Below are 113,653 nucleotides of genomic sequence, written 5' to 3' on the forward strand. Positions count from 1 at the left end.
CCAAGCGAAGTTAGCATTGGCGGCGACCACCAGCCCGCCCGGCAGCGCCGCATTGCCCACCAGCGGCGCACCGCGCGAATTGCGCAGGCCGCCCAGGCTCCAGACGATTGCCGGACGGTTGGTGCGCAACTGCGGCTCGATCTGGCGAATGCTCGCCACGCTGAACATCTGCGGCTTTTCCTCGCGCAGGCGGGCGACCAGCCGTTCGGGCCGGTTGACGACGATCACCAGCGCGTTGGTCTCACAGCCGGGCTTGCCGGTTTCCAGTCCCGCGGCCAGCGCATTGGCGCGGATACGGTTGCCGACTTCACTGCCCAGAGTCTCGCCGAGCCCCGCTACATGGACGCACAGGGCGTCATGAAAACGCGGGATCGGATCGAAGGGGGATCGGCGCTGGAAGATCTCGCGCACCCCGTCCTTTACCTCGGCAGCGGTCAGCGGGCGTTCGCCGACCACCTCGATCGTGGACAGGTCTTCGGTGCGGATGTTGACGGTATCGCGCTGGGCGGAAACGGCCCCTGGCGCAAGTACCAGAGCAAGCGCAGCAAGGCCGGCACCAAGATTTGGACGAATTGCCATGACATCATCCCGTTTTATGCTTGGATTATAGGGATATAATGTCTCTTGCCAGATGAATGCCGGATTAAGGCGCGCCCCCGCTTTGACGGGCGACGCAATCAAACACCAACCTTTCGTTCGGCCGATCGGGCAGCAGCGCAACCAGCGCGGATTGCTGTTCGCCTAGCGTACGCGCAGCCTCGCTTACCTGACAGGCGGGCGGAGTGTACTTGCCGCGGGCGGCGACCACTTTCGCCATATCCGCCTGCCCCAGCAAATAACGGTCGGTGCGGAATGTGCGGGTGGCCGGATCATAAGTGTTGACCGCGACCGCAGCCTCGTCCTCCAGCACCAGCACGCGGCTCCATTCGCCGCCTGCCGAAAGGCCGTATTGCGTGCGCCCGTTGACGCAGCCATCGGCGTTCCAGTCCAGCGCGACGTCGTCGGCGCGCGCGCTGGTGACCCGGCTGCGGTCGGGCAGGAAGGAACATAGCAGCGCCCCGTCGGCGGCCTGCGAAGGCGCACCGGCAGCGCTACCGCCTGCGTCCCCGTCCTTTTCTGCCTCGGCAAGGGCAGCGGCCACGCGGTCCTCGATCTCGGCAAGGCCAGGCCGGGTGAGCCACAGCAGCCCAGCAATAATCACCGCCGCGCCCGCCGCGCCTGCCGCCAGTCCGGCGCGCTTGCTGGTGGCCGGATCGCGCCGCCACTGCACGGCGGCCGCCCCGCTGCCGACTGCAACCAGCAGCGCGATCAGGGCCAATGCCATGGCGTTCTCGCGCGCCTCGAGCACTTCCATCTGCGCCGTCAGGCGCGCCTTTTCGCGCACCTCGCCCAGCCGCGCCGCGCGTGCGGCCAGCCGCTCGCGCGCGTCGCTTTGCGCCGCTTCGAGCCGCTGGCGTTCCTCGGCATTGAGCTCGTCGATCGAACGGCAGGGCAGGGCGTTGGTTACCGGCTCGACCTTGTTGTCGCGGAGGAACGGCAGCAATTCGCGCAAGGAAACCGCAAAGTAGAATTCGGCATCCCCGCTATCCGAATCCGCGCCGAAGGAATTGACCCCGAGCACTCGTCCGCACCCGTCGAGCAGCGGGCCGCCCGAATTGCCGCGCGCGATCGGGGCGGTGTGGAGAATGGTGTCGAATTGGCGGCTGGGCCGCTCGCCCGACAGGAAACCGCGCGATTTGACCGGCGGCTGGGCGCGGAAGATGTCGTCCATCGTCAGGCCCTGTGCCAGATCGACATTCATCGGATAGCCCACCGCCCAGACTTCGCCCAAATCGCGTCCCACGCCGCCCGCCAGCGTCAGTGGTGGCAGACGCAGCGTGCCGCGGGCGATTTCGATCAGCGCCAGATCATTGCGCGGCGAAACCGCGATCACCCGCGCGAAAGTGCCGCCTTCGCCCTCGCTCGGCACCACGCCGATGCGCAGCGTATCGTCCTGCAAGGCTTCCTGAATGACATGGGCATTGGTGACGATCCGCGTCGGACTGACGGCAAAGCCGCTGCCATGGGTGACGGGCACCAGCGCGCCGTTATTGTCCCCGATCACCACCACGCGCACGACTCCGCGCGCAGCGGCGTCGATGTCGCCGGGATCGGCGGCCAGCGGGGCGGCGAGGGCAGCGATAAGCAGCGCAAGGGCGCGGAACATGAGGCGCATGGGCAGGGCTTATAACGCCTTTTGCGCGGCGCGCGAGATTGAACGCAAGACTTGGGGGGTGCGGCAGGGCTTTCGTTCTGGCAGAGTGTTTCACGTGAAACATTTGCAGAACATTACTGACGAGGAACGCTGGCAGGCCGTGCTGGCCAAGGACCGCAGCTATGACGGCGCCTTCGTCACGGGGGTGCATTCGACCGGCATCTATTGCCGCCCGTCATGCCCGGCGCGGGCCCCTTTGCGCAAGAATGTGTGCTTCTACGCGAACCCGAAAGAGGCTGAAGAGGCTGGCCTAAGATATTGTAAATGCTGCTCTCCTGATCACCAGAGCGCGGAAGAGGCCTGCGTGCTGGCCGCCATTGCCGCGATCCGCCGGAACGGCGCAATGACGCTGGAGGCGCTCGCCGATCTTACCGGTTACACCCCCACGCATTTCCAGCGGCTGTTCACCCGCAGCGTCGGCCTGTCCCCTGCCGCCTTCGCCCGCGCACTGCGCGAGGAGCGCGTGCGCGATGCGCTGAGTTCGGGGGAAAATGTGGCGAGATCGCTCGAACTTGCGGGCTATTCGGGGGCAAAACAGTTCTACGCGCAGACAAAAGGCAGGCTGGGCATGGCGGCGAGCGATTGGAGCAGGGGCGGCGCGGGCCGCGTGGTGCATTGGGCGGTGCTGGACACCTCGCTGGGGGACATGCTGGTGGCGGCGACCGACAAGGGCGTGTGCTGTCTGGCCTTCGGCGAAGGCGAGGCGGAACTGCGCGCCCGTTTCCCCAAGGCGCAGCTTGAGCCTGCGGGCGAGGATTTCCGCGATCTCTTCGCGCAGGTGCTGGCGGCGGTCGAACAGCCGGGAACGGGTTCTGCGGCAATTCCGCTCGACGTCAAAGGCACGGCCTTCCAGCAGCGGGTGTGGGAAGAATTGCGCCGCATCCCTTGTGGAGAGACGCGCAGCTATGGCGAGCTTGCCGCTGCCCTCGGCAACCCCAAGGCATCTCGCGCGGTAGGCGGGGCCAACGGGGCGAATAATGTCGCGGTGCTGATCCCCTGCCACCGCGTGATCGCCAGCGATGGCACGCTTGGCGGCTATGCCTATGGCCTTGCGATCAAGGCGGAACTGCTGCGGCGCGAGGGCGCGGACTGATCAGCCTTGCGGATCAGGTTCGCCGCCCGGCGCGAAGGGTTCGGGCGCGGGGGCCGTGTCTTCGCCCTGTGCCGGGCTCTGGCCCACACCGGTGCCGGTTCCCATATCCTCGATCAGGATCGGATCCTCGACTGTGCCATCGCCGTCGCCCGAGGGATTGAACAGGACGATGATCGCCAGCATGCCGAGCAGCGCGATCAGGGTCGGCCACAGCCATTTGCTGCGGGGGGAATTCGGGTTGGTTGCGGGTGTGACCATAATGGCCTCCTGTTCTTCAATTATGCGGCGGCGCAGGTGGCACCGCGCGCCTGTCTCTGAACGAACGGGCCGCGCCTGCGGGGCGTTCCGGTTTTTCGGTTGAAGCGAGGCACCGGCGCGATGCGGCGAGCCGGGCGAGGGCGTTTCAAGCACGCGCCGACGGGCCGCTGGTCAAAGCAAAGTTATTGATAACAAAGACGCAGGAAGAACAAGGCCTCGCCCGGAGCGGTTCAGCACACCGTCTTGCCGACACAGGATTGGACGCTGCGCTCCCTGTTCCTGATGCCACTATAATACGTCCTGTCATCATCGTCCGACGATCGTCGGTCGGCGACGTATCTCGGGCCGAAAGTCAGCCCCAATGGCCGCCCGGCATCGTCGAGTTGAAGAACCGCAGTCCGCCGCCCGCCGGATCTGGTCTTGTTCTTGTACAGGTAGATGCTGAAATTTCCGGCGACCATGGTCCTCGACAAGCGGAAGCTCCCGCCGACATAGGGCGCCAGTCGGGCCTCATCGAAGCTGTCGAGATAGATCAGACCGTCCAGCGTTGCGTCCCCGCCGCTCACCACCGCCTCTGCAAAGGCGCGCAGCAGGGGGCGGACCGATGGCAGATCGGATCTTGCCTGCGCGATCGCGGTCGGCTGCGCGCCTTCCAGCGTGCGATTGATCGCAAAGCCGATAAGCCTGCCGTCCTCGTTGAAACGCACCGCTGTCGATCGGGCGATTTCGCCCGAAGGATGATCGGCAGGGCAGCGCCAGTCGAAGATCACGAAACTGGCGGCACCCCCTCCACGCACGGTCGCAGGACAGCCCGCCAGTTTCTCGAGCTCGGCATATTCTTCCTTGCTGAGCGGCGGCAGCAGCTCTTTCTGGATGTCGCTTTGCCCTTCGAAAATGGCATTGGCGAGTTTCGCCGCCGTCACCGAATAATCGTCAGCCCAAGCGGTGCTTGCCGAAACCAGCAGCAGGAAAGCGATCACAGAACGGAACCGGTTTGGCATGTTTCCTTCCCCCCACGGTCAGACACGCAGGCGCGAGTATACATGACCGGCGTCGGGATGCGAATCGGCCGGGGGGGGAGGGCGGCCTCAATCCAGCTTTGGCGGCATTCCCGGTTCGCAGTTGGCCATTGCTTGTCTGTAGGCAGGACGTTCGCCGATGCGCTTCAGATAGGCCTTGAGGTTCGGCAAGTGGTCGATGGCCATGCCGCTCATCGCGCGGCTGGTGGTGAGCTGGAAACCCATCATGATGTCCGCCGTGGTGAGTTGGCTGCCGCCGAAATACTCCGCCTCGCCCAGCCGCTTTTCGACGATCGCCCAGCCTTTCTGCACCCGGTCGGCAACGAAGGGAGGCAACTCGCTCGCGCCCATGAACTGGGCAACCAGCGCCATCATGCCGTTGGTCATGAAGGTGGCGTTGGCCCAGTGATAGTAGAACAGGTGATCGGCGAAGTCCGGATGATCGGGGCCGGGGACAAGGGCGGTGCCGGGCGCATATTTCGCCACGATCCAGTCCATGATCGCGCCGCTTTCCCCCAGCACGAAGTCGCCATCGGTAATGACAGGCGCAATGCCCATCGGGTGCAGCGCCTTGTATTCATCAGGCGCGAGCCGATTGTCGGTGCGGCGATTATAGAGCTTGAGGTCGTAATCCAGCCCCAGCTCCTCGGCCAGCCAGACGATGCGTTCGGATTGCGACAGGCGCAGGTGGTGGATGGTCAGCATTTCTCGGCCTCTCCCGTTTCGTTTCGCGCCCATCCTTTGCGGGCGGGGATAAGAGAGTCGAGAAACTTTTCCGCGCTTGTCCGATATTCGGCCTTCTTGGCCTCGCCCATCCGGTCCCAGGTGGCGAAGATGCGGCCGATGCGGTGATTGCTCTCCAGCCTTTCGCGGTTGCGCTCCATGAAATGCCAGTAGAGCGGATTAAAGGGGCAGGCGCCGTCGCCGGTCTTCTGGCTGACCTTGTAACGGCACTTGCCGCAATAGTCGGACATCTTGTTGATGTAGTTGCCGGACGCCGCATAGGGCTTGGTCGCCAGATTCCCGCCATCGGCGTAAAGCACCATCCCGGCGACATTGGGCAGCTCCACCCATTCGAGGGCATCGGCATAGACCGCCAGATACCAGTCGGCGACGTCCTGTGGATCGATCCCTGCGATAAGGCAGAAATTGCCGAGCACCATCAGCCGCTGGATGTGGTGCGCGTGCGCGTCTTCCCGCGTGGTGCGGATGCAGTCGGCAAGGCATCGCATGTCCGTCTCGCCCGTCCAGAAGAATTCGGGCAGCGGCCGCGTTGCATTGAGCTCGTTGGCCTCGGCCAGCCCCGGCATTGCATGCCAGTAGAACCCGCGCACATATTCGCGCCAGCCGATGATCTGGCGGATAAAGCCTTCGACCGAATTCAGCGGCGCGCGGCCAGCGCGGTATTCTTCCTCGGCGCGCTGGCACAGCTCCAATGGCTCCAGCAGCCCGATATTGAGGCTGGTGGACAGCATCGAGTGGTAGAGATCGTCCTCTCCATGCACCATCGCATCCTGATAGGGGCCGAACTTGGCAAGGCGGCGCGCGAAGAAGGCATCTGCCGCCTCCAGTGCCTGTTCGCGCGTGACCGGCCAGCCGAAGGGTTCGAGATCGCCGAAGTGATCGGCAAACCGCTCACCGACGAGTGCAATCACCTCCTGTGTGATGTCGTCGGGCGCGAATTTGGGAGCGGGCGGCGCTTTCAGCCCTTCCTTGGGCGGTTCGCGGTTGTCGGCGTCGTAATTCCACTCGCCGCCTTCGGGCTTGCCGTCATCGCGCATCAGCAACCCGGTTTTCCTGCGCATCTCGCGGTAGAAATATTCCATCGTCAGATGCTTGCGACCCTCGGCCCAGTCGCGGAAGTCGGCATGGGTGGCGATGAAGCGGGTGTCGGGCAGGATGCTGACGGGGCAGGGCAGGCGGCCCTCCCATTCATCCATTGCGCGGGCCACGCGCCATTCGCCGCTTTCGGTTACGCGCAATTCTGACGGGGCGCGGCGTTCGCAGGCGCGCGCCACCTCGCCGGTGAAGCTGCCGGTATTGTCCGGATCATCCAGCGTGACGTAATCGACCGTGAAGCCTTCTGCCCGCAGTGCCTCGGCAAAATGGCGCATGGCCGCAAAGATCAAGACGATCTTCTGCTTGTGGTGCTTCACATAGGTCGCCTCATCCCACACCTCCATCATCAGGATGACGGTGTTGTCGGGGGAGAGACCATCAAGGCTGGAGAGATTGCGCGAAAGCTGGTCGCCAAGGATCGGCACGAGAACGGGAGAGGTCATGCGGGGGTTACGCAGAGCGCCCCCTTTCGGTTTCCTCAAACGAAGGAATAGGGGTCGATATCCACGCCCACTCGCACGCCGGGGGCAAATTGCACCGCGCCGATCCAGTCGCGCAAGCAAGCCTGCAGGTTGGCGCTGCGCCGCGCGTTGACGAGGAAGCGATAGCGGTAACGCCCGCGCAGCAACGCCAGCGGGGCGGGGGCGGGGCCGAGGATCTGCACATCGTCCAGACGCGGGCGCGCATCGCCCAGCCGCACCGCCGCCTCGCGCGCTTCCCGCTCGTCCTCCGAGGACAGGATGATCGCCGCCCAGCGACCGAAGGGCGGCGCGCCCGCATCGCGGCGGGCCTCCGTTTCGGCAGCGTAGAAGGCGTCGCGGTCACCATCGGCCAGCGCGGCGATGACGGGCGCATCGGGGTGGCGGGTCTGGATCAGCACCTCGCCCGGCTTGGCCCCGCGTCCCGCGCGCCCTGCGACCTGTGCGACCTGCGAATAGGTGCGCTCGGCCGCGCGCAGATCGCCGCCTTCAAGCCCCAGATCGGCATCGACCACGCCCACCAGCGTCAGTTCGGGAAAGTGGAACCCCTTGGTGACGAGCTGCGTGCCGATGATGATGTCGATCGCCTTGTTCTCGGCCTCGGCGATGAACTGCGCGGCGCGTTCGGGGGTGTTGAGCGTGTCCGAGGTGGCAACCGATATCCGCGCTTCGGGGAAGAGGTCGCGCACCTCGTCGGCGATACGTTCCACCCCCGGCCCGCAGGCGACCAGGCAGTCGCTCTCGCCGCATTCGGGGCAGGCATCGGGCACCCTCGTTTCGAACCCGCAATGGTGGCAGGCAAGCCTCGAGGACAGCCGGTGTTCGACCAGCCATGCGCTGCACGAAGGGCATTTGAACCGGTGCCCGCAATTGCGGCACAGCGTCAGCGGGGCATAGCCGCGGCGGTTAAGGAACAGCAGGCTCTGTTCGCCCTTGTCCAGCCGATCACGCAAGGCATCAACCAGCGGCCCGGCGAGCCAGCGCTGGCTGCCCGGTTTCTCCTCGGTCAGATTGATAAGGCGCACCGTGGGCAGGCTCGCCCCGCCGAAACGGCTGGGCAGGTCGAGCTTCTCGTAAATGCCCTGCGCCGCCATATGCAGGCTTTCCAGCGCGGGCGTGGCGCTGGCGAGCACGACGGGAATGGCTTCGAACCGCGCGCGCATCACCGATACGTCGCGCGCGTTGTATCGCACCCCGTCATCCTGCTTGAAACTGATCTCGTGCGCCTCGTCGACGACAATCAGGCCGAGATTGGCATAGGGCAGGAACAGCGCCGATCGCGCGCCCACAACGACCTGCGCCGATCCGTCGGCAATCGCCCGCCACGCGCGGCGCCGTTCGGTCGATTTAAGCGAGGAGTGCCACAGCACCGGCGCCGCGCCGAAGCGGGCGGCAAAGCGCGCGAGAAAATTCTCGGTCAGCGCGATTTCGGGGAGCAGGACGAGCACCTGACGGCCAAGCCTGAGCGCCTCGGCCACGGGTTCGAAATAGGTCTCGGTCTTGCCCGATCCCGTCACCCCGTCGAGCAAGAAGGGGGCGAATTTGCGCGCGGTGACCGCCGCCACCAGCCGCGCGGCGACGGCCGATTGTTCAGGCGAAAGATCGGGCGGGGCATGTCCGGGATCGGCGGGCGTATAGGGGCGATCGATGGCGACGGTGACCGGCTCGATCACCCCCTGATTGACGAGGCCGCGCAGCACCCCTTCGGAAACACCCGCGATGCCCGCCAGTTCGCGCATCGTGCCCTGTTCGCCCTCCAGCGCCTCGATCGCGGCGCGGCGCTGCGGCGTCATGCGTTCGGGGGTTCCGCCCGAAAGGCGGTATTCGGTCATCGTCGCCGGCCCGCCCAGCGCGCCGCCGCTGGCCAGCGCCATGCGCGCCACGCTGGCGAGCGGGGCGCAGTAATAGTCGGCAGTCCATTCGATCAGCCGCCGCAGCGGGGCGGGGAGCGGCGGTACAGGCAGGACTTCGAGAATCGGGCGCAGCCGCTCGAAAGCGATTTCCGCGCCCGGCAGGCGCCCTTCGTCCCAGACGATGCCCGTCACCTTGCGCGGCCCCAGCGGCGCGATCACCACGCTGCCGGCAGGCGCGTCCACCCCCTCGGGCAGCCGGTAATCCAGCGGCCCGAGCGCGGCGTTGAGAACGAGGAGGCGAACGCGGTTCATCTTGGGGTTATATGGCGACCGGCATAGGGCAGGGGCAAGCTTGGAGAGAAGCCAATGAACGGGAATGTCGCTGCCACCCCCACCCGCCGCGCCCTGCTCGCCGGCGTAGCCGGCGGCGGTGCCCTGCTGCTGTTGCCCGCCTGTGCCAGTACCGGCGGCGGCTACAGCATGGAAGAGGCGGTGCGCCGCCTGCTGCTGATCGCCGCCGACAACGCCTTCGCCCGCCTGACCGCGCCCGGCGGCTTCTGGGACGAACAGGTGGCAAGGATCGGCCTCGACCAGTTTCTCGGGAGCCGCGGCAACACGCTGTCGCGCATCCTAACCTCGCAATTGTTCAAGGACCGGCTGGAGGAACGCTTTGCCGGTTTCGCGATCGAGGCGAGCTTCCGCGCTGCGCCGGTGGTGACCGATGCCGTGCGGGTGATCGGCTTTGCCAATGCAATCGAACTGGTGCGCGGCGGGCCGAGCGCGGCGAGCACTTATCTGCGCGGCGAGATGGGCACCGCCTTGCTCGATGCGATGGTGCCCGAACTGGGCGATGCGATCCGGCTGGCCGAAGATCCGCTGGTGGGAGAGGCGCTGGGCGCGCTCACCGGCATCAGGGTCGGAGAGGTGGCATCGCGCATCGGGCGCGAGGTTGACGATGCGATCTGGGGCGAAATCGCGGCAGAGGAAGCCGCGATCCGTGCCGATCCGCGCGCGACCCGCGATCCGCTGCTGATCGGCGTGTTCGGGCTCGGCTCGCGCCTCTGACGCGTCAGAAATGCCAGGTGATCGTGGTCAGCGGCACGTGGGTGATACGGTCGGTGCGTGATCCGCGCGGAAACACCACCAGCCAGTAACCCGCCCCCAGATCAAGCTGCTTGCCGATCCGGTGAATGACGGCGGCCTGCGCGCGCCATTGTTCGGTCGATGCGCCTTGTCCGGCATTGCGGCCCTGCAACAGGCCGAACCATTCGCCGTTAAGGGTTGCGCGCCAGCCTTCGGCGATCGGCTGGGTGTAGAGAATCCGCTGGCGCAGCCGCAGCTCCATCCGGTCGGCCCCGTCGAAGAAGCGTTCTTCCAGCCGCGTGCGCGATTCGAACCGGCCTTTCACCAGAATGATCTGCTGGTGCGGGCGCAATTCGGTGAGGCCGCCGGCATCCAGCACCATCATCCCGCCGCCCGCGCGCACGCCCTCGGCAAGCTGGTGATCGACGTTGAAGCGCAGCGTCTGCTGGTCGCCCCCGCGCGCGTCCGAACGCCAGCGCTGGGATCCGTCCACCGTCAGGGTGGTGCCGTCCGCAACCTCGCCGGTGGCGAAGGTCAACAGCCAGAATTGCGTGTCTTCCTCTGCCGCAAGCGCTTTCGATGGTTGCCAAGCGGCGGCGAGGGCGGCAAGCAGCAGCGCGAATGACACGATCGGTCTGGCCATGCGTGCGCCTTTAGGCTTCCCGCGCTGCGCTGACCACTCGAAAACCTCTGGAGTGAACCCATGAAATTCTTCGCCGACACTGCCGAAATCGACGCGATCAAGGATCTCGCCGCCACGGGCCTGCTCGACGGGGTGACGACCAATCCCTCGCTGATTGCCAAGTCGGGCCGCGATTTCATGGAAGTGACCAAGGAAATCTGCGCCATCGTCGACGGGCCGGTCAGCGCCGAGGTGGTCGCGCTTGATCATGCAACGATGATGAAAGAGGCGGAAGTCCTCCGCAAGATCGCGGATAATGTCTGCATCAAGGTGCCGCTGACGGTTGACGGCCTCAAGACCTGCAAGGCGCTTACAGGCGAGGGCACGATGGTGAACGTCACGCTTTGCTTTTCGGCCAATCAGGCGCTGCTCGCGGCCAAGGCCGGGGCGACCTTTATCTCGCCTTTCGTCGGGCGGCATGACGACAACGGCTTCGACGGGATGGACCTGATCGAGGATATTCGCCTGATCTACGACAATTATGATTTCGAAACCGAAATTCTCGTCGCCAGCGTGCGCCATGTCACCCACGTGTTGCAGGCCGCCAAGATCGGCGCCGACGTCATGACTGCGCCGCCTGCGGTGATCCACGCGCTGTTCAAGCATGTGCTGACCGACAAGGGCATCGAAGGCTTCCTTGCCGACTGGGCCAAGACGGGCCAGAGCATCCTTTAAAGACGCATGGCCGACCAGTCCCCGCTCGATCTGTTCAAGCAGGCGCTCACCGGCGCGTCGCGGGCGATTGCGCGCGATCCGGAGGTCGAGGTCGCATGGAGCGCCGATGTGCCGGGCAGCGCGGGCAACCGCTTCCGCGTGCCGCTGCCGGGGCGCGATCTGCCTGCCGATCAGGTGCGCGAGGCCCGCGGTTTCGCCGATAGTTTTGCGCTGAAACTGCGGCACCACAACGCCGCGCTGCATGCGAAGTCCGCTCCGCCAGAGCCTATCGCGCGCGCCTGCTACGACGCGATCGAGCAGGTGCGGTACGAGGCGCTGGGCGCCAACCGTTTCGGCGGGATCAAGGCCAATCTCGACGCGGCGACCGAACTGCGCACTGCGGGCGACAAGATCGTGCGGGCGCAGAATTCCTCCGAGGTTCCCTTGCAGACCGCGCTTGCCCTGCTGGTGCGCGAGGCGCTGACGGGCGAGGCAGTGCCGGAGAAAGCACGCGGCGGCATCGAGCTGGTGCGCGATTTCCTCGAAGAGAAGGTCGGCGGCGATTTCGCCGGGCTGGCCGAGAAGATCGGCGATCAGGAGGAATTCCAGAAGCTCGCGCTCGACATGCTGCGCGAACTCGATCTGACGCGGCCCACCGACGCCCCCGATGAAAGCGATTCGGACGACGCCGAGGACGAGGATGGGGCCGAGGACGATCAGACCGGCGAGGATGAAAACCAGGGCGAGGGCGATCCGCAGGCCGCCGAAATGGCTGGCGACATGGCCGAAGGCGACGGTGAGGGCGCGGAAAGCTCCGACGCTCAGGCCGACAGCGAGATGTCCGAAGGCGAACCGGGCGAGGACGGCGATGCCTCCAACGCGCCCGTGCGCCCGAACCGCCCGCAGGCCGAAGTGCCGCCGAGCGTCGATTACAAGGCCTATACCACCCGCTTCGACGAAGAAGTGGCCGCGCCCGACCTGTGCGATGCGGAAGAACTGGATCGCCTGCGCGCCTATCTCGACAGCCAGCTGACGGGGCTTCAAGGGGTGGTGACGCGGCTGGCGAACCGTTTGCAGCGCCGCTTGATGGCGCAGCAGAACCGCAGCTGGGATTTCGATCAGGAAGAAGGCGTGCTCGACGCTGCGCGGCTCTCCCGCGTGATTGTCTCGCCCGGCACGGCCCTGTCCTACAAGGTCGAACGCGATGTCGAGTTCAAGGACACCATCGTCACGCTGCTGATCGACAATTCGGGCTCGATGCGCGGGCGGCCGATCAGCATTGCCGCGATCAGCGCCGACATTCTGGCGCGCACGCTTGAGCGGTGCGGGGTCAAGACCGAGATCCTCGGCTTCACCACCCGCGCCTGGAAGGGCGGACAAAGCCGCGAGACGTGGCTCGCCGATGGCAAGCCGCAGAACCCCGGCCGCCTCAACGATCTGCGCCACATAGTCTACAAGCAGGCCGACGAGCCTTGGCGCCGCGCGCGCCGCAATCTCGGCCTGATGATGCGCGAGGGGCTGCTGAAGGAGAATATCGACGGTGAGGCGCTGATCTGGGCGCATTCCCGCCTGCTCCATCGCCCCGAGGAACGCCGCATCCTGATGGTGATCTCCGACGGCGCGCCGGTGGACGATTCGACCTTGTCGGTGAACAGCGCCGGCTATCTCGAAGCGCATCTTCGCAGCGTGATCGAGTGGATCGAAAAGGCTTCGCCCGTGCAGCTGGTCGCCATCGGCATTGGCCACGATGTGACGCGGTATTACCGGCGCGCGGTGACGATCATGGATGTGGAACAGCTCGGCGGCACGATCATGGAACAGCTCGCCGAACTGTTTGAGGATGAGAAGGGCACAAAGAGAAAATGAGCAAGGCCACCACTGTTACCGAAGCCGTCACCTCCCGCCGCTCGATCCGCGCCTTTCTCGACAAGCCGGTGGATCTCGAAACGCTGACCCGCGTGATGGACACCGCGCGCTGGGCGGCCTCGGGCTGCAATTATCAGCCGTGGGAAGCAAGCATCGTCACCGGCCAGCCGCTCAAGGACTTGCAGGCGAAGATCACCACGTCCGCGCCTCAGCAGGCCGAGTACGACTGGGCCGCGCCGGGGCAGGAGGATGCCTACAAGGAACGCCTCAACGCCGTGTCGGCGGGGATGTTCGGGGCGATGGGCATTGCGCGCGATGATGGCGCGGGGCGCATGGCGGCGATGATGAAGAACGCGGTCAGCTTCGATGCGCCCGCCGTGCTGTTCGTCTATTTCCCGCGGTTGATGAAGGAAGCCCAGTGGTCGGACACCGGCATGTGGCTGCAAACCGTCGCGCTGCTGCTGCGCGAGGAAGGGCTGGATAGCTGCTTTCAGGAATACATGGCGCTCTATGCCAACGTGATCCGCGACTTCCTCGGCCTCGATCACGAACGCTACATGTTCTTCTGCGGCATGGCGATCGGCTACCGCGATCCGGATGCGCCGGTGAACAATTTCGAACGCCAGCGCGTGCCGCTCGACGAGCAGGTGAAGTTCATCGGGTTCGAGTGAGATAATTGACGGAAGGGCGTAGGCTGGCCAAAGCGCGTGCCATGACCGACGTGCCTCTCAAACTGTTCAACTCGCTCACCCGTTCGCTCGAGGTGTTCGAGCCCGTCCATCCGGGCGAGGCGCGCGTCTATACCTGCGGGCCGACGGTCTATAACTACCCCCACATCGGCAATATGCGCGCCTATGTCTTTGCCGATGTGCTGGGGCGCACGCTGAGCTGGAAGGGCTACAAGCTCACCCACGTCATCAACATCACCGATGTCGGCCACCTCACCGACGATGCCGACGCGGGCGAGGACAAGATGGAGAAGATGGCTGCGGAAAAGGCGCAGTCGATCTGGGACATCGCCGAGCATTACAAGCAGGCCTATTGGGCCGATGTGAAGGCCCTCAACATCCGCCAGCCGGCGCAGTGGACGGTCGCGACCGATTACGTCCCGCAGATGATCGAGTTTGCTAAGGGCATTGCGGACAAGCACTGCTACGAGCTTGAGAGTGGGCTCTATTTCGATGTTTCGACCGTTGCGGATTACGGCCGTTTGGCGCGTGCCAATACCGAGGAGGGCGAGGGCCGGATCGAGGCCGTCGAGGGCAAGCGCAACGCCGCCGACTTCGCGATCTGGCGCAAGACTCCGCCGGGAGAGACGCGGCAGATGGAGTGGGACAGCCCGTGGGGCAAGGGCGCGCCGGGCTGGCACCTTGAGTGTTCCGTCATGTCAGGCGAGGTGCTGGGCTTTCCCTTCGACATCCACACCGGCGGGATCGACCACCGCGAAATCCACCACCCCAACGAGATCGCGCAGAATCAGGCGCATTGCTGCACCAATGGCCTCGACGATCCGAGGAATTCCGGCGCGCGCATCTGGATGCACAACAACTTCCTCGTCGAACGATCGGGGAAGATGTCGAAGTCTTCCGGAGAGTTCCTTCGGCTGCAACTGCTGATCGACAAGGGTTACCACCCGCTCGCCTATCGCCTGATGTGCCTTCAGGCGCATTATCGCAGCGAGCTGGAGTTCAGCTGGGAAGGGCTGGGCGCCGCCCTGACACGGTTGAAGCGGATGGTGATGGCTTTCGCCAAGTGGCGCGAGAAGCTGCCCGATACGCAGATCCCCGGCGATAGCTGGGAACGCGAGCGCGTGACCCGCGATCTCGTGGCTCGGTTCGACGCGGCGATTGCCAATGATCTCAACACCGCTGAGGGGCTGACCGTGCTGGAGGAAATGCTTGCGCTGAAAAAGGTCGCGCCCGAATGCATAGTGACGGCGGCGGCGAAGATGGATTCGGTGCTGGGCCTCGGCCTGGGCAATATGGAGCGCGCCGATCTGCGCATCCGGCCCAAATCCGCGAGCATCACCGAAGCCGAAATCGAAGCCGCGCTCGCCCGCCGCAAGGAAGCCCGCGCAGCCAAGGATTTCGCCACCTCCGATGCGATCCGCGACGAACTTGCCGCGCAGGGCGTAGAGGTGATGGACGGCGACCCGCTGGGATGGGAGTGGAAGCTTTGACGATACTGGCAATCTCGGGCCTGATCCGCCCGATGCTCGAAAACCGTCTTCCCGATGGCCTCGATGTGCGCTGGTTCATGACTCATGACGAGGCGCTGGAGGCGGTGGCCGAGGCGGAAATCGGCTGGTTCGATTCCAACAACAAGGACGACATGGTCCGCTCGCTGATGGCGGCCAAGAAGCTGAAATGGCTCAATTCGATCTATGCCGGCCTCGATTTCCTGCCGATGGATGTGCTGATCGAGCGCGGCATCACCGTCACCAACGGGGCGGGGATCAATGCCATCACCATCGCCGAATATGTGGTGATGGGGATGCTCAACATCGCCAAGGGCTACCGCGAGGTGGTGCGCGCGCAGGACCGGCACGAATGGCTGCTCGACAGTCCCGGCAAGCGCGAGCTGGCCGGGTCGAAGGCGCTGCTGCTGGGCTATGGCGCGATCGGAAAACTGATCCAGCCGCGATTGGAAGCCTTCGATGTGGAGGTCAGCGTGGTGCGCCGTTCGGGCGGCGAAGGCACGCTGCGCCCCGACGAATGGCGCGCGCGGCTGGGCGAGTTCGACTGGGTGATTCTGGCCGTGCCCGCCACGCCCGAAACCGAGGGCATGATCGGCGCGGCCGAGCTGGCGGCGATGAAATCGGATGCCGTGATCGTCAACATCGCGCGCGGCAGCGTGATCGATCAGCCCGCGCTGGTGGAGGCCTTGTCGAACAAGCAGATTGGCGGGGCGTTCCTCGACGTGACAACCCCCGAACCGCTGCCCGCAGACCATCCCCTGTGGTCGCTGCCCAACGCGCATATAACGATGCACCTGTCGGGCCGCGCGCAGGACAAGATGTTCCTGCGTTCCGGCCAGCGCTTCCTTGAAAACCTCGACAAATACTTGCGCGGGGAGCCGGTCGCGCCGGTGTTCGACCCTAGGATGGGTTACTGATTCGGCCCAAAGCTTTGCGCCTTGGCGCATTTCTGCAATACTCCCGGGCAAGGCCGGTCCATCACGGAGCGGTCACACTGCCGTTCTATCTGCACGGTAGCGGATAGCGGAGACGGGCGATGCGCCCTTGTTCCGGCGGTGCAGCTTGGGGGGAAACAGCATGAGTGATCCGAAAAAGGCGTCAGACCTCTTTATCGAGTGTCTCGAGGCGGAAGGTGTCGAATATATCTTCGGCGTGCCGGGCGAGGAGAACCTCGATTTTCTCGAAAGCCTGTCGCATTCGGACAAGATCAAGCTGATCCTGACCCGTCACGAACAGGGCGCGGGTTTCATGGCGGCGACCTATGGCCGCCACACCGGCAAGACCGGTGTGTTCCTGGCAACATTGGGACCTGGGGCGACCAACATGGTGACGGCAGTGGCCTATTCGCAGCTCGGCGGGATGCCGACGCTGGCGATAACCGGGCAGAAGCCGATCAAGAAGTCGAAGCAGGGCCGGTTCCAGATCCTCGACGTGGTGGCGATGATGAGCCCGATCACCAAATACGCCCACCAGCTCGCCAGCGCCGACAACATCCCAAGCCGCGTGCGTGAGGCGATCCGGCTGGCGGAGGAGGAAAAGCCCGGCGCGGTGCATCTCGAATTCCCCGAGGATATTGCCGAGGAAAAGACCACCAGCCGCCCGCTCGCCCCTTCGCTGGCCCGCCGTCCCAGTGCCGAGGCCAAGGCCGTGCGTCAGGCTGTGGTCGCGATCGAACAGGCGAAGAAGCCGATCCTCGTCATCGGGGCGGGCGCCAATCGCAAGATGACCGGGCGGATGCTGCGGCAGTTGATCGACAAGACCGGCATACCCTTCGTCACCACCCAGATGGGCAAGGGCGTGGTCGACGAACGCCACCCGCTGTTCCTCGGCTGTGCCGCGCTGTCGGCGGGCGATTTCGTCCATCGCGCGATTCAGGACGCGGACTGCATCGTCAATATCGGCCACGACGTGATCGAAAAGCCGCCCTTCTTCATGCGCAATGACGAGGAAGGCCCGGTCGGTTCGGACAGCCCGCCGACGGTGATCCATGTCTCTACCAAGACCGCCGAGGTCGATCCGGTCTATTTCCCGCAGATCGAGGTGATCGGCGACATCGCCAACGCGATCTGGCAAATCAAGGAAGACATCGTCCCGCAGGGCAAGTGGGATTTCAAGCGGATGCTTGAATACCGCGCCGCCGAGGTCGCGCATACGCAGGGCCTTGCCGGGGACGCGCGCTTCCCGATCTTCCCGCCGCATCTGGTGCAGCAGGTACGCGGCGCGATGCCCGAAGACGGGATCATCTGTCTCGATAATGGCGTCTACAAAATCTGGTTCGCGCGCGGTTATACCGCCTATCTGCCCAACACCGTCTTGCTCGACAACGCGCTGGCGACGATGGGCGCAGGCCTGCCGAGCGCGATGATGAGCGCGATGCTTTATCCCGACCGCAAGGTCATGGCGATCTGCGGCGACGGCGGATTCATGATGAATTCGCAGGAGATGGAAACCGCCGTCCGCCTCGGCCTCAATCTCACCGTGCTGATCCTGCGCGACGATGCCTACGGGATGATTCGCTGGAAGCAGGCGAACATGGGCTTCAAGGATTTCGGCCTGACCTACGGCAACCCCGATTTCGTCGCCTATGCCGAAAGCTACGGGGCACTGGGCCACCGCGTAACCTCAAGCGAACACCTGACCGATCTTCTTGCCCAATGCCGCGACACGCCGGGCGTGCACCTGATCGATTGCCCGGTCGACTATACCGAGAACGACCAGATCCTGAACCACGACATCAAGCGGCTGTCGAAGGAGCTTTGACAGGGGATGACAATTTTGGAGTTGCCCCGATGAAACTGAAGGACACCTATCCGCTCTATCTCAACAACAAGGCGGTGCAGCCCAACACCGATCTGGAGGTAACCGACAAATATACCGGCGAGGTCGCGTTCCGTACCGCGCTCGCCACGCCTGATGTGATCGAGGAGGGGATCGCGGGCGCCGTGAGCGCCGCCGAGCCGATGGCGCGGCTGGCGTCCTACGAGAAGCAGGACGTGCTGATGCACTGCGTCAAACGCTTCCGCGAACGGTTCGACGAATTGGCCTATGCGCTATGCGTGGAGGCGGGCAAGCCGATCAAGGATGCCGAGGGCGAGGTCACCCGCCTGATCGACACCTTCCGTATCGCGGCGGAAGAGGCCGTCAGGAATTACGGCGAAGTCCAGCCGCTCGACATTTCCCCGCGCGCCAAAGGCTATCAGGGGATGTGGAAGCGCGTGCCCATCGGGCCGTGCAGCTTTATCTCGCCGTTCAATTTTCCGCTGAACCTTGCCGCGCACAAGATCGCGCCGGCGATCGCGGTCGGCTGCCCCTTCGTGATGAAGCCGGCTTCCAAGACCCCGCTCGGCGCGCTGATCATGGGCGAGGTGCTGGCCGAATGCGACGTGCTGCCCGAAGGCGCGTTCAGCATCCTGCCCGCCAGCCGCGACGGGGCGGACCTGTTTACCGTGGACGAGCGGCTGAAGCTACTCTCCTTCACCGGCTCGCCCGGGGTGGGCTGGGACCTGAAGGCCAAGGCGGGCAAGAAGAAAGTCGTGCTCGAACTGGGCGGCAATGCAGCGGTGATCATCGACAAGGACGCCGATCTGGCCGACGCGCTGGAGCGGGTGATCTTCGGGGCTTTCTACCAGTCGGGCCAGTCCTGCATCGGGGTGCAGCGCATCCTGATCCACGATGCGGTCTACGACAGCTTCAAGGCGATGCTGGTGGAGCGTGCGGGCAAGCTGATCGCGGGCGATCCCAAGGTGCGCGATACTTTCATTGGCCCGATGATCTCGAACGGTGAGGCGAAGCGGCTGAAAGGCTGGATCGACGAGGCGGTGGAGGGCGGCGCAACCCTGCTATGCGGCGGAGGCCTGTCGCGCGGCAACATGCTCGAGGCGACCCTGCTCGAAAACGTGCCGGATGATGCAAAGGCCAAGAACGAGGAAGCCTTCGGCCCGCTCGCCATCCTGCAACGTTTCGATCACTTCGACGCCGCGCTGGAGGAGGTAAACAACTCCAGATTCGGGCTTCAGGCGGGCATCTTCACCCGCGACCTGTTCCAGATGTTCGACGCCTGGGACCGGCTCGATGTCGGCGGGATCGTCATCAACGACGTGCCGAGTTACCGCGTCGACAACATGCCCTATGGCGGGGTGAAGGATTCAGGCCTGGGCCGCGAAGGCATCCGTTTCGCGATGGAGGACATGAGCGAGATCCGGAATCTGGTGATCCGAAGAAGCTCCTGATTGCGAAGCCCCCTCCGGGGCCTCGTCCTCGGTGCAGTTCCCTCCTCTTCGCTACGGGGCACCTGCGGGCGCGCGGTCGCGCTTGCGGGCCGCTGGGCGGCCCGAGGCTCTGCGCCGACGGGCCGCTTCAAGGATCACCCCTCCTCCAGCAGCAAAAGCACTGCCGTCACCTCCAGCCGCTCCATCGCGCCGAAGCGGTGATCGACTTTGGTGATGGTGGCATCGGCGACCAGCTGGCCGGGCAGGGCGAATTCGTGATCGGGCAGGCGCTCGATCAGCTCCTCGCCGCCTGCGACGGCCTCGGGCCCGCGGAACTCCAACACCACCTCGTGCCGCGTGCCGGAAAAGGTGATCGATGCCCACGCTTTCTCGTCATGCGACAGTAGCGTGCCGTGCCCCTGCGCCAGCGCGGTGAGCGCGCTGCGGACCCGGTCGGCGGTGGTGCGGCGTGCGCGGAAACCGGCGAGCGGGGCGGACTTCACCTCGAAATCATCAAGATCGGCGAAGGCGTGAGCGAATGGATCGCGCAGGGATTCGGTCAGCATCATGCGGCCTCCTTCTGTTCGGCCGCCGCGCGGTCGGCATAGCCTTGCATCCATGCGCGGGTGCGCAGTTCGGTGTCGGGGCGGGGAATGCGGCCCATGCGCAGATCGAGCACGAAGCGCGGGTCATGGGCGGCGAGCCGCCCGAACTTGGTAGCGGGCATGGCGTGTGTCCGCAGGAAGGTTTCAATGGTCCGAAGCAGCATGGTTTTGCGTCCCTGTAGGTTGCCGAGTCGAAGGTGTTGCACCGGGCGAGTCGCCCGATGTTCCTGAAATGTTTCACTTCATTTCCTAGGCTATTATCCCCTTGCGACACGTAACGCTTTCCGCTATACAACCTGCATGAAAACGAAAGCCCCCACCCTTCGCCAGTTTCAGGACCGCTTCCCCACGGAAGAAAGCTGCCTTGAGCACCTTAAGCTGGTGCGCTTCGGTGAGCGCCACGAGTGCGAGAAGTGCGGCAAGAACGCCAAGTTCTACCGCATCGCCAAGCGCCGCTCGTATGGCTGTGAGTATTGCGGGCATCAGATTTACCCGACCGCCGGAACCCCGTTCCACGCGACCCGCACTAGCCTTCGCGACTGGTTCTTCGTCATGTTCCTGTTTTGCTCGAAGCGTAACGGTGTCGCTGCCAAGGAAGTCGAGCGCCAGATCGGCGTGACTTACAAGACCGCGTGGAGAATGTGCCATGAGGTTCGCAAGTATATGGCTATCGTGGACAGTGACGAACCCATGGGCGGGCCGTTCAAGACCGTGGAAGTCGATGAAACTTTCATCGGCGGCTATGACAAGGGCGGCTTCGGCGGCAAGGGCAAGACCATCGTTCTCGGCATTCAAGAGCGTGGCGGTAACATCACCACCCGCGTGGTCGCTGATCGCAAGACCGTCTCGCTAGTCCCGCACATTCTTGAACATGTGAAAGCGCACACCGAAATTCACACAGACGAGCTGCACGGCTATCGGGAAATCGCCATGTGGAACGGCTACTGGCACAAGACCGTCAATCACTCGAAGGGCTACTATGTATGCCGCACCAGCGGCGCGACCGTGAACAGCGTTGAGGGCTTCTGGTCGCAGCTAAAGCGCGGGATCAACGGCACTCACATTCACGTCAGCGCGAAGCATCTTCCGAAGTATCTCGGCGAGTTTGAGTATCGTCACAATCGGCGTCACCGTCCTGCGTCGATGCTGACTGAGCTGCTGGTTTCTTTCCCACGCTAGGCTTCTGGCCGTGGGCCATTGCCGAAAGAAGAGCATCAAAACGGGTATTTAGGTCACTCATGTCGGGTCAAATCCTACAGCCAGTAGGGTGCCCCAAGCCATAATCTTAAACGGCTTTTCGGCCATGCCCGGGATTCCACCCTGATTAACGTGCCTACGCTGGGCAATTTCAAATCCCTGATCGGCCAAGAACTTGGCAAAGGAATTAGCCATTGCAAAGTGTTCAGGATCAGGCCCTGCGCTCAAAAACGCAATAACAGTTTGGTCGCCCGCCTGCGCTTTTAGTTTAGCTAGTGCGTCAGTCATAAATTGTTGAGTTAGTTCAAAAGGTGGCGGCGCGTGATGAATGTGCTTGTCGCCGGTGTCGATGGTGCCGTTATTGGTCCCGTTAAAGGCCACGGACCGGTCTCCAGTTGCAGACACGGCCATTATTTGCGGTTGCTCTTCGCTGGTGGGTGCAGGCTTTAGCGCAAGCCGCAGCACCCAATAGAGCAAAAACACTACGATGCCTGCGGCAGCCCAAAGACGCACTTGTTCGACAGTCATTCCGCCCACCAATTTTCTTGTCGCGTCTGGGTATAGGCTCGCGGCGATCCCTGCCACGCCAATGGCGTTAGGAACAAGAATCCCCGGCGCGGAAACGGCAACGTTGTAAATCGCTTGGCGCATATCGACGCCTTATCACCACCCCGCCAGATTCGGGAGTCCTTGACACTAAATACCGTGGCTACGTGCTCCAAGGGGATAATAGCCATTTCCTACTTGTCTAGGAAAAATCCTATGTGTAGGATAATTCCATGGTTAAGGACCCGCAAAACCCCCGTCAGAGCCTCGCCGGACCGCGCGCGCGGCTGCTCGAATTGTCGCAGGAGAAGGGGGTGAGCTTGGCCGCCCTTTCGGAATTGCTGGGACGCAATCCGACCTATCTCCAGCAATTCATTCGCAAAGGGAGCCCGCGCAAGCTGGAGGAGCAGGATCGCGCAACACTCGCCCGCTTCCTGGGTATTGGCGAGGAGGAATTGCGCGAGTCGCAGGATAATTCCTACGTAAAGCCCCCTAAGCGGCGCGACTCGGGTGATTGGGTTGACGTGCCGCGGCTCGATCTCGGCGCGGCGGCAGGGGCAGGGCGCGTGCCGGGGGATGAGGCGGGCTTCGACGCCTTCCGATTCTCGCGCCGCTGGCTCGCCGAACAGGGGCTCGAAAGCGCGCAGCTCTCCGCGATCCGGGTCGAGGGGGATTCGATGGAGCCGCTACTCAACGACGGCGACGAAATCCTCGTCGACCTTTCGCCGCGTCCGTTCCGCGACGGCATCCACGTTGTGAGGCTGGGCGAGACCCTGATGGTCAAGCGCGTCGCAAGCACGGGGGCGGGGCGGGTGGCGCTGCTTTCGCAGAACCTCGCTTACCCGCCGGTCGAGGTCGCAGCGGAGGAAGTAGCGATCATCGGCCGGGTTGTGTGGAAGGGGGGGCGCGTATAGCCCCCAGCCGTGTCAATCGAGCAAGTAAGGCATGTCGCGCGCGACAGCTTCCCTGGAATACAGTTCGGCTTCGCCAATATCGAGATAGGGCATTTGCGCTGTATGGCGAGGGATCGGTCGAGCGAAGAGATTGTGCGGAAAACGGGGCTCGCTCCCCAGCTCAGCCGTAAGCTTTTCCCGTTCCTCTTCCAAGCCGTGTTCGAGGCCAATGCCGAGCCCGATACCATGCTCGGGCCATGTCCGTTCCGCATCGAGTTCGCACAACCGGTCGATCACATGATTGATCCTCATGTGCTTGGATCGATAGGGTTCCGGCATTTGCTCAGGGGGGATCACTCCGCCAGTCAGACGGTTCTTGCCGTTGGATTGCGCCAGAAAGATCGCCAGTGCGGTTACCCGGTCCATGGTTTCCTGCTCGACGAGCCATGTGAGGAAATCTTGGCTGTCATCGCGGAACAGAAGAATGCCGAGCGCTGCACTGTGCCAGATCAGCGGGTCGCCACTCTGCTTGATCCAGGCAATGTCATCGGCGCTGTCGGGATCTAGCATTTCGGGGAGAGGGGAAGCTGCGGCCGGGGTGGGCCTTTTGTTCCAGAACATCGATTTTCTCCTTGAATAGCTTGCTAAATCCTAGCGTGAGCGCCGTTAAGATTCCGTGACTTGTCAGTCGAGCACGCCAGGCTATCCTTCCGCCCATGACCGACACCCCCGAACCCAAGCCTACACCCCCCATGCGCGCCGCGATCATTCCGGTGACGCCGCTTCAGCAGAACTGCTCGCTGATCTGGTGCACCAAAACCATGAAGGGCGCGCTGGTCGATCCCGGCGGGGATCTCGACCGGCTGAAGGAAGCCGTCGCCAAGGCGGGCGTCACGCTCGAGAAGATCCTCGTAACCCATGGGCACCTCGATCATTGCGGGCAGGCCGGGATGCTGGCCGAGGAACTGGGCCTCCCCATCGAAGGCCCGCACGAGGATGACCGCTTCTGGATCGACCAGTTAGATGATGATGGCCCCCGCTGGGGGATGGTGGCCAAGAGCTTCACGCCGACCCGCTGGCTGAAGCACGGCGACACGGTGACGGTGGGTGAACTCACGCTCGACGTGATCCATTGCCCCGGCCACACCCCCGGCCATGTGGTGTTCTTCCACGAACCCAGCCGCTTCGCGATTGTCGGCGACGTGCTGTTCCAGGGAAGCATCGGTCGCACCGACTTCCCGCGCGGCAATCATCAGGACCTGATCGATTCGATCACCCAGCGCCTCTGGCCGCTCGGCGAGGACGTGATGTTCATCCCCGGCCATGGCCCGACGAGCACCTTCGGGCGCGAGCGCAAGACCAATGCGTTTGTGAGCGATTATGCGCTCGGGTAAGTTACAATTCGCAGGGCATATTTCCTAGCCGTTCAAGCAGCTTCAGCGTCCTGCTGAACTGTCGCCCATCCGGCTCATTCCAGAATATCAGCAATTTGCCATCTTTCATCGCGTAGCTGCGCACAGCGTCGTTCCCGCGACGGTTGGGAATGCCCGATCCCACAATATGGTGTGTTAGCGAGCCATTCTCGGCATCGGTTTGATATTGTCCGAAGTACTCGATCGTATTGCGTGCCGCTTCGGCCAGCCCATCTACGTCCTGTCGACCTTTTATGGGCGCAGAATCGGGGTCAAGCATGACCTGAACGCTCAAAAATCCCTCAGGCGTATAGATGAAACGTCCCCTAGCGCCCGAGCGATCAGGCTGCATTGGATTGCCTTCGCTGTCGAGATCAGACCATTTGACGACTTCCCAAACTCCGAAAAGACAAGGATCGTTCGGCTCCGACCGCGCCTGCGCGGCCAGCAGGGCAGTGGAAAGCACAACGGCAATCGCGCTCACCTTACATCACCCCCATCACCACCAGCACCGCGACGACCGCCAGACCCAGCTGCACTAGCATCGTCACCAGCGTGCCGATCATCCGGCCGACCTTGAGCTTGCCACCGTCCATGCCGAAGCCGTGCGCCACGCGGCCGATGAAATAGACTGCGGCGACGTAGGCCAGCCACCAGCTGCCCGCACCCGCCAGCTCGATCGCGGCGATCAGCACCAGCACGAAAGCGGTGTTCTCGACAAAGTTCAGCTGCGCGCGCATCCGCCGCTGCAAGCTCTCGCTACCGCCGTCGCCGACACTGATCTGCAGCGCGGTGCGCAGCGCGCCAATGCGGATGCCCAGCCAGATGTTGAGCACGGCGGCAGCCGCCGCAGCGGCGAGCGTTACGGGAAGCACGGTCATGTTGAAGATCCCCTCTTTGATATGCCGCCATTGCTAGGACTGCCTCGCGCGGGTTGCAACGTGCGAATTTTCCGCTATAGCGCGCGCCTTCCCGCCGCTGCTGGCCAAGGAAACCGCGTACTTGCTAGTGCTTGTGCGTCGGCGTTCCTTGCCGTAAGGGCGGCCTTCGAGAATCACGGCGTCCAAAGCTTCAAGCCGGTGGCGCGAACGCAAAGTTATTTGAGGAATTGGTGCCGCCATGGCTGTCCCCAAGAGAAAAGTATCGCCTTCCCGTCGCGGCATGCGTCGCTCGCATGATGCGCTGAAGGTCGAAGCATTCCACGAATGCCCGAACTGCGGTGAGCTGAAGCGCCCGCACAACATCTGCGGCCACTGCGGCCACTACAACGGGCGTCAGGTTGTCGCCGTCGGCTGATTGCCGCTGGCGTTCACGATAGACCGGAGAGAAACACCATGACCTTGCCGCGTATCGCCGTTGACGCGATGGGCGGGGATGAAGGCGTGCGCGTGATGGTCGAAGGCGCGGCGCTCGCCCGTCGCCGGCACGAGGAATTCAAGTTCCTCCTGGTTGGTGATGAAAAGCGCATCGCCGCCGCGCTCGACAATCATCCGGGCATGCGCGGTGCCTCCGAAATCCTGCATTGCGACGATGTTGTGGGCGGCGACGAATTGCCGAGCCGCGCCATGCGTCGTGCCAAGACCACCAGCATGGGCCTTGCGGTCAATGCGGTGAAGACCGGCGAGGCCGGTGCCGCAGTCAGCGCGGGCAATACCGGCGCGCTGATGGCGATGAGCAAGATTGCGCTGCGCACCCTGCCGGGGATCGACCGGCCCGCGCTCGCCGCGATCATGCCGACATTGCAGGCGCATGACGTGGTGATGCTCGACCTAGGCGCCAACACCGAAGCCGACGCACGCAACCTGGTGCAGTTTGCGGTGATGGGCGCGGCCTATTCGCGCATCGTCAACGGATTCGAGCGCCCGGTGGTCCGGCTGCTCAATATCGGCACCGAAGAGATCAAGGGCACCGAGGAACTGCGCGGTGCGGCTGCGATGCTCACTGCCGCTTCGGCGGGAGGCGGGCTGGCGCTGGACTTCGACGGCTTCGTGGAAAGCGACAAAATCAATCGCGGCGAGACCCACGTTGTCGTTACCGACGGATTTTCGGGCAATATCGCGCTGAAGGCGATCGAAGGCTCGGCGCGCTTCGTTACCGACCTGCTGCGTCAGGCCTTCACCTCCTCGCTGCGCTCGAAGATCGGCTTTCTGGTCTCGCGCCCTGCGACCGAGCTGCTCAAGCACCATCTCGATCCGAATAATCACAACGGCGCGGTGTTTCTCGGCCTCAACGGCGTGGTGGTGAAAAGCCACGGCAGCGCCAACGCCAAGGGCGTTGCCAATGCGGTAGCCGTCGCTGCCCGGTTGCTCGAAAACAAGCTGACCGAACGGATCGCGCACGACCTTGCCGAGCTCGGACAGGATGCGCTCGGACGCAACGGCAAGGGCCGCGCTTCGGGCGACGGTGAGGTTGCCCTGTGAAACCTGGGGGCGTGGCCGGATCGCGATTGATTGGCACCGGGTCGGCGCTTCCTGCAAAGGTCGTCACCAATGCCGAACTGGCGGAGCGCGTGGATACCTCGGACGAATGGATCGTCGAGCGTACCGGTATCCGTCAGCGTTACATCGCGGGTGAGGGTGAAACGACCGCCACGCTGGCCACCGCTGCGGCGCGCGCGGCGCTGGAAGACGCGGGCGTCGATGCTGCCAGTATCGATTTGATCGTGCTGGCCACGGCCACGCCGGACAACACCTTCCCCGCCACCGCCACCAAGGTGCAGGCCGCACTGGGCTGCACGGGCGGGATCGCCTTCGATGTCGCGGCGGTCTGTTCCGGTTTTCTCTACGCGCTCGCCACTGCCGACTCGCTGCTGCGCACCGGCATGGCCAAGCGCGCGCTGGTGATCGGTGCAGAGACTTTCAGCCGGATTCTCGACTGGGAAGACCGGACGACTTGCGTGCTGTTCGGCGACGGGGCCGGTGCCGTCGTGCTCGAAGCGCCTTCGGGCGAACCACAGGGCGCAAACGCCCCCGGTATCCTCGGCACGCGTCTCCATGCGGACGGATCATGTCATGATCTGCTTTATGTCGATGGCGGGCCGTCGAGCACGCAGACTGTCGGCCATGTGCGCATGAAGGGCCGCGAGGTGTTTCGCCATGCGGTCGTGAACCTGTCCGACGTTCTCAAGGAAGTGCTTGAGGTAACGGGCGTTTCTGCCGACCAGATTGACTGGGTCGTGCCGCACCAGGCCAATGCCCGGATCCTCGATGCGACGGCAAAGAAGCTTGGGGTCGCGCCGGAAAAGGTCATCGTCACGGTTCAGGACCATGCCAATACCTCGGCCGCTTCGGTGCCGCTGGCGCTCGATACCGCGCGCAAGGACGGGCGAATCAAACAGGGCGATCTGGTCATGCTCGAAGCGATGGGCGGCGGTTTCACCTGGGGGGCGAGCCTGATCCGTCTGTGATCTGTGCCCTGCGGCGCGAAGGCATCAGCTAACACAAATGCTGAAAACTCAACATTCATCGCAGCATCGCGTTGCAAAATCGCCGGAAAATAGTAAGTTGAAGTTCTTCGGATGGGTCGCGCCAACGAAGGAGAAAACGCATGATGCGTTCGGTAGGCACTTTGACCCGCGCTGATCTCGCGGAAACAATCAACCGCAAGATGGGTTTCAGCCGTGCGGAATCGCTCGAAATGGTCGAGGCGATCCTCGGCAAAATGAGCGATGCGCTTGCACGCGGCGAAAACGTCAAGATTTCCGGCTTCGGCAGCTTCGTGCTGCGTGACAAGAACGAGCGGATCGGCCGCAACCCCAAGACCGGGGTGGAAGTGCCGATTACCCCGCGCCGGGTGATGACGTTCCGTTCGAGCCAGTTGCTCAAGGAACGCATCGCCAAGGGGTGAGGAACAAGGGGTGAGAGCCAATGGCCGAATTCGGTGACGGGAAAGACGAGGGCGCGTTGCGCACCATCGGCGAAGTCAGCGAGGCGCTTGGCATCAAGCCCCACGTCCTGCGTTACTGGGAACAGCAATTCCCCCTGCTCAAGCCGCTGAAGCGCAGCGGTGGGCGCCGCTATTACCGGCCGGCCGACGTCGCGATGGTCGAGGCGATCGACCGGCTGGTGAACCGCGAGGGCTATACCCTCAAAGGGGCAGAGGCAGTCTTGCGTACGGGTGGAAAACCGGCAGGCGAACCTGCCGTGCATGCCCGCAGCGAGGACGCTACCCCGGGGGTGCGACTGATGGTGACCGAGGGGCCGGACGTGGCCGAAATCGTCGCCGGGCTGAAAGCCGTCCGTACCAGACTGGCGTCGGCGCTCGACGCGTAAGTCCCTATTCTGCCGCCATCAGAGCAGCTTCGCCCAGATCGACGCTGACCAGGCGCGACACGCCCTTTTCCGCCATCGTCACCCCGAACAGGCGGTGCATCCGGCTCATCGTCACTGCGTTGTGGGTGACGATCAGATATCGCGTGGTGGTGGTACGCACCATCGAATCGAGCAGGTCGCAGAAGCGTTCCACATTCGCATCGTCCAATGGCGCGTCGACTTCGTCGAGCACGCAGATCGGTGCGGGGTTGGTCAGGAACAGGGCGAAGATCAGCGCGGTCGCCGTCAAGGCCTGCTCGCCGCCCGATAGCAGCGAAAGCGATTGCAGCCGCTTGCCCGGCGGCTGGGCGTAGATTTCCAGCCCCGCTTCCAGCGGATCGTCGCTGTCGACCAGCGCAAGATGTGCCTGCCCGCCCTCGAACAGGCGGGTGAACAGCACGCGGAAATGGCTGTCCACTTCCTCGAAGGCGGCGCGCAGGCGTTCGCGCCCTTCGCGGTTGAGGCTGCCGATCGAACCGCGCAGGCGTGCGATGGCTTCGGCGAGTTCGGCCTGTTCGCTGGCGTTGTTGCCGTGTTCGGCTTCGATCCGGGCGAGTTCGTCAGCCGCCACAAGGTTCACCGGCCCGATCCGTTCGCGCGATGCGGTGAGGCGTTCGAGTTCTTCCGATTCGCTGCTGGCAGGGGCGATATCATCCTCGGTGAAACCGAACCGTTTGCCCAGCAGCGGGGGCGGGCACTGAAAGCGCTCGCCCGAAATGCGCGCCAGTTCGGTGCGGCGTGATTCCTCGTTTTCTGCCCGCGCGGCTAGGCTGGCGCGGCCTTCGCGCGCCTGCGCCAGCGTTTCGGTGCGCTGTGCCAGTTCGGCATCGGCGGCGCGTTGGCGGGTATCGGCCTCACGCATGGCGGCTTCGGCAGCGGCGAGCTCCTCGCCAAGGCGCGTGCGCGTCGCCTCGCCTGCCTCGATCTCGGCGGTCAGCGCGGCGGGCTTGGCGGCATGGACGGCGCGCTCTTCCTCGATTTCCGACAGGCGACGGCCAGCCTCGGCCATGCGCCGTTCGGCATCGCTTGACCGCGCTTTCCACCCCGCCTGTTCGGCCTGCTGCGCCGCCAGCCGCTCGCGCGCAACGGCCAGCGCCTGATCCTGCGCGGCCAGTTCGGCCAGTGCAGCCTGAACCGCGCTGCGGGCGGCTTCGTTCTTTGCCTGTGCCGCCTCCAGCGCGGCGCGTTCGGCATCGCGCGCGGGCAGGCGCTGGCGTTGTTCCTCGGCGGCGGCGAGTTCCTCGCGCGCGGCGGCAAGCTGGGTCTCCAGATCGCCCGCGCTGGCCGCGAGTTCCGCCAGCCGCGCGGCAAGCCGTTCCTTCGCCGCCTCGGCCTGATCGAGCCGCCGCAGGGCCTGCCGTTCGGCTTCGATCGCACCGGCGATGGCGCGCTCCTGCGCGATCAACCCGGTTTGCAACGCGCTCAGCTCCTCGCGCACCCTCTTGTCCTCGGCCTCTGCCGCAGAAACCGCTTCGCGCAGGGGGGGTAGCGCGGCATCCAGCTCGGCAAAGCGGTTGGCGGCTTCGAGTTGTGCCGCTTCCGCCGCGCCTTCGCCGCGCGCGATGAAGCCGTCCCACCGCCGCAGATGTCCGGTGCGGGTGACCAGCCATTCACCGGGCGACAGCTCCCGCGAGTCATCCGTATCGACACAATGCACCAGTGCGAGGCGGGCGCGCAGTTCTTCTGGGCAATCGGACAAGTGGGCAAGCAGGCTGTCGGCCACCGGTGCAGGCGCACCGGCCCCCGTCCAGAAACGCCCGTCCTGCGCCGCGCCCGGCGCGCCGAGCGGTGATTTGCCGTCCCGCCCCAGCACCGCCGCCACCGCGCGTTCGTATCCCGGAGCGACTTTCACCCGGTCGAGTGCGGCCGGAAGACCCTGCCGCCCGGCTTCGCGCTTGGCCCGGGCATCGCGATCACGGGACAGAGCGGCGTGTTCGCGTTCGATCCCGGCCAGTTCGGCCTTCGCCGTCGCGAGCCGAGATGATGCCTCGTCGCGTTCGCTCTGCAATTCGCCCTTGCGCGTCTGATCTGCGGCGAGTTTCTCGCGCAGCGTCGCAAGTTCTGCGGCGGCCTCTTCGGCCTCGGCCCGCGCGGCGTCCACATCGGCTTGCGGATCGCCGCTTTCGGCAAGTTCGGTGCGGGTGCGGGCGAGCCGCGCCATTTCCGCCTCAACCCGCGCGAGCCGCGCTTCGGCCTGTTCGACGGCGGCTTCGGCCACGCGCCATTCGGCTTCGACTCCGGCGTGATCGGCGGTCGCCTTGGCCAGCGCGAGTTCGGCGGTGCGGCTGGCGCGTTCGCTGTTCTCTGCACGGTTGGCCAGCGCGGGGCGGGCGGCCTCCGCATCGGTCACAGCCTTGCGGCTGGCTGCGACCTCGGTATCGAGCCGCGCCAGCGCCTCGACCGCGCTGCTGGTCAGCCGGTCGGCATCGGCGCGATCCTCCTCCAGGCGGGTCTGCTGGCGGGTGAGATCGGCCAGTCGGGTTTCGGCAGCTTCGAGCTTTTCGGCTAGCGCGGCCATGCGGTGGCCATGGGCGCTGGCATCGTCGCGCCGGTCGGCCAGTTCGTCGCGCGCTTCGGCCAATGCCTGCGCGGCGGTGGCCTGTTCTTTCTGCGCTTCGGCAACGGCGGCCTGCGCTGTGGCAACGGCGGCATTGGCGCTTTCCGCTGCCGCGCGCGCTTCCTTGGCCGCGGCGGCCGCTTCGCGCCAGCGCGCGAACAACAGCCGTGCCTCGGCCGCCTGAATTTTCTGGGTCAGTTCAGTGTAGCGTTCGGCCTGCTTGGCCTGCCGTTTCAGCGAGGAAATCTGCGCGTCCAGCCCGGCCATCAGATCTTCGAGCCGGGCAAGGTTCGCCTCGGCCCCGCGCAGCTTGCTTTCGGCGTCCTTGCGGCGGACGTGCAGCCCGGCGATCCCTGCGGCCTCTTCCAGCATCGCGCGGCGTTCGGCCGGCTTTGCGGCGATCACCTGTGCGATTTTGCCCTGACTGACGAGTGCAGGCGAATGTGCGCCGGTCGCTGCGTCGGCGAAGGTCAGCGCCACATCCTTGGCCCGGACGTCGCGCCCGTTGACACGGTAGGCGCTGCCCGCGCCGCGTTCGATCCGGCGGGTGACGACCAGTTCCTCGTCCCGGTCATCGCTGGCGTGGAGCACCACTTCGGCAAAGTCGCGCGGGGGGCGGGTGGAGGTGCCCGCGAAGATCACGTCCTCCATGCCCCCCGAACGCAGCGACTTGGCCGAGGTTTCCCCCATGACCCAGCGGATCGCTTCGAGCAGGTTGGATTTGCCGCAGCCATTGGGGCCGACGACCCCGGTCAGCCCCGGCTCAATGCGCAGTTCCGCCGGCTCGACGAAGCTCTTGAAACCGCTGAGCTTGAGCCGGTGGATCTGCATCGGGCCGGTGCCTCGCCCCCGCTGCCCGTCAGCGCGCGCCGGCGCGCTGGAGCAGCGGTTCGAGCGTTTCCCAGGTGTTCACGTCGAGCTTCTTGCCGTTGAGCACGAAGGTCGGCGTGCCGGTGATGTCGAACTTGCGCGTTTCGGCCTCGGTATTCTTGATCAGGGCGTCCATCCTCGCCGGATCGCTTAGGCAGGTGCGGGCCTGATCCGCACTAAGTCCGCGTGCGGCGAAGAAATCGGTGAGGCCGGTCACCTCGGCGATTTTGGCGAAGCGCTGGTCAGCCGGAAGGCCGTCTGCCGCCTGCACCGCCTGCGGATTGCTTTGCAGCCCGGTGAAGACCTCTTGCAGGTTGCGCCACACCTCGTCCGAAAGCGGCTGCATCTGCTCCTTCGCGCCGCACTGGGTCATGGCCGCGATCACCACGTCATAGGGGTTGAGGAACACCTCGCGCAGTTCGAAGCTGACGACGCCGCTGGCCACATACTTGTCCTTGAGCGGCTGTTTGCCGGTCATCGAGAAAGTGGCGCAGTGCCCACAGGTGTGAGAAGCGAATTCAACCAGCTTGAGCGGCGCGTCGGGATTACCGATCATGTAGCCGCCTTCGGGCGTCACAGTGACGGTTTCGCCCCAGCTGGTGCCGGCCGGCGCTGCGACCGCGGGCAGCGGCTCGCTGTTGGTCACGCCGTCGGGCCCCGCCTCGTCGCCGCAGGCGGCCAGCGCCAGCGGGGCGGCGGCAAGAAGACTGATCGCGAACAGGCGGGTGCGTTTCATCGGGCAGAGATCCTTGGATTAAGGGAAGGGAAGATAGCCTCGCCCGCGCCGTTGCAGCAAGAGCGGGCGATGATCCTGTGAACAAATGCCTTAGTCGGAGGTCGAAAGACCTTTCGAGGGTGCGGGGGCGAAGTGTGCCGACAGCACGGGGTAGAGCGCATCCCAGTTGTGAACCTGATTCAGCAGCTTGCCGTCAAGCGCGAAGCTCGGGGTGCCCTGGATATCGAAATCGAGCCGGTCGGCGGTGCCATTGTCGATCAGCTTCTGGGCGGCCGCATCGTCCATGATGCAGGCATTCACCTCCGCCGCGGACTGGCCGCGCTTTATCAGCATGTCGGCCAGGCCCAGTGCGCTGGCGGCGTTCATGCGCGAGGCCTTGTCCGCACGTGCCCAGATCGCCTGCTGGCTTTGCGGTGCGCTAGTGAACTTGGCGAGCCATTTGTCCTGCGCATACATGAAGGCACGGTGGCGGTCCTTGAAACCGGCCGGATCGCCGCACTGGGCGAGCAGCGAGACCGTGAGATCGAGCGCGTTGCGGAGCACCGGACGCACTTCCACCGCCATCTTGCCCGGCATAAGCAGCGTCAGGTCAAGCGCGGGTTCGCCCTGCACCGCGAAATGGGCGCAATGACCGCAGGTATAGCTGACGAATTCGATCAGGCGGGTATCCGCGTCCGGATTACCGATCAGGTGGCCGCGTTCGGTGCGGGTGACCACCGCCTGCCAGTTGCCGCGGGGCTGCTCCTTGGCGAAGGCACTGCCGGGATTGGACAGGTCTTTCTGGGCGCTGCCGGGGGCGGCCAGCGCGATCATTGCAGCACCGATGGCGGCAAGCGAACGCAGCATCATGACGGGTCTCGTTCCTGTTCGGAGGATTGTTTCTCGCCCAGACTGCGGGCGAGGGATTCAAGCACGGTGCGCAGTTCGGGATCGCCGATATCGCGCAGGGATTCGCCCAGTTCGAGCGGAATGGGCTTGAGCGACGGTGGCGGTTTGGCCGGCTTGTCGGCTTGCGCCGGTGTAACCGCGCCCTGCCTGATCTTGACCCGCGCCACCGCCTTGTAGCCGAAGAAGCGGTTCACCCGTTCTGTAATCTCGGGGACGACCTGCTGGATCAGCGGCGCGTGGGCGGGCACCACTACCAGTTGCAGGATGCCCTCGGCTTTCTCGCCCGGAGGAAAGCGGATCGCTTCGGGACTGCACACCCGCGCATGGGAAGGGCCGACGATTTCGGGCCAGCGGGTCACGACCGAGCTCTGCACGAAGCCGAAGCGGCGGAAGGCGGTGCGGCCGATTTCGGGCATCAGATCGCCGATCGCGCGCGCGCCCTGACCGCGCGGCCGCGTGTAGGGTCGGGGTGTTCCCTTGCCTGAGGATGTCTTGTCGCTTCCCATGTGTCTTGTCGCCATGCCATAGGCGCGGCGTGACTGCCAGTATCTCCGATCATCTGCTTGCGTGGTACGATGCCCATGCGCGCGAATTGCCGTGGCGCTTGCCGCCGGGCACGCCCTTGCCCGATGATCCGGCCTGGCCTTACCGCGTGTGGCTGTCCGAAGTGATGCTGCAACAAACCACCGTGGCTGCGGTGAAGCCCTATTTCGAGAAGTTTACCCGTGTCTGGCCCACGGTCGAGGCGCTGGCGGCAGCGTCCGACGAGGATGTGATGGCGGCATGGGCGGGGCTGGGCTATTACTCGCGCGCCCGCAACCTTCTGAAATGCGCACGCGAAGTGGTCGCACGCGGCGGTTTCCCCGGCGAGGAGGCGGAATTGCGCAAGCTGCCGGGACTGGGCGATTACACTGCCGCAGCGATTGCCGCGATTGCCTTCGGGCGCCGCGCGGTGGTGGTCGATGCCAATGTCGAACGGGTGGTGGCGCGGCTGTTTGCGATCGACGATCCGCTGCCGGGCGTAAGAAAGGCGATCCGCGGCGCTGCCGACGCGATTACGCCCGATGCCCACGCGGGCGATTTTGCGCAGGCCATGATGGATCTGGGCGCGCAGACCTGCACCACCCGCAGCCCGCGCTGCCTGCTGTGTCCCTTGCGCGGGGATTGCCGCGCGCTGGCTCAGGGCCAGCCCGAGCGTCTGCCGGTCAAGCCTGCGAAAAAGGCGGTGCCCCAGCGGCGCGGAACGGCGTTCTGGATTACCCGCAAGGGCGGGACGCAAGTGTGGCTCGTCACCCGTCCGGCAGACGGGATGCTCGGCGGGATGCGCGCGCTGCCCGATGACGGCTGGAGCGCGCAGGCCAATGGATCGGGGGAGGCGCCGCTGCCCGGCCAGTGGCATGATCTGGGCGCGGTGCGGCACGGCTTTACCCATGCCAAACTGACGCTGGAGGTGCGGGCGCTGGAAACGGCCTATATTCCGCCTGGCGAAGGGCAGTGGTGGCCGGTCAGTGACATTGATGCAGCGGGCCTTGCGACGCTGTTCGCCAAGGCCGCGCGACTGGCGCTGGCGGCGACCGGTTAGAAGAACCCGCCGCCCAGCATCAGCCGCACCGCAGCGATCAGCAGCACCACGAGGCAGAAATTGCGTCCGCCGTCCTTGGACGACAGCGCGCCGATGATGATGCCGATCACAATCAGCGGCAAGGCGAGCCAATTGGCCCAGCCGAGCAGCGGAATCTGCGCCGGAATGACGATGACGAGGCTTACGAGGCCGATGAGATAGGCAAGTGCGTTGAGCATGTGTCTTATATGCATAGGACACCTCCGATTTGCAACCCGAGAGATTGACCCATAGGCCGGGCTGCCGCAGACAGGGCGCGAAAACCCGCCGTTCGGAGATTCATCCCCCATGAGCAACGCCGCCTTCGATTCCGCCGTTCTTTCCCGCCGCGCCCTGTTCCGCGGCGGTTCTTTGCTGGCTGCCGGAGCGGCGCTGTCCGGCCTGCCATTCGGCCGCGCGCTGCTGGCCCATGACGTCTCCGAAGACTGGCCCAATGTCGCAGCACTTGCTGACCGCTATGTGTCCGATCGCAAGGTTGCCAACCTGCTCGTTACCTTCGGCTGGGGCCAACAGAACCACCCGCACACCGTCGGCGGCGGCACCCTGTCGCTCGCCAAGCCCACGCCGGTGGACGAGAATTCGCTCTACCGCATCTATTCGATGTCAAAGCCGATCACCGGCATGGCAACGATGATCTTGATCGACGAAGGCAAGCTCGGCCTCGATCAGCCGCTGCACGAGATCCTGCCCGCTTTCCGCGATATGCAGGTGCTGGTCGATCCCGAAGGCCCGCTGGAGGACACCGTCCCGGCCGACCGTCCGATTACCATCCGCCAGCTGCTTACCCACACTGCCGGGCTTGGCTACCAGATTATCAGCAAAGGGCCGCTGCTGGCTGCCTATAATGAACTGGGGCTCGTCGGCGGGCGCGTCAGCCGGATGCCGATCCCGGGCTTCCCGCCCGTGACCCCGGCGCCCGGTCTGGAAGCCTGGGCCGATCGTCTTGCGGGCCTGCCGCTGATGTACCAGCCGGCAACGAAGTGGAGCTATTCGTGCAGCATCGACCTGCTCGGCCGGGTGATCGAAGTTGCCAGCGGAATGGAGTTCGAGGCGTTCCTCAAGCAGCGCATCTTCGAGCCCTGCGGTATGAACAGCACCTTCATGCAGGTGCCGCAGAGCGAGGCCTACCGCCTGACCGACAATTACGGCATCGTTGCGGGCAATGCCTTTCCGATCGATCCGGGTGTCAATTCGATCTATCTTGATCCGCCCGAAGTTCCGGCCGGTGGCGGCGGGCTGGTGTCGAGCCCCAAGGATTACGACCGTTTCCTGCGCATGCTGCTCGGCTACGGCATGCTCGACGGGCTGCGGGTGATGAGCGAGGAGGCGGTGCGCGTCGGCACATCTGATCTGCTGCCCGCCACCGTGGACACGACCGGTAGCTGGATGCAAGGGCAGGGCCACGGCGCGGGCGGACGTTCGGTCGGGCAGACTTTCGGCTGGGGCGGCGCGGCGGGCACGCTGGCGGCGGTCGATTTCGGGCTGAACCTGCGCTCGGCGCTGTTCACCCAGTACATGCCGTCCGAATCCTATCCGATCCGTGACGAATTCCTTGCCGCGATGGAGGCCGATATGTCCGCCAAACGCGCGCAGAAGGCGGCCTGATGCATCTTCCCGGAACTGCTGCGCCGCCGATCGCTTTCGCCGGTTCGCCGATCGACCGCGCGGATCACATCCGCGTCGATCCGGCGGCGCTCGGCAATCTGATGAACTGGCGCGCGCGGGTGATGAACCTCGACGGGTTGCTGCCCGAATTCGACGAACAGGGCCGCTTGCTGTGGCACACCATCGCCGACGTGCCCGAGGATACCGAACTGGTGTTCCTCGGGATGATGGACGACAAGGCGCACTTCGCCCCCGTGCCTGCCGAGGGCGCTTCCGGCCCGGCCATGCCGCGCGCATGGCAGGTGATGCAGATGCTCCAGCCGGAGGATCTGGCGATCTACGGCGGTGCGCGCAGTCTGGTCGACTGGCACGCCCGGCACCGTTTCTGCGCCAATTGCGGCGCGCCCACGAAGCCTGCCAAAGGCGGATGGCAGCGCAATTGCGAAGGCTGCGGCGCGCAGCATTTCCCGCGCACCGATCCGGTGACGATCATGCTGGTGGAGCACGAGGACAAGCTGCTGCTGGGCCGCCAGCCGCGGTTCCCGCCCCGGATGTATTCCGCGCTCGCCGGCTTCGTCGAGCCGGGGGAAACCATCGAAGAGGCGGTCGCGCGCGAAATCCATGAGGAAGCGGGTGTGCGCGTGCGCGATGTGCGTTACATAGCCAGCCAGCCCTGGCCTTTCCCCAGCCAGCTGATGATCGGCTGCACGTCGGTGGCGGACGATCCCGAACTGACCATCGACGAGACCGAGCTGGACGATGCTCGCTGGTTCACCCGCGCCGAGCTGGAAGAGGCGCGCGCGGCAGGGGAGCACGGCACCGACCTGCTCTATTTCCCGCGCCCCTTTGCCATCGCCCATCACCTGATCGCCTGGTGGCTTGACCGATGACCGCCGAAATTCTCCAGCGCCTTACCATCGACATCTATTCGGATGTGATGTGCCCATGGTGTCTGATCGGCTATGGCCAACTGTCAAAGGCGCTCGGGCAGCTGGACGGGGAGATCGACGCACAGATCCGCTGGCGACCGTTCGAACTGAACCCGCAGATGCCGCCCGAAGGCGAGGAGCAGGAAGCCCACCTCCAGCGCAAGTATCGCCGCAGTGCCGAGGAAGGCGCGGCGATCCGCGCGCAGATGAAGGCGATTGCCGATGGGGCAGGCGTCTCGCTGTCATGGGAAGGGGAGGGCGAGGCCCCGCCTGCGATGATGTGGAACACCCGCGATTGCCACAAGCTGCTGGCCTTCGCGCTTGAACAGGCCGGGCCGCAGGTGCAGACGCAGCTGAAGCTTGCGCTGTTCCGGGCCCATTTCAACCGCCGCGAAAAGCTGGGAGAGCGCGACGTGCTGCTCGATATTGCTGCCAGCGTCGGCCTGCACCGGGAAGCGGCACGCGCGGCGCTTGCCGATGCCGAGCTTGAAGCGCGGGTGATCGCCGAGGAACAGCAGGCGTGGGATCTCAATATCAGCGGGGTCCCGGCGATGATCGTCAACGGGAAATTCCTGATCCCGGGCGCGCAGTCACCCGAAACCTATGTCAACGTGCTGCGGCGCGTGGCAGCAAAAAGCCGGGAAGCCAGCTAAGGCTCCCCGGCTCTTGCGACCCGCGAAGGGCGCAGAATTACATCGTCCAGCGCAATCCGAGGAAGAACGACCGTCCGATCGGGCTGACCGGATAGGCGCGCTCGGTGATGAAGGGCTTCACATCCGACAGGTTGTTGATCCCGCCGAACACTTCCAGACCCATGTCGGGCAGGCTGTAGGATGCCCCGATATTGTGGGTCCAGGTTTCGCCGGTGATGCCCGCCGGACCGAACTGGGCCTCAACGGTTTCGATCTCCACCGCCCGCAGCGCCATTTCGCCGAGATAGGTGACGGTGTAATTCAGATCGAAATTGCCGATGCCGTAGCTTGCGGTCGCGCGGCCTGACCATTCGGGACGCTGCAATTCGCCACGTTCGGGATCGATGCGGGTGAGGTCGGTCGGATCGAAGAAGAAGTCGATCTTGTCCACCCACGATGCCGTTGCGGACAGGCCAAGGCGGTGTTCGCCGATGGTTGTGCGATAGGACAGCGAGGCATCAACCCCGGCGGTCTCGATCCGGACGAAGTTGATGGTCGTCAGGTTGAGCGAGGTGAAGCCGAGGAACTGCGCCGAGGTCGTATCGCGGTTGCGGGTGAAGCTGCTGCAGAAATCGTTCGGGAAGGTGCTGCTGTCATAGCAGTTGTCGACCACGTCCTGCGCCGCGACCGTGCTGATCGCGTCGTCGATCTGGATGTGGTAATAATCCGCCGTGAACGCCAGCCCCGGGATGAAACGCGGCTGCAGCACCATGCCGACGGTGTAGGTGTCGGCGGTTTCTTCGCGCAGGTCCGGATTGCCCGCGATGGTTCCGGCGAAACGCGCGCTTAGCGGATCGGCGAAGCCTTCGGGGATGCCGTCGGCACGGCAGTTGGCGATACGGTTGGCGACGTTCGGATCGCCCGCCGCCGACAGTGCGTCGATCTCCGCCTGATCGCAGGGATCGAACGGGCGGAAGAAGGCGGCCTGCGGCGGGGCGAAGAGTTCGGAGATGTTGGGCGCGCGCACTGCCCGCGAATAGGTGCCGCGGATGCGCACATCATCGATCGGTGCCCAGAAGCCGTTGATTGCATAGGTGAACACCGAACCGACCGTGCTGTAGTCCGAGAAGCGCCCGGCCAGTTCGAGCCGCAGCTCCTCGACGAAGGGCACGCCCTCGACCAGCGTCGTGCCGAGCTCGCCGAAGATTTCCACCACGTCATACTTGCCGCCCGAATCCTGGAAGAACCCGTCGGGCGGGGTGCCGAGCGACGTTTGCGAGAAGCCGCTTCCGTCAAAGCCCGGCGCATCGCCGACGAACTGTCCCGCGGTGCCGTCGACCGTGGTGACGGGCAGGATCCCGCGCACCAGCGGATCGAAGAATGACCGGCTCTTCTCCTCGCGATATTCGGCACCCAGCGCGAACTGGACACTGTCATAAGGCAGGTTGAAGAAGGCCGAGGTATCGCCGCTGATCACGGCGTCGATCTGCAGCTGGTCGGTGCGGAAAGTGTTGACGGTGGTGGTAGTGATGAAGTCCACCGCTTCCTGACTGATCGAGCCGACGCCGAACAGGTTGGCCGGCTTGCACTGGCCCTGGCCGGGAACGAAAGTCAAATAGCCGAACTCGCCCGTCGGAATGCCGAAAGGTGTGGAGGGCGAACGCACCGTCGGATCAAGCTCGCTGCGGCACACCGGATTGCCCTGCGCATCGCTGGTCACGTCGATCGCGGCGAGGAAGCGGTCATACAGCACGTTGTTGCGGTTAATCGACTTGAGATCGTAGCGGCCCCAGTTGGCCGAGATATCGAAGTCGATCTCGTCGGTGACACTGCCCTTGATCCCGCCGACGAAACGCCAGGTTTCCGAGATGTTGGTGTCGATATTCGGGCCGAGGTCGGTCGGGTCGCGGGTGATGAACAGCCCGCCGGCCGCATCGGAAATCGGCCGCAGCACGGCCGGGATGAAGGGGTTGTCCGGCGCAACCGTCAGCAGGTCGTAGAACGAGTTCTGGTTGGTGCCGAAGGTGGTTTCCTGGCGGAAATACTTGCCTTCGAAATAGACGTTCAGCGTGTCGCTGATGTCGTAGTCGGCCAGCAGGTTGATGCCGTAACGTTCGGTCTTGGGGATCAGATAGCCATTATTGTCGAAGATGACCCCGTCGCCGCCGAAAGAGTTGAAGTTACCGGCGATCATTCCGTCGTCGTCGATCACCTCGATCCCGTTCTCGGTGGCGATGAAGCACCCGCCCAGCGCGCCGAAACCGTTATAGTCGAACAAGCCGTTGAAGCCGGTGAAGCTTTCGGTGCAGTCGCTGATGCCGTCGCCGTCGATGTCCGAATTGGGATCGGCGAAGTCGCCCGGAATGATAACCCCGCCCGCCGAGGTGATCTGGAACTGGTACTGCGATCCGATGGCACGGGTGGGAGCGCCCAGCGCGCGGTCGATCAATGCCTGTTCGGCCGCGGTCGGTGCAGTCCCGTTCGGGAAGATCGAATCATAGCGCGCACTGCCCGGCAGGGGGATGACGAAGCCATAGGGATAGCGGCCATTGGCGAGGCTGAAGAAATTGCTGAAATTGGGCGTGCTGCCACCAAGATCACCGCGCTGGAAACGCAGCGCCGGGTTGGGGCCGTCATCGGCGATCATGCCATTGCGGAATTGCTTGCGATCGCCAAAGCGGATGCCTTTGTCATAGCTGTAATCGCCGACCAGCGTGATGTTACCGCGCCCATCAGCGAAGTTCTTGCCGAACTTCACGTAAGCGTCGAAATTCTCGCCGTCGCCATTGTCCGACATGCCGCCGGTGAGGCCCATCTCCAGCCCGTCGAACTCGCGGTCTAGGATGAAATTGACCACGCCCGTGACGGCGTCGGCGCCATAGACCGCCGATGCGCCGCCGGTCAGCACTTCGACTTCCTTGATCAGCGACGAGGGGATCGAGTTGATGTCCACCACCGAGGTTTCGGCGACGCCCGCGACGTGACGGCGGCCGTTGACCAGCACCAGCGTGCGCTCCGCGCCAAGGCCGCGCAGGTTGAGCGTCGCTGCACCGACCGCGCCGCCGCTATCGTTTTCACCGGGCGCGACCGACTGGGCCGAGCTGATGGATGCGGAAAGCGCAGGGATAGTGCGCAGCGCATCGGCCACTTCCTGCTCGCCGCGGAAGGTTTCGGCGGTGATGCTCACCACGGGGGAGGGTGAATCGAGGTTGGAATCGCGGCGCAGGCGCGAACCGGTAACAACGATGGCTTCGTCGCCGGGTGCTTCGGCGGCCGCCGCGCTTGCCGCGAGAACTTCATCGTCAGCCGCAACGCTGGCGAGTTCTTCGGCGGCTGCGGCAGTCGATATCCCGGCGAGGCCGGTCAGCAGAGTAGTGGAAAGCAGGGTGCGACGGATCAGCAGGTTCTTGGAGATGTTCATCAATGCCCCCGATAAATGGGTGAAATGTTCCTCCCCTTCCATCGGCGGTCCGGCGTCTTATGCGCTGGTTCAACCAAGTCGCGCGCACACTTCCCCTGTGGTGCGACGTGACATTCACTGTGATGTGGATTTCAAGCGATGCGCGCCATGCGCCATTTGACTTATATCGTTTCAGCCAACGACTGATGCGTGCAAGATTATTTGCTGAACGCTATTATTCGGTCAGCACAAGGGCTTAACCGATACCGCGATGGCGGCTTGCGTCAGGCTAGGACGCCAACAAATCTGTGCAATGGTCAGCCGATGTCCGGTTGGGCCTGTGCGCCTGCCGAGCGAGGCGCATCCGTGCTTGCGACCGATTCGTCCGGACGGCCCGAAAGGGCCGCGCGGAAGGTACGTTTAAGCAGCCAGGGCTCGAGCACCCGTCCGACAAGGTAGATCACGAAGAAAAGACCGGCGAGCACATAGGCCGGCGTGGTACGGATCTTTTCCTTCTTTTCGCCCTTGTCCTTCTTTTTGGTCGGGTCATCGGGTTCGGGCGCGCCAAGCAGTTTGTCGATCCAGTGCAGTTCGGCCTTGGCCTTGGATTTGTCCTTGTCCTCGTCCTTGCCTTCTTCCGCGGATTTCTCTTTCGCCGCGACTTCGGCGGTGGACGCCTCCCACGCGTTTACGGCATGGGCGATCTGGGCAAAGCCGAGGAACAGCAAGGGTGCGAGAAAGCACAGTAGCAGCGCCGTGCTGGAGACGTGGAAGGAGAGCCGCGAAACGCCGCTTTTCTGGTCCACCGTAAGGGCACCGCTGGTGAAGGTGGCAAGCTTGTCCTGCGCGGCCGGGTTCTTCTTGGAATAGGTCAGTGTATCGCCCGCCACCGCATAGGACGTGCCCGGTGTCTGGAACAGTGGGTCAAGCCGGGCGAACGCGTCCTCGGCGGCCAGCGGCTCGTCGATTATGACTTCGCCTTTGGCGCGCCAGATCCGGTCGACATACGGCAGTTGAAGGTTCATGCGCAGTTCGCCAGCCGATCCACTGCGCCGGTCACTCGGCAGGCTCGGGCTGGTGAGGCGCAGCCTCGGGCAGTTGCAGGCGCCTGCGCAGCCAAGTGCGGAACGTGTTGTATCCTTCGGTGAAGGGGAAGACCATGGTTTCGCGGATATCCATCCGGCGCCCGCCTTCCATCCCCAGCAATTCGGCCTCGCCATCCACGCAGGTGCCGAAGATGCGATCCCAGATGATCCAGGTGCCCGAATAATTGCTGCGGGTCGCCTCGTAGTCCTGCGAATGGTGGACGCTGTGATGTTCAACCGTGTTGAAGATGTAGCGCCACCAGCGCGGCGTGTTGAAGCGCACGTTGATGTGTTGGTAGGTCGCCACTGCCATGCCGATCGCGCCGGCCAGCAGGAAGGCGCGCGGGAGGAAGTCGAAGAACCCGCCGACGCCGAGGCCGATCAGGAACAACTCGATCGGGTTGCCGACCGCGCCTTTGTTGATGTTGAGCTGGGTGATGTAGTGGTGCGGTGCGTGGGTCAGCCACAGCGGGTACCAATTGTGCATGCCGCGGTGCATCCAGTACTGGCCGAAGTCGAAGATCATCGAAATGGCAATCGCTTGCACCAGCAGCGGCAGACCGGTGAACCAGCTGAACTTGTCCCAGTCGAAGGCATTGCGTACGGCTTCGATCATCACGTCGTCGCCCAGATAGGTGCCCATCATCCGGACCAGCGTGTAGCCCATCCCGACATAGAACACGTCCGTGGCGAACTCCTTCCACGTCAGCTGCCAGCTGCGATAGCGCGGATTGACCCATTCAAGGCCGAGCAGCAGCACCTTGAAACCAAGGCCGATCGCGATCCCGATCGATGCCAGCGCCCATTCATTGGGGGCATAATACCAAAAGGCGATCAGCCCGAAGAGCACTGCGGGCTGGAAATAGGTAAAGAAGAACTGCTTGAACGGTCCGCCTTCGACCCGGCCGATATTCTCCCAGCCAACCGTGACGGGGGCATCTGCGCCGATGATCCGCTTACCTACCTGTACTCCGGACATTGCGTGCTCCAATCATGCTTACGCTTTGGTCAGACAGACCCGTGACCGGTAGGCCCCGGTCCGCGTGCCGCAAAATCCCCGCCCCTTTTGTCCTGCCATCCATGGCAAGCTGTAGGCGCAGAGTAAGTGGCCAAATGACGTAGTGATCGCCTGTCCGGAAGCGATCGGTTGCAACATCGTTACTCCGATAGCATCCGCACGGCAAGTGCGGTTGCCGCGGCGCGGGTTTCGACGCCCAGTTTCCGGAAGACCTGTTCGAGGTGCTTGTTGACCGTGCGCGGGCTGATGCCGAGGATTTCGCTGACCGTGCGGTTGGTCTTGCCGTAGCTGACCCATAGCAGCACCTCTGCCTCGCGCCGGGTCAGTTCGGTCTGCCGCAGCAGCAGATCGACCTTCGACGCCTCGCCCACTTCCGTGATCTTGAACAGCGTCTCGTCAGGCCGGTCGCTTTCGGTAAGGGCGATCTCGATCTCGATCCCGGCGACTGTAAGGTTCACAGGGCCGCCGTGGGCCGGATCGCGCAGCAGCCGCGTCAGCACAGGCGCGATTCCCCCTGGCAAGGCCGACCCGGTGCTGTCCCAGGCGGGATCGATCCGCTGGAACAGGCTTTCCGCTTGCGGGGTGCACCAGATCAGCCCGCCGCCCGGATCGATCGCCGCAAGGCTGCGACCGGCCCGCCCGAGCGCGAGGCGCGAGCGGTAGGAGGCGCGCGCATTGGCAAGATGCACGCGGATCCGCGCCAGCAATTCGCCCACCACCACCGGCTTGCGCACATAATCCACCCCGCCGGTTTCCAGCGCGGCAATGACGTGTTCGGGATCGGTAAGCCCCGTCATGAAGATTACCGGGATATGCGCCGTCTTGGGATTACGCTTGATCGCCCGCGTCGTCTCCAGCCCGCTCATCCCCGGCATCAGCGCGTCCATCAGGATCAGATCGGGCGCGGCCTCGGCCAGCAGGTCGAGAGTTGCCTCGCCGCTGCGTGCGATCAGCACGTCCATGCCTTCTGTCTCGAGCGTATCGACGAGGAAGCGCAGCGATTCCGGGTTGTCGTCGACCACCAGGATGCAGTCGCGCGTGCTCTGGCTGCCTTCGCGGGCGATCATCGCGTGCCTCCTGTCGCCGCCAGTGCCGCCAGCGCCTTGAGATCGAAAGCGTCGAGATGCACCCTCATCCGCTCGGCCAGCGCGGCGGCATCCGGGCCGATGGCCGCAAGCGCATCGATCCGCGCCTCGATCGCGCGGACATGGCCGATCCGTACCAGCCGTTCGATTTCGGCAAGGTGCGGCTGCGCTTCGGCGGCAACCAGTGCGGGAAGTGCCTTGTCGTCTGCCGAATGCGAGGCAACCTGAGGCCATTCGAGCCCGAGCTGCGCGCTCACCACATCGAGCAAGTGATCGAAATCGAAAGGCTTCGTCACGAAAATATCCGCCGGCACGACCGCGGACTGTTGTGGTCCGGAGTCCGCCGCCTCTCCCGAGAGCATCACGATCCGGAGCGTCGGGCCATGGCGCTGGCGTAGCTGGGACGCGACCTCCCAGCCGCCCATGCCGGGCATCGATACGTCGAGCAGCACCAGATCGGGCTGGGTCTGCGCGGCGAGAGCCAGGCCTTCCTCGCCACCCTGCGCCGTCAGCACCCGGAAACCGCGCGGTTCGAGCAGACCGCGCAAGGCTTCGCGGTGCGCTGGATCATCGTCGATCAGCAACAGCGTGCGTTCGCGCCCAAGGTAGAAATGGGTGCTCGCGTGCGCAGGCAGGTCGGCAGGCGGGGAAAGCGGCCTGGACAGCATCAGTCGCACGATGAAGCGTGAACCCTCGTCCGGTGTGCTTTCAACCCGCATGTCGCCGCCCATGATCGTCACCAGCGCCTGCGTGATTGCGAGACCAAGACCTACCCCTGCGCGTTCGGCCGATGCCGTGCCGCGTTCGAACGGCAACATGATGCGTTCGACATCGGCCGGCGCGATTCCGATGCCGCTGTCGATAATCTCGAAGGTTGCCAGTTCGTTACGGTAATGTGCCCGCAGCACGACTTCGCCGCAGTCGGTGAACTTGATCGCGTTCGACAGAAGATTGATCAGCACCTGCCGCAGCCGCTTTGGATCGGTGCGGACGAATTCTGGCAGAGTGGGCGGCAAATCGAGCCGCAGTGCCAGCCCTTTCATCGCCGCCTGCGGTTCGAACATCGCGACAATTTGTTCGAGGAACGCCGGAAAGCGGATCGTGTCGCGCGCCAGTTTCAGCGAACCGCTTTCGACCTGCGCGATGTCGAGCAGGCCTTCGACGAGATTGGACAGGTGTTCGGCGCTGCGGCGGATCACCTTGCCCGCCTCCACGCCGTTCTGCGCCCCGTCGCCCGTGCCGCGTTCGAGCAATTGGGCGTAGCCGTAGATGGCATTGAGCGGTGAGCGGATTTCATGGCTAACACTGGCGAGGAAGCGGGTCTTGGCCTCGTTAGCGGCTTCTGCGGCTTCCTTGGCGCGGGCTAGCGCGGCGTGTTCTTCGAGCAGCGCGGCGAGCGTGTGCGTGTGCATTTCCTCGCCGCTAGCGCGCAGCCATGCCAGCAGATCGTCGGCCGCAGGCGCGGTCACGGCTGCGGTCTCCATTGGCCTTGCGGGCATGGGGCGAAGGCGTGCTGCGGCAATCACAACCCCCCGATATAGGCCCGCCAGCCGCCGAGGTGGGTGATGTCCTCGGCCCCGTCGAGCGCGCGCGGTTCGGCGACGAAGCCCTTGACGCTGGTGCCGTCCGAAAGGGTAACGGTGCCGATTGCCAGCGGCGGCGGCACCTCGGCGACGAAGCTGCCGAATTCGGCCATGCCGAGCTCGTAAACTTCCAGCGCGATTTCACCCCCGTCTGCGCTGTGCACCAGCGCGGGCTTGGGCGGCACAGAGTCGGCCATGGCGTAAAGGCGATAGGTCGGCGCGGTGGTGAAAGCGCCGACGAATTTCGCGTTCCGGCTGGTGAGCTGCCAGTGCAGCGGCATGCCTTCGAGATGAGCGCCGACGACGGCGAGTTTGACAGTGTCCATATGGTCTCCGGTGTCGAGCGGGGGAATGGGCGGCAGGTCGGCAGCGGCGAGATAGCTTTCCGCCATGGCGATGAGCGCAAGGTCGCTATTCGCCGGCCCGATCAGGGTGATGCCGAAGCCGGTGCCGTTGGTGCGCGCGCCTGCCGGCACCGCAACTGCGGCCATGTCGAGCAGGTTCACGAAATTGGTGTAACGGCCCAGATTGCTGTTGAGCGCGACGGGCGCTGCTGCCAGCTCCGCGACGCGGTAGGTCGTGCCGGTGGTGGGAAAGGCCAGCGCGTCGACATCCTTCCACAGTGCCTCGGCGTGGCGCGCGAGTTCGGCGAGGCGGTAGACGCCGTTCCATGTCTCGACCGCCGTCATGCCAAGGCCGGGCTCGAGAATGCTGCGCACAACCGGATCTATCGCATCGGGATCGCTTCGCAGCAGGGCTTCGACCGCGGCGGTGCGCTCGGCCACCCACGGGCCACCATAGAGCAGCTGCGCGGCTTCGAGCAGAGGGGCAATGTCGATCTCGACAAGCTCGCCCTGCTTGGCCAGCACGCCCAGCGCACGGTCATAGAGTTCTTCCGATTGCAGATCGCCGAAGAACAGGCGCTGGTCGGGGCGGGGCACGCCGATGCGCTTTGCCGTGATCGGCACATCGGCAAGCGGGCGCGAAAAGGGGTCTGCGGCATCGAAGCCTGCCAGCACCGAATCCACCAGCCGCGCATCGGCCAGCGCGCCAGTAAAGACCGTGATGCAGTCGATGCTGCGGCAGGCGGGCACCAGTCCGTGCGTGCTCCAGCGGCCCTTGGTGGGCTTCAATCCGACAAGGTGGTTGAACGCCGCCGGCACGCGTCCCGATCCGGCGGTGTCGGTACCGAGCGCGAAGGCGACCAGCCCCGCCGCCACTGCGACCGCGCTCCCCGAAGACGATCCGCCGCTGACATAGGCGAGGTTGGAGGCATTGCGCGGCACGCCATAGGGGCTGCGCGTGCCGACAAGGCCGGTGGCGAACTGATCGAGATTGGTCTTGCCGACGCAGATCGCGCCCGCCGCTTCCAGCTTTGCAATCACCGTGGCGGAGGCTTCGGGCATATAGGCGAAAGCGGGGCAGGCAGCGGTGGTCTGCATTCCAGCAACGTCGATATTGTCCTTCGCCGCATAGGGGACGCCCGCCAGCGGCAGGTGCTCTCCCGCCGCCACCCGCGCGTCGATGGCGCGGGCCCGGGCGAGCAGATCATCAGCCGCGGCGCGGCTGATCCAGGCCTGCGGCTGCACCGCGTCATAGTCGGCAAGGCGGGCGAGGGTGCTTTCCATCACCGTCACCGCGCTGTTTTCGCCGCTGGAAACGGCGGCGGCAATCGCTCCGGCGGAAAGGCGTTCGGGCAGGGTCACGAGGCTCTCCTCAGCGCCAGCATCGGCGCACCGGGCTGAAGCGACTGGCGCTCGGCGATATACAGCGCGGCGATCGTACCGCTGGCCGGACTTTCGAGCGGGCATTCCATCTTCATCGCCTCGATCACTGCGATCACATCGCCCGCCGCCACTTCGTCGCCGGGTTCGACCAGCAGCTTCCAGACCGAGCCGCCGAAGGGTGCCTCGATCAGTTCCGCGCCGTCCGGAAGATCAATCTCGGTCGGCTCTCCCGCGCCTGCGTCTTCGGCCAGCAGATCGGTCACCCGGTCGAATTCGCCAGAGGCCTCCCACGCGGCGCGCTCGGCATCGAAGGCGGCCTGCCGCGATGCCTCGAAGGCAGCGATACTGTCGGCATTGTCTTTCAGAAACGCGCGATAATCGGCGAGGCGGAACTCGCTTTCCTCGACCCGGATCGAACGCCGCCCGGTGGGGAAATCGCGCCGCCATTCGGCCAGCTCCTCCGCGGATACGGGATAGAAGCGGATCTGGTCAAAAAAGCGCAGCAGCCACGGCTTGCCGTCGACGAAGGCATCGGTCTGGCGGTGCGTGTTCCACACTTGAATAGTGCGTCCGAACAGTTGGTAGCCGCCCGGCCCTTCCATCCCGTAGATGCACATATATGCGCCCCCGATGCCGACCACATTTGGCGGAGTCCAGGTGCGCGCCGGATTGTATTTGGTGGTCACCAGCCGGTGGCGCGGATCGACTGGCGTTGCCACCGGCGCGCCGAGATAGACGTCGCCGAGGCCGAGCACGAGATAGCTCGCATCGAAGATCAGATCTTCGACCGCCTGCGTATCCGGCAGGCCGTTGATGCGGCGGATGAACTCGATATTGTCGGGGCACCACGGCGCATCGTCGCGCACTGCGCCCATGTATTTGGTGATGGTCTCGGTGATTGCCGGATCGCGCCAGCTCAGTGGCAGGTGGACAATGCGCGAGGGCGTGGAGAAGTCCTCCAGATCGCCCATCGCTTCCTCGGCCCTCATCAGCGCGGCAAGGGCACGTGGCTGGTCAAGCACCTTACCGTCGAAATGCAATTGCAGCGAGCGGATGCCGGGGGTGATGTCGATCACGCCGGGGATGGCGGCATCCTCGAGTGCCTGCATCAGCGCGTGGACGCGGATGCGCAGCTCGATATCGAGCACGATGTCGCCATATTCGACGAGGATGTTGCGGTCGCCCTGCTGGCGATAGGTTGTTCGCGGCCGGCGCCCCTGTGCCGGGATCTCGGCAAGGATCGGCGAGAGATCGGCAATCGACGGCGCGGGCGAGGGTGCGGGCAAGGCGGTGAGCGGTGCAGCATCTGCCGCCATCGCGTCATCAATTGTCACCGGCACGAACCGCACGCGGTCGTCGGGCGAAAGCTGCCCGATCTTCCACCGGTCTGCCGCGATCACCGTAAAGGGGCAGACGAAGCCGCCCAGCGAAGGCCCGTCCGGCCCGAGGATGATCGGCATATCGCCGGTGAAATCGACCGCGCCGATGGCATAGGGATTGTCGTGGATGTTGGATGGGTGCAGCCCCGCCTCGCCGCCGTCGCGCCGCGCCCATTCGGGCTTGGGGCCGACCAGCCGCACACCGGTGCGGTTGGAATTGTAATGCACCTGCCAGTCGGCATCGAGGAAGCGCGCGATGTCGCCGGGCGTGAAGAAGTCTGGCGCGCCGTGGGGGCCGTAGAGGACGCGCAGTTCCCACGTCTTGCCGAGCGGCGGAAGGCCTTCGGCCACGGCGGGCGTTGCCGTCTCGCGGTTGGCCAGATGCAGCACATCCCCCGCCACCAGCGCCCGTGCGGCATGGCCGCCAAACTGGCCGAGGGTGAAGGTGCTCACGCTGCCAAGATAGGCCGGAATGTCGAGCCCGCCTGCGAACAGGATATAGCCGCGCATCCCGCCACCCGTAACGCGCCCCATGGCGAGCGTCTGGCCTGCCGCCACATCGATCGGCTGGCCGAGCGCCAGCGGCGCGCCGTCGAGCTTTGCGCCGAAATCCGCGCCGGTAAGGCAGATACGCGCCGGGCTTTCGAACAGCAGCGTCGGGCCGCTCGCCGTGACTTCCAGCCCCGCCGTGCCTTCAGGGTTGCCGAGCAGCAGATTGCCGAGCCGCAAGCTCCGGTCATCCATCGGCCCGCTTGGCGGTACGCCCACGTCCCACAGGCCGAGGCGTCCGGGAAAGTCCTGCACTGTCGTCGAAGTGCCGCCCGAGATGACGCGAATGCTCGCCGGACGATGCGTCACGCCGGCGAGCAGCCGCGTCGTGACGTCGCCGCTGGCAAAGCGCGGCTCGCGCAGCACGTCGCGAAGCCAGCGCAGGTTGGTCTCGATTCCGTCGATCCTGCTGGCATTAAGCGCGCGGGCCATCGCGGCAATCGCATCCGCGCGCGTCCCGGCATGGGTAATCAGCTTGGCGAGCATCGGATCGTAGAATGCGCTCACCTCGGTCCCGGCCATCACCCATGTCTCGGCGCGGATGTCGGCCGGGAAGGTGACGTTGGTGAGCGTGCCGGTGGTAGGGCGGTAATCGAGCGCGGGGTCTTCGGCATAAAGCCGCACCTGCACCGAATGGCCCTTGGGGATGGGCGCGGGCGCATCGAGCATGGCGAAATCGCCCGCCGCGCCGCGGATCATCCATGCGACCAGATCGATCCCCATCACCTCCTCGGTGACGCCATGTTCGACCTGCAAACGGGTATTCATTTCGAGGAAGAAGAACTCCGCGCGGTCGGCATCGTAGAGGAATTCGACCGTTCCGGCTGAAAGATAGTTCGCAGCCTCGCCCAGCCGTGTTGCCGCCGCGATCAGCTCGCCGCGCTTGGCGTCCGACAGGCAAGGGGCGGGGGCTTCCTCGACCACCTTCTGGTTGCGCCGCTGAAGCGAACAGTCGCGTTCACCCAGCCCCATGACGCGGCCTTGCCCGTCACCGAAAATCTGCACCTCGATATGGCGAGCATTGGCGATGTAGCGTTCAAGGAACACGCCCGCGTCGCCGAAACTTGCCTCGCCCTGCCGCACGACCGCGGCAAAGCCTTCGCGCACCGCGGCCTCGGTTTCGCAGATACGCATTCCGATACCGCCGCCGCCAGCGGTGGCCTTCAGCATCACGGGATAGCCGATCCGCGCTGCGGCCTTGGCAGCCTCGTCGGCATCGGTCAGCAGCCCGGTTCCAGGCGCGAGCGGCAGATCATGCGCCTCTGCCAGCGCGCGGGCGGAATGCTTGAGGCCGAAGGTGCGGATGTTTTCCGGCGTGGGGCCGATAAATGCGATGCCGGCGGCAGCGCAGGCCTCGGCGAATTCGGCATTCTCAGCAAGGAAGCCGTAGCCCGGATGGATCGCGCCCGCGCCGGTCGCCTTGGCGGCCGCAAGGATCGCGGCCACGTTGAGGTAACTTTCGGCGGCAGGCGCGGGCCCGATGCACACTGCCATATCGGCCTGTGCGACATGGAGCGATCCCGCGTCAGCCTCCGAATAGACTGCCACCGATTTGAGGCCCATCCGCCGCAAGGTGCGGATAATCCGGGTGGCGATCGCGCCCCGGTTGGCGACCAGGACGGTATCGAAGCTCATGCCGCCACGATCATGCGCACGGGGGTGGGGTTGAAGGCGTTGCAGGGATTGTTGATCTGCGGGCAGTTCGACACCACCACGATCACGTCCATCTCGGCTCTGAGGTCCACCGTCAGCCCGGGGGCGGAAATGCCGTCGACGATGCCCAGCGTACCGTCATCCTCGACCGGCACGTTCATGAAGAAATTGATGTTCGACACCATGTCGCGCTTGCCGCGCCCCTGGGTTAGGTTGGCCTCGAGGAAATTGTCGACGCAGGCGTGTTGATGCCGGGTGTGGTGGCCGTAACGCAGCGTGTTGCTTTCGCACGAACAGGCGCCGCCGATGGTATCGTGATATTCGACCGCGCTGCCGGTGATGGTCATCATCGGGCGGCCCTCGTTCGACAGCAGGACGCTGCCCGTCTTCAGGAACAGGTTGCCCTTCGCCGCGACAGTATCCTGAGCGGAATAGCGTTCGGCATCATCGGCAGCGGAATAGATCAGGAAATCGACCGCCTGATTGCCCTCGACATCGACGATCCGCAGCGTCTGTCCGGCGGCCACATGGTGCAGCCACGGGGCGCGGGCGGGCACGATCTCGTCGTGGACAATGGAGCCGGAAAGGCCGGAGAGGGCCGGGTCGTCTGTCATGTTTGGCCTTGCATCGAGAGAGGGGTCAGCGGCGGTAGTAATCCTCGACATTGAGGAAGGCGCGCTGCCCTTCTGGCGTGGCATTGCGCAGGGTATCCTGTTCGGGAGTGACCGGTCCTCGCCATGCGGTCACGCGAAGCGGGGTTGAATGCCATGCAGCGCGCGGATCGCGCACGTGGGGGCAATTGGCCAGCACCACGATCACGTCCATCTCGGCACGCAGGATCATGCTGCGGCCCGGCGCAAAGGGGCCGATAATCGGCGTGATCGCACCGTCGGCTTCGATCTTCGTGCCCTTGAACAGGTTAATGCAGGGGTGGACATCGCGCCGTGTCAGCCCGTGCTTGGCCGCGCCGAGGATCAGCCGGTCGCGTCCATTGGGATATTCGCCCGAGTTCCGCCCCTCGCCATATTTCGCAGCATTGGTGACGGCGTTGGAGGTGCCGCAGAAGGCATCATGGGTTTCCGCATCGTCGGCGGTGATGCTCATCAGTACTCGCCCCATGTCCGACAGCAGAAGTTTGCCGACACCGAGATAGGCGTTCCACTGGACCTTCACGGTGTCGGCAACATTGAGCCGTTCGGTCGGCATTTCGGCATTGAAGATATTGAGGCTGGCGCAGGCATCGCCAGCCTTGTCGATCAGGCGCAGGCGGGTGCCGCGCGCAATCCGGCGCGAGGTGTAGCCGCCGGGCGCGACGGTTTCTTCCCACAGCAGATCATCGGCCGGCACGCCTTCGGGCAGATCGTCGGCGACCGGCGGGAGGATCGGCATTGTCTCCACTCTTGTGCCGCCCTGGGCGCGGGCATGTTCGCGCGCGGCCTTGGGATCTGCGGTCTGGCTCATTCGGCGGCCTCCTGTCCTTCGGCCTCTCCGGCGCCATCCTGCTCGTGTAGCGGCGGCAGCAGCGCGGTGGTGGTGACCAGCTGCAATTGCTGGACGCCGCGGATCGTGCGCAGCGCATCGCACAGCTGCTTCAACCGTACTGCCGGGCCCTGCACCAGCAGCACTTCCAGTGACTGGTCCTGTTCGAGGAACACGTGCTGCGAAGAGATTACCTCTTTCAGGTAATCGCTCTGCGTTTCGGCAAGCTGCTGGCGCACCCGCCCGCCACCACCGGCGTAAACGATGGTGATTGTGCCAGCGAGCATGTCTTCGGGGCGGGTCAGCGCCTCGTGCTCGGCCAGCGCGTGACGGATCAATTCTGCGATCAACTGCGAGCGCGAGGGCAGCCCACGTTCTTCAACCATCACGTCGAGCTGGCGGAACAGCTCCGCCGGAAGGCTCATCGACAGACGGGCAAGGCGGGAAGGCTCGGTACTCATGGGCGGACCATCTCAATTATTACCATTAGTGTCAATCGTAATACTGGCGTCAATCTCGGCCTCGGCGGCCATTTTACGGGTCAGTGCGATGTCGTAGATCACGCCTGCGCCATAGCGGTGCGGGGCGTGCGGATCGTGGCGGCGCTTGTCGAGCGTGAGCACCCGTGTGCCGAGGCCGAAGGCTTCCTTAATGTCGTGGGTGACCATGATGATGGTCAGCCCGAATTCGCGCCACAGCCGGGTGATGAGCGCATGCATGTCAGTGCGGATGCCGGGATCGAGCGCGCCGAAAGGCTCGTCGAGCAGCAGGATACGCGGGCGCTTTATCAGCGCCTGCGCGATCGCCAGCCGTTGCTGCATCCCGCCCGACATTTCCGATGGATAAAGGTGCATGCTGTCCGAAAGGCCGACCGCTGCCAGCATCTCTTCAGCTTGCGCAATGGCCGCGCGGCGGGCCGATCCGAATAGGCGCGCGGCGAGGGGAGCTTGGGCGAATTCTAGCCCCAGCAGCGTGTTGCCGAGCACCGTCAGGTGCGGGAACACCGAATAGCGCTGGAACACCACCCCGCGATCCGGCCCGCATTCCTGCGGAAGCGCCTGCCCGTCGAGCGTGATGCTGCCGCGGCTCGGCTGGTCTTGTCCGAGGATCACGCGCAGCAGGCTGCTCTTGCCCGCTCCCGAAGGCCCGATGATCGAAACGAAAGAGCCTTCGGCAATGTCGAGCGAGATGCGTTCGAGCACGACCTTGTCGCCATATTCGACCCAGACGTTGGCAAGGCTCAGCATCGCGTCAGTGCCCCGCCTTGTGCGCCCAGCCGAACAAAGTGCGGCTGGTGCGGGAAAGCAGGAAGTCGATCGCGACCGCAAGCAGCGCGATCCACGCGACATAGGGCAGGATCACGTCCATCGCGAGATACCGCCTGACAAGGAAGATGCGGTAGCCCAGACCCACATCCGCAGCGATCGCTTCGGCTGAAATCAGGAACACCCAGGCCGGGCCGAGCGACAGGCGCAATCCCGCAATCAGGCGCGGCATCGCCTGCGGCAGCGCGACCCGGAGCAGCAATTGCCAGCTCGACGCGCCGAGCGTGAGCGACTTGACGATCTGCTCGCGGGGCAGGGCGGCGATATGTCCGGCCAGATCGCGGATCATGAAAGGCGCGATGCCGACCACGATCAGCGCAACCTTGGCAGTCTCGCCAAGGCCGAAGGTGATGAACAGGATCGGCAGCAATGCAATCGGCGGGATCACCGCAATGGCTGTCACCATCGGGCCGAAGGTGGTGCGCACCGGCGGCAGCGCGCCCAGCACCAGCCCCACAAGCAGCGCCGAAAGCGTGGCGATACCGAGCCCCATGCCGAGCCGGCTCAGGCTGGCCAGCGTATCTGCCCAGAAAAGGTATTGTCCGGACAGCGGATCGGCCTCGAAGATCAGTGCCGCCATCGCGCTCGCCATGGCGCCGGGCAAGGGCAGGATCTTGTCGGCAGGGTTGGCCGCGTGACGGCTCGCCGCAGCAATCAGATAGATCAGCGCCAGCACCGCGAGTGGCAGCGCGCCCAGAAGCAGCGCATTGCCGCGCGCGATCTTGCGATTCACCCAGCGCATCGGCCTGTCCGCCCCGCTATCCGCCTGCCGACCTTACAGCTTCCCGTCCGCGGCCAGTTGCATGAAGGTGGGATCGAAGCGCAGCGTGATGTTGTTCGTGTCGCCCAGCGTCTTGCCGCCCGGGAACTCCATCCCTACCGCATCGGCCGAGCGTGCGCCCTGACCGAACAGGCCCTGCGCAAAACTGAAATCTCGCACCCGTGTCATGGTGGTGACGAGATCGGGTGAAGCCATCGCCGTCACCGCTGTCTTGGGATCGGTGTAGAGATAGGTGGTGGCAAGCTGGCCCTCGAAGGCTTGCGCATCGGTTCCTGCAAGCTTCGCCATCGCCGCGCGCGCAGCTGCTCCCTCGGCATCGTCCTTCGCCATGATCGCCATGGTTTCGTACCAGATGCCCGCCAGCGCCTTGCCCAGGTCGGGGTTGGCCTTGAGCGTAGCGGTGTCGACCACCAGCAGATCGAGAATCTCACCCGGAATATCGGCAGAACTGAACACTGCCGTGGTGCCGGGCACACCTTTCATTGTGGTGACCTGCGGGTTCCACGCCACGGCGGCGGTGATCTGCGGTGATGCGAAGGCGCTGGCGATGTCGGCATCCGAGGTGTTGACCGTCTTCACGTCGGTCAGCTTCATGCCGTTTGTCTCGAGCGCGCGGGCCAGCAGGTAATGCGACACCGACAGCTCGACCAGATAGACCTCGCGCCCCTTGATCGCCGCGACATTGCTGTCGCCTTTCAGCAGCACCGCGTCATTGCCGTTGGAATAATCACCGAGGATGATCGCGCTGGTATCCTTGCCGCCCGCAGCGGGAATGGTCAGCGCGTCCATATTGGCAACCGTCACCCCGTCGAGTTTGCCCGCAGTGTATTGGTTGACCGACTCGACGTAGTCGTTGACCTGCACGAAGTTGATTTCGAGCCCGTATTTGTCGGCCCATTTCTTCACGATGCCGGTCTGCTGGGCATAGGGCCACGGCATCCACCCGGCATAGATCGACCAGCCGATGTTGAAGCTGGTGCGCGGCTCCGCCGGTTCCTCGCTGCCCGAGCAACCCGCCACCGCCAGTGCACATGCAAGTAGGAGAAAACGTGCCGCGCGGCGAAGCTGGTGGAGCATGATTCGGATTCCTTTCGCCAGCGCAGCATCACCCCATCGCCGGGGTTTGTCCATGGGGAATTATTACGATTGCGAACAAATGTAATATGCCTATCCTTGGTTCCACGCTGGACGTGTTTTGTTTCCGGCGGCTCATGGAAAGGATTGCGATGGCCCGAATTCCGGCAGCACGCCCCCTCCCGATCATCATGGCTTCGGCCCTGCTCGCCGCTTGCGCCGCGGAAGAGCCGCCGCCGCCTGCCGAGGGCCCCGCGCCCGATCTTGTCGAGAAGGCATTGCAGGTACCGGGCTTTGCCGACTTCCTTGCGGTCGATGGTGATGCCGTCTGGGTCACCAATGATGGCCGGGTGGAGAAGTGGTCGACCACCGAAAAACTCGCTAGCTTTGATGTCCCGCGTCCCTGCGGAACAATGGCGATTGCCGAAGGCTCGCTGTGGGTCGCCAATTGCAAGGGCGCCGAACTTTACCGCATCAATCTGGGCACCGCGACGCTCGAAGCCAAGGTCCCCACCGGCCTTGCCAACCCCAAGGGTGAAACCAATGTGGTCGCGGGCGCAGGCTCCGTCTGGGTGGCAAGCGATCCTGCCGGTGCCGTCGCGCGGATCGATCCGGCCACCAACGCGGTGATCGCGACCATCCCGGTCGCGGCCGAGACGTGGTACCTTGCCTTCGGCTTCGACGCGATCTGGGCTGTGTCGAGCGAGGGCAAGCTGCTGCAGAAGATCGACCCTGCCACCAACACCGTGGTCGGCACTGTCGCGCTGGGCGAAACGCCGGGCTTCCTCGCAGCGGGCGAGGGCGCGGTCTGGGTGCAGGAACAGGGTGACGGCACCGTCGCCAAGGTCGATCCCGAAACGCTCGCCGTGGCCGGGCGCACCAAGGTGGGCGACAATCTGAAGTGGGGCGATATCGACACCGGAGGCGGTGCAGTGTGGCTGCGCACCACCGATGATCAGACCATGGTGGTGATCGATCCCGAAAGCGGAGCGATTCGCGCGCGACTCGGCGAGGCTGTGGGCAGCGGCGCGCTGCGCTGGACCCCCGCAGGCGTATGGACATCGGCGCATGACAACCAGACGCTATCGTGGTGGAGCGCCCCCGTGGCAAAGTGAAACGTTTTTAAAGATTGACGCCTGCCCCGTCATAGGTGACGCTACGTCAATTCCGATTCCGTCAGGCGGCACGACGGATATCGGAAGGGGTTGGTTGTCACACAGCGATCAGCTCACCTCTCCATTTGTAGAGCAATCCGCGGACGGGATCATCCGCCGGGTTATCGCACAGGGGACGCGATAGAAGCCCCCGCCGATATGCCCGCTTGTCCCGATTCCGATTGGGGGAGGGTGCAATGCAGGTGCATACGGGGATCGTCAGGACGGATCCGAACAGCTGGATCGGCTGCCTGACCTATCAAAGCCGCGCAGTTTCGCGGCCTTCGGAAAGCGAACTCGAACAACTCGTCGCCAAGGCACGTCGGCGCAACCGCAGTCTCGGCGTGACAGGCATGCTGCTTTATGAAAACGGGCGCTTCCTCCAGACGCTCGAAGGCCCGCCCGACGGGCTGCGCAAGGTGTGGGCCTCGATCCGCGCCGACGAACGCCACCGCGATATCGAGGTGCTGACCGAACACATGGTCTCCAGCCGTCTGTTTTCGGACTGGGACTTGCTGCTTTACAGCCACGAGGAGAACAAGAGCCGGCGCCACCGGCCGAGCGATCTCGCCCCGCATGCGCTGGCGCATTATGTGCCGGGCATGGCGCAATTGGCGCTCGATGGTGACGACACCCGCATCAATGCGCGGCTTGCGAGCATCGCCGAACAGGGCTGGAGCGCGGACGACATTGTCTCTCACCTGATAGAGCCGGTAGCGCGGGCGATGGGTGATGCCTGGCTGACGGACAGGTGCAGCGAATTCGATCTGACCGTGGGGCTCAGCATGCTGCAACTCGCTGGCCACGCGGTGCGCACTTATGCCGGAGCGGCCAATCTCAGGCGCAGCCGCTATTCCGTCCTGCTGGCGACGGCTCCCGGGGAACCGCACATGCTGGGGACCGCGCTGCTCGCCGATCAGTTCACCGACGCCGGATGGCAGGTGGAAATGGCGTTCCCCGGCAGCAAGGAAGCGCTGGCCAACCAGATCGCCGGACAGGGGCACGATGCCGTCGACATTGCACTGTCCGACGCTCTTCCGCGACAGCGCGCGCTGGCCAAGCTGCGCGAAACGGTGGAGGCGAGCCGCAAGGCGTCGCCGGGGCATCTGGTGGTGGTTTCAGTCGGTGGGCGGATGTTCGCCGAGGCGACCGCAAGTGCGGCCAGTGTCGGCGCGGATCATGCGCGGCGATGCGTTGCCGGAACCAGCGTGCGGCTTGCCCAGCTGATCCGGCAGGGACGCACGCTGCAATAGAGCCGCCTAAACGAGGCCGAGCCGCTCCAGCTTCATCGCAAGCTTGCCGGGCAGGGCATCGCCGATGTCCTCGCCCTCGGCAACGTCCTTCGGCGCCTTGTCCTCGGTCAGGTAGCGCCAGCCCTGGTGCGCGCGTTTGGGCTGGGTGTGGACGCGGACGAGTTCGGGCGCGAGGCAGATGTCCCACCGCCCGTCCTCGGTCTTGGCAAAGCCAGTGATCGTCGATCGCGCGACGATTGCATGGTTGATGATCCAGTAGAGCGAACCGCCGACGCATTCCTCGTGCCGGGTCGGGCGGTTGCGGGTGGTCAGCCGGATCTCGCCGCGACCGCGATACCATCCGGCAAGCTGGTCATAGCTTTTCGCCCCGAAGGCGATCTTGGTCAGGTGAAGAGGCATGACCCCAATGTGGGCCTATGCCGCGCCCGATCAAGCGATAGAAAGGCCCCCGTCCACAATGAAGGGCGCACCCGTGGCAAACTTGCTCTCGTCGCTGGCGAGATAGACCACCAGATGCGCGATATCATCGACCTCGCCCATCCGGCCGATGGGCTGCGCCACCGAGAACGCCGCACGGGTTGCGTCCGGATCAGGCGTGCCGGCGATCACGCTTTCAACATTGGGGGTGAGGATTGTGCCGGGCTGCACCGAATTCACCCGGATGCCGTTCTGTTCGCGCGCGCACCACAGCGCGATCGACTTGGTCAGCATTGCCACTGCTGCCTTGGCGCTGTTGTAGGCGGCAAGATCGGGCGAAGGCTTGTTGCCCGCGGCGGACGAGAAATTGACGATCGAGCCGCCGCCGCCCTTCGCCATCAGCGGGATTGCCGCCTTGCAGCCCATGAAGATCGAATCGACATCGACCGTGTAGCAGCGTCGGAAATCCTCCGGCGAAATGTCCATGACCGATCCGAACACGGTGATCGCAGCGTTGTTCACCAGCACGTCGAGCCGTCCATGCGCGGTCTCAACCTCGGCGATAACCTCCTGCCAGCGCGCCCAGTCGGTGACGTCCTGATGCAGGAAGCCGCAGCCCAGTTCTGTCGCCGTGGTGCGGCCCGCAGTCTCGTCGATATCGGTGATGACGACATTTGCGCCTTCGGCCAGCAGCGCCCGCGCCGATGCCTTGCCCAGACCCATCGCGCCGCCCGTTAGCAGCACCACCTTGCCCGAAACCCGTCCTGCCATTTCACTCTCCCCGATTGTCTCTCGGGCAGAAGGGTTAGAGCGGGGCGAGGCCGGCTGCTACTGCCAAACCTAGGAAGGCGAAGAAGCCCATCGAATCGGTGATCATCGTCACGAAGACGGAAGATGCCACCGCCGGATCCTGATCGAGCCTTTCGAAAATCACCGGCACCAGCACGCCGGCAAGGCCTGCAATGCCGATATTGATTACCATCGCCAGCGCAATCACGATTCCCATCATCGGGCTGAACAAGACGCCTGCGGCAATCCCGATCAGCACCGCGATTGTGCCGCCATTCAGCAGCGCGACGCGGAATTCGCGCCACAGAATGCGCCGCGTGTTGGCGCGGGTCAGCTGATTGGTTGCAATCGCGCGCACCGCCACAGCCATGGTCTGCGTGCCTGCATTGCCGCCGATGCTGGCGACGATCGGCATAAGCACGGCGAGCGCCACCAGCTGCTCGATCGCCGCGCCGAACAGCGCGATGATGCTGGATGCGACCACCGCCGTGCCGAGGTTGGCGACCAGCCAGCGCACGCGGGCGGTGTAAGCTTCGCGGATCGGCTCGTTGATGTCGCCGTCGCCCGCGCCCGACATCAGCAGCGCGTCCTCGCCGGCCTCTTCCGAGATGATGTGCACCACGTCATCGACCGTCATCTGGCCGACCAGCCGTCCGCTCTCGTCCACCACCGCAGCCGAGATCAGCGCGTATTTCTGGAACATCAGCGCGACTTCTTCCTGATCCATCGTCACGGGAATCAGGGTCTGGTCGCGCTTCATCAGGTCGGTCAGACGCACGCTGCGCGGCGTGGTGAGGATCCAGTTCAGCGCGCAGGTGCCCACCGGATGGTGGCCTTCGTCGATGATGAAGACTTCGAAGAAATCATGCTCCAGATCGCCTTCCTCGCGCAGGAAGTCGATCAGGTCGCCCACCGTCATGTGTTCCGGCACCGCGACGAAATCGCGGCTCATCAGGCGTCCGGCGGTTTCTTCCGGATAGGAGAGCGCGCTGGAAACGGCGGCGCGGGTTTCGGGCTCCAGCTCGGCGATGATCGCGCGCTGGTCTGCCTCGTCGAGATCTTCGATCAGCTGCACCGCATCGTCGGTGTCGAGCTGTTCGGCAATGGTCGCCACTGCCTGCGCGGGCAGGGCCTCCATCAGGTCTTCGCGGACGTAATCGTTGAGTTCGGCGATCACGTCGCTGGTCATCAGGTCGGTGATCGCTGCCGCCAGCTCGGCGCGCTCGGACCGGTCGAGCAGTTCGATCAGGTCTGCGATGTCGGCCGCGTGGAGCGGTTCGACCAGATCATAGACCGCGCCCTTGTCGCCCGCTTCAAGAGCGAGATGCACGGCGCTGACGAAGGAGGGTTTGAGCCGGTTTTCCTCGTCGTGGCGTTCATCGTCGACCCGGTCGTCCGGGCGCACCTCGACCTCGCCTGCCTCGGCGATCAGCAGATCGTCTTCGGTGATGCGATCATCGGCCATTGGGAGGCGTTTACGGAGCGACCTATGAAAAGCAAGGGAAGAGGGTGACAGTCCCGCGCCGAACGCTATAGAACCGCGCAAATTCTTTCAGGAGACAGATGAAATGGCCGATACGCTGACTTTCACCCTCGACACCGGCGACGGCGAGCCCAAGGATGTCGTGATCAAGCTGCGCCCCGATCTGGCCCCTGGCCACGTCGCACGCATCACCGAGCTGGCGCAGGAAGGCTTCTACGACGGCGTAGTGTTCCACCGCGTCATTTCGGGCTTCATGGCACAGGGTGGCGATCCGACCGGCACCGGCATGGGCGGCAGTGACAAGCCCGATCTCAAGGCCGAATTCAACGCCGAACCCCACGTGCGCGGCACTTGCTCTATGGCGCGTGCACAAAACCCCGACAGCGCCAATTCGCAGTTCTTCATCTGCTTTGAGGACGCCCGGTTCCTCGACAAGCAATACACCGTGTGGGGGCAGGTCGAAAGCGGCATGGAACACGTCGACGCGCTGCCCAAGGGTGAACCGCCGCGTGCGCCGGGCAAGATCGTCAAGGCGACGGTCGCCTGATCTTTCGACGGTTGATCGGGTGACGCCGCGCCTTCTTGCCCCCGCGCTGTTGCTGGCTCTGACGGCCTGCGTCACCTATCCCGATATCTCGCAATCGCGCAGCCCGTGCCGGATGGAGCCGGGCGGGTGGTGCCCGTTTGTGCGCGAAGCGGCGGTGGAGGCGTGGCCCTACGCGGTCGCCGCGACCAATGCCTATACCGGCGACGACGATGTGTTCGTTGATGACGGACCACTGCTCGAACAGCTCGAGCGGCTGCCGATCGCCGAGGAGGACGCGAAGAAAGGCTTTGGCTACGAATTGTTCGCGCAATATGCTCCGGGCAGCGATGGTGATCCCAACCGCCGGCCGACCGCCCGCATCATGGCGTTCCGCGGCACCGATTTCGACGGCTTCACCGATATCTTCTACGGCAGTTTGCGTAGCGACCAGATCGAGATCGCACTGAGATATTTCGATTTAGAGCGCGCGCGCTGGGGCAGCGATCCGCAATGGATCGTGACCGGCCATTCGCTGGGCGGCGCGTTGGCGACCGAGGTTTCGATCCGGTACCCCAAAGTGCGCGCCTACATGTTCAACACCTCGCCCTTTTATGGCGGCGACGGGATGACGAACGACGTGCAGCGCACCGTCTTCAATGAAAGGGGCGAGGTGCTGCGCCGCTTTGCCCGGTTCGACATCGATCCGGCGGCGGATGTGTTCACCGTCAATTGCGGGCCGCAGAACGGGCAGTTCACCAAGCATAAGGTCAGGCCGCTGGCCGACTGCATCACCTGGATTGCCGCCTATGGCAGCGATGATGCGCTGGCGGTGGTAAAAGCCAACGCGGTGCCGAAGCCCATGGTTGAATGCGGCCCCGAGCAAAAGGCGCATCCGGGACGCGCGACCCGCCCGCTGGTGCCTTGCGTCCATCAGGGACGGCGCGAGGCTGAAAAGTCGCGCGATTGAACCCTGGCTCCAACGGCGCTATGGGCGCAGCCCTCATGAAACCGCAAACTCCTCCGCAGACCTACCGGGTCAAGAGCTTCGGCTGCCAGATGAACGTCTATGACGGCGAGCGCATGGGCGAACTGCTGGCCGAGCGCGGCATCAACCCCGCCGCCGAGGGCGAGGAGGCCGATCTCGTCATCCTCAACACCTGCCACATCCGTGAAAAGGCCGCGGAAAAGGTCTATTCGGATATCGGTCGGTTGGTGAAGGCTGGCGAGGAAGCGGGCAGGGCGCCGCTGATCGCGGTCGCCGGCTGCGTCGCACAGGCCGAGGGCGAGGAGATCATGGCGCGCGCGCCTGCGGTTTCCATCGTGGTCGGCCCGCAGGCCTATCACCGCCTGCCCGAGATGCTCGACAAGGCGACGAAGGGCGAGCGTGCGACCGACACCGACATGCCGGCAATCGCCAAGTTCGACGCGCTTCCGGCCCGCCGCAAGCGTGGCCCCAGCGCCTTCCTCACCGTGCAGGAAGGCTGCGACAAGTTCTGCACCTATTGCGTGGTACCCTATACCCGCGGCGCGGAAATTTCGCGACCTTTCAGTCACCTCGTTGCCGAATCGCACAAGCTGGTTGAAGCGGGCGCGAGGGAGATCACGTTGCTTGGCCAGAACGTCAACGCCTGGGCTGGCGAGGACGAGAAGGGCCGGCCCACGGGTCTGGGCGGACTGATCCGCACGCTCGCCAAAATCGACGGGCTCGAGCGCATTCGCTACACCACAAGTCACCCCAACGACATGGATGATGACCTGATCGCCGCACATGGCGAGGTGGCGAAGCTGATGCCCTATCTGCACCTGCCCGTGCAGGCGGGGAATGACCGCATCCTGAAGGCGATGAATCGCCAGCACACCGCCGAAAGCTATCTGAAGCTGATCGAACGCTTCCGCGCCGCCCGCCCCGATATTGCGCTATCGGGCGATTTCATCGTCGGCTTCCCGGGCGAGACCGAGGCCGAATTTCAGGACACGCTGAGCATCGTCGACGAAGTCCGCTACGCCGCCTGCTTCAGTTTCAAATACAGTCCGCGCCCCGGCACGCCTGCCGCGACGATGGACGGCCAGATCGCTCCGCAGGTTATGGACGACCGCCTACAGCGCCTTCAGGCCCGCATCGGCCACCACCAGATGGCTTTCAACGCCGCCAGCGTCGGCAAGACCTGCACCGTGCTGGTCGAACGCAAGGGCAAGCACGAGGGCCAGTGGCTCGGCAAGTCGCCCTGGCTCCAGAGCGTCTGGTTCGAAGCGCCCGCGGCCATCGGTGACATGGTCGAGGTGACGCTGGCCGAGGCGGGGCCGAACTCGCTCAGGGGGCTGGTGCGCGAGACAATCGCCTCACCCGCCTGAGGTTTCTTCCACCGCAGCCAGTTCTACCAGTTCGGGGTCCTCCGCGATCAGCACGGTGCCTTGCGCCTCGGTCATCTCTGCGGGCGGCACGGTGGGGTTGGCGGGATAGCTTTCGCCGTCGAACTTCAGCACCGCGGTGCCGGATGCCCCGCCGCCACCGCCGATGCTGACGGTGATATCCTTCCACCCGCCCGTGGCGCTATCGAGCACCGCAACGGGCGTGCGCGATACGCTGATGTCGCCGACCTTCCGCCACATCGGACCGGCCTGCGCCAGCACTAGCGTGTTGCACCCGCCGCTGCCGCACAGCCACGGTGTCACCACATGCACGATGGCCTCGTCCGTGCCGTCGCCGTCGAGATCGTGCCACGCCAGCGCATAGCGCATCGGCGCCGCCTCGGGATATTCCTGCAACAGGAAGTGGCGAATGTCTGCTTCCGCACTCGCGGGTGCCGTTGCTGGGGCTGCGGCCTCGCCGGTGGCCTCCGGCGCGGGCGGTGCTTCGGCGCCGCATCCTGCCAGACCAAGCACTGCGATCAGTGTGACAAATCGCTGCATTTCTCTCTCCCTCCGCTTGTGCCGGCCATTTTGCTCGACCGAGGGTGTGGTGACAAGCGCGTGACTTTCCACCGCGCAATACGGCCCCTACGCTTGCTTTGCGCCAACCCTGCCTTACCTTCACGACTCGTGGACGGGGGATTGTCCCTCGCTCCAAGCCAAAGGAAGCTATGGGCCGACGACCCTCCCGCGCCGCCAATCCGGCTCTTTCGCCCGATCCCCGCGGTATTGCCGCTCCCCGGCGCGCCCGGGTGGAGCTGACCTTCGAGAACCAGTCGCTGCTGGGGCCGCTGTTCGGCCAGTTCGATGCCAATCTGGTGCAGGTCGAGAACCGGCTCGGGGTCTATATCCATGCCCGCGGCCATCAGGTGGTGATCGAGGGGCCCGAGGACGACGTATCCCGCGCCCGCGAGACGCTGAAAACCATGTATGACAGGCTCGCCCGGGGCGAGGATCTCGATAGCGGCGCGATCGAATCGCTGATCGCCATGTCGGCCGAACCAACGCTTGAGGGGATCATATCGGGCGAGAGCGACACGCCGCCGATCATGATCCGCACGCGCAAGAAGACGATCGTTCCGCGGTCGGCAACGCAGATCGAATACATGCGCTCGCTGGCGAAGGACGACATCATCTTCGCGCTTGGCCCGGCGGGTACCGGTAAAACCTATATCGCGGTGGCCCAGGCGGTCAGCCAGCTGATTGCGGGCTCTGTGCAGCGTCTGATCCTGTCGCGTCCGGCGGTCGAGGCGGGCGAGAAGCTGGGCTTCCTGCCCGGCGATATGAAGGACAAGGTCGATCCCTATCTGCGCCCGCTTTACGATGCACTCTACGACTGCATGCCGCCCGAGCAGGTGGAGCGGCGGCTCGCGAATGGCGAGATCGAGATTGCGCCGATCGCCTTCATGCGCGGACGCACACTGGCCGACAGTTTCATCATCCTCGACGAGGCGCAGAACACCACGCGCGAGCAGATGAAGATGTTCCTGACCCGCTTCGGGCAGAACAGCCGCATGGTGATCTGCGGCGACCCGCGGCAGGTCGACATTCCGGGCGGCGACCGGATGAGCGGGCTGGCCGACGCGGTCGGGCGGCTGGAAGGGGTCGATGGCTTCGGCACGATCCGCTTCACTGCCGCCGACGTGGTGCGCCACCCCATCGTGGGCCGCATCGTCGAAGCTTACGAGGGCGAGGGCGCCTAACCCACGATTGCTCCGTCAGTCGCCGGATGCCCCTGCGCGCGGTCGCACACGCTGCCCGTCGTGGACCATGCTGGCCGGGTTGAGGATTACCTGCTGGCTCTCTGCCAGCCCGGCGCGCACCTCGCCCCAGTCCTCATTGATCTGGCCGATGGTCACGTCTGTCAGCCGCGCGCGCCCCCCGTCGATCACATAGACCTGCCATTGCCCCTCGCTGCCGCGCAGCAATGCGCCGACGGGGACGCGCAGCGCCTTGTCGTTGCGCCAGCGTTCGATTGTGGCGTCTACCTGAAACCCGTGCCCCAATCCGGCCGCTGCAAGGCGGGCCGGGTCGGCAAAGCGGATGATGACATTGACGCGCTGTTCTTCCACGCCCAGCGCCGAGATCTGCAACCGGCCGAAAGGCTCCACCCGCCACACCGTGCCGACCAGCGGTTCCGGCCCGCCCCAGCGGGTGATTTCGGCACGGTCGCCGGGTTGGACCTGCACCGCCTCGCGCGAGAGCAGATCGACGACCACTTCCAGAAGAGCCGGATCGCCGATGGTTATGATCGGTGCGCCTTCCAGCACCACGCCGCCGCTTTCGTTCAGGACGCTGAGCACCCGGCCCGAAGCCGGCGCATGGAGCGTAACGGGCGAACCTGTCGCGCCGTCGGGGCGGGCAAGCATCGCACTTAGCCGGGCGGCGTCGGCCCGGGCTTGCGCTACAGCGGCTTCCCCGACGATCACCCGCGCGCGGACGGCTTCGAGCTGCGCGCGCGAGATGAACTGGCGCGGAGCCAGTGCCTCTGCCCGGGCGAGATCGCTGCGCGCCAGATCCAGCCCAGCGCGGGCCTGATCGGCTGCTGCCCGTGCCGCTGCAAGCGCTGCGCGTGTTTCGGCAATGCTGCGCGGGTCGAGCGGGCTGGAAGGACGGCCGCTGACCCTGGCGATCTCCTGCCCGCGCTGCACGTTGTCGCCCGCCTTGAGCGCAATGCGCGAGAGGTATCCGGTGACCGGCGCCGACACGACATAGTGCTCCTGCGCTCGGGTGACCGCGTTATCGGTCACGCTGATGACCATCGGCCCGCGCGAAACGGTGCCGGCATCGACCTCCACCGCCTGCGGCCAGAAGGCAAAACCCAGCCCCGCCACGACAATCGCGGCGAGGATCAGCGGCCAGCGCCAGCGGGAGATCCGGTGCAGCATCATTCGCGCGCCTTCAGAACGCGCACCAGATCGAGCGCGACCACCCGCCGCGCGACCAGCGCGCAGGTGATCGCCGCTGCCGCCAGCACCACGATGATGGAAAGACCGTAAGTCGCACGCTCCGGCGCGAAGGGAATGCGGAACAGATCGGAACTGAACATCGCGGTCATCAACCGGCCCAAACCGACCCCCGCCACGCAGCCCAGCGGGATCGCCAGCACCACCAGCAGCGCCAGTTCCCCCACCAAAATCGCCGCGACCTCGCTGCGATGATAACCCAGCACCCGCAAAGTCGCCAATTCATGCGCGCGTTCGGAAAACAGGATCCGTGCGCTGTTGTAGACCACCCCGATCACGATCGCCGAGGCAAAGCCGACGAAGACGAAAAGCATGGTATAGAGGTTGTCGTCGATCATCGCCTCGAACAGTGCCAGCGCGGCGCTGCGCTCGCTCACGCCCAGCACCCCGGGCATTTCGTCCAGCCGCGCAAGCAGTTTGGCCCGCCGGTTCTGGTCGATCCGCAGCAGCGCGCCGCTCGCGGGCAGGGCATCGCGGGTGATCTGCATCAGGGTCTGCGCGTCGGCATAGGCGCGCGCGCCGATGAATTCGTCGACCACGCTCGCCACCCGGTAATTGCCACGGGTGCGCTTGCCGTCGAGCACCTCGACGCTGATCGCAGCGCCGATCGTCACTCCCAACTGGTCGGCGAGCTGGCGGCTCAGCATCAGTCCTGCAGGCGGCAATGCGAGGTGTGCGCCGTCGCGATCGATGCGGGCGGACAGGCGGCTGTCATTGTCGGCGCTCTCGATCGCAGCCCGTTCGGTGCGGTTGGCATGCGACAGGCGTACTGGCACCGCGCGGATCGCCTCCACGCGGATTACGCCGGGAAGTTTTGCCAGTTCGTGCAGTGCCGCCTCGTTACGGGGGTGGGTAAGGTGACTGTCAGGTCCTGCGCCTGGGCGCGGATGAAAAAGGTGCGGATCATATGGCTGCTGGAATCGTGGAACTGGAGCGTCGCGAATAGCAGCCCCAGCGACAGCGCCACGCCGCCTGCGGTCATCGCCGCGCGCGCCGGCCAGCGGGCGATGTGGCGGATGATCATCAGCCCGGCGGGCGAAAGCCGTGCGCGCACCGCAAGGCGTTCCAGCGGCCCGTCGTGATAGATCGGCGGCGGGGGCGGAGCGAGCGCCTGGGCAGGCGTGATGCCCACTGCCGAGCGCGCGCCCACCAGCGCGCCGAGCAGGGAGGCGCCCAGCGCCAGCACAACGGCGATCAGGAAAACGGTGGGATCAAGCCGGTATTCGAGCACCGGGAAGCGGTAGTACCGGGCGTAGAGATCGGTCATCGCGTGGCCCATCCACACGCCCGCACCGCAGCCGATGACGCTGGCCAGCACCGCTATCACCAGCGCGAATTTGGCATAGTGCCAGCCGACTGCCGCATTGGCGTAACCGAACGCCTTCATCAGCCCGATCTGCGCGCGTTCGGTGCGGATCAGGCGGCTCAACACCACCAGCACCAGAAACGTCGCCACCACCAGGAATACCGGCGGTATCACCCGCGTCAGCGCATCGAGCTGTTTCAGCTCGCTATCAAGCAGGGCGTGGCTTATCTGGTCCTCGCGGACATAGGCACCCGTGCCGCCATAGGGTGCAAGCAAGTGATCGAGCTGCCGGATCACCTCTCTCGGCACAGCATCGGGGGAGAGTGTCAGAACAAGGGTGTTGATGCCGCCTACCCGGTCAGTCGCGGCCTCAAGCGCGCGCTGGCCCATCCACAGCACCCCGAAACGGCTATTGTCCGGCACCAGATCGCCCGGCGCGATCGAGAAGATGTGATCGGGTGCAAGGCCGATACCGACAATCCGCAAGTCCTGACGCTTGCCATAGATTACTGCCGCAACCCGGTCGCCCGGGCCGAGTGCGTTGGCTTCGGCAAAGGCTTCGTCGGCGATGATCTCGTCGGCGGCATCGGGTAGCGGCAGACGCCCTGACTTAAGCGTTATGCGGTTGATCCGCCTTGCCCGGCGATCGTCGATTGAATTGACGACCGCGCGCATCGGCGCATCGGTTCCGGGCATGTCGATCATCGCAAGCTGGCGGATCCCGCCCTCTGCGCGGGCTACACCGGGAATGACGGCAGCACGCTCGACAATATCGGCGGGGGCGCGGGTCATTTCGGCGAACACATCGGCAAAGCCGTTCTGCGCGTAATAGACGTCCCGCGCGCGGGTAAGCGAGGCATGGGTGCCCGCCGACAGCACATAGATTGCCGAGGCCGCCGCCAGCACAACGGAAATCGCAAGTACTTGCCCGCGCAGGTGCCACAGATCGTTCAGCAGCTTCCTGTCGAGCGCCTTCACCACACGATCCCCGCCGGATCCACCGGGTTGTCGTTTGTTTCGATCCGCGCGATCCGACCGTCGAGAAAATGCAGCACCTTGTCGGCAATCGCCGCGATCCCGCTGTTGTGGGTGATGATTACCAGCGTGGTGCCGAGCTCGTGATTAACCCGCACCAGCGCCTCCAGCACGCGCACCCCGGTCGCGCTGTCGAGCGCGCCGGTCGGCTCGTCGCACAGCAGCACTTCGGGCTGCTTGGCAATGGCGCGGGCGACCGCGACGCGCTGCTGTTCGCCGCCTGAAAGCTGCGCGGGATAATGCGTCCTGCGATCGCCGAGACCCACCAGTTCGAGCGCGGCGAGCGGATCGAGCGGGCGCTCAGCGATGTCGGTGACCAGCCGCACATTCTCCTCGGCGGTAAGGCTCGGGATGAGATTGTAGAACTGGAAGATAAAACCGACATGGCTGCGGCGGAATCGGGTCAGTCCGGCATCGTCGAGGCCGGTCAGCTCCTCGCCTTCGAAGAACACTTGCCCGCCGGTTGGCCGGTCCAGCCCGCCCATGATGTTGAGCAGCGTCGATTTGCCGCTGCCCGACGGGCCGAGCAGCACCAGCACATCCCCGGCGGCGATTTCCAGATCGACACCGCGCAGCGCGTGCACTTCGGTCTCGCCGGTGCGGTAGACCTTGGAAAGGCCGATGGCCCTGAAGGCCAGTGGTGTATCGCCTGCCCGCATCGCCCGCGGGCTAGGCCCGTGCGGCGCGGCGATGCAGCGCAGTGCTATTTGCGCGCGTCATGGGCATCCATCACCTCCCGCAGCTGCTGCAATGCCCGTTCGCGCTGACCGTCGTTCGCCATCTGCGCCAGCCGGGTCTTCAGCGAGGTGGCGAAGTCGGCATAGGCATTCTGCCAGTCGCGCCCGGTGGCAAGCGGCAGATCCTGCCGTCCGGTTGTCTCGCGGCGCGCCTTGCCGCCGGCGGGAAGGGCATAGCGTTCGCCGATTACGGGCAGGCGCACCTCCAGTTCGGGAAGCCGTGCCTGCAGCAGGCGGCGCAGGCCTTCGGCAGCGTCGGGTTCGCCGTGATCGAGAAACAGCGATCCCGCGATCGGCATGCGCGCCGCGATCCAGTCTGCCAGTTCGCCCTGATCGGCATGAGCGGAATAGCTGTCGATCTGCCGGATCTGCGCGCGCACCCGCACGTCGTTGCCCGAAATCCGCACCGCCTTGGCCCCTTCGAGGATCACCCGGCCGAGGCTGCCCTGGGCCTGAAAGCCGACGAACAGGATGGTCGAACGCGATCGGTGCAAGTTGTGGAGCAGGTGATGCCGGATGCGGCCCGCCTCGCACATGCCGGATGCGGCCATGATCACCGCGCCGGTGACCGAATTGAGCCGCATGCTCTCGGCCACATCGCTGACGAAGTGGAAGGATGGATTGTCGAAGATATTGCTGCGCCCCGTGTCCTCCAGTTCGGTGGCATAGCGTTCGAACACGCCGGTGATGCGGTTGGCGAGCGGTGAGTCCACGAACACATGGGTGCCCGGAATGCGTCCTTCGTCGATCAACCGTCCCAGATCGAGCAGCAGTTCCTGCGTGCGTTCGAGCGCGAAGATCGGGATCACCAGATTGCCGCCGCGCGCTCTGGCGGCCAGCACTTCGGCCTCGAGCAGCGTGCGGCGTTCGGCGATGCTAACTTCCTCGCGATCGCGGTTGCCATAGGTGCTTTCGCAGATCACGTGATCGAAGCCCGAAGGGCCTTCGGGGTCGGCGTAGAACGCCTTGTTGTCCGGGCCGATATCGCCCGAACACATCACCCGCGTTCCTGCCGCTTCCAGCTCTACCGAGGCCGAGCCGAGGATGTGTCCCGCATTCCACAAGCGGGCGCGAAAGCCGGGCGCGGGGGTAAACCATGTTTCGAGCGGTATGGCGCGGCATTGGCTCCATGCGACCATCGCGTCATGTTCGGTGTAAAGCGGCAGGGATCATCGCCTGCCCGGTCGCGCCGCCGGTTGCGGCGTTCTGCCTCGAATTCGTGGATGCGCCCGGAATCGGCCAGCATGTGTTCAAGCAGGTCGATCGTTTCCTGCGTGCACCAGATCGGGCCGGAAAAACCCTGCGCCACCAGCTTGGGCAGCAGCCCGCTGTGATCGATATGCGCGTGGGTGAGGATTACCGCGTCGAGCCGTGCGGGATCGAACGGGCAGGGCTGGTGATTGAGCGCTTCCAGCGTGCGCGAACCCTGGAACATTCCGCAATCGACAAGCACCGCGCTCCGGTCCGCGCGGAACTCCATGCACGAACCTGTGACGGTCTGCGCAGCACCGTGAAAGGTGAGCGTAAGCATATGATCCGGCATCAGGCTGCCCCTCAGGTCCAGCCCTCATTCTTTATCGCCCCGGCCAGTAAAGGCGCTACGCATATTTCCGAGGTTGGTCCGGCCACGGTGTCGGTGGCGTGCAGCCGGGAGATGCCGCCCGCGCGCATCGCGGCAAGGTCCTCTTCCGAGGCCAGACAGTGGACTGCCAGCGCCTCTACCCGCGCCGCGCCCGCTGCAATCAACGCCCCCGCCGCTGCGATCAACGTCCGGCCGCTGGATACGAGATCGTCGACTAGGACCACCGGCTTGCCTGCAATTTCGCGGGTATGGGCAAAGGTGACCGAGACATCGCGATCGCCGCGACGCTGTTTGCTCCCGATCACGAACGGCAATCCGGCAAACCGCGCCACTTCGCCGACCCATTGGCGGGATTCGCTGTCCGGCCCGGCGAGAATCGGGGCAGGGTGCAGACCGCGGTCGATCGCGGCGGCGAGCAATGGCGCAGCGCTTACCGCGATTGCCGGAATGCCGGGAATGACCTCGCCCAGCGCATGGGTGCGGTGCAGGTGCGGATCGACTGTCAGCACCCCGTCGAACGCGTCTGCCAGCAGCCTGCCGATCACCCGCTGGCTTACCGCCTCGCCGGGGCGGAAGGCGGTATCCTGCCGCATATAGCAAAGATAGGGCGCGACCAGCATCACCCGCTGCGCTCCCCGATCGCGCAGCGCCGCGGCGGCGAGTAGCAGTTCAACCAGTTTGGCATCGGGATTGTCGAGCGAACGGTAGAGGAGGGCGGTTGGAGCGGTTTCCCCGGCCCGCACAAGGCTCTCCCCATCAGGGAAATGGTGGACCGCGACGGGCGCGCAGGTGGTGCCGAGTGCAGCCGCCAGCCGGTTTGCCTCTGTCTTGGCCTCGGCAAAAAAGTGAACTGCCGCCGCCGTCACGAAATCGTGTATCCCGGATTTTCGCCGGCCAGATCGCGCGCGAAGTCGAGGCCTGTCCGGGTGCTCGAATGGATGCGGTAGAGCACGTCGCCCGCGCGCACGACCGCGCCCGACTTGATCAGCAGGTCGATCCCGGCGGGTTTGTCCATCGGCGCGCCAGCGTGCCGCGCGATGCGGGCAATGCGTTCGCAATCGATCGCGGAAATGCGCCCGCTCTCTGTCGCCTTGACCTCGTGCCGCATCGGCCCGGCCACAAGCGGGCGCTGGCGCGGTCCCTGTGCAGCAATGATCCGCTCCATCGCTGCCAGTGCCGCACCCGAAGCCAGCAACTCGAGCGCGCGCGCATAGCCCTTGCCGCCCGCAATGCCCGGATCGAAATCGAGCACGTGTCCGGCCAGCATCACCGCATGGTCGCGCAGGTCCTCGGGCGCGTCGGGCTCGTTTCGCAGCACAGCCATAACGTCGCGCGCCTCCAGCACTGGCCCGACCCCGCGCCCGACGGGTTGCGATCCGTCGGTGAATACCACTTTGACCGTCAGCCCCATGTGCCGCGCGACATATTCGAACAGCTTGCGCAGCCGCACCGCCTCGCTTTGACTGCGAACCTTGGCGGTCGGCCCCACCGGGATATCGAGCACTAGATGGGTTGAACCGGCGGCGACCTTCTTCGAGATGATGGAGGCGACCATCTGCTCCATCGTGTCGAGCCGCAGCGGGCGTTCGACCGCGATCAGCACGTCGTCGGCAGGCGAAAGCCCAATCCGTCCGCCCCAGGCGACGACGCCGTTTTCCTGCGCGACGATTGCGGTCAGCCGGTCTTCGGGAAGATCGACAGTGGCAAGCACCTCCATCGTGTCTGCTGTGCCGCTGGGTGATGTGATCGCGCGCGAAGACGTCTTGGGACAGACCAGCCCGTGTGCGGCGACGATCGGCACAACGATCATCGAGGTGCGATTGCCGGGAATGCCCCCGATGCAATGCTTGTCCACCACCAGCGGCGAATCCCAGTGCAGCCGGTTGCCGACATCGACCATCGCGCGGGTCATGGCCAGCGTTTCCTGCGTGGTCATGAAGCCTGCGCATGCGACCAGCCATGCGGCGATTTCCATGTGCGAATAGCGGTGCGCCGCGACATCGCGGATGATCGCCGCGATCTCACCGTCGCCCAATGCCTCGCCGTCGATCTTGCGGCGCACGAATTCTAGGCTTGCCGGAGGGCGGGCTTGCGCGATCTCGACTTCGGTGCCTTCGGGCAGGCCAAGCCGTTGGAAGGCCTGTTCGCCAAGGCCGATTTCGCCCGCGCCGATCAAGTCCGGATCATCGACCAGCGCGAGGCTGGCCAGAATTTCGCAGCCGCCGCCGGAAATACGGATCTTGCGCAGCGCCTGAAACTGTTCGGCAGAATAGCCATCACCGTGACGCAGCAGGAAAGCGGTGTTTTCCGGGTGCGTGTCGATCGGGATTTGCCGTATCTTCGGGATGATTGCTCTCCCTGCCGCAATCCTTTCGGCCCAAAGGGGACGATACCGCAAATCGTCCCAATCTGCCAGTGCCGCACCTCTTCCCCGAGCCGGCGATTGCGCCTATCGCGGGCAGCATGATCCTCGCCGCGAAATCATCGAACATTCCTGCCGCCGCAGCCATGCCTTGCCGGTTGGCTGGCCGCTATGTGCCGGGGGAGACTAAGGTGCGCCATGCAGCTTGATGTCGATATCGAGGACTGGCCTTCGGGTCAGTGGGAAGCGCTGGCGGAACGCGCGGCCCATGCTGCGGGCGAGGGGGAGCCGTTGCTCGCCAATGCCCGCCTGATCGTCAGCCTGCTGTTCACCTCGGACGCTGAGGTGCACGTGCTCAACCGCGAATGGCGCGATCGCGACAAGCCGACCAACGTGCTGTCCTTCCCGATGCTCGAAAGCGCGGAACTGGCCGAGCTTGCACCCGATGGCCCGCCGGTCATGCTCGGCGATATCGCGCTCGCCCATGAAACCTGCGCGCGCGAGGCTGCGGAGAAAGGCATCGCCCTCGAACATCATGCCGCGCACCTGATCGTTCACGGATTGCTGCATCTGGCAGGGCACGATCATGTCGATTCCGACGCGCAGGCCGAGGAAATGGAGGCGCTGGAGACAGCCATACTTGCAAAACTGGGTATCGCTGACCCATATGGCGAATGACAACAGGAGGAGCATTGTCGAAGGCCATGGCCGATTCCAATCTTTCCGCCTCTTCTTCGGGAGACGCGGACAGTAGCAGCGGGCTGTGGCCTGCCTTGCGCAAGATCCTCGGCCTTGAAGGGGCCCGCTCCCTGCGCGAACAGCTCGAGGAAGCGATCGACGAGCACGAGGACGAAAACGGCTCAGGCACGTCCGAAGACAGCGGGCAGGCGCGCGGCGATCTGTCGCGGGTCGAACGCCAGATGCTCCGCAACCTCCTTCACTTTTCCGAGCATGATGCCGACGATGTTGCCGTGCCGCGCGGTGAGATCATCGCGGTCGACGCAGCGATCAGCTGGGAAGAACTGGTTGCCGCCTTTTCCGAACATGGCCATTCGCGCATGCCAGTCTACCGCGAGACGCTCGACGATGTGATCGGGATGATCCACATCAAGGACGTGTTTCCTTTCCTCGCGAACCGCACGCCGCCGCCCGAGGACTGGACGACGCTGCTGCGCCAGCCGCTCTATGTGCCGCAGGCGCGCGGGGCACTCGACGTGCTGGCGGATATGCGCGCGCGCCGGGTGCACCTCGCGATCGTGGTCGACGAGTTTTCCGGCACCGACGGGCTCATCACCATCGAGGATCTGGTCGAGGAAATCGTCGGCGAGATCGAGGATGAGCATGACGAGACGCCGGAGGCCCTGTGCGTTCCGATCGGTGAGGGCATGTGGGATTGCGATGCCCGGGCGGAACTGGACGACATCGCCGAACAGATCGATCCGCGCCTTGCCGAGGTAGAGGAAGCGGTCGATACGCTGGGCGGCCTCGCTTTCGTGCTGGCCGAGGCGGTGCCGCCGGTCGGCACGGTGCTGGAACATCCCAGCGGCTGGCGGATTGAAGTAACGGCGGGCGACGAAACCCACGTCATGCGCCTGCGCCTCCACCCGCCCACCCAAGCGGACGACGTGCAGTAGGCGCAACTTTTGCGCCCGGTATGCAATTTTTCTTCGATTTTTTGCATCCTGATGCCGTTTTGCGCGTATCTCTTCTCACCAAGGAGAGAATCCCATGCCGCAACGCCGTCTTCCCCCACTGCGCGCACTCGAAGCATTTATGCGCACCGTCCGTCTCGGTTCGGCCCGGGCGGCGGCTGAGGAGATCGGGCTCAGCCCCTCCGCGCTGTCCCGCCGGATCACCAATTTGGAAGAATTCGTCGGCAAGAAGCTGTTCACGCGGGCCCGGCAGTCGATGCAGCTCACCGACGAAGGCCAGGCTTTCTACGAGGCGGTGAACCCGCATCTGGAGGCGCTGGCCCGCGCGGTGGAGAGCCAGTCGGACAATATCGCGCTGCTGCGGTTGCGGCTGGGCGTGTTGCCGATGTTCGGCAGCCAGCGCCTGTTTCCGCGGCTGGGCGAGCTGCGCAAGCGCCACCCGTTGCTGCACATCGATATCGACACCGCACCGCACCTTGAAGACCGGGTCGGCGATACGCTCGATGCCGCGATCATCCTGTCGCGCGGTCCGGCAAGCGGGCTGCACGCGGTACGGCTCGATCACAATCTCGTTCACGCAATCTGTTCGAAGGAAGTCGCGCGCGCCATTGGGCCGGAAATCACGCCCGAAAGTCTGTCGAAGCAGACCTTCCTGATCCACAACGAGCTGCCTGAAAGCTTCGTCGCGTGGAAGAAGGCGAACCAGCTTGAGGACATGGAGGCGGGCGCGATCGATCATTACGATTCGGGTGCGCTCATGCTGGAGGCCGCCGCGCAGGGGCTGGGCATCGCCATCATGCACGACGATCACCTGCGCCGCGCGAACGACAACCGCCTCACCAACCTGCCCGGCGCGCCGGTGGAAAGTCCCTATTCCTACTGGTTCGTGTGCAAGCCGGTGGCGCTGGAAAGCCGCCCCGTACGGATTTTCCACGACTGGCTGGTGCGCGCTGGCCTTTAATTCTGAGAGGCATCCTCGGGACGCGGCGCGTAACGCACCGGCGGCACCGTATGCGCGAAGGTGCGCAGCGGCCGCCCGAGGATCTCCAGAAGCGCTTCCTCGATCCGGCGGCGTGATTCCATGCCGATTGCCTTTCGGCCGCGGAAATCCTCGGGGCTGAAGGGTTCGAGATAGTAAAGCCGCAGCCGGAAGGTTCCCTTGCGCGCAAGCACCCGCTTGGCGTTGTTGAGCCCGCCTTCTTCCCCGATCCAGCCGATCCATTCGGCAACGGGCCCGTAATCGAGCACCACCGGCTGCACCAGCACGCCGGGCGGCGGGGGTTCGAGAACGGACAGCATCGAGGTCTTGAACGGCAGCAGCGATTGCCCGTCGGTGGTGGTGCCTTCCGGGAAGACCGTGACCGACCAGTTGTCGACCAGCGCTTCCTTCAGGGCATTGATCTGCTCTGCCACGCCCATGCGGTGTTCACGCTTGACGAAGACAGTGCGGTTGAGGCTCGCCAGCCAGCCGACCACGGGCGACTGCGAAAGCTCGGCCTTGGCGACGAAGGCGGTGCCGCTCGCTCCGGCAAGCGCAAGGATGTCGACCCAGGAAATGTGATTGGCGATGTAGAATACGTCGCGCCTAAGATGCGTGCCGATCACTTCGACCTTCGCGCCGCACACCCTTGCGGCATAGCGCAGGAACAGCATCGGGAAAGGCGAACCATAGGCAAGCGCACGGTAGAGGAAGTGCAGCGGCACGAAGACAGCGATCAGCACGACAAGTGCGAGCACGCGCATCGTCAGCCGCACCCAGCCCATTGGCGACACCGGCGTGTTTTCGCCGCGGGCCGCCGCCAGCCGCAAATCCCATTCGCGCCGTTCCACAGGCGAGAGGCGCGGCCCGCCTTCGGCTTCAGTCGTCACGCGACAGCCGGACGCCGTAAAGTTCCATGCGGTGATCAACCAGCCGGTAGCCCAGCCGCTCGGCGATCTGGCGCTGCAGCGCCTCGACCTCGGGATCGACGAATTCGACGACCTTGCCGGTCTCAACGTCGATCAAGTGATCGTGGTGCGCTTCGGGCACGGGTTCGTAGCGCGAGCGCCCGTCGCCGAAATCATGCCGATCGAGAATGCCCGCTTCCTCGAACAGGCGCACGGTGCGGTAGACCGTTGCGATCGAGATCTTCGGGTCGATCGCCGAAGCGCGACTGTGGAGAAGCTCGACATCGGGGTGATCGTCGCTTTCCGACAGGACCCTGGCGATGACGCGGCGCTGTTCAGTGATGCGCAGGCCTTTTTCCGCGCAAAGTTGTTCAAGATCGATTTTCTGGCTCAATGACAGCTCCATCGCCAAGTGGGCGTGGCCCGCAAGCCGGACCCATGAATAGCAAAGCAGCCCCACCCTTATAGGGACGGGGCTGCTTGCTCAAGCTGGCTTGCCACCCTCTCAACAGGGCGGCGATCCGCACAATCAGGCGGTCTTCTTGGTGCGGCGCTTGGGCGCGGCGGTGCCGGGCTTGCGGCCAAGACCGATCTTCTTGGCCAGATCGCGGCGCTTTTCGGCATAATTGGGGGCGACCATCGGATAATCGGTCGGCAGGCCCCAGCGCGCGCGGTATTCTTCCGGAGTCATGTCGTAGTTGGTCCGAAGATAGCGCTTAAGCATCTTCAGCTTCTTGCCGTCTTCAAGGCAGACGATGTAATCCGGCTTCACCGAATTGCGGATCGCCACGGCAGGCTGCGGCTTGGGCTCTTCGACTTCCGCCTTTTCACCGAGGTTGGCGAGCGCGTCATAAACGTTGGTGATGAGGCCGGGCAGGTCACCCACTGCAACATCATTATTGCTGACATGCGCTGCAACGATATCGCTGGTCAGCGTAATAAGCGTTTCTTTCATCTCGATTTCCATGGCTTCGACTAGTTCCTCATGCGTATTCTTCGGATATTTCCGATAAATCGCCCATGGACGAAACATAGATCATTTGCAACTTCGCGAATTTACCGAGACCCGAATTTCTGATGAGTCTCGTTGAATTAAATCGAGCAGCCAAAAGTAATGGCGTCGATTCTCTCCCCGTTGGCCATGCGGTAATAGTTGGGGCGTTCGCCGATCGGTGTGAAACCGAGTTTGCGATAAAGGTGGAGGGCAGGGTTCCCGCGACGCATTTCCAAATAGATGCGTGTAATTCCTCGCCCGCGTGCGGCATCGAAAAGGTGGTTGATAAGCGTTTCACCGACACCCCGCCGACGACATCCGGGCACCACCGCAATCAGCAGCAGTTCCTCCTCGTCGAGCACGTGACGGCTGAGAACAAAGCCGGCTGGAGCGCGTGTGGTCGTGCCGTCGCCCGCTATGATCGCGCCGTCGGCATCCACCACTAGGGCATGGGTGCTGGGCATGGACAGCGCATCGGCGACCTGCCGCCGGTTCCAGGCCTCGCCGTATGCAGGATCGAATGCCGTCTCCATCACCGCCATGATCCGGTCGAGGAGGTGCGGGCAGGGTGTCATGCAGGCACGCGTCCGGCCATCGGGGTGGCATCCGGCCCGCGCCCGTAGATGGGGACGAGATTGTGGGTCAGCAGCTCGGCGGGGAGCAGGGGCACAGCTGCGGCATCGGGCAGAATGTCGAGCGATGCGATACTCGCACCGCGTTGCGCAAGAAGATCGCGCGCACGATTTCCGGCGGCAAAGTCATGGCGGGCGTCGTTGCGAGCCGCATCGGGCGGTTGCGAAACGACGTCGGTTCCGGGCAGTCCGTCGGCGCCAAAGTCCTGAACGAACCATTCGCCATGGCCGCCATTTACGCAGACTGTCAGCGGCTGGCCGGGACGTTCCGCCTGAGCCTGCGCCGCGATCAGTGCCAGCGTCGGATAGCCCAGCACCTCGGCACCCCACGCAAAACCGAGTGCGCGCGCCGTCGCCAGCCCGATGCGTACCCCGGTAAAGCTGCCCGGACCGAGCGAAACGAGAATGCGATCCGCGCGGCCCTTGTCCGGCAGGGCGGCGATCATCGGCACCAGCGCCTCGGCGTGGCCGCGCCCGATCACGCGATGATCATGCGCGATTCTGTCCTCGCCCTCGAACAGGGCGATGGAACAGGCCTCTGAGGCGGTTTCGATGGCGAGCATCCGCATGCGCCTGCCGATGCCCCAGCACAGGGCGGCACGCAAGCGCGAGATGCGCCTCAGGCGATACGGTTGAAGGTCGCGAAGTCCGGGCGCGGAGAACGCTCGAAGATGCTCTCCGGATCGCCATAGCCGACCGAACAGATGAAATTGGCCCTGTGGCGCGGCTCGTCGGCGAAAAAGGCAGCGTTAACGGCGGCCTGATCAAACCCCGACATCGGACCGCAATCAAGCCCCAGTGCGCGCGCGGCGAGCATCAGGTAAGCGCCCTGAAGCGAGGAATTGCGGAATGCGCCTTCCTTGCGGCCTTCCTCGTCGCCCTCGAACCAGCTTTTCGCGTCGGTATGCGGGAACAGCCAGGGCAGTTCCTCGTGAAAATCGATATCGTAACCGATTACCGCAGTGACCGGCGCGGCGAGCACCTTCGCCTTGTTGCCTTCCATCACGCATTCGGCGAGCTTTGCTTTGGCCTCGGGCGACTTGACCCACACGATCCGCACCGGCTGCATGTTTGCCGAGGTCGGGGCCATCTTCATCAGATCCCAGATCGCGTGGAGTTGCTCGTCCGTCACCGGCTTGTCGAGCCAGCCGTTATAGCTGCGCGCCTCGTTGAACAGCTGGTCGAGCGCCGCGTCCGGCAGGACGTGGTCGTGGAATTGCGTGGTCATGGGTAATCCCCGGAAACTGGAGTAAAAAACTCAGGCGGCCCTGACTTCAACGACTTCGGGGACGTAATGTTTCAGCAGGCCCTCGATCCCGTGCTTGAGCGTCGCCGTGCTTGACGGGCAGCCCGAGCATGAGCCTTGCAGCGTCAGATAGACCACCCCGTCGCGGAAACCCCGATAGGCGATATCGCCGCCGTCGCCCGCCACCGCCGGACGGACACGGGTTTCGAGCAGTTCGTTGATCGCGGCGATGACTTCTGCATCCTCGTCGCGTTCTTCCACCACCGCTTCGTCTTCGGGCGGGACGGTGATGCCGTTGCCATTAGTCGCAGCGAACAGCGGGGCTTCGGAAACGAAATGGTCGAGCAGGATTGCGATCACCTGCGGCTTCAACGCGCTCCAGTCGGCACCGGGCGCGGCGGTGACGCTGACGAAATCGGCACCGAAGAAGACGTTTACGACCTCGCCGGTATCGAAGATCGCCTGCGCCAGCGGGCTGGCTTCTGCGGCTTCGGGGGTGGCGAATTCGCGGCTGCCCGAAACCATCACGGCCTGACCGGGAAGGAACTTGAGCGCGGACGGGTTGGGGGTGGTTTCGGTTTCGATGAACATGTATCGTCATTTAAGACTGATTTCGTCCGATTTCAAGCGGGCACAGCCCCTCCTTGCAGCGCCGGACGCGCATTCACTATCGCTTCACATTTTGCCGCCCTATAAGCCCGATCATGACTTCCAATTCCCGCGTGGCACGCGCTCTCGCCCTTCTTCTTGCCCCGTTTGTGCTGGTTCAGCCGCTGGTCGCCCAGCAAAACCAGGCCGCGCCGGCCGAAACCGCACCGGCCACGCCGCCTGTCCCTGCGCCGCAAGCGCTTCAGGGCGAGGGCGAGGTGCCATGGCTCTATCGCGGGTCGGATGTGCCGGTCGACGACAAGTGGCTGTTCGGCGAGATGAAGAACGGGCTGCGCTATGCGGTGCGGCGCAATGGCGTGCCGCCGCGGCAGATTTCGATCCGGGTCCGCATCGATGCCGGTTCGCTGCACGAAACCGACAGTGAACAGGGCTTTGCCCACTTGCTTGAGCACCTGCTGTTCCGCGAAAGCAAATATCTGGGGCAGGCAGAGGCGATTGCCGCCTGGCAGCGGCTGGGTGCGACCTTCGGCAGCGATACCAATGCCGAGACCAGTCCGACCCACACGGTCTACAAGCTCGACATTCCCGACATCAATGACGCCAAGCTGTCGGAAAGCTTCAAGCTGCTGTCGGGGATGATCCGCGAACCCGTTCTGAACGATGCCAATGTCGCGGCCGAACGCCCGATCGTGCTGGCCGAAAAGCGCGAGCGGGGCGGAGCGGGGCAGCGCATGGCCGATCTGACGCGGCGCACCTTCTTTGCGGGACAACGGCTCGCCACCCGCAACCCCATCGGCATCGATGAGACCCTGAAGGCCGCCGAAGGCAAGGGCGTAAAGGCATTCTACCAGCGCTGGTATCGTCCGGAAAACACCGTGATCGTGGTCGCGGGCGATGCCGACCCCGTTTTGCTCGCCGGGCTGGTCGAACAGTGGTTCGGCGACTGGAAGGGCGCCGGCAAGCCGGGCGTTGCACCCGATTTCGGCGATCCGGTTCCGCCCGCCGGGGCCACCGACGATGCTGGCGCGCCGGCCCCGATCGGGGAACTGGCCATCGGCGTCGAACCCGACTTGCCGCGCAGCCTGACCTATGCGGTGATGCGTCCGTGGCGCCCGGTGCAGGATACCATTGTCTACAACGAAGGCCTGCTGCTCGATGCGGTGGCGCAGGCGATCATCAACCGCCGGCTTGAGTCGCGTGCGCGCGGCGGCGGCAGTTTCCTTTATGCGCAGGTCCAGCAGGATGACATTTCGCGGTCGACCGATGCGACCTTCGTCACCTTCGCACCGCTGACCAATGACTGGCAGGCGGCGCTTGCCGATGTTCGCAGCGTGATCGCCGATGCGCTGGCCAACCCGCCGACGCAGGAAGAGATTGACCGCGAGGTCGCCGAATTCGACGTGGTGTTCGCCAACGAGGTGGAGCAGGAAAGCGTCCAGTCGGGATCGAACCTCGCCAATAACCTCGTCAATGCCGTCGACATTCGCGAAACCGTGGCCGCGCCCAAGGTGGTGCTTGACGTGTTCCGCGGGATGAAGCCGCGCCTCACGCCGCAGGAAGTGCTTGAGCATACCCGCAGCCTGTTCGAAGGGGTGGTAACGCGCTCGGTCTATGTAACGCCCACGGCGGGCGAGGCGGACGCGGCCGCATTGCGGCTGGCACTGGCGCGCGAGGCAAAGGCCGACGGCAGCGCGCGGCTGGCAGCGCAGAGCATCTCCTTCGACGAATTGCCCCGTGTGGGCGCACCGGGCACGATTGCCAGCCAGCAGCCGCTGGGCGTGCTGGAGATCGAACAGGTCGATTTCGCCAACGGCGTGAAGGCGCTGGTGTGGGCCAATGATGCCGAGCCGGGCCGCGTCACGGTGCGGGTGCGCTTCGGTGCGGGCTATCGCGCCTTCGACAAGGACAATGCCGCCTATGCGCCGATTGGCGAGGCGGCGCTGGTTGGTTCGGGTCTGGGCGAGCTTGGCCAGAACGAGATCGACCGGCTGGCCACGGGCCGCAAGCTCGGCTTCGACTTTTCGATCGACGATGCAGTGTTCACCTTCACCGCGCAGACACGGTCGGAAGACGTGGCCGATCAGCTTTACCTTTTCGCGGCAAAGCTGGGGATGCCGCGCTGGGATCCCGATCCCGTGATCCGCGCCAAGGCGGCGGCGGAATTGGCCTACAACACCTATTCCACCAGCCCCGGCGGGGTGCTCAACCGCGATCTGGAATATCTCGTGACCGGCGGCGAGGACCGTTTCGCCACGCCCGATCCGGCGGCGCTGGAACAGGTTACGCCAGAAGGTTTCCGCAAGGTGTGGGAGCCGTTGTTGAAGCAGGGCCCGATCGAAGTGCTGGTGTTCGGCGAATTCGATCAGCCCGCCATTATCGAGCAGCTGCGCAAGACCTTCGGTGCGCTTCCGCCGCGTGATCCGATCCCCGCCGATATTGCCGCGCGCGTTCCGGCCTTTGCCGCCACCGCCGAAAGGCCAGCGATCGCGACCCATCGCGGCGATGCCAATCAGGCCGCGGCAGTGGTTGCCTGGCCGAGCGGCGGCGGGGTGGCTTCTCTGCGCGAAAGCCGTCAGCTGGAAATCCTCACCCAGCTGTTCAACAATCGCCTGCTCGAAGCGCTGCGCGAACGCGCCGGAGCTAGCTATTCGCCGCAGGTTTTCTCCAAGTGGCCCGAAGACCTGCCGAGCGGCGGGCGGATCACCGCCGTGGCGCAGCTCGAACCCGAATTCGTGCCCGTGTTCTTCGCCGAGGCCGATCGTATCGCGAAGGACCTCGCTGCCAATCCGCCGACCGCCGACGAGCTTGCGCGCGTCACCGAGCCGCTGGCCCAGCTGATCCGGCGCGCTTCGACCGGCAACCAGTTCTGGCTGTTCAATCTCGAAGGTGCGACCGGCGATCCGCAACGCGTGGCATTGCTGCGCACCCTGCTGGCCGACTATTCGCAGACCAGCCCGCAGGTGATGCAGTTCCTGGCTGATCGCTATTTCGCCAAGGGCTCGCCGTTCCGGCTGGCGGTTCTGCCCGAAGGTCAGAAACTGGCCGAGGCACCCGCCACCGGCGCCGCGAATGCGCAGGCAGGCAGGGCCGACCTGATCGGCCGTTGATCGGGCGGGCCAATCAAGCCGTGCGGGAAATAAAGTTGTCCTGTGCGGCTTTGTCGCTTTACAATTGAAACGCGCGTCCTGTAGCGGGCGCCCCCGCGCAGGCTTTGCGCACGCCGTGTGGCGATAGATATGGAAAGAGTTTGAACGTGCCCGAGACCTGGACCCCGGACAGCTGGAAAGCCTGCGAAGCGCGGCATCTTCCGCATTACGAGGACGCGGCCGAACTGGCCGAGGCGGAAACCACGCTCGCTTCCTATCCGCCGCTGGTGTTCGCGGGCGAGGCGCGCGCGCTCAAGGCCGATCTGGCGCAGGTCGCAAACGGCCACGGTTTCCTGCTTCAGGGCGGGGATTGCGCGGAAAGCTTTGCCGAATTCCATCCCAACAACATCCGCGACACTTTCCGCGTGCTGCTGCAGATGGCGGTCGTCATGACCTTCGCCAGCAAGCGGCCGGTGGTGAAGGTGGGGCGCATGGCAGGCCAGTTCGCCAAGCCGCGCTCCTCGCCGACCGAGACCATCGGTGATGTCACGCTGCCGAGCTATCTCGGCGACAATATCAACGGGATCGATTTCGATCCTGTCTCGCGCCGCAATGATCCGCAGCGCATGGTGCGCGCCTATTCGCAGGCTGCCGCCACGCTCAATCTGCTGCGCGCCTTTGCCGGTGGGGGCTATGCCAACCTGCGGCAGGTGCACCAGTGGACGCTCGATTTCATGGGCCGCACGCCGTGGACCGAAAAATTCGGCCAGACCGCCGACCGGATCGGCGAGGCGCTCGATTTCATGGAAGCCTGCGGCATCGATCCGGCCACCGTGCCGCAGTTGCAGGGCACCAGCTTCTACACCAGTCACGAAGCGCTGCTGCTGCCTTACGAACAGGCGATGACGCGGCGGGATTCGCTCACCGGCGACTGGTATGCGACTTCGGCTCACATGCTCTGGATCGGTGACCGCACCCGCTTCCCCGGCAGCGCGCACATCGAATTTGCGCGCGGCATTGGCAACCCGCTGGGCATGAAGTGCGGGCCGAGTCTCGAACCCGATGCGCTGCTTCGTCTGCTCGACGATCTCAATCCAGAGCGCGAGGCCGGACGCATCACGCTGATCAGCCGTTATGGCCACGACAAAGTCGAGGACGGCCTGCCCAAGCTGGTGCGCGCGGTGAAGCGCGAAGGCCATCCGGTGGTGTGGAGCTGCGATCCGATGCACGGCAACGTCGTGAAGTCGGATTCGGGCTTCAAGACCCGCCCGTTCGACCGGATACTGCGCGAGGTGAAGGGCTTTTTCGCGGTCCACCGCGCCGAAGGTTCGCACCCGGGCGGCATCCATATCGAGATGACCGGGCAGGACGTGACCGAATGCGTCGGCGGCGCGGTGGCGATCACGGAGGAACGTCTGGGCGATCGCTACCACACTCATTGCGACCCGCGCCTCAACGCCGAACAATCGCTTGAACTGGCGTTTCTCGTTGCGGAAATGCTCAATGATGCGGCCGGCGGTCGCGAGGCTGAGGTCAGCGCCGACGCGGCATAACGGGCTTGCGGCAGGCCCTACGGCAAGGGCGGCCCGGCGCAAAGACTTGATCGGGGCTGCGATTTTCCGATAGCCGTGTCGGCGTGTTATCGTCTTTCCTCTGTAACGGCGGACGGGCACGTTACGAATGTCCGACGCAGGGCGGGAAGGAGAAGCGCGTGCCGCGCAGCGAGCGACAGGATGATATTGATAGCGTGACGCCGAGCGACTTGGCGGGCCGGTTCCGAGCCACCCGTGCTCTGACCGAGGCGCTGGTCGCCCCGCTCAGCGATGCCGACGCCACCATCCAGTCGATGGAGGATGCTTCACCGGCCAAGTGGCATCTCGCGCACACGACATGGTTCTGGGAAACCTTTCTGCTGCGCGATCACGTGCCGGCCTACTGCCTGCTGCGCGAGGACTGGCCGTTCCTGTTCAATTCCTATTACGAAACCGAGGGCGCGCGCATCGACCGCTTTTCGCGCGGTTTGCTGTCGCGCCCGACGCTGGCGGACGTGCTGGAATGGCGCGCGGCGGTGGATGACGCCATGACGCCGCTGCTCGGCGATCCGGCGCTCGCAGACCTGATCGCGCTCGGCATCGCGCACGAGCAGCAGCATATCGAACTGCTGCTGACCGACATCAAGCATGCACTGTTCCAGAACCCGCTCGGCCCGGCGATGTGGGATGGCGCGCCGCCGCCCGCCGCCGCCGCGCCCGCACCGATGGGCTGGCACGAGCACCCCGGCGGGATCGCGGCTGCGGGCCATGACGGCAACGGATTTTCCTTCGACAACGAAGGCCCGCGCCACCGCGTGCTGATCGAACCCTTCGCCCTGGCCGACCGATTGGTGACCAATGGCGAATGGGACGCCTTCATCGCCGACGGTGGCTATAATGATGCGCGCCTGTGGCTGGCGGACGGCTGGGCGTGGGTGCAGCGGGAGAAGATCGCCGCGCCGCTGTATTGGCGGGAAGGCGATCATTTCACCCATCAGGGCTGGCAGGCGCGCGACGCGCACGCGCCCGTCACCCACATTTCCCATTTCGAGGCCGATGCCTACGCCACCTGGGCAGGCGCGCGCCTGCCGACCGAGTTCGAATGGGAGGCGATTGCCGCCGCCCAAGATCCGGCAGGCGGCAACCAGCTCGACGGGGCAGCGCCGCCCTTACCAAACGGGCAGGCGGGGTTGTTCGGCGATTGCTGGCAATTCACCCGCTCGGCCTATCTGCCTTACCCCGGTTTCCGCGTCGCAGAGGGCGCGGTGGGCGAATATAATGGCAAGTTCATGAGCGGGCAGGTGGTCTTGCGCGGCGCAAGCTGCGCGACGGTGCGCGGCCATTCGCGTGCCTCCTACCGCAACTTTTTCTACCCTCATCAGCGCTGGCAATTCACCGGCCTGCGGCTCGCGAAGGATATTGGTGCATGACAACCCCGAAAGGGCTGAAGCTGGTCGAACGCGACGCGGGCGGGGTCGATACGGCCTTTCGCGCCGACGTGCTGGCGGGGCTGGCGGAAGAGCAGAAGGCGATCCCCGCGCGCTGGTTCTACGACGATACCGGATCGCAGCTGTTCGAGGACATTACGCAGCTGCCCGAATATTACCCCACCCGCGCCGAGACCGAGATCCTGCGTGCGCGCGGTACAGAGTTTGCCGACCTGATCGGGCCGGGTCGCGCGGTGGTGGAGTTCGGCTCGGGCTCCTCGGTCAAGACCCCGCTGCTGCTTCAGGCGATCGCGCCTTCGGCCTATGTCCCGCTCGACATTTCGGGCGATTTCCTGCGCGCCTCGTCCGCTGCGCTCGCAGCCAAGTTTCCCGGCCTGCCGGTATTTCCGGTAGAGGCCGATTTCATGCGCCGCGTCGAACTGCCGGGCGAGATCGAGGGGTTGCCCAAACTCGGCTTCTTCCCGGGTTCGACCATCGGGAATATGGTCGCACGCACCGCGACCGACCTGCTGCGTTCGATGCGCGAGACGCTGGGTGTCGGCGCGTTGCTGCTGATCGGTATGGATCTGATCAAGGACGAGGCAACGCTGGTCGCCGCCTATGACGATGATGCGGGCGTCACCGCGAAGTTCAATCTCAACCTGCTTACCCGCATCAACCGCGAACTGGCCGGCGATATTCCGGTGGATGCCTTCGCCCATGAAGCGCGCTGGAACGACACCTATGCGCGGATCGAGATGCATCTGGTGGCGCAAAAGGATGTGACCTTCTCGGTCAGCGGTCAGCCTTTCGCCATGGTCGCGGGCGAGAGCATCCATACCGAAAACAGCCACAAGTTCACGCGCCGCACCTCCAACATGCTGCTGGCGGCAGGCGGCTGGGAGCCGCGCGCACGCTGGACGGATAGCGAGGATCGGTTCTCGCTACTGCTGGCCGAGGCGCGGCCACCGCGCAGCGCACCCTGAACCGCCGATCGCCGAAACCCTGAGCCTTCCCGTGCGTTGGCGCGGGATGGACGGACATAATAGCGACTTTCTCGTCATCGGTGCGGGCATGGCTGGCCTTTCCTGCGCCACCGGACTCGCCCGCAAGGGCGCAAGTGTCATCGTGCTCGACAAGGGGCGCGGCCCAGGCGGGCGCATGGCCGCGCGGCGGGTGGAGATCGCCGGCGAAACGGTGAGCTTCGATCACGGCGCGCAATATTTCACCGCGCGCGATCCGGCCTTTCAGGCGGTTGTGAACGGATGGGAAGCGGCCGGTGTCGTCGCGCGCTGGCCGTCGGCAGGTGAGGATGCCTGGGTTGGCACGCCCGGAATGAATGCGCCGATCCGCGCGATGGCACAGGCGCTCGACGTGCGCTGGGGCACGCGGGCGGAAGGATTATCGCGTGACGGCGCGGGTTGGCGGGTGGAAACAGGCGACGGGGTGTTCACCGCCGCGCAGGTGCTGGTTGCTGTTCCCGCCGAACAGGCCGCCGTCCTGCTGGCCGAGGTCGCCCTGGAACTTGCCGCGCTGGCCGGTAGCGTCGAATCTGCTCCGTGCTGGGCGGTGATGGCGGGCTTTGCCGAAGGCTTGCCGATCGCAGCAGACACTTACCGCAGCGAGACCGCGCCGGTTTCCTGGGCGGCTCGCAATTCGGCCAAGCCGGGCCGCAGCGGGGCCGAGACTTGGGTGATCCACGCCAGTCCCGCGCGCAGCCGCGCGATCGTCGATTGGCCGAGGGACGAGGTCGCGCGAACTCTGTTGGCCGACTTTTTCTCTGCCACGGGTACGCCGCCTGCCGCGCCGGAGCATCTCGACGCGCATCGCTGGCTCTACGCCTTGCCGCAGGCGCTGTCCGGCGAGGGCGCGCGCTATGATGCCGCCGCCGGGATCGGCATTGCGGGCGACTGGATGCATTCCCCGCGGGTCGAGGGCGCCTGGCTTTCGGGCAGGGCGCTGGCGGCGCTGGTGCTCTAGGCCGCCAACGGCGCGGGGCAGTAGCGTTTGAGGTAATCGCCGTGGCCCGGCATGTGCTGGACGAGATAGCGGATCGACCTCTCCATCTCGTTCACTTCCTCTGCCGTCTTGGCCGGATCGAGCGCGTCGGCCATGGCGTTGTGACCGCCCATGGCGATCCCCTGACCCATCATCACCGCCGCCCAGCTGGTTTCGGTGAACAGCTCGTCCTCTTCGCGGAATATCTGCCCGTTGGCCCTGAAGATTTCGACCTTCTCGGTCAGCGTGTCGGGCACATCCATGGTGCGCACATAATTCCAGAAGTCCGAATCCGTGCGCTGCGTGGCGTTATAGTGCAGGATCAGGAAGTCGCGGATGCGGGCATATTCGCGGCCTGTCAGGCGGTTGAAGGCATCCTCTTGCGCCTGCGTGATCCCGTCGAGCGACAGCAGCGACAGCAGCTTGTCGATCCCGGTGTTTACGAGGTGGATCGAAGTCGATTCGAGCGGCTCCATGAAGCCCGCCGCAAGGCCCAGCGCGACCACGTTCTTGTTCCAGAACTTCTTGCGCCGCCCGGTGACGAAACGCAGGAAATTGGGCTCGGCCTGCGGCTTGCCCGCGATATTGCCGAGCAGGATGTCGAGCGCCTCCTGGTCATCCATATAGCTTGAGCAATAGACATGACCGTTGCCGTTGCGGTGTTGCAGCGGCACCTGCCATTGCCAGCCGGCGCTGTGTGCGGTGGCGCGGGTAAACGGCGGGGGCGGGCTGCCGTCCTCACGCAGGCACGGCAGGGCGACCGCGCGGTTGCACGGCAGCCACTGGCTCCAGTCGTCATAGCCGGTCTGCAGCGCCTGTTCGATCAGCAGGCCGCGGAAGCCCGAGCAGTCGATAAACAGATCGCCCGCATATTGCCGTCCATCGTCGAGCGTCACGCCCGTGACAAAGCCGCTTTCCCCATCGAGCGACACGTCGGCGATCCGGCCTTCCTGCCGTACAACGCCGCGCTTTTCCGCATAGCCGCGCAGATAGGCGGCATATCGGCCTGCATCGAGGTGATAGGCGTAATTGACTGGCGGCAGATCGTCGCGCTTGTAATCCTCGGTGCGGGCGAACTTGCCGAAATAGGCGGCCATGGTTTCAAGGTTGAACACCTGGATCGGGCGCTTGTCGCCGCCCTGCGCCATGCGGTGCCAGACGTGATGGAAGCTGATCCCCCCCATGGTGTAACCATAGGCGCCGAAGGGGTGGATATAGCTGTCTCCCACCTTGCCCCAGTTTTCGAACTGGATGCCCAGCTTGAAGGTGCCGCCCACCGCTGCAAGCATTTCGCGCTCGTCCACGCCGAGCAGCTGGTTGAAGCCGACAAAGGGTGGAATCGTTGCCTCGCCAACGCCGACAGTGCCGATGCTTTCGGATTCGATCAGCGTGATTTCCACAGGCCGGCCGGCCTTGAGGCGCGACAGGGCAGCCGCCGCCATCCATCCGGCCGTTCCGCCGCCGACGATGATTATGTTCTGAATTTTCATGCTTTCCTCGATCCCTGCGTGGCCAAACTGGCCTGTCGTTCCGGGATTCTGCCGCCCCGCGAAGTGTTGCCAGAATGCAATATGGCACGCAGATTACAAGTCTTGAGAACGCTAACAACATGCGCTACGAATGCATCAGCAAGCCCTAGTGGTCGGCAAGAATGTGCCACGGGGTCAGGGGAGGTTTGAAACATCATGAAATACGCACAGGTTGCGCCGCGTCGGCGTCGTTTTGTCCTCGGCACCGCTTCGGCGCTGGCGATGTCCGCTGCGCTTGTCTCGCCCGCACTCGCGCAAGATGCCGACGAGGATCAGGCTGCGAGCGAGGATGATGCCGTCGCAGAGCAGACAGGCCCCGAGATCATCGTTTCCGGCTTCCGCGCCTCGCTTGAATCCGCGCAGAACATTAAGCGCGACTCCGACACCTTCGTCGATGCGGTCACTGCCGAAGACATCGGCGCGCTGCCCGATCGTTCGGTGGCCGAAACGCTTCAGCGCATTCCCGGTATCACCATCGGCCGTTTCGAGAAGACGACCGACCCTGACCGCTTCTCGGTCGAAGGCACCGGGGTGATCATTCGCGGCCTGCCCTTCGCCCGTTCGGAACTGAACGGACGCGACATCTTCTCGGCCACCGGCGGCCGCGAACTGAGCTTTAATGATGTATCGCCCGAACTGCTCGGCCGGGTCGAGGTGTTCAAGAACGTCACCGCCGACATGATCGAAGGCGGTCCGTCGGGTACGGTGAACCTTGTCACCCGCAAGCCGCTCGACACCAAGGGTCTCAAGCTCGCCGGTACGGTCGGGGTGAACTACGGCGACCTGCGGCAGGAATGGTCGCCGGAATTCTCGGTGCTCGGATCGAACACCTTCGAGACCGGCGCCGGTTCCTTTGGCATCCAGGCTTCCTATGCCTATTCCGAACTCAAGAGCCGCACCGATGCCTCGCAGGTGGCTGACCCCTGCTACCGCGCAGCGGCGCTCGACGGGCCTTGTCTGCGGGCGCTGTCGGTCGGCTCGGGCGGCTTTGTCGGCGATCCCAATTTCGATCCGGCCAACTTCCCGCCGCAAGGCGCGGTGCTGGTGCCCAAGGGCGCCGGGATCCGCACCACCGATCTCGATCGTACGCGCGAAGCGTTCTCGGGCATCCTGCAATACGAGGATCCGACCGGCAACTTCGTCGCGACCTTCGAATGGTTGCGTGCCGAAGCGAGCTTCGAGACCGAAGAATATGCGCTGATCTCGCGCGTGGACGACGAACTGCTGTTCCCGCAGGCGCGCAACGGCACCACCATCCAGTATGACGAGAATGGCATCTTCCAGCGCGGCATTCTCAGCCAGCGTCAGGGCGATGCCTATGCCACCCCGTTCGGTCGCGGCGGCATCCCGCTGGATTCGCTGCGCTTCCTGCGTGCGCTCGACACCACGACCGAAGATTTCTCGATCGATATCAAGTGGAACGTTACCGATCGCTTCCGCGTCAACTTCGAAGCGCAGTCGATCAGCTCTGATCTCACCCGTGATTCGGTGTTCGGCGCAATGTCGACTTGGGCCGATGTCGATCTTGACCTGACCGGCTCGGTGCCCAAGGTCCAGTTCCTTGCGCCAGTCGGTTCGCCGGCCGATTACTTCTCCTCGGGTCTCAACACCTACTACTGGTTCGGCCTCGACAGCCGCGAGAAGAACGAGGGCGACCTGCAGAGCCTGCGCTTCGATGCCGAATATGACATCAGCGACGAAGGTTTCTTCAAGGCGGCACGCTTCGGTGCGCGCTGGGCCGACCGTGATCGCACCACCCGCAACACCAATTTCAGCACTTGGGGCAACCTTTCGGCGGTCTGGGCAGGCCGCGCGGGCTGCGCCCCCTGGGGCGAGGGCGCCGGCTGCGGCGCGAGCGGACCGGGTCCGTTCGGCAACGGCTTCATTCCGGGCCGGTTCTACACCGGGCTTCCGGGTCAGGAATTCGCCATCGCGGGCGGTGCCTTCGTCGACGAATTCCCGAATTATGCGCAATACCGCAATCCGTTCGGCGACAATTTCCAGCGCGGCAACGTGCCGCTGCCGATCGAAAACGGCGCGGCATGGTATTTCGGCGGGGATGATTTCCTTGGCGAATACCTCTCGGGCCTGACCGATCAGCAGTTCGAGGAAATCCAGAATTTCGGCATGTCGCCGGAACGTTTCAACTACGGTGTCAACGGCCGCATCCGTCCCGACGAGGTGACCGGTGAGCTTCTGCCGTGCGACATCGAAGGCGTGTTCTGCCCGGGTGAAGTCTCGGTCGTGTCCGAAGTCACCAAGGCGGCCTACGGGCGCGTCGATTTCGGCACCGATTTCAGCAATGGGTGGAATATCGAGGGCAATATCGGCCTGCGTTACGTCGAAACCCAGATTTCGACCTTCGGCCGGATCGGCTTCCCCGACCCGGGCCGCTTCGACACCCCGGTGCTCGAAAACGGCGTGCAGGTCGGTGGCGGCAACGGCGACGGCGTCGTGCAGGTCAGCGAAGTCACTGCGGGCTGTAATTTCGGCACCGGCGCACCGCCGCCGATCAGTCTGCAAGGCATCTGCCAGCTTTCGCCCGATCGCCTGGCGCAATTCGCCGCGGCGCATACCGGCGAAATCCTGATCGACGATCGCGACATCACTTTCGACCACTGGCTGCCGAGCTTCAATGCGCGGCTTGATGTGGGCGACGGTCTGCTGTTCCGCGTTGCCGCGTCGAAGAACATCTCGCGCCCCGACCTGCAGCTGTTCCGCGCCGGTGGCGGCATCGGCGACAATACCGTGGCGCTGGCCAATGCGGGTGCCGATGCACTTGCCAACGGGCCGCTGTTCGCGCTCCAAACCGGCAACCGCAACCTGCTGCCGGTTTCGGTGTGGAATTATGACCTTTCGGTTGAATGGTACTTCGCCGAAGTCGGTTCGCTGACCTTTGCGGTGTTCGCCAAGGATGTGAACGGGTTCATCGATCAGGGCTTCTCGCGGGTGGATTACCAGGGCGCGAACGGTCCGATCGACGTCAACGTGCAGGGTCCGGCGAACTTCCAGGACGGCTGGCTCAAGGGCTTCGAGCTTGCCCATCAGCAGGTCTATGACTTCCTGCCGGGCGTGCTGAGCGGTCTGGGGACGCAGTTCACCTACACCTATGTCGATGGCGGCGACTTCTCGAACCCGAACCTGTCCGACTTTGGCCAGGCGTCGATCACCACCGGTGCCAACCAGCTGGGCGGCGGCGCGTTCGTCGCGCAGCAGCCGCTGGCAGGCATTTCCAAGCACTCGTTCAACGCCACGGTGTTCTACGAGAAGGGCCCGCTGTCGATGCGTGCCGCCTATAACTGGCGCTCGGAATTCCTGATTACCCCGCGCGACGACATCTTCCCGTTCTCGCCGATCTGGCAGGAAGACACCGGGCAGCTCGACGCGTCGATCTTCTATTCGGTTACGGACAAGATCAAGCTGGGTATCCAGGGCGTGAACCTGCTCGACGAAATCACCGAGACGAGCCAGGTGGTCGACTTCGACGGTACGCGGGTGACGCGTTCGGCGTTCCGCAACGACCGCCGCTTCACCTTCCTAGCGCGGTTCGATTTCTGACGCGAGCGATGACGGGATGAGTGCAGGGCTGCTGGGAGCGGGAACGCTGTCAGCAGCCCTGTCGCTTTGCGGGGCAATCGATGCACCGCAGCCGGCGCTGGCCCCGCCATCAGGGCGGTAGGGCGGACGCCTGTGCGAACAAAACGATGCGAAAGGGCTTGCGGGCAAGCGCTTTCCCGCGCAATTCGCCATCAACGGGATCAGGATATATCAATGTGCCCAAGCCCCTGACACTGGGCGGGTGTGCATGAACCAGACGGGACGGAAAGACGCGAAGCAATGGCGCGGGGGCGCAAGACAGTAACGATCAGGGATGTTGCCGAGGATGCGGGAGTCTCGCTCCAGACGGTAAGCCGTGTCGTCAATGGCGGCCCGAATGTGCGCCCGCAACTGCGCGACAAGGTGCGCGCCTCGATCGAGCGGCTGGGCTATGTTCCCAGCCTTGCCGCCCAGCGCATGAGCGGGTCGCGCTCCTACATCATCCTCGCCATCAATGATCGCGAACGCACACTGGCCGACTGGCGCGAACGGCGCGGTACGGACTGGGTCGACCAGATGCTGCTGGGCGGCATCCTGACCTGTTCGAAACACGGCTACCGGATGATGGTGGAACTGGTCGATACCCATTCCGACCATGTCGAACGCGAACTCGGCGCGGCGATCTCGGCGCTCCAGCCCGACGGCGTGGTGCTGACGCCGCCACACTCGGAAAATAGCCTGATCACCGATCTGCTGGCGGCGCGGGGCATTCCCTTCGCGCGGATCGGATCGAAACAGCCGGGACCGGGCATTCCGCTTACGATGGGCGATGAAGGCGCGGCGCATCTTGCCACGAACCGCCTGATCGAGCTTGGTCACCGCGCGATCGCGATGATCGCGGGCCCGGCCCAATACAGCCTCAGCGGCTGGCGCATCGACGGCTGGAAGCGGGCGCTTGAGGAGCATGGACTGCCAAGCGAGGGCCTGCTCGAAACCGGCGATTTCGGCTACGAATCCGGCACGCGCGCCGCACGCGCACTGCTTGATCGCAGGCCCGATCTTACAGCGATCATCGCGTCGAGCGACCAGATGGCGCTCGCCGCGCTCGAAGTCGCGCGCGACCGCGGCCTAATGGTGCCGCGCGACCTCTCGCTGATTTCCTTCGACAACACTCCGATCGTGCGCTTCTCGCAGCCGCCGTTGACCGCTGTCGACCAACCGATTGCCGAAACCGTGTCGCGCGCGGTCGAGCAGCTGATAGCGCGCTTGCCCGAAGGCGAAGGCGACAAGGTGATCGAGGTCGCCGCAGGTCTGGTCGAGCGGTCCTCCACCGCGCCTGCGCCGGGCACAGCTTGAATATTCCGGGCCCGGAGGCGGCGGCCCGCCAGCCGGGCTGGTTCCTGATCCTGTTCGCGCTGGCCGCAGCAGGCGGTGCGGTGGCCTATGTCCCCTTGTTGACGGTGCTGTTGCCGCAGCGCATCGCGGAATTGCAGGGGGCAGAGGATGTCGCCGTGCTCGCACGGGTGACCTTCTTCGGTGCGGTCGTCGCCAGTATAGCCAACATTGTCGCCGGGATACTGAGCGATCGCAGCGCTTTGCGCCGACCATGGATCCTCGCAGGGCTGGCCCTGTCCAGCGTGCTGCTGATCGCGGTCGGCGAGGCGCGCTCGGCGAGTGAACTGGTGCTGCTGGTGATGGCCTGGCAGGTGGGGTTGAACCTGATGCTGGCACCGCTGATGGCGTGGGCGGGGGATTGTTTTCCCGATAGCCAGAAGGGCGTGCTCGGCGGGGCGTTGGCCCTGTCTCCGGCGCTGGGCGCATTGGCGGGATCGCTGGTGACCTATGGCGGGCTGGTGCCGCCAGAGGCAAGGCTGTGGCTGGTAGCGGCGCTGGTGGCGGCGCTGGTCTTGCCTGCGGTGATATTCGGCGGCGCACGGCGGCGCGCGGAGCTGTTGCAGCCGCGACCGGAGGTCCTGCCGGGATCTACTGTCCCGCGAGGCCAGGCTGTAAGACGGATGTGGCTGGCGCGGTTTCTGGTGCAGGTGGCAGAGGGCGGAATGTTCGCTTTCCTGCTGTTCTGGCTGCGATCGCTGGCACCCGATTTTCCGGAAAATTCGGCGGCCAATATCTTCAGCCTCGTGCTGGTCTGTGCGGTGCCCCTGTCATTGCTGCTGGGGCGCTGGTCCGACCGTCATGGTCGGCCGATCCTGCCGCTCGCGGGATGCGCGCTGCTGTGCGCGCTGGGCATGCTGGCCATGGCGGGCGCGGGCGATCTTACGCAGGCGGTGGCGGGATACGTCATCTTCGCCATCGCTGCGGCCATTTTCCTCTCGCTCCACGCCAGCCAGACTTTGCGGGTGCTGCCGGCGCCCGAACATCGGGGCCGCGATCTGGCTCTGTTCAATCTTACCAACACCCTGCCGGCGATGGTGATGCCTTGGCTGACCGTGCTGCTGGTGCCCGAACTGGGCTATTCTGCCCTGTTCGTTCTGTTTGCGGTGCTTTCGCTGGTGAGCGCGGTTCTGCTCGCTTCCTTTGCCCGCCCGCTGGCAACTCCCGGAAACTGACCGCTTGGCGCTTGCAAAAGCGGGCGGGGTTTGTAGTATCTTGATAACGTTCTCAACGGAACGGCTGGCCAGCATATCAATGGTCTTGGGAGGGACTTGTCTGGTGACGCGTAATATTTTCGGGCAGCTCGCGACAGGTGCGGGCCTTGCCGCCCTGCTGGCTGGTTGTTCCGCCACGCCGCCAGTGCAATCGACCGGCACGCCTGTGCAGGCGGCGGAGCAGGGCGCGCCCGCTTCGCCCGAGCAGCTGCTTGCGCGCATGAGTGTCAAGCGCAAGGTCGCGCAGATTATCATGCCCGACATCGGCTCAATCACGCCCAAGGATGTGCGTCGCTACCGTTTCGGCACGATCCTGAACGGCGGCAATTCCGGGCCCTATGGCGACGACGAGGGGCCGGCGGCAGACTGGCTCAAGCTGGCTGACGAATTCTGGGAGGCTTCCACTGCGCCGCTGAAGGGTGATGAACCCGTCATCCCCTCAGTGTGGGCAACCGACGCCGTGCACGGCCATGCCAATGTCATCGGCGCGACGGTGTTTCCGCACAACATCGCGCTGGGCGCGACCGGCGATGCTGATCTGATCCGCCGCATCGGCGCCGCCACCGCGATCGAGATCGAGGTGACCGGCATCGACTGGACCTTCGCCCCAACCATCGCAGTTGCGCGGGACGATCGCTGGGGCCGCACCTATGAAAGTTATTCCGAAGACCCGGCACTGGTCGCGCGGCTCGGCGCAGCGATGGTTGAAGGGTTGCAGGGCCGCCCGGGCGAACCGGGTTTCCTTGGCGTGGGCAAGGTTGCGGCGACTGCCAAGCACTTCTTCGGCGACGGCGGCACTGCGCAAGGTGTCGACCAGGGCGACGTCGACGGCGATCTTGCCGAACTGATGGCAATCCACGCCGCGCCCTATCCCGCCGCGATCGGTGCGGGCGTGGCCAGTGTGATGGCCAGTTTCAATTCGATCAACGGCACCAAGATGCACGGCAACGCCCCGCTTCTGACCGGCGAACTGCGCGGCAATCTGGGCTTTGGCGGACTGGTCGTCGGCGACTGGAACGGGCACGGGCAGGTTGAAGGCTGCACCAACAGCAACTGCCCCGATGCATTGCTGGCAGGCCTTGATGTCTACATGGTGCCCGAGGACTGGAAGGCGCTCCATCGCTCGCTGGTCAAGCAGGTGAAGAACGGCACCATCCCCATGCAACGGCTTGACGAGGCGGTTCTGCGGGTGCTGCGGCTTAAGCAGCAACTGGGCATTTTCGGTGGCGAGGTGAAACCCTCGGCGCGGGCGTTTGGTGAGCGCTGGGATCTGCTTGGCTCTTCCGAACACCGCGCAATCGCGCGCGAGGCGGTGGCCAAGTCGCAGGTGATCCTCAAGAACAGCGGCGTGCTGCCCCTGAAGGCGGGGGCGCGGATCGAAGTGGCGGGCATGGCCGCCGACAATATCCCGCAACAGGCCGGTGGCTGGTCGGTGACGTGGCAGGGCGGCGGCGAGCTGACCGCCGAGCAATTCCCCGGCGCAACGTCGATCTATGACGGGATTGCCGCCGCCGCACGCGAGGCAGGCGGCACGGCGGTGCTGGCACCAAAGGGCAGCATGTCCGGCAAGCCTGATGTCGCGATCGTGGTATTCGGCGAAGAGCCCTATGCCGAATTCGTCGGCGACCGGAAGGATCTCGCCTTTCGGGACGAGGAAGGGCTCGAACTGCTGCGCGCCTATCGTGCGCGCGGCATCCCCACCGTGGCGGTGTTCCTCTCGGGCCGGCCCTTGTGGGTCAACCGCGAGATCAATGCCGCCGATGCCTTCGTCGCCGCCTGGCTGCCGGGCAGCGAGGGGGCAGGGGTTTCCGACGTTCTGTTCGGCCATCGGCCCGCGACCGGGCGCCTGTCGTTCAGCTGGCCCGCGCATTGCGGGGGCACTCCGGTCAACGGGCCGGAAGGCGCGCTGTTTCCGCTCGGCTACGGCCGCGATCTTAGCGATACTTCGGAACTCGCACCGCTCGACGAGACCTGCACCTCGCTGACAACCGATACCGGCGCTGTGTGGTTCGCTTCCGGGCGGCTCGGCATGCAGGTGCAGGCCGTCGCCGATAATGCCGTGCTGCCCGATCTGCGCGGCACCGGCAACGGCATCACCGCCACCGGGATCGACCGCAAGGCGCAGGAGGATGCACGCCTTGTCGCTTTTGCGCCCGGAGCCAAGCTGCGCCTGACCGGTCCCGAAAGCGAAGCAGGCTGGCGCATCGCCTATCAGGTGGAAGACCGGCCCAAGTCGCAGGTGACCGTGACCGCTGACGGCAAGGCGCTCGACATTACGCAGAAGCTGTCGGTTGCCGAGGGCAAGGGCTGGCGCGAGATGGTGCTGACCAGCGCCTGCCTCGGCGAAGTCGGCGAACAGCTGACTTTCTCGTCCAAGGGCAAGTTCGCAATCCAGATCAGCGAAATCGCGCGTGACGAGAATGCTGCCGATGCGGAGTGTTCGTTCTGACAAGACGATGCGACTGAGGGCACATCGCCCCTTTCGCCGCGCGCCCTGATCGCCTAACGCGGCGCCACCGTGTCGCGGAGCCGTTCCCCCTTGTCCCGCTTTGCCCTGCTGGCGGCCGCCCTGGCGGCGCTGTTGCAGTGGGCGGTGCCGCATGGCTGGATGATCGGCAAGGCCCGTGCGGGAGAGGCGGTGCTGGTACCCTGTCCGGGGGTGTCGCCTGCGCTGGCGGCGTTCGTCGGCTCTGCGCCTGCTTCTCCTCCGATGGCCAAACCGGCGATGATGTCGATGATGGCGATGGTCCATGGCGGCGATCACACCGCGCATCATGCCGATCATGCCATGACCGAAGCTGGCGCGCCTGCGCCTGTTTCGGATCACTTCGGGCATGACAGCCACGCCAGCTTTGCCAGCGCGCTGTGCGATTTTGCCGCGATGGGTGCGCCTGTGCTGCCGCCCGCGCCGCCCGTGCTCGATTTGCTTCCACCGGTTCCCGCCGCGCCGCGTCTGCCGGCCCGGTTGGCGATTCTGCCCGGCCGGGGCCTTGCCGCTCCGCCGCCGCCGGCCACCGGCCCGCCCTCACTCACGGTCTGACTTCAGCCGCGCTGTTCGCGTCCCGCAAGATGCGGGGCGGACTGTGCTGTCTTGCTTTGACCGGGGAGATCCCGGGCCGTCGGTGCTGTCCGCAAGGGCGGACCGTGCCGGGCGGAGCAATCGGAATTATCATCATGAATTCGCGTTACTTCCGGCGGTGCCTTGGCGCTGCCACCATGCTCGCGGCTGTTCCTGCCGCTGCCGAGCACAATCCTCCCTCCACCGATCCCGATGCGGTGCTGACCGATACGATCATTGTCACTGCACGGCGCGCCGAGGCGATCAGCGCCGACGGTATCGCGCCGCCGCAACAGATCGCGCTGCCTGCCGATGCGGCCGCAATCGCGGCGCGCGTGCCCGGGGGTGACCTGTTCGGCAACGGCGCGCTTTCGGGCCAGCTTTCCTATCGCGGGCTTGCGGGTGAACGGGTGCTGGGCCGCATCAACGGCCAGCGCTTTGCTACCGGCGGACCTAATGCGATGGACCCGCCGTTGCACTATGCCCCCGCGATCCTTGTCGACCGGATCGAGGTTGCGCGCGGCGTCGCTCCGGTCAGCTCCGGCCCGGCGCTGGCGGGTGCGGTCAATGCCGAGCTGGTGCAGGCGCAGTTCTCCGACAGCGAAAGCCTTGCGCCGCAACTGCGCGCAGCCGCACAATATCGCAGCGTCGATGACAGCTATGCCCTGGGCGGTATGGCAGGACTCGCCAATGAGAACTGGCGGCTTGGCGTCATCGCCGCGCGTGAGGAGGGGCATGACTACGCATTCCCCGGCGGCACCGCAGTAGGCACCGCGTTCGAACGCAATCTCTATGGCTTCCACGCGGGTTTCCGCACCAGCCCGGGCGAACTGTTCGTCGAATATCGCCGCAGCGAGACCGACCCGACGGGCAACCCGCCCTTCGCGCTCGACATCGTCTATTTCGATACCGATTTCGTGCAGGGCGGCTTTCGCGGGGAGATTGCCGATGACGTGACGCTGAATGTCCGGATAGGCCATGTCGCGGTGCGGCACCTGATGGACAACCAGACCATCCGTCAGCCTGCCGCACCGGCGATGATGGCGCGCGCGACCTTTGCCGATGCCGATACCACCACGGCCGAAGCGTCGGTGAGGTTCGGCGGGGATGGGCGCTATCTCAAGATCGGCGGCGACGTGGAACTGACGGAGAAATTCGTCACCATCACCAACCCGTTCAATCCCGTCTTCTTCATCGAAAGCCAGCCCGATGCCCGTTCGGATCGTTACGGCGGCTTCGTGCAGTGGCGCGGCGGGCTGGGCGCGGTCCAGTTCGAGGCCGGCGCGCGGATCGACGATACCCGGCAGTCGGTCGGCGCGCCGCGTCTGGGTGCTGCGGTGCCGATGGGGCCGCGCGCTCTGGCAGCGGCCTTCATCGCCGCCAACCGAAAGGACGCGGACACCACACTGGATGTCGTCCTGCGCGGCTGGGCACCCCTCGGGGCCTTTACGCCGCGCATCACGCTGGCCCGCAAGGAGCGGGTGCCGAGCGTGCTCGAACGGTTCGGATGGCTCCCGACCGAGGCGAGTTTCGGTCTGGCGGACGGCAATATCTACGTCGGCAATCCGGCGCTGAAACCCGAGACAGCATGGATTGCCGAGGCGGGATTCGACTATGACGGTGACCGGCTGACGATCCGTCCGACGCTGTTCTACCGCCGCGTGGACGATTTCATCCAGGGCGTGCCCTTCGATGCGACTGTTGGCGTGATCGACAGCACAGTGGAGATGGTCGCGAACATGAATGGCGATCCCACCCCGCTGCGCTTCGCCAACACCGATGCCGAGCTTTACGGAGCCGATCTCGACTTCAGCATCCGTCCGCTGGCGCGGGTGGAACTATTGGGCACGGCCAGCCTCGTGCGCGGACAGCGGCGCGATATGAGCGATGATCTCTACCGCGTTCCGCCCGTCAATCTGCGGCTCTCGGCGGTCTGGGCGAAGGAGAAGCTGTCGCTCGGCGCCGAACTCTTTGCCGCCGCTGCGCAGGACCGTGTGTCGGTGAGCAATGGCGAGCAGCCGAGCGAAAGCTTCGCCACGCTCGGCTTGTTCGCACGCTATGCGCTGGGCGAAGGGCTGGCGGTCGAGGTCGGGGTCGAGAACTTGCTGGACGAAAGCTACGCTCCGCATCTCGCGGGTCGCAGCCGGGTCGGCGCGTCGGACGTGTCGGTGGGCGAACGCCTGCCAGGTGCGGGACGCGGCGGCTGGGTGCGGGTCACTGCGCGCTTCTGAACGCACTGCGCTGGTCGGGGTCGGCGGGTCAGCCCCGCACGATCCCGGCCAGCGGCTTGGTGCTCCTGCCCGGGAACAGCCGCGCCAGCGTCGGCGCCGGGTCGAGCGCGAAATGTTCGGCCACCGCGCCCGCAAGCACGCTTTCGAGCGCGATGGTGGGCGCAAGGTCGCGGCCCTCATAGAGCTGGCCTGTGCCAAGCCCGGGCCAGTCAGCCACCACCCGCCCGCCGAGCACGCCGCCGCCCAGCACCATTGCCGCGCCGGCGGTGCCGTGATCGGTGCCATTGGTGCCGTTGAGCTGCGCGGTGCGGCCGAACTCGGTCGCCACCAGCACGATCGTGCTGTCCCATTCCTCACCCATGCCCGCCTTGTAGGCCGCCAGCATCGCGTCGAGCCCGCGCGCCTGCCGTGCGAAGGCACCGCGCTGGTTGGCGTGGGTGTCCCAGCCGTCCACCTCGATCATCGCGATCCGCGCGCCCCTTTCGCCCTGCATCAGCGAGGCGACCAACGCGCCATTGGCGCTGGCATCGCGCAGGTTCTGCAAACCGTCATCGCCCGCCATCGCGCGGGTTTCGAGCGCACGCGCCCACAGGCCCGACAATTCGGCATCGCCTTCGTAAAGCGCCGCCACACGGGTCATGAAGTCCGCGCTCGCTTCGGGCAGGGCGGACGGCGCATAGCTCGACACCGGCGCCGCCCCGCGCAGCGCCAGCGGCACGGCAGGCGCGACCGCGAGCGCACGCGGCGGCTCGCCCTTGTGCGCTTCGGCGAGCAGAGCCGTCAGCCGGTTGAGCCAGCCGTCTCTGGTCGCATAGGGCGCGGTGCCGCCTGTCTCCAGCAGGTTCTGCCCGTCGAAATGCGAGCGTTCGCGGTAAGCGGTGGCGGCTGCATGGACAAACAGCGCCTCGCCCGCCTGCGCGGCCTTGCCTGTTTCGACGAAAGCGGGGTGGAGCGCGAAGAAGCTGCCGATCCGCGGCGCGTTCTCGTAATCGGCAAGACTGACCCCGCGTAGTGCCTCAAACCCGGGATCGCCGACAGGGGCGAGCATCGCCAAGCCGTCGGCCGCACCGCGCAACAGCACGAACAGGAGATTGCGCGTGCCGCTGCCCTGCGCCAGCGCGATGCGGGGCAGGGCAAGCCCGCTGGCGCCCATCGCAAGCGATCCCGCCAGAAGGGTACGACGATCGAGACGGGTGAGCATGTCGGCTTACCTCCGCATCATTTCAGGGGCGACGAGCAGCAGCGCCAGCGCCTGCCGTCCGCTTTCGGCGCGCTTCAGCATGGTGCGTGTGGTATGGCTTAGGGCATCGGGAAAGGCGGCTTCGGCGCGGGCCAGCACGTCGTCAGCCGGTGCGCCCTGCGCCATCCGCTCTGCCAGTTCGGCGCGCCGCAGCAGCACGTCGGGCGCGGCCCAGCTGGCGGCCAGATCATCGTAACCGGCAGGCGAGGGCGCGCGCCACGGCGACTGGCCAAGCTCGTTCAGCACCCGCGCAATGCGTTGCGGCGGAAGCGCGTCGATGCCCGAAAGCCGCGCGGCGGCGATGAACCATTCAAACGGGGCACGGAACTTGACCGGGCCGCATACCCACACCTCGGGCGCCGCGATCAATGTGCGGGTGAGGCTGGCAAGATCGCCGCCGGTCTTCAGGAATTCGGCCTCCAGCCGCGCGGCGAGGCTGGCGGGCGGATCGTCTCCGGCAAAATGGCGCGCGAGCTTGGTGGCGATGTGGCGCGCTGTGGCGGGATGCGCGGCAAGATCGTCGAGAATGGCCATGGCCTGTTCGGGGCCGCCGGCGCCGTAACGCCGCCCGAGGATGGTGCGCGCCCCCGGTTCGTGGGCCAGCGCGACGAAGGCCGCACCGCCCGGCTGATCCTCGGCAAAGCGTCCCACCCGCCCGACCCCCGGCACCGTCCACCCCGTCAAAGCACGGGCGAATTCGGTCACGTCAGCCTGCGAATAGCCCCCGTCCACACCGAGCGTGTGCAGTTCGAGGATCTCGCGCGCCAGGTTCTCGTTCAGGCCGCGCGGGCCCTGCGCATTGGCGCGCCGTCCGCGTCGCTGTCCGGCGGTCGATCCCGGGCCGATCGACTGGAACTGGTCGAGATAGAGCAGCATCGCGGGATGCAGCACCGCAGCCTTGAGCAGGTCGACAAAGCGTCCCAGCACGTGCGGACGGATCGCGCCGAATTCGTGCGGGCCGACTTCGAACTGGGTCCCCGGCTTGCCAACAGAAACGCTAAAATGGTTGCTCCAGAAATGCACCAACCGTTCCACCATCGGGGCAGGGCTTGCGACTGCGACGTTCACGCGCACTGCCAGATCGTCCACCACCACGCGGCGCGCTTCGAGCAATTTCGTGCGATATTCGGGAGGCAGTCCGGCGAGCGCGGCAGCGCGCGGATTCTCTGGTGCCATTTCGCTCATCGGGCCGGTCATTGCGGCTTCGGCCATGCCCGTTTCGCCGGCCTGCTGCATCCTTTCGCGCAGGCTGCGCAGCAATTGCAGCATCTCGCCGGTCTTGCCGCGGGTGGCGGCGCGCGCGGCGATCACGGCAGGGGCAGGGTCGAAGGCATCGAGCTGGCGCAACAGGTAGCGCGCCGGATCATCCGGCACCCGCTCCCCGCGCGCCAGGCCATAACCGAAGCGGTTGAGGGCAATGCTCGCCGCGCTCATTTCCAGACCTTGGCTGAGGGTGTCGGTCGCATGGCTTTCCCTTTCCCGGCAGGCCCGATGCCCGCCAGCCTCTGCCTGATCAACGCCGCCGTCCGCCATTCCCTTCGCGCAGGTCTGCCGATTTTTGTTCAGGGTTCGACGATGGGAAAGCCCTGCGGCATCGGATCGAGCGCGTCGATCAGCAACTGGAGCGCAGCCGGATCGCCTTCTACCTGAAGTCCTCCGGCCTGCATCATCGCCACCGGCTGTTTCAGGAACAGCAGCGCCAGCATCATCAGCCGGGGGCCACGGATAGTGACGTCGGCGGTCTGCGGCAGCGCTCCGACGCGCCCGATCATCACGCGTCCGTTGGCTTCGATCATTGCCTGCTCGTCCCGGTCGGTCAGCGCGATGCCGACCGTCAGCTTTCTGTCGCCGAAGCGTTCCGGAGCGAAGCGGGTGGCGGCGCTGTCGAGCAGTTCCTGCGTTGCCACTGCGGCGATCAGATCGGTGCTTTGGGCTGCGGGCCGGCGGGCGCTTTCGCCGCGCAGATCGGCCGCCGCGGCCAGGAACTGGTTACGCCAGATCGCGCTTTCGGACTGGTAGCCCTGCTGCTGGTAACTTTCCGCCAGCAGCGCGCGCGCCGCCTGATTGTCGGGCGTCGCAAAGACGAGGTTCTGCAGCAGGTCCGACGACCAGCGATAATCACCCGCCGCCATCGCATTGCGAGCCAGTGCCAGCACCCGGTCCGCGCCGCCCATCGCATCCACCATCTTCGTGGCCCGCTCCACCGGCGGGTGCGGATTGAGGTTGGCAGGCACGGCATCGTACCAGCCCAGATAGAACTGATAGATCGCCTTGGCGTTGTGGCTGTAGGTGCCGTAATAGCCGTGGGTCGCCCATTCCTGCCCAAGGTCTTCGGGCAGGCTCACTTCTTCGGCGATTTCGGCCATGGTCTCGCCGCGGTTCATCCGGCGCACCGTCTGATCGTGCAGATAGCGGTAATTGTCGCGCTGTGCTTCAAGCCACCCTGTCCCCTCGGCGCGCCCGAACACGGGCCAGCAGTGGCTGGAGATCACGGTGTCGCTTTGCGGGCCGTAGCGGGTGGCCGCCTCGTCCAGATAATGCGCCCATGCCCGTGCATCGCGCACCTTGGCCCCGCGCGGGGTGAGGATGTTGTGCATGGTGCAGGTGGCGATTTCGGCGGCGAGAAAGGTCTTTTCGGGCGCGATAAAGACGTTGAACTCTGCCGGAGCCTCCGAGCCGGAGACGATCTGGAATTCAAGCGCCACGCCATCGACCACGCGCGTCTCGCCGGTCGCAGCGATGCTGGCATTGGGCGCGACGAGCGACAATGTGCCGCCCGAAACCGCCATGCCGATGCCGCTGCCCATCTGTCCCTGCGGCCCGGGCGCCATGCCGGTGCCGAACTGGTAGGCCGCGCGCCGCAGCATCGCACCGCCGGCCATGATGTTTTCCGACGTCGCTTCTTCCATGAAGCCGTGGGGGGCGATCACCGCGACATTGCCCGATGCGGCATCGGCCGGATCGATCACGCCGCGCACGCCGCCGAAATGATCGGCATGGCTGTGCGAATAAATGACGGCGCTGACCGGACGTTCACCTAGCGTCTGATTGACCAGCGTCATGGCCGCCTTGGCTGTCTCCACGCTGGTGAGCGGGTCGATCACGATCCAGCCGGTCTGGCCGCGGATGATGGTCATGTTCGACAGATCGAACCCGCGCACCTGCCAGACATTGTCGGTGACCTGATACAACCCGTGATGCTTCAGATAGCGCATGTGCCGCCACAGGCTGGGGTGGACGCTGGCGGGCGCGGGGCCGTCGACGAAGGCATAGGCGTCGAGGTTCCACACCGGCTCGCCCTTGGCATTGCGGATGACGGGATCGGCCAGGGTGGCAAGGAAGCCGCGGGTCGAAAAGTCCGCATCGCGCGTGCCATCGGGCGGCAGCGTGGCAGCCGCGCGTTGCTGTGCGCTAATGGTTGCCCCCGATGCCGGTGTGCCGGTTTGCGCGTCCTGCGCCGCCGCGCCGCCTGCCGCCAGCAATGCCAGCGCGGCGATTGCGCCGCGTGCCTTGATCGTCATGTCTCTCTCCCTCTCGATCCCCGCGCGGTGATGCCCGCGCAAGGCACGCGATTCAAGCCGTGTCTGGCCTGCGCCAGACGAACCGGAAATTTGTGATGAAGGGAGGGAATGGCTGGGGCGGAAGGATTCGAACCTTCGCATGGCGGTACCAAAAACCGCTGCCTTACCGCTTGGCTACGCCCCAGCAGAGGCGCGCTCTATAGCGTGTGATTTCGCGTTGTGAAGGGGGACAAAGCAGCTGTCTGCCCCCCTTTTTCGTGTTCAGAATGTCCAGTCGAGGTTCTTGCCCGCGAAATCGGCCGCCGAATGGCGTTCGCGCAGCTGGGTATCTTCCTCGCCCCAGGTCTTGTTGACGATCCGCCCGCGCTTCACCCCCGGCCTCGCGGCGATCTCGCGCGCCCAGCGTGCGACGTTTTCGTATTCGTCGATGCTCAGGAAGGTTTTTGCATCATTGTAGATCTGTCCGGCGACGAAGGGTGCCAGCCACGGCCAGTTGGCGATATCGGCGATGGTATATTCGTCCCCGCCGAGGAACCGGCTCTCCGCCAGCCGCCGGTCTGCGACGTCGAAGATGCGCTTTGCTTCCATCGCATAGCGGTTGATCGGATATTCGTATTTCTCCGGCGCATAGGCGTAGAAATGGCCGAAGCCGCCGCCGATGAAGGGGCCGGTGCCGACCTGCCAGAACACCCAGCTCAGCACCTCGGCGCGCTTTGCGGGATCGGCGGGCAGGAACGCGCCGAACTTTTCCGCCAGATGGACAAGGATCGCGCCGCTTTCGAACACGCGGAACGGCGCAGGGCCGCTCTTGTCGATCAGCGCGGGGATCTTCGAATTGGGATTGGCCGCGACGAAGCCGCTGGTGAACTGATCGCCTTCGCCGATATTGACGGTGAAGGCGTCATATTCCGCGCCCGCGTGCCCGGCTTCGAGCAGCTCTTCCAGCATCACCGTCACCTTCACCCCGTTGGGCGTGGCGAGCGAATAGAGCTGGAAGGGATTGTCGCCCTCGGGCAGCGCTTTCTCGCTGCGGGCGCCCGCAGTGGGACGGTTGATTCCGGCAAAGCGGCCGCCGGAGACGGTTTCGGGGTTCCAGACCTTGGGCGGGACATAGGTGGGGTCGGCCATGACATGCGGCTCCTGTTGACTGTGAAAGAACACTTGGAGGCTGGTTCGCCGCTGCGCAAGCACAGGTGACAATCGAATGGCTTGGCCCGCGCAAAGCAGGTCTTTTGCGGGGCGATGCTAGGAACCGAAAGGATTACCCGCTAGAGCCTGTAGGCCAAGGCATCAGGAAGCGCGTGAAGCATCATGAGCGAAACCTCGCACCCCTTTTACGACATGCACGCCCACGGCTTCGTGCGCGTGGCGACGGCGACCCCGTGCGCGCGCCCGGCCGATGTCGCCTATAATACCGCAGGCGTGCTCGACGAGGCGCGCAAGGCGCATGCGGCCAACGTCGATCTGGTGGTGTTTCCCGAACTGACGCTGTCCTCCTACGCGATTGACGATCTGTTATTGCAGGACGCGCTGCTTGACCGGGTGGAGCAAGCGGTGGCCGAGGTGGTTGAGGCGTCTGCTGCATTGTCGCCGGTGCTGGTGCTGGGTGCGCCGCTGCGGCGCGGGGGCAAGCTTTACAATTGCGCGCTGGTGATCGCAGGCGGCGAATTGCTGGGCGTGGTGCCCAAAAGCTATCTGCCCAATTACCGCGAGTTTTACGAGAAGCGTTACTTTGCGCACGGGCGCGGTTGCCGCGACCTGTGGATCGCGGTGGCGGGCGAGGAAGTGCCGTTCGGCACCGATCTGGTGTTTGCCGCCGCCAATTTGCCCGGTTTCCGTTTCGGGGTGGAGATCTGCGAGGATTTCTGGGCACCCAATCCGCCCGGCACCATGGCCGCGCTCGCCGGCGCGCTGATCCTGTGCAACCTTTCCGCCTCGCCCGTCACCATCGGGCGCGCGGATGATCGCCACCTGCACTGCCGCTCCGCCGCCTCGCGCGCGATCGCGGCCTATGTCTATTCCGCCAGCGGCCACGGAGAAAGCACCACCGATCTTTCGTGGGACGGGCAGGGCGTGATCTACGAGATGGGCGATCTGCTGGCCGAAAGTGCGCGGTTCGATCTGACAGGCGAACTGACGGTGGTCGATATCGATGCCGACCGGATCGCGGCCGAACGTCTGCGCAACCAGACCTTCGCCGACGCCGCAGAGGCCGCGGGCCGGCCCGAGGACAAGTACCGCCGGATCATTTTCGAACACGCCTTTGCCGAAGGCGATATCGGCCTGTTGCGTCCGGTGCGGCGCTTCCCCTTCGTGCCCGATCGTCCCGACAAGCTGGACGAGGATTGCTACGAGGCGTTCAATATCCAGGTCGATGCCCTGATGCGCCGCATTCAGGCGACGGGCACGAAAAGCCTCGTCATCGGCATTTCCGGCGGGCTCGACAGCACGCATGCGCTGATCGTGGCGGCCAAGGCGTGCGACCGGCTGGGCCTGCCGCGCGCGATGATCCGCGGCTATACCATGCCCGGTTTCGGCACCTCGGAAGGAACGAAAAGCAACGCCCACCAGCTGATGGCGGCGATGGAGATTACCGCAGGCGAAATCGACATCCGTCCCGCCGCGAACAAGATGCTGGAGGATATCGGCCACCCCTTTGCCGACGGCGAGCCGGTGCATGATGTGACCTTCGAGAACGTGCAGGCGGGGCTGCGCACCGATTACCTGTTCCGGCTTGCCGGGCAGCATAACGGCTTTGTGGTCGGCACCGGCGATCTTTCCGAGCTGGCGCTGGGCTGGTGCACCTATGGCGTGGGTGACCACATGAGCCATTACGGGGTGAATGCGGGCGTGCCCAAGACGCTGATCCAGTATCTTATCCGCTGGGTCATCGGCACGGGCCAGTTCACCGATGCCTGCGGGCAGGTGCTGGGCGCGATCCTGGATACCGAGATTTCGCCCGAACTGGTGCCGCCGGGCGCGGACGGGCAGATACAGTCGACCGAAAGCCTCATCGGGCCCTATGAACTCAACGACTTCTTCCTCCACCACGTGATCCGTTATGGCCAGCGCCCGTCCAAGGTCGCCTTTCTGGCGTGGCACGCGTGGAAGGAGCGCGAAGGCGGATTGTGGCCTGCGGGTTTCCCCGATGCGCGCAAGAACGCCTATGATCTGGCGACCATCGCCCATTGGCTTGACCGGTTTCTGCACCGCTTCTTCGGCTTTTCACAGTTCAAGCGTTCGGCGCTGCCCAACGGGCCGAAGGTCTCTTCTGGCGGGGCGCTCAGTCCGCGTGGCGACTGGCGCGCACCTTCGGACGCGGTGGCGAGTGTGTGGCGGGAGGAATTGCGCGGCAGCCTGCCTGCCGGGGTGGTGCAAGAGGTGTTCGGCGACGCTGCCGTCTGATGCCCAAAAACCTGCCCCTGTCTGCGCTCGGCATCATGCTGTTCTGCAATGTCGCCTGGGCGCTGAATGTGGTGGTCAGCAAGATCGCGGTATCGACGCTGGGACTGCCGCCGCTGTTCTACACCGTGCTGCGTTCGGCCATGGTGCTGGTGGTGCTGTTCCCGCTGCTGCGCGAGATCCCGGCCCGCCTGCCAATGGTGCTCGCTATCGGTTTTGCCGTCACCGGTGGCAGCTTCGGACTGCAATTCGTCGGGCTCCAGACCGCAAGCCCCTCTGCGGTGGGGATCGTCAACCTTGCCGGCGCGCCGCTGACTGTGCTGTTCACGATCATCTTTCTGGGCGAGGAAGTGCGCTGGCGGCGCGGGATCGGCATGGCGCTGGCGCTGGGCGGAGTGGGCCTTGCGATCGGATCGCCTTCGGGATCTAGCAGCATTGTCGGCCTGAGCTTTGCGTTTGCGGGCGTGCTGATCGGCGCTTTCGCCTCTGTTTTCGTCAAGCGGCTGGCGATCGGTTCGGTCGCGCTTCAGGCATGGGCTGCGGTGGCTTCACTGGTGGTCATGCTGCCCGCAACGTTGCTGCTGGAAAGCGGGCAGGCCGATGCCGTGGAAGCCGCGCCGCTGGCGGTGGCGGGATGCGTGCTGTTTGCAGGTCTGGTCGTCTCGGTCGGCGCGCATTCGGCCTATTTCCGCCTGTTCCAGACCTACGACGCCAACCTGATCGTGCCGCTGACGCTGCTTACGCCGCTGCTGACCATCGCCTTCGGCACCTGGCTGACGGGCGATACGATCGGCTGGCCATTGCTGACAGGCGGGGCGCTGGCAATCCTCGGGGTGGCGATCATCGTCATCCGCCCGAGCCGTAACATCTTCAAGCCGCTGCTGGTGCGCCCGCGGCTCTAAGCCTGTTCGGTGCAGGCTGTCGCAGGTTCGAAGGTTTCGTCAAAAATGCGTCAAAGCGACGTCTTTCGGCGCGCTTCGCCTTGCCATGCGGCGACCCTGTCCTAGGGTTGTGCTTCGCGCCGGTATCGGGGCGATGGACAGGGGGAAAGTGCATGGACCGGACGGCAACCTCCAAGGGGCTGGTGCTGGAGCATTCGCGGCCGCTGCGCCTGTTCACGCTGTTCATTCTCTATGTCGGTCAGGGCATGCCGATCGGGCTGTTCTGGTTTGCGATCCCGGCGTGGATGGCGGTGAACGGCGCCAGTGCGGCCGATGTCGGATCGGTTGCCGCGCTGACGGCGCTGCCCTGGTCGCTGAAGCTGGTCAACGGTTTCATCATGGATCGCTACACCTTCCTGCCGATGGGGCGCCGCCGGGCGTGGATCCTGGGGGCGCAAGGCGTGATGATTGCAGGACTGGTGATTGCCGCACTGATCGATCCGGCGGTCACCGATGTCGGCTTTCTCGGCGCGATCGGTTTTGCCGTAAACATGGCGACCACCTTTCAGGACGTCGCGGTCGACGGGCTTGCCGTCGATATCATGACCGAGGACGAGCGCGCGCGCGGCAGCGGCATGATGTTCGGCGGACAATCGATCGGTATCGCCGCAGCGACCGCGATCTGCGGCTTCGTGATCGAAGATTTCGGAGCGCCTGCCGCCTTCCTGATCGTTGCCGCGATCATCCTTGCCCTGTGCGTCTATATCGCAACCTTCCGCGAGCGTGACGGGGAGAGGCTGCTGCCGTGGAGTGGCGGCGCGGCACAACAGCGCAACCTCGACATCCAGATCGAGGCCTGGTGGCCCCTGTTCAAATCTACCGTGCTTTCGATGGGAAAGCTGGTGAGCCTGCTGTGGCTGCCCGTGCTGTTCGGGCGCGGCATATTATACGGCGGCCTGACCGGCGCGACGCCGTTGATCGGCGCGAATTACGGCGGGTGGGACACCTCGGAAATTGCCACGCTGACAGCGACTGCGGGTCTTGTCGCAGGGGTTTTGTGCATGACGCTGGGCGGGTGGCTGGGTGACCGCTACGGGGCCAAGAGGATCGCGATCATGTGGTGCGTTGTGCAACTAGGGATGATCGGAGGCATGTATCTTGCCCAGCCCTGGTGGGGCGATCCGCGGCTGTTCATGGCCTTCGTCTATGCGTGGATTTCGCTTGACCTGCTGCTCACTGTGGCCGCGCTGCCGATTTCGATGCGGCTGTGCGATCCCAAAGTCGCCGCAACCCAGTTCACGATCTACATGGCAGTCAGCAATTTCGGCATTTCCTTCGGCGCCTTTATGCTGGGCAAGACCGAAGCCATGGGCGGTCTTGCCTCGATCTTTCTGGTCGTCGGGGCCGGGGTTCTGACGGCGCTGCTGTTGCTGCTAACCGTGCGTTATCCGCGACGCCCTGAATATTACGCGCGTCAGGCCGAAGCGGCGTTGGTATTCGACAGCGCCGCACCGCTCCCGAAGGAACGGCGCGGCCTGTCTTAAGCCGGATCAGGCGGCCAGCTTCGTTGCGGTTTCCTGCGCGGCGGCAATCTTCGCTTCGCCGTCAGCGCCCATGATCCCGTCGGCGGCGACGATTTCCACGTCGGTAATGCCGAGGAAGCCGAGGAAGAAGGTCAGCCAGCGGCTCATGAAGTCGATGTCGCTGCCCACCGGCGTGCCGCCCGACGCAATCGCGATATAGGCCTTCTTGCCGGTCAGCAGACCTTCAGGGCCGGTGGCGGTGTAGCGGAAGGTGGTGCCGGCGCGCGCCACCAGATCGGCCCAGGCCTTGAGCGTCGCGGGCGGGCCGAAATTGTAGATCGGCGAGGCGATGACGATGGTGTCGGCCGCCTGCAATTCGGCGATCAGCGTGTCGGCGATAGCGGCGAGTTCGGTCTGTTCCGGCGTCCGCTCGGCATAGGGCGCGAGGTTCGCAGCGAAACGTTCGGCGCTGACATAGGGCAGATCATTGGCGGCCAGATCGCGGGTGGTGACGGCACCGCCGGTCTTGGCGGCGAGCCCTTCCACGAGGCGCTGGCCGAGCCCGCGCGAGACGGAATCGGCATCCGAACGGATGCTGGCAGTGACATAGAGGATGTTG

100 protein-coding genes, 1 tRNA gene and 1 pseudogene (2 of these 102 cut by a window edge) are annotated in these 113,653 nt (G+C 64.9%); 44 read left to right on the forward strand and 58 right to left on the reverse strand.

Annotation, left to right across the window (positions count from 1 at the left end; all coding sequences use genetic code 11):
- Nucleotides 1-579, reverse strand: the 5' portion of a protein-coding gene (locus tag OIK40_RS07890; protein ID WP_273677598.1) for a hypothetical protein. Its footprint begins 363 nt before the window's first position; 579 of the gene's 942 nt are visible here — the first part of the coding sequence; its start codon is at nucleotides 577-579; its stop codon lies beyond the left edge, outside the window.
- Nucleotides 580-643: 64 nt separating this feature from the next.
- Nucleotides 644-2,215: a S1 family peptidase gene (locus OIK40_RS07895; RefSeq protein WP_273677600.1), complete on the reverse strand. Its 1,572-nt coding sequence runs from the start codon at nucleotides 2,213-2,215 to the stop codon at nucleotides 644-646.
- Nucleotides 2,216-2,309: 94 nt separating this feature from the next.
- On the opposite strand from OIK40_RS07895, the gene ada reads away from it, so the two are divergent.
- Entirely contained in the window at nucleotides 2,310-3,347 is a 1,038-nt protein-coding gene (gene ada, locus OIK40_RS07900) for a bifunctional DNA-binding transcriptional regulator/O6-methylguanine-DNA methyltransferase Ada (protein WP_273677601.1), read from the forward strand.
- Here the strand turns inward: ada and OIK40_RS07905 are convergent, their stop codons facing one another.
- The 5 genes and pseudogenes from OIK40_RS07905 to OIK40_RS07925 all read right to left on the reverse strand — a co-directional run bounded on the left by OIK40_RS07905 (nucleotide 3,348) and on the right by OIK40_RS07925 (nucleotide 9,107).
- Complete coding sequence (locus OIK40_RS07905; protein WP_273677602.1) at nucleotides 3,348-3,605, reverse strand: hypothetical protein; 258 nt, start codon at nucleotides 3,603-3,605, stop codon at nucleotides 3,348-3,350.
- A 230-nt stretch (nucleotides 3,606-3,835) separates the two neighbouring features.
- Entirely contained in the window at nucleotides 3,836-4,606 is a 771-nt protein-coding gene (locus OIK40_RS07910; protein WP_273677604.1) for a hypothetical protein, read from the reverse strand.
- Between the two features lie 156 nt (nucleotides 4,607-4,762).
- A pseudogene (locus OIK40_RS07915) lies at nucleotides 4,763-5,362 on the reverse strand (glutathione S-transferase family protein); the annotation flags it as partial.
- A complete protein-coding gene (locus tag OIK40_RS07920) occupies nucleotides 5,323-6,906 on the reverse strand; it encodes a cryptochrome/photolyase family protein (protein WP_273677606.1) in 1,584 nt (527 codons plus the stop codon). The pseudogene OIK40_RS07915 and the gene OIK40_RS07920, both read right to left, overlap by 40 nt.
- Nucleotides 6,907-6,941: 35 nt before the next feature.
- Entirely contained in the window at nucleotides 6,942-9,107 is a 2,166-nt protein-coding gene (locus OIK40_RS07925; protein ID WP_273677608.1) for a primosomal protein N', read from the reverse strand.
- A 54-nt stretch (nucleotides 9,108-9,161) separates the two neighbouring features.
- Between OIK40_RS07925 and OIK40_RS07930 the strand changes: the two genes are divergently transcribed.
- Nucleotides 9,162-9,860: a DUF4197 domain-containing protein gene (locus OIK40_RS07930; RefSeq protein ID WP_273677609.1), complete on the forward strand. Its 699-nt coding sequence runs from the start codon at nucleotides 9,162-9,164 to the stop codon at nucleotides 9,858-9,860.
- Between the two features lie 4 nt (nucleotides 9,861-9,864).
- Here the strand turns inward: OIK40_RS07930 and OIK40_RS07935 are convergent, their stop codons facing one another.
- On the reverse strand, nucleotides 9,865-10,521 hold the full coding sequence (locus OIK40_RS07935) for a DUF2490 domain-containing protein (protein WP_273677610.1): 657 nt from the start codon (nucleotides 10,519-10,521) through the stop codon (nucleotides 9,865-9,867).
- A 60-nt stretch (nucleotides 10,522-10,581) separates the two neighbouring features.
- Here OIK40_RS07935 and fsa point away from each other — a divergent pair, with 60 nt between their 5' ends.
- The 7 genes from fsa to OIK40_RS07970 all read left to right on the forward strand — a co-directional run bounded on the left by fsa (nucleotide 10,582) and on the right by OIK40_RS07970 (nucleotide 19,506).
- Nucleotides 10,582-11,235 carry a fructose-6-phosphate aldolase gene (fsa, locus tag OIK40_RS07940; RefSeq protein ID WP_273677612.1) on the forward strand — a complete coding sequence of 218 codons (654 nt, stop codon included), beginning with the start codon at nucleotides 10,582-10,584 and terminating at the stop codon, nucleotides 11,233-11,235.
- 6 nt (nucleotides 11,236-11,241) lie between these two features.
- Nucleotides 11,242-13,080 carry a cobaltochelatase subunit CobT gene (gene cobT, locus OIK40_RS07945; RefSeq protein ID WP_273677614.1) on the forward strand — a complete coding sequence of 613 codons (1,839 nt, stop codon included), beginning with the start codon at nucleotides 11,242-11,244 and terminating at the stop codon, nucleotides 13,078-13,080.
- On the forward strand, nucleotides 13,077-13,751 hold the full coding sequence (locus tag OIK40_RS07950) for a nitroreductase (protein WP_273677616.1): 675 nt from the start codon (nucleotides 13,077-13,079) through the stop codon (nucleotides 13,749-13,751). Before cobT ends, OIK40_RS07950 begins: the two co-directional genes overlap by 4 nt.
- 41 nt (nucleotides 13,752-13,792) lie before the next feature.
- Complete coding sequence (gene cysS, locus OIK40_RS07955) at nucleotides 13,793-15,259, forward strand: cysteine--tRNA ligase (RefSeq protein WP_273677618.1); 1,467 nt, start codon at nucleotides 13,793-13,795, stop codon at nucleotides 15,257-15,259.
- Nucleotides 15,256-16,194: a D-2-hydroxyacid dehydrogenase gene (locus OIK40_RS07960; RefSeq protein ID WP_273677619.1), complete on the forward strand. Its 939-nt coding sequence runs from the start codon at nucleotides 15,256-15,258 to the stop codon at nucleotides 16,192-16,194. Before cysS ends, OIK40_RS07960 begins: the two co-directional genes overlap by 4 nt.
- Nucleotides 16,195-16,354: 160 nt before the next feature.
- Nucleotides 16,355-18,037, forward strand: coding sequence for an acetolactate synthase large subunit (locus OIK40_RS07965; RefSeq protein WP_273677621.1), 1,683 nt, complete (start codon nucleotides 16,355-16,357; stop codon nucleotides 18,035-18,037).
- A gap of 29 nt (nucleotides 18,038-18,066) precedes the next feature.
- A complete protein-coding gene (locus OIK40_RS07970) occupies nucleotides 18,067-19,506 on the forward strand; it encodes an aldehyde dehydrogenase family protein (RefSeq protein ID WP_273677623.1) in 1,440 nt (479 codons plus the stop codon).
- A 134-nt stretch (nucleotides 19,507-19,640) separates the two neighbouring features.
- Here OIK40_RS07970 and OIK40_RS07975 read toward each other — a convergent pair whose 3' ends face one another.
- Nucleotides 19,641-20,054: a hypothetical protein gene (locus OIK40_RS07975; protein ID WP_273677625.1), complete on the reverse strand. Its 414-nt coding sequence runs from the start codon at nucleotides 20,052-20,054 to the stop codon at nucleotides 19,641-19,643.
- Nucleotides 20,051-20,254, reverse strand: coding sequence for a hypothetical protein (locus tag OIK40_RS07980; RefSeq protein WP_273677627.1), 204 nt, complete (start codon nucleotides 20,252-20,254; stop codon nucleotides 20,051-20,053). The genes OIK40_RS07975 and OIK40_RS07980 overlap by 4 nt, the downstream gene beginning before the upstream one ends.
- A gap of 136 nt (nucleotides 20,255-20,390) precedes the next feature.
- Between OIK40_RS07980 and OIK40_RS07985 the strand changes: the two genes are divergently transcribed.
- On the forward strand, nucleotides 20,391-21,269 hold the full coding sequence (locus OIK40_RS07985; protein ID WP_273677628.1) for an IS1595 family transposase: 879 nt from the start codon (nucleotides 20,391-20,393) through the stop codon (nucleotides 21,267-21,269).
- 57 nt (nucleotides 21,270-21,326) lie between these two features.
- Here OIK40_RS07985 and OIK40_RS07990 read toward each other — a convergent pair whose 3' ends face one another.
- Nucleotides 21,327-21,938 (reverse strand): hypothetical protein, encoded by a 612-nt coding sequence (locus tag OIK40_RS07990; protein ID WP_273677630.1) that lies wholly within the window; start codon nucleotides 21,936-21,938, stop codon nucleotides 21,327-21,329.
- 128 nt (nucleotides 21,939-22,066) lie between these two features.
- Here OIK40_RS07990 and OIK40_RS07995 point away from each other — a divergent pair, with 128 nt between their 5' ends.
- On the forward strand, nucleotides 22,067-22,747 hold the full coding sequence (locus OIK40_RS07995; protein WP_273677631.1) for a S24 family peptidase: 681 nt from the start codon (nucleotides 22,067-22,069) through the stop codon (nucleotides 22,745-22,747).
- A gap of 12 nt (nucleotides 22,748-22,759) precedes the next feature.
- Here OIK40_RS07995 and OIK40_RS08000 read toward each other — a convergent pair whose 3' ends face one another.
- Nucleotides 22,760-23,347, reverse strand: coding sequence for a hypothetical protein (locus OIK40_RS08000; RefSeq protein ID WP_273677633.1), 588 nt, complete (start codon nucleotides 23,345-23,347; stop codon nucleotides 22,760-22,762).
- Between the two features lie 131 nt (nucleotides 23,348-23,478).
- Here OIK40_RS08000 and OIK40_RS08005 point away from each other — a divergent pair, with 131 nt between their 5' ends.
- Entirely contained in the window at nucleotides 23,479-24,120 is a 642-nt protein-coding gene (locus OIK40_RS08005; protein WP_273677878.1) for an MBL fold metallo-hydrolase, read from the forward strand.
- A 1-nt stretch (nucleotide 24,121) separates the two neighbouring features.
- Here the strand turns inward: OIK40_RS08005 and OIK40_RS08010 are convergent, their stop codons facing one another.
- Together OIK40_RS08010 and OIK40_RS08015 are read right to left on the reverse strand one after the other, a co-directional pair.
- Nucleotides 24,122-24,622, reverse strand: coding sequence for a lipocalin-like domain-containing protein (locus OIK40_RS08010; RefSeq protein WP_273677634.1), 501 nt, complete (start codon nucleotides 24,620-24,622; stop codon nucleotides 24,122-24,124).
- 1 nt (nucleotide 24,623) lies between these two features.
- Nucleotides 24,624-25,019, reverse strand: coding sequence for an MAPEG family protein (locus OIK40_RS08015; RefSeq protein ID WP_273677636.1), 396 nt, complete (start codon nucleotides 25,017-25,019; stop codon nucleotides 24,624-24,626).
- A 238-nt stretch (nucleotides 25,020-25,257) separates the two neighbouring features.
- Here OIK40_RS08015 and rpmF point away from each other — a divergent pair, with 238 nt between their 5' ends.
- From rpmF to OIK40_RS08040, 5 genes are all read left to right on the forward strand, one after another.
- Complete coding sequence (gene rpmF, locus OIK40_RS08020) at nucleotides 25,258-25,434, forward strand: 50S ribosomal protein L32 (protein ID WP_086736123.1); 177 nt, start codon at nucleotides 25,258-25,260, stop codon at nucleotides 25,432-25,434.
- Nucleotides 25,435-25,472: 38 nt separating this feature from the next.
- Nucleotides 25,473-26,558: a phosphate acyltransferase PlsX gene (gene plsX, locus OIK40_RS08025; protein WP_273677640.1), complete on the forward strand. Its 1,086-nt coding sequence runs from the start codon at nucleotides 25,473-25,475 to the stop codon at nucleotides 26,556-26,558.
- 11 nt (nucleotides 26,559-26,569) lie between these two features.
- Entirely contained in the window at nucleotides 26,570-27,544 is a 975-nt protein-coding gene (locus tag OIK40_RS08030; RefSeq protein ID WP_273677642.1) for a beta-ketoacyl-ACP synthase III, read from the forward strand.
- Nucleotides 27,545-27,684: 140 nt separating this feature from the next.
- Entirely contained in the window at nucleotides 27,685-27,984 is a 300-nt protein-coding gene (locus OIK40_RS08035; RefSeq protein ID WP_273677644.1) for an integration host factor subunit alpha, read from the forward strand.
- 20 nt (nucleotides 27,985-28,004) lie between these two features.
- Nucleotides 28,005-28,409: a MerR family transcriptional regulator gene (locus OIK40_RS08040; protein WP_273677645.1), complete on the forward strand. Its 405-nt coding sequence runs from the start codon at nucleotides 28,005-28,007 to the stop codon at nucleotides 28,407-28,409.
- Between the two features lie 4 nt (nucleotides 28,410-28,413).
- Here the strand turns inward: OIK40_RS08040 and OIK40_RS08045 are convergent, their stop codons facing one another.
- The 4 genes from OIK40_RS08045 to OIK40_RS08060 all read right to left on the reverse strand — a co-directional run bounded on the left by OIK40_RS08045 (nucleotide 28,414) and on the right by OIK40_RS08060 (nucleotide 34,005).
- Entirely contained in the window at nucleotides 28,414-31,836 is a 3,423-nt protein-coding gene (locus OIK40_RS08045) for a chromosome segregation SMC family protein (RefSeq protein WP_273677647.1), read from the reverse strand.
- Nucleotides 31,837-31,864: 28 nt separating this feature from the next.
- Complete coding sequence (locus OIK40_RS08050) at nucleotides 31,865-32,611, reverse strand: thioredoxin domain-containing protein (protein WP_273677648.1); 747 nt, start codon at nucleotides 32,609-32,611, stop codon at nucleotides 31,865-31,867.
- A gap of 90 nt (nucleotides 32,612-32,701) precedes the next feature.
- Nucleotides 32,702-33,460, reverse strand: coding sequence for a DsbA family protein (locus OIK40_RS08055; RefSeq protein WP_273677649.1), 759 nt, complete (start codon nucleotides 33,458-33,460; stop codon nucleotides 32,702-32,704).
- Complete coding sequence (locus tag OIK40_RS08060) at nucleotides 33,457-34,005, reverse strand: DUF721 domain-containing protein (RefSeq protein WP_273677650.1); 549 nt, start codon at nucleotides 34,003-34,005, stop codon at nucleotides 33,457-33,459. Before OIK40_RS08060 ends, OIK40_RS08055 begins: the two co-directional genes overlap by 4 nt.
- A 29-nt stretch (nucleotides 34,006-34,034) precedes the next feature.
- Between OIK40_RS08060 and OIK40_RS08065 the strand changes: the two genes are divergently transcribed.
- A complete protein-coding gene (locus OIK40_RS08065) occupies nucleotides 34,035-35,081 on the forward strand; it encodes an A/G-specific adenine glycosylase (protein ID WP_273677651.1) in 1,047 nt (348 codons plus the stop codon).
- Here OIK40_RS08065 and OIK40_RS08070 read toward each other — a convergent pair.
- A complete protein-coding gene (locus tag OIK40_RS08070) occupies nucleotides 35,078-35,299 on the reverse strand; it encodes a hypothetical protein (protein ID WP_273677652.1) in 222 nt (73 codons plus the stop codon). The genes OIK40_RS08065 and OIK40_RS08070 overlap by 4 nt on opposite strands.
- Nucleotides 35,300-35,408: 109 nt before the next feature.
- Here OIK40_RS08070 and OIK40_RS08075 point away from each other — a divergent pair, with 109 nt between their 5' ends.
- From OIK40_RS08075 to OIK40_RS08085, 3 genes are read left to right on the forward strand one after another with little or no spacing between them, the layout of a single operon-like run.
- The gene (locus OIK40_RS08075) at nucleotides 35,409-36,725 is read left to right on the forward strand and encodes a serine hydrolase domain-containing protein (protein WP_273677653.1); all 1,317 of its coding nucleotides are present in this window, start codon (nucleotides 35,409-35,411) and stop codon (nucleotides 36,723-36,725) included.
- Complete coding sequence (gene nudC, locus OIK40_RS08080; protein ID WP_273677654.1) at nucleotides 36,725-37,615, forward strand: NAD(+) diphosphatase; 891 nt, start codon at nucleotides 36,725-36,727, stop codon at nucleotides 37,613-37,615. Before OIK40_RS08075 ends, nudC begins: the two co-directional genes overlap by 1 nt.
- On the forward strand, nucleotides 37,612-38,307 hold the full coding sequence (locus tag OIK40_RS08085; RefSeq protein ID WP_273677655.1) for a DsbA family oxidoreductase: 696 nt from the start codon (nucleotides 37,612-37,614) through the stop codon (nucleotides 38,305-38,307). Before nudC ends, OIK40_RS08085 begins: the two co-directional genes overlap by 4 nt.
- Before the next feature lie 37 nt (nucleotides 38,308-38,344).
- Here OIK40_RS08085 and OIK40_RS08090 read toward each other — a convergent pair whose 3' ends face one another.
- The 13 genes from OIK40_RS08090 to OIK40_RS08150 form a co-directional block, all read right to left on the reverse strand.
- Entirely contained in the window at nucleotides 38,345-41,707 is a 3,363-nt protein-coding gene (locus tag OIK40_RS08090; RefSeq protein ID WP_273677657.1) for a TonB-dependent receptor domain-containing protein, read from the reverse strand.
- A 296-nt stretch (nucleotides 41,708-42,003) separates the two neighbouring features.
- Nucleotides 42,004-42,711 carry a hypothetical protein gene (locus OIK40_RS08095; protein WP_273677659.1) on the reverse strand — a complete coding sequence of 236 codons (708 nt, stop codon included), beginning with the start codon at nucleotides 42,709-42,711 and terminating at the stop codon, nucleotides 42,004-42,006.
- Nucleotides 42,712-42,742: 31 nt separating this feature from the next.
- Nucleotides 42,743-43,750, reverse strand: coding sequence for a sterol desaturase family protein (locus OIK40_RS08100; protein WP_273677660.1), 1,008 nt, complete (start codon nucleotides 43,748-43,750; stop codon nucleotides 42,743-42,745).
- 179 nt (nucleotides 43,751-43,929) lie between these two features.
- Nucleotides 43,930-44,856, reverse strand: coding sequence for a response regulator (locus tag OIK40_RS08105; protein ID WP_273677661.1), 927 nt, complete (start codon nucleotides 44,854-44,856; stop codon nucleotides 43,930-43,932).
- A complete protein-coding gene (locus OIK40_RS08110) occupies nucleotides 44,853-46,343 on the reverse strand; it encodes an ATP-binding response regulator (RefSeq protein ID WP_273677663.1) in 1,491 nt (496 codons plus the stop codon). Before OIK40_RS08110 ends, OIK40_RS08105 begins: the two co-directional genes overlap by 4 nt.
- Before the next feature lie 53 nt (nucleotides 46,344-46,396).
- Entirely contained in the window at nucleotides 46,397-48,163 is a 1,767-nt protein-coding gene (gene atzF, locus OIK40_RS08115) for an allophanate hydrolase (RefSeq protein WP_273677664.1), read from the reverse strand.
- Entirely contained in the window at nucleotides 48,160-51,747 is a 3,588-nt protein-coding gene (gene uca / locus OIK40_RS08120; protein WP_273677665.1) for an urea carboxylase, read from the reverse strand. Before uca ends, atzF begins: the two co-directional genes overlap by 4 nt.
- Nucleotides 51,744-52,379 carry an urea amidolyase associated protein UAAP2 gene (locus tag OIK40_RS08125; RefSeq protein WP_273677667.1) on the reverse strand — a complete coding sequence of 212 codons (636 nt, stop codon included), beginning with the start codon at nucleotides 52,377-52,379 and terminating at the stop codon, nucleotides 51,744-51,746. Before OIK40_RS08125 ends, uca begins: the two co-directional genes overlap by 4 nt.
- 25 nt (nucleotides 52,380-52,404) lie before the next feature.
- Entirely contained in the window at nucleotides 52,405-53,226 is an 822-nt protein-coding gene (locus tag OIK40_RS08130; RefSeq protein WP_273677668.1) for an urea amidolyase associated protein UAAP1, read from the reverse strand.
- Nucleotides 53,223-53,705 carry a CopG family ribbon-helix-helix protein gene (locus OIK40_RS08135; RefSeq protein WP_273677669.1) on the reverse strand — a complete coding sequence of 161 codons (483 nt, stop codon included), beginning with the start codon at nucleotides 53,703-53,705 and terminating at the stop codon, nucleotides 53,223-53,225. The genes OIK40_RS08130 and OIK40_RS08135 overlap by 4 nt, the downstream gene beginning before the upstream one ends.
- A gap of 12 nt (nucleotides 53,706-53,717) precedes the next feature.
- A complete protein-coding gene (locus tag OIK40_RS08140) occupies nucleotides 53,718-54,491 on the reverse strand; it encodes an ABC transporter ATP-binding protein (protein WP_273677671.1) in 774 nt (257 codons plus the stop codon).
- Between the two features lie 4 nt (nucleotides 54,492-54,495).
- Nucleotides 54,496-55,311, reverse strand: a complete 816-nt coding sequence (locus OIK40_RS08145; protein ID WP_273677673.1) for an ABC transporter permease — start codon at nucleotides 55,309-55,311, stop codon at nucleotides 54,496-54,498.
- Between the two features lie 33 nt (nucleotides 55,312-55,344).
- Nucleotides 55,345-56,427, reverse strand: coding sequence for a putative urea ABC transporter substrate-binding protein (locus tag OIK40_RS08150; protein ID WP_273677675.1), 1,083 nt, complete (start codon nucleotides 56,425-56,427; stop codon nucleotides 55,345-55,347).
- A 149-nt stretch (nucleotides 56,428-56,576) separates the two neighbouring features.
- Between OIK40_RS08150 and OIK40_RS08155 the strand changes: the two genes are divergently transcribed.
- Both OIK40_RS08155 and OIK40_RS08160 read left to right on the forward strand, forming a co-directional pair.
- Entirely contained in the window at nucleotides 56,577-57,539 is a 963-nt protein-coding gene (locus OIK40_RS08155) for a Vgb family protein (protein WP_273677676.1), read from the forward strand.
- Between the two features lie 236 nt (nucleotides 57,540-57,775).
- Nucleotides 57,776-58,831 (forward strand): BLUF domain-containing protein, encoded by a 1,056-nt coding sequence (locus tag OIK40_RS08160; RefSeq protein ID WP_273677677.1) that lies wholly within the window; start codon nucleotides 57,776-57,778, stop codon nucleotides 58,829-58,831.
- Between the two features lie 6 nt (nucleotides 58,832-58,837).
- On the opposite strand, the gene OIK40_RS08165 is transcribed toward OIK40_RS08160, so the two are convergent.
- The 3 genes from OIK40_RS08165 to mgtE are packed head-to-tail and all read right to left on the reverse strand — an operon-like array spanning nucleotide 58,838 to nucleotide 61,502.
- Nucleotides 58,838-59,230, reverse strand: a complete 393-nt coding sequence (locus tag OIK40_RS08165; RefSeq protein ID WP_273677678.1) for a DUF1489 family protein — start codon at nucleotides 59,228-59,230, stop codon at nucleotides 58,838-58,840.
- A gap of 30 nt (nucleotides 59,231-59,260) precedes the next feature.
- Nucleotides 59,261-60,019 (reverse strand): glucose 1-dehydrogenase, encoded by a 759-nt coding sequence (locus OIK40_RS08170; RefSeq protein ID WP_273677679.1) that lies wholly within the window; start codon nucleotides 60,017-60,019, stop codon nucleotides 59,261-59,263.
- Nucleotides 60,020-60,053: 34 nt separating this feature from the next.
- Nucleotides 60,054-61,502, reverse strand: coding sequence for a magnesium transporter (gene mgtE / locus OIK40_RS08175; protein ID WP_273677680.1), 1,449 nt, complete (start codon nucleotides 61,500-61,502; stop codon nucleotides 60,054-60,056).
- Nucleotides 61,503-61,605: 103 nt separating this feature from the next.
- On the opposite strand from mgtE, the gene OIK40_RS08180 reads away from it, so the two are divergent.
- The 3 genes from OIK40_RS08180 to miaB are packed head-to-tail and all read left to right on the forward strand — an operon-like array spanning nucleotide 61,606 to nucleotide 64,398.
- Complete coding sequence (locus OIK40_RS08180) at nucleotides 61,606-62,067, forward strand: peptidylprolyl isomerase (protein WP_273677681.1); 462 nt, start codon at nucleotides 61,606-61,608, stop codon at nucleotides 62,065-62,067.
- Nucleotides 62,068-62,086: 19 nt separating this feature from the next.
- Nucleotides 62,087-63,013: an alpha/beta hydrolase family protein gene (locus tag OIK40_RS08185; protein ID WP_273677682.1), complete on the forward strand. Its 927-nt coding sequence runs from the start codon at nucleotides 62,087-62,089 to the stop codon at nucleotides 63,011-63,013.
- Nucleotides 63,014-63,048: 35 nt separating this feature from the next.
- Nucleotides 63,049-64,398, forward strand: coding sequence for a tRNA (N6-isopentenyl adenosine(37)-C2)-methylthiotransferase MiaB (gene miaB / locus OIK40_RS08190; RefSeq protein WP_374211800.1), 1,350 nt, complete (start codon nucleotides 63,049-63,051; stop codon nucleotides 64,396-64,398).
- Here miaB and OIK40_RS08195 read toward each other — a convergent pair.
- Nucleotides 64,387-64,956, reverse strand: coding sequence for a COG3650 family protein (locus OIK40_RS08195; protein WP_273677686.1), 570 nt, complete (start codon nucleotides 64,954-64,956; stop codon nucleotides 64,387-64,389). The two genes, miaB and OIK40_RS08195, sit on opposite strands and share 12 nt — an antisense overlap.
- A 170-nt stretch (nucleotides 64,957-65,126) precedes the next feature.
- On the opposite strand from OIK40_RS08195, the gene OIK40_RS08200 reads away from it, so the two are divergent.
- Nucleotides 65,127-66,158, forward strand: coding sequence for a PhoH family protein (locus OIK40_RS08200; protein ID WP_273677688.1), 1,032 nt, complete (start codon nucleotides 65,127-65,129; stop codon nucleotides 66,156-66,158).
- Nucleotides 66,159-66,173: 15 nt separating this feature from the next.
- Here the strand turns inward: OIK40_RS08200 and OIK40_RS08205 are convergent, their stop codons facing one another.
- The 8 genes from OIK40_RS08205 to OIK40_RS08235 are packed head-to-tail and all read right to left on the reverse strand — an operon-like array spanning nucleotide 66,174 to nucleotide 74,479.
- The gene (locus OIK40_RS08205) at nucleotides 66,174-67,346 is read right to left on the reverse strand and encodes an efflux RND transporter periplasmic adaptor subunit (protein WP_273677690.1); all 1,173 of its coding nucleotides are present in this window, start codon (nucleotides 67,344-67,346) and stop codon (nucleotides 66,174-66,176) included.
- The gene (locus OIK40_RS08210; RefSeq protein ID WP_273677692.1) at nucleotides 67,343-68,197 is read right to left on the reverse strand and encodes an ABC transporter permease; all 855 of its coding nucleotides are present in this window, start codon (nucleotides 68,195-68,197) and stop codon (nucleotides 67,343-67,345) included. The genes OIK40_RS08205 and OIK40_RS08210 overlap by 4 nt, the downstream gene beginning before the upstream one ends.
- A gap of 23 nt (nucleotides 68,198-68,220) precedes the next feature.
- Nucleotides 68,221-69,705, reverse strand: a complete 1,485-nt coding sequence (locus OIK40_RS08215; protein ID WP_273677694.1) for an ABC transporter permease — start codon at nucleotides 69,703-69,705, stop codon at nucleotides 68,221-68,223.
- Entirely contained in the window at nucleotides 69,702-70,421 is a 720-nt protein-coding gene (locus OIK40_RS08220) for an ABC transporter ATP-binding protein (protein ID WP_273677695.1), read from the reverse strand. Before OIK40_RS08220 ends, OIK40_RS08215 begins: the two co-directional genes overlap by 4 nt.
- A gap of 44 nt (nucleotides 70,422-70,465) precedes the next feature.
- On the reverse strand, nucleotides 70,466-71,497 hold the full coding sequence (locus OIK40_RS08225) for an MBL fold metallo-hydrolase RNA specificity domain-containing protein (RefSeq protein WP_309557513.1): 1,032 nt from the start codon (nucleotides 71,495-71,497) through the stop codon (nucleotides 70,466-70,468).
- Between the two features lie 26 nt (nucleotides 71,498-71,523).
- Nucleotides 71,524-72,042, reverse strand: coding sequence for an MBL fold metallo-hydrolase (locus OIK40_RS15045; RefSeq protein ID WP_309557514.1), 519 nt, complete (start codon nucleotides 72,040-72,042; stop codon nucleotides 71,524-71,526).
- Nucleotides 72,043-72,053: 11 nt separating this feature from the next.
- Complete coding sequence (locus OIK40_RS08230; protein ID WP_273677696.1) at nucleotides 72,054-72,947, reverse strand: ribose-phosphate diphosphokinase; 894 nt, start codon at nucleotides 72,945-72,947, stop codon at nucleotides 72,054-72,056.
- The gene (locus tag OIK40_RS08235; RefSeq protein WP_273677697.1) at nucleotides 72,944-74,479 is read right to left on the reverse strand and encodes a thymidine phosphorylase family protein; all 1,536 of its coding nucleotides are present in this window, start codon (nucleotides 74,477-74,479) and stop codon (nucleotides 72,944-72,946) included. The genes OIK40_RS08230 and OIK40_RS08235 overlap by 4 nt, the downstream gene beginning before the upstream one ends.
- Before the next feature lie 162 nt (nucleotides 74,480-74,641).
- Here OIK40_RS08235 and ybeY point away from each other — a divergent pair, with 162 nt between their 5' ends.
- The 3 genes from ybeY (at nucleotide 74,642) to OIK40_RS08250 (ending at nucleotide 77,056) form a co-directional block, all read left to right on the forward strand.
- The gene (ybeY, locus tag OIK40_RS08240; protein ID WP_273677698.1) at nucleotides 74,642-75,121 is read left to right on the forward strand and encodes an rRNA maturation RNase YbeY; all 480 of its coding nucleotides are present in this window, start codon (nucleotides 74,642-74,644) and stop codon (nucleotides 75,119-75,121) included.
- Between the two features lie 26 nt (nucleotides 75,122-75,147).
- A complete protein-coding gene (locus tag OIK40_RS08245) occupies nucleotides 75,148-76,077 on the forward strand; it encodes a hemolysin family protein (protein WP_273677700.1) in 930 nt (309 codons plus the stop codon).
- A 94-nt stretch (nucleotides 76,078-76,171) separates the two neighbouring features.
- Nucleotides 76,172-77,056, forward strand: coding sequence for a LysR substrate-binding domain-containing protein (locus OIK40_RS08250; RefSeq protein WP_273677702.1), 885 nt, complete (start codon nucleotides 76,172-76,174; stop codon nucleotides 77,054-77,056).
- On the opposite strand, the gene OIK40_RS08255 is transcribed toward OIK40_RS08250, so the two are convergent.
- From OIK40_RS08255 to OIK40_RS08285, 7 genes are all read right to left on the reverse strand, one after another.
- Nucleotides 77,053-77,859: a lysophospholipid acyltransferase family protein gene (locus tag OIK40_RS08255; protein ID WP_273677880.1), complete on the reverse strand. Its 807-nt coding sequence runs from the start codon at nucleotides 77,857-77,859 to the stop codon at nucleotides 77,053-77,055. The two genes, OIK40_RS08250 and OIK40_RS08255, sit on opposite strands and share 4 nt — an antisense overlap.
- Nucleotides 77,860-77,953: 94 nt before the next feature.
- The gene (locus tag OIK40_RS08260; protein ID WP_273677704.1) at nucleotides 77,954-78,376 is read right to left on the reverse strand and encodes a Fur family transcriptional regulator; all 423 of its coding nucleotides are present in this window, start codon (nucleotides 78,374-78,376) and stop codon (nucleotides 77,954-77,956) included.
- 135 nt (nucleotides 78,377-78,511) lie between these two features.
- A complete protein-coding gene (locus OIK40_RS08265) occupies nucleotides 78,512-78,937 on the reverse strand; it encodes a Ros/MucR family transcriptional regulator (protein ID WP_273677706.1) in 426 nt (141 codons plus the stop codon).
- A 137-nt stretch (nucleotides 78,938-79,074) separates the two neighbouring features.
- On the reverse strand, nucleotides 79,075-79,551 hold the full coding sequence (locus OIK40_RS08270; RefSeq protein WP_273677707.1) for a GNAT family N-acetyltransferase: 477 nt from the start codon (nucleotides 79,549-79,551) through the stop codon (nucleotides 79,075-79,077).
- On the reverse strand, nucleotides 79,548-80,177 hold the full coding sequence (tsaB, locus tag OIK40_RS08275; RefSeq protein WP_273677709.1) for a tRNA (adenosine(37)-N6)-threonylcarbamoyltransferase complex dimerization subunit type 1 TsaB: 630 nt from the start codon (nucleotides 80,175-80,177) through the stop codon (nucleotides 79,548-79,550). Before tsaB ends, OIK40_RS08270 begins: the two co-directional genes overlap by 4 nt.
- Nucleotides 80,178-80,227: 50 nt before the next feature.
- On the reverse strand, nucleotides 80,228-80,836 hold the full coding sequence (locus OIK40_RS08280) for a malonic semialdehyde reductase (RefSeq protein ID WP_273677711.1): 609 nt from the start codon (nucleotides 80,834-80,836) through the stop codon (nucleotides 80,228-80,230).
- A 30-nt stretch (nucleotides 80,837-80,866) separates the two neighbouring features.
- On the reverse strand, nucleotides 80,867-81,445 hold the full coding sequence (locus OIK40_RS08285) for a NifU family protein (protein ID WP_273677712.1): 579 nt from the start codon (nucleotides 81,443-81,445) through the stop codon (nucleotides 80,867-80,869).
- 113 nt (nucleotides 81,446-81,558) lie between these two features.
- On the opposite strand from OIK40_RS08285, the gene OIK40_RS08290 reads away from it, so the two are divergent.
- The 5 genes from OIK40_RS08290 (at nucleotide 81,559) to OIK40_RS08310 (ending at nucleotide 89,488) form a co-directional block, all read left to right on the forward strand.
- Nucleotides 81,559-84,570, forward strand: coding sequence for a M16 family metallopeptidase (locus tag OIK40_RS08290; protein WP_273677713.1), 3,012 nt, complete (start codon nucleotides 81,559-81,561; stop codon nucleotides 84,568-84,570).
- A gap of 146 nt (nucleotides 84,571-84,716) precedes the next feature.
- Nucleotides 84,717-86,102, forward strand: a complete 1,386-nt coding sequence (locus tag OIK40_RS08295) for a class II 3-deoxy-7-phosphoheptulonate synthase (RefSeq protein WP_273677715.1) — start codon at nucleotides 84,717-84,719, stop codon at nucleotides 86,100-86,102.
- 158 nt (nucleotides 86,103-86,260) lie between these two features.
- A complete protein-coding gene (gene egtB / locus OIK40_RS08300; protein WP_374211801.1) occupies nucleotides 86,261-87,511 on the forward strand; it encodes an ergothioneine biosynthesis protein EgtB in 1,251 nt (416 codons plus the stop codon).
- Nucleotides 87,508-88,494, forward strand: coding sequence for an L-histidine N(alpha)-methyltransferase (gene egtD / locus OIK40_RS08305; RefSeq protein WP_273677717.1), 987 nt, complete (start codon nucleotides 87,508-87,510; stop codon nucleotides 88,492-88,494). The genes egtB and egtD overlap by 4 nt, the downstream gene beginning before the upstream one ends.
- A gap of 46 nt (nucleotides 88,495-88,540) precedes the next feature.
- On the forward strand, nucleotides 88,541-89,488 hold the full coding sequence (locus tag OIK40_RS08310; protein ID WP_273677718.1) for an NAD(P)/FAD-dependent oxidoreductase: 948 nt from the start codon (nucleotides 88,541-88,543) through the stop codon (nucleotides 89,486-89,488).
- Here OIK40_RS08310 and OIK40_RS08315 read toward each other — a convergent pair.
- Nucleotides 89,485-90,996 carry a tryptophan halogenase family protein gene (locus tag OIK40_RS08315; protein ID WP_273677720.1) on the reverse strand — a complete coding sequence of 504 codons (1,512 nt, stop codon included), beginning with the start codon at nucleotides 90,994-90,996 and terminating at the stop codon, nucleotides 89,485-89,487. The two genes, OIK40_RS08310 and OIK40_RS08315, sit on opposite strands and share 4 nt — an antisense overlap.
- Before the next feature lie 195 nt (nucleotides 90,997-91,191).
- Between OIK40_RS08315 and OIK40_RS08320 the strand changes: the two genes are divergently transcribed.
- The 6 genes from OIK40_RS08320 to OIK40_RS08345 all read left to right on the forward strand — a co-directional run bounded on the left by OIK40_RS08320 (nucleotide 91,192) and on the right by OIK40_RS08345 (nucleotide 102,467).
- A complete protein-coding gene (locus tag OIK40_RS08320) occupies nucleotides 91,192-94,593 on the forward strand; it encodes a TonB-dependent receptor (protein ID WP_273677722.1) in 3,402 nt (1,133 codons plus the stop codon).
- A 279-nt stretch (nucleotides 94,594-94,872) separates the two neighbouring features.
- Nucleotides 94,873-95,928 carry a LacI family DNA-binding transcriptional regulator gene (locus OIK40_RS08325; protein ID WP_273677724.1) on the forward strand — a complete coding sequence of 352 codons (1,056 nt, stop codon included), beginning with the start codon at nucleotides 94,873-94,875 and terminating at the stop codon, nucleotides 95,926-95,928.
- Nucleotides 95,925-97,139, forward strand: a complete 1,215-nt coding sequence (locus tag OIK40_RS08330; protein WP_309557515.1) for an MFS transporter — start codon at nucleotides 95,925-95,927, stop codon at nucleotides 97,137-97,139. The genes OIK40_RS08325 and OIK40_RS08330 overlap by 4 nt, the downstream gene beginning before the upstream one ends.
- Before the next feature lie 103 nt (nucleotides 97,140-97,242).
- The gene (locus tag OIK40_RS08335) at nucleotides 97,243-99,627 is read left to right on the forward strand and encodes a glycoside hydrolase family 3 protein (RefSeq protein WP_273677726.1); all 2,385 of its coding nucleotides are present in this window, start codon (nucleotides 97,243-97,245) and stop codon (nucleotides 99,625-99,627) included.
- 90 nt (nucleotides 99,628-99,717) lie between these two features.
- Nucleotides 99,718-100,218: a hypothetical protein gene (locus OIK40_RS08340; RefSeq protein ID WP_273677727.1), complete on the forward strand. Its 501-nt coding sequence runs from the start codon at nucleotides 99,718-99,720 to the stop codon at nucleotides 100,216-100,218.
- Between the two features lie 134 nt (nucleotides 100,219-100,352).
- Entirely contained in the window at nucleotides 100,353-102,467 is a 2,115-nt protein-coding gene (locus tag OIK40_RS08345) for a TonB-dependent receptor plug domain-containing protein (RefSeq protein WP_273677728.1), read from the forward strand.
- Between the two features lie 28 nt (nucleotides 102,468-102,495).
- Here OIK40_RS08345 and OIK40_RS08350 read toward each other — a convergent pair whose 3' ends face one another.
- From OIK40_RS08350 to yghU, 5 genes are all read right to left on the reverse strand, one after another.
- Nucleotides 102,496-103,668 carry a DUF1501 domain-containing protein gene (locus OIK40_RS08350; protein ID WP_273677730.1) on the reverse strand — a complete coding sequence of 391 codons (1,173 nt, stop codon included), beginning with the start codon at nucleotides 103,666-103,668 and terminating at the stop codon, nucleotides 102,496-102,498.
- 6 nt (nucleotides 103,669-103,674) lie between these two features.
- Nucleotides 103,675-105,240: a DUF1800 domain-containing protein gene (locus OIK40_RS08355; RefSeq protein ID WP_309557516.1), complete on the reverse strand. Its 1,566-nt coding sequence runs from the start codon at nucleotides 105,238-105,240 to the stop codon at nucleotides 103,675-103,677.
- A gap of 29 nt (nucleotides 105,241-105,269) precedes the next feature.
- Nucleotides 105,270-107,228, reverse strand: a complete 1,959-nt coding sequence (locus OIK40_RS08360; RefSeq protein ID WP_273677732.1) for an alkyl/aryl-sulfatase — start codon at nucleotides 107,226-107,228, stop codon at nucleotides 105,270-105,272.
- A gap of 109 nt (nucleotides 107,229-107,337) precedes the next feature.
- Nucleotides 107,338-107,412 (reverse strand) — tRNA-Gln (locus tag OIK40_RS08365).
- A 77-nt stretch (nucleotides 107,413-107,489) separates the two neighbouring features.
- A complete protein-coding gene (yghU, locus tag OIK40_RS08370; RefSeq protein WP_273677734.1) occupies nucleotides 107,490-108,356 on the reverse strand; it encodes a glutathione-dependent disulfide-bond oxidoreductase in 867 nt (288 codons plus the stop codon).
- 183 nt (nucleotides 108,357-108,539) lie between these two features.
- On the opposite strand from yghU, the gene OIK40_RS08375 reads away from it, so the two are divergent.
- From OIK40_RS08375 to OIK40_RS08385, 3 genes are all read left to right on the forward strand, one after another.
- Nucleotides 108,540-110,633 carry an NAD(+) synthase gene (locus tag OIK40_RS08375; protein ID WP_273677736.1) on the forward strand — a complete coding sequence of 698 codons (2,094 nt, stop codon included), beginning with the start codon at nucleotides 108,540-108,542 and terminating at the stop codon, nucleotides 110,631-110,633.
- Nucleotides 110,633-111,532, forward strand: a complete 900-nt coding sequence (locus OIK40_RS08380; protein ID WP_273677738.1) for a DMT family transporter — start codon at nucleotides 110,633-110,635, stop codon at nucleotides 111,530-111,532. The genes OIK40_RS08375 and OIK40_RS08380 overlap by 1 nt, the downstream gene beginning before the upstream one ends.
- A 152-nt stretch (nucleotides 111,533-111,684) precedes the next feature.
- Nucleotides 111,685-113,055, forward strand: coding sequence for an MFS transporter (locus tag OIK40_RS08385; RefSeq protein ID WP_273677740.1), 1,371 nt, complete (start codon nucleotides 111,685-111,687; stop codon nucleotides 113,053-113,055).
- A gap of 6 nt (nucleotides 113,056-113,061) precedes the next feature.
- Here OIK40_RS08385 and OIK40_RS08390 read toward each other — a convergent pair whose 3' ends face one another.
- A protein-coding gene (locus OIK40_RS08390) for an FMN-dependent NADH-azoreductase (protein ID WP_273677742.1) crosses the window boundary here: on the reverse strand, nucleotides 113,062-113,653 show its 3' portion. 5 nt of this gene lie beyond the right edge of the window; 592 of the gene's 597 nt are visible here — the last part of the coding sequence; the start codon falls outside the window, past its right edge; the stop codon is at nucleotides 113,062-113,064.

Source organism: Erythrobacter fulvus (assembly GCF_028595285.1).
GTDB classification, from domain to species: Bacteria; Pseudomonadota; Alphaproteobacteria; order Sphingomonadales; family Sphingomonadaceae; genus Erythrobacter; species Erythrobacter fulvus.

Excerpts from the sequence above, each read along its gene's own strand:
- OIK40_RS07895 (WP_273677600.1), bottom strand. The coding sequence starts at position 2,215 with ATGCGCCTCATGTTCCGCGCCCTTGCGCTGCTTATCGCTGCCCTCGCC.
- OIK40_RS07905 (WP_273677602.1), bottom strand. The coding sequence starts at position 3,605 with ATGGTCACACCCGCAACCAACCCGAATTCCCCCCGCAGCAAATGGCTG.
- OIK40_RS07910 (WP_273677604.1), bottom strand. The coding sequence starts at position 4,606 with ATGCCAAACCGGTTCCGTTCTGTGATCGCTTTCCTGCTGCTGGTTTCG.
- OIK40_RS07920 (WP_273677606.1), bottom strand. The coding sequence starts at position 6,906 with ATGACCTCTCCCGTTCTCGTGCCGATCCTTGGCGACCAGCTTTCGCGC.
- OIK40_RS07925 (WP_273677608.1), bottom strand. The coding sequence starts at position 9,107 with ATGAACCGCGTTCGCCTCCTCGTTCTCAACGCCGCGCTCGGGCCGCTG.
- OIK40_RS07930 (WP_273677609.1), top strand. The coding sequence starts at position 9,162 with ATGAACGGGAATGTCGCTGCCACCCCCACCCGCCGCGCCCTGCTCGCC.
- OIK40_RS07935 (WP_273677610.1), bottom strand. The coding sequence starts at position 10,521 with ATGGCCAGACCGATCGTGTCATTCGCGCTGCTGCTTGCCGCCCTCGCC.
- fsa (WP_273677612.1), top strand. The coding sequence starts at position 10,582 with ATGAAATTCTTCGCCGACACTGCCGAAATCGACGCGATCAAGGATCTC.
- cobT (WP_273677614.1), top strand. The coding sequence starts at position 11,242 with ATGGCCGACCAGTCCCCGCTCGATCTGTTCAAGCAGGCGCTCACCGGC.
- OIK40_RS07950 (WP_273677616.1), top strand. The coding sequence starts at position 13,077 with ATGAGCAAGGCCACCACTGTTACCGAAGCCGTCACCTCCCGCCGCTCG.
- cysS (WP_273677618.1), top strand. The coding sequence starts at position 13,793 with ATGACCGACGTGCCTCTCAAACTGTTCAACTCGCTCACCCGTTCGCTC.
- OIK40_RS07965 (WP_273677621.1), top strand. The coding sequence starts at position 16,355 with ATGAGTGATCCGAAAAAGGCGTCAGACCTCTTTATCGAGTGTCTCGAG.
- OIK40_RS07970 (WP_273677623.1), top strand. The coding sequence starts at position 18,067 with ATGAAACTGAAGGACACCTATCCGCTCTATCTCAACAACAAGGCGGTG.
- OIK40_RS07975 (WP_273677625.1), bottom strand. The coding sequence starts at position 20,054 with ATGATGCTGACCGAATCCCTGCGCGATCCATTCGCTCACGCCTTCGCC.
- OIK40_RS07980 (WP_273677627.1), bottom strand. The coding sequence starts at position 20,254 with ATGCTGCTTCGGACCATTGAAACCTTCCTGCGGACACACGCCATGCCC.
- OIK40_RS07985 (WP_273677628.1), top strand. The coding sequence starts at position 20,391 with ATGAAAACGAAAGCCCCCACCCTTCGCCAGTTTCAGGACCGCTTCCCC.
- OIK40_RS07990 (WP_273677630.1), bottom strand. The coding sequence starts at position 21,938 with ATGCGCCAAGCGATTTACAACGTTGCCGTTTCCGCGCCGGGGATTCTT.
- OIK40_RS07995 (WP_273677631.1), top strand. The coding sequence starts at position 22,067 with ATGGTTAAGGACCCGCAAAACCCCCGTCAGAGCCTCGCCGGACCGCGC.
- OIK40_RS08000 (WP_273677633.1), bottom strand. The coding sequence starts at position 23,347 with ATGTTCTGGAACAAAAGGCCCACCCCGGCCGCAGCTTCCCCTCTCCCC.
- OIK40_RS08005 (WP_273677878.1), top strand. The coding sequence starts at position 23,479 with ATGCGCGCCGCGATCATTCCGGTGACGCCGCTTCAGCAGAACTGCTCG.
- OIK40_RS08015 (WP_273677636.1), bottom strand. The coding sequence starts at position 25,019 with ATGACCGTGCTTCCCGTAACGCTCGCCGCTGCGGCGGCTGCCGCCGTG.
- rpmF (WP_086736123.1), top strand. The coding sequence starts at position 25,258 with ATGGCTGTCCCCAAGAGAAAAGTATCGCCTTCCCGTCGCGGCATGCGT.
- plsX (WP_273677640.1), top strand. The coding sequence starts at position 25,473 with ATGACCTTGCCGCGTATCGCCGTTGACGCGATGGGCGGGGATGAAGGC.
- OIK40_RS08035 (WP_273677644.1), top strand. The coding sequence starts at position 27,685 with ATGATGCGTTCGGTAGGCACTTTGACCCGCGCTGATCTCGCGGAAACA.
- OIK40_RS08040 (WP_273677645.1), top strand. The coding sequence starts at position 28,005 with ATGGCCGAATTCGGTGACGGGAAAGACGAGGGCGCGTTGCGCACCATC.
- OIK40_RS08045 (WP_273677647.1), bottom strand. The coding sequence starts at position 31,836 with ATGCAGATCCACCGGCTCAAGCTCAGCGGTTTCAAGAGCTTCGTCGAG.
- OIK40_RS08050 (WP_273677648.1), bottom strand. The coding sequence starts at position 32,611 with ATGAAACGCACCCGCCTGTTCGCGATCAGTCTTCTTGCCGCCGCCCCG.
- OIK40_RS08055 (WP_273677649.1), bottom strand. The coding sequence starts at position 33,460 with ATGATGCTGCGTTCGCTTGCCGCCATCGGTGCTGCAATGATCGCGCTG.
- OIK40_RS08060 (WP_273677650.1), bottom strand. The coding sequence starts at position 34,005 with ATGGGAAGCGACAAGACATCCTCAGGCAAGGGAACACCCCGACCCTAC.
- OIK40_RS08070 (WP_273677652.1), bottom strand. The coding sequence starts at position 35,299 with ATGCTCAACGCACTTGCCTATCTCATCGGCCTCGTAAGCCTCGTCATC.
- OIK40_RS08075 (WP_273677653.1), top strand. The coding sequence starts at position 35,409 with ATGAGCAACGCCGCCTTCGATTCCGCCGTTCTTTCCCGCCGCGCCCTG.
- nudC (WP_273677654.1), top strand. The coding sequence starts at position 36,725 with ATGCATCTTCCCGGAACTGCTGCGCCGCCGATCGCTTTCGCCGGTTCG.
- OIK40_RS08085 (WP_273677655.1), top strand. The coding sequence starts at position 37,612 with ATGACCGCCGAAATTCTCCAGCGCCTTACCATCGACATCTATTCGGAT.
- OIK40_RS08090 (WP_273677657.1), bottom strand. The coding sequence starts at position 41,707 with ATGAACATCTCCAAGAACCTGCTGATCCGTCGCACCCTGCTTTCCACT.
- OIK40_RS08095 (WP_273677659.1), bottom strand. The coding sequence starts at position 42,711 with ATGAACCTTCAACTGCCGTATGTCGACCGGATCTGGCGCGCCAAAGGC.
- OIK40_RS08100 (WP_273677660.1), bottom strand. The coding sequence starts at position 43,750 with ATGTCCGGAGTACAGGTAGGTAAGCGGATCATCGGCGCAGATGCCCCC.
- OIK40_RS08105 (WP_273677661.1), bottom strand. The coding sequence starts at position 44,856 with ATGATCGCCCGCGAAGGCAGCCAGAGCACGCGCGACTGCATCCTGGTG.
- uca (WP_273677665.1), bottom strand. The coding sequence starts at position 51,747 with ATGAGCTTCGATACCGTCCTGGTCGCCAACCGGGGCGCGATCGCCACC.
- OIK40_RS08125 (WP_273677667.1), bottom strand. The coding sequence starts at position 52,379 with ATGACAGACGACCCGGCCCTCTCCGGCCTTTCCGGCTCCATTGTCCAC.
- OIK40_RS08130 (WP_273677668.1), bottom strand. The coding sequence starts at position 53,226 with ATGAGCCAGACCGCAGATCCCAAGGCCGCGCGCGAACATGCCCGCGCC.
- OIK40_RS08135 (WP_273677669.1), bottom strand. The coding sequence starts at position 53,705 with ATGAGTACCGAGCCTTCCCGCCTTGCCCGTCTGTCGATGAGCCTTCCG.
- OIK40_RS08140 (WP_273677671.1), bottom strand. The coding sequence starts at position 54,491 with ATGCTGAGCCTTGCCAACGTCTGGGTCGAATATGGCGACAAGGTCGTG.
- OIK40_RS08145 (WP_273677673.1), bottom strand. The coding sequence starts at position 55,311 with ATGCGCTGGGTGAATCGCAAGATCGCGCGCGGCAATGCGCTGCTTCTG.
- OIK40_RS08150 (WP_273677675.1), bottom strand. The coding sequence starts at position 56,427 with ATGCTCCACCAGCTTCGCCGCGCGGCACGTTTTCTCCTACTTGCATGT.
- OIK40_RS08155 (WP_273677676.1), top strand. The coding sequence starts at position 56,577 with ATGGCCCGAATTCCGGCAGCACGCCCCCTCCCGATCATCATGGCTTCG.
- OIK40_RS08160 (WP_273677677.1), top strand. The coding sequence starts at position 57,776 with ATGCAGGTGCATACGGGGATCGTCAGGACGGATCCGAACAGCTGGATC.
- OIK40_RS08165 (WP_273677678.1), bottom strand. The coding sequence starts at position 59,230 with ATGCCTCTTCACCTGACCAAGATCGCCTTCGGGGCGAAAAGCTATGAC.
- OIK40_RS08170 (WP_273677679.1), bottom strand. The coding sequence starts at position 60,019 with ATGGCAGGACGGGTTTCGGGCAAGGTGGTGCTGCTAACGGGCGGCGCG.
- mgtE (WP_273677680.1), bottom strand. The coding sequence starts at position 61,502 with ATGGCCGATGATCGCATCACCGAAGACGATCTGCTGATCGCCGAGGCA.
- OIK40_RS08180 (WP_273677681.1), top strand. The coding sequence starts at position 61,606 with ATGGCCGATACGCTGACTTTCACCCTCGACACCGGCGACGGCGAGCCC.
- miaB (WP_374211800.1), top strand. The coding sequence starts at position 63,049 with ATGAAACCGCAAACTCCTCCGCAGACCTACCGGGTCAAGAGCTTCGGC.
- OIK40_RS08195 (WP_273677686.1), bottom strand. The coding sequence starts at position 64,956 with ATGCAGCGATTTGTCACACTGATCGCAGTGCTTGGTCTGGCAGGATGC.
- OIK40_RS08200 (WP_273677688.1), top strand. The coding sequence starts at position 65,127 with ATGGGCCGACGACCCTCCCGCGCCGCCAATCCGGCTCTTTCGCCCGAT.
- OIK40_RS08205 (WP_273677690.1), bottom strand. The coding sequence starts at position 67,346 with ATGATGCTGCACCGGATCTCCCGCTGGCGCTGGCCGCTGATCCTCGCC.
- OIK40_RS08220 (WP_273677695.1), bottom strand. The coding sequence starts at position 70,421 with ATGCGGGCAGGCGATACACCACTGGCCTTCAGGGCCATCGGCCTTTCC.
- OIK40_RS08225 (WP_309557513.1), bottom strand. The coding sequence starts at position 71,497 with ATGTGTTCGGGCGATATCGGCCCGGACAACAAGGCGTTCTACGCCGAC.
- OIK40_RS15045 (WP_309557514.1), bottom strand. The coding sequence starts at position 72,042 with ATGCCGGATCATATGCTTACGCTCACCTTTCACGGTGCTGCGCAGACC.
- ybeY (WP_273677698.1), top strand. The coding sequence starts at position 74,642 with ATGCAGCTTGATGTCGATATCGAGGACTGGCCTTCGGGTCAGTGGGAA.
- OIK40_RS08245 (WP_273677700.1), top strand. The coding sequence starts at position 75,148 with ATGGCCGATTCCAATCTTTCCGCCTCTTCTTCGGGAGACGCGGACAGT.
- OIK40_RS08250 (WP_273677702.1), top strand. The coding sequence starts at position 76,172 with ATGCCGCAACGCCGTCTTCCCCCACTGCGCGCACTCGAAGCATTTATG.
- OIK40_RS08255 (WP_273677880.1), bottom strand. The coding sequence starts at position 77,859 with ATGGGCTGGGTGCGGCTGACGATGCGCGTGCTCGCACTTGTCGTGCTG.
- OIK40_RS08265 (WP_273677706.1), bottom strand. The coding sequence starts at position 78,937 with ATGAAAGAAACGCTTATTACGCTGACCAGCGATATCGTTGCAGCGCAT.
- OIK40_RS08270 (WP_273677707.1), bottom strand. The coding sequence starts at position 79,551 with ATGACACCCTGCCCGCACCTCCTCGACCGGATCATGGCGGTGATGGAG.
- tsaB (WP_273677709.1), bottom strand. The coding sequence starts at position 80,177 with ATGCGGATGCTCGCCATCGAAACCGCCTCAGAGGCCTGTTCCATCGCC.
- OIK40_RS08280 (WP_273677711.1), bottom strand. The coding sequence starts at position 80,836 with ATGACCACGCAATTCCACGACCACGTCCTGCCGGACGCGGCGCTCGAC.
- OIK40_RS08285 (WP_273677712.1), bottom strand. The coding sequence starts at position 81,445 with ATGTTCATCGAAACCGAAACCACCCCCAACCCGTCCGCGCTCAAGTTC.
- OIK40_RS08290 (WP_273677713.1), top strand. The coding sequence starts at position 81,559 with ATGACTTCCAATTCCCGCGTGGCACGCGCTCTCGCCCTTCTTCTTGCC.
- egtD (WP_273677717.1), top strand. The coding sequence starts at position 87,508 with ATGACAACCCCGAAAGGGCTGAAGCTGGTCGAACGCGACGCGGGCGGG.
- OIK40_RS08310 (WP_273677718.1), top strand. The coding sequence starts at position 88,541 with ATGGACGGACATAATAGCGACTTTCTCGTCATCGGTGCGGGCATGGCT.
- OIK40_RS08315 (WP_273677720.1), bottom strand. The coding sequence starts at position 90,996 with ATGAAAATTCAGAACATAATCATCGTCGGCGGCGGAACGGCCGGATGG.
- OIK40_RS08320 (WP_273677722.1), top strand. The coding sequence starts at position 91,192 with ATGAAATACGCACAGGTTGCGCCGCGTCGGCGTCGTTTTGTCCTCGGC.
- OIK40_RS08325 (WP_273677724.1), top strand. The coding sequence starts at position 94,873 with ATGGCGCGGGGGCGCAAGACAGTAACGATCAGGGATGTTGCCGAGGAT.
- OIK40_RS08345 (WP_273677728.1), top strand. The coding sequence starts at position 100,353 with ATGAATTCGCGTTACTTCCGGCGGTGCCTTGGCGCTGCCACCATGCTC.
- OIK40_RS08350 (WP_273677730.1), bottom strand. The coding sequence starts at position 103,668 with ATGCTCACCCGTCTCGATCGTCGTACCCTTCTGGCGGGATCGCTTGCG.
- OIK40_RS08355 (WP_309557516.1), bottom strand. The coding sequence starts at position 105,240 with ATGGCGGACGGCGGCGTTGATCAGGCAGAGGCTGGCGGGCATCGGGCC.
- OIK40_RS08360 (WP_273677732.1), bottom strand. The coding sequence starts at position 107,228 with ATGACGATCAAGGCACGCGGCGCAATCGCCGCGCTGGCATTGCTGGCG.
- yghU (WP_273677734.1), bottom strand. The coding sequence starts at position 108,356 with ATGGCCGACCCCACCTATGTCCCGCCCAAGGTCTGGAACCCCGAAACC.
- OIK40_RS08375 (WP_273677736.1), top strand. The coding sequence starts at position 108,540 with ATGAGCGAAACCTCGCACCCCTTTTACGACATGCACGCCCACGGCTTC.
- OIK40_RS08380 (WP_273677738.1), top strand. The coding sequence starts at position 110,633 with ATGCCCAAAAACCTGCCCCTGTCTGCGCTCGGCATCATGCTGTTCTGC.
- OIK40_RS08385 (WP_273677740.1), top strand. The coding sequence starts at position 111,685 with ATGGACCGGACGGCAACCTCCAAGGGGCTGGTGCTGGAGCATTCGCGG.